The following is a 111,401-nucleotide window of genomic DNA, read 5'->3' as shown; positions in this document are numbered from 1 at the left end:
GGACCGGTTTCCGGCTGTGGGCAGCCGCCGAACCGGACTTGTGCGCGATCGTGACCGCCGACGACCGGCGGATCTCCTACGGTGCGCTGTTCGCCGAGGTCAACCGGATCTCGCACGGCCTGCGCACCCGCGCGGGGCTGCGGGTCGGTGACACCGTCGCGGCCGTGATGACCAACAGCCCCGGCATGGTCGCGCTGTACCTCGCGGCGATGCAGTCCGGGCTGTACCTGGTGACCCTCAACTACCACCTGACCGAGCCCGAGGTCGCCCACATCCTCGCCGACAGCGGGGCCAAGGTCGTCGTCGCCTCCGAGCGGGTCGAGACGGTGGTGCGGGCCGCCGCTCCGGACGACACCAAGGTCTACATCGACGGCACGACGATGCACGAGCTCACCGACGGGATGCCGGACACCAGCCCGCAGGACACCCCGGCCGGCTCGCTGATGATGTACACCTCCGGCACCACCGGCCGCTCCAAGGGGGTGAAGCGCCCGCTCAGCGGCATCGACGCGGACACCGGCGCGCGCACCTACGTGTGGCTGTTCGCCGAGTTCGGGATGCAGCGCGCCGCGTTCGGGTCGTGGCTGGTGTCGGCGCCGCTCTACCACTCCGCCAACATCACCCCGGCGATGGGCGCGCTGCACGCCGGCGGCACCCTGGTCCTGATGGACGGCTGGACCCCGAAGGGGTTCCTGCGCCGGGTCCAGGAGCAGCGGGTCACCGGCACCAGCATGGTGCCGACGCACTTCTACCGGCTGCTGCAGCTGCCCCGCGAGGTGCGCGACGGCTACGACGTCTCCTCCCTCGCCTACGTGCTGCACGGCGCGGCGCCGTGCCCGCGGGAGGTGAAGCAGCGGATCCTCGACTGGTTCGGCCCGGTGGTGTACGAGTACTACGGCTCGACGGAGGTCGGCACCACCGTCGCCCGGCCGCACGAGTGGCTCGCCCACCCCGGCACCGTCGGCCGGCCCGCCTCGATCTCCACCCTGAAGATCCTCGACGAGCAGGGCGCCGAGGTCCCCGTCGGGCAGACCGGCATCGTGTACATGCGCCAGGGCAACGACAAGGTCGAATACCACAACGACCCGGGCAAGACCGACGGGGCCCGCCGCGACGGCCTCATGACGGTCTGGGACGTCGGGCACGTCGACGAGGACGGCTTCCTGTACATCACGGGCCGGGCAGCCGAGTTGATCCTGGTCGGCGGGGTCAACGTCTACCCGGCCGAGATCGAGGCTGCGCTGCTCACCCACGAGTGGGTCGCCGACGCCGCCGTCATCGGCGCGCCCGACCCCGAGTTCGGCGAGGTCCCGCAGGCGCACCTGGTCCTGCGCGACGGCGCCCCCGACGGGGACGCGGTCGTCGCGGCGCTGCGGGCGCACCTGGAGACCCTGCTGGCGAAGCCGAAACGCCCGCGCGACTACGTCGTGCACGACGCGCTGCCGCGGGACCCGAACGGGAAGTTGTACAAGCAGCGGCTCAGGCCGGTAGGGGAGGTCACCGCCCATGGACTTCGATGACAGCGACACCGACCTGGCGTTCCGCCGGGAGGCCGGCGCCTGGCTCGACGAGGCGCTGCGGGACGTGCCCGACCAGGAGGAGCTGACCCAGGAGCAGCGCGAGCACTGGTCCCGGGTCTGGCAGGACCGGCTGTGCGCCGGCGACTGGGCCGGGCTGTCGTGGCCGGCCGAGCACGGCGGCCGCGGCCTGGACTCCCTCGCCCAGGCGATCTTCAACGAGGAGGCGGCCGTCCGCGGTGCCCCCTACCCGCTCAACGGCGTCGGCATGATGCTGGCCGGGCCGACGATCATCGCCCACGGCACCCGCGAGCAGCAGGCCCGGCACCTGCCCGGCATCCTGCGCGGCGACGAGTACTGGTGCCAGGGCTTCAGCGAGCCCGGCTCCGGGTCGGACCTGGCCAGCCTGCGCACCGCCGCGACGAAGGTGGACGGCGGCTGGCTCGTCAACGGGTCGAAGATCTGGACGTCCAACGCGCACAACGCCTCCAAGTGCCTGCTGCTCGCCCGTACCGACGCCGCCGCACCGAAACATCAGGGCATCAGCTACCTGCTGGCCCCGATGGACCGGTTCACGGTCCGGTCCCTGGTGATGATCAACGGGGACACCGAGTTCAACGAGATGTTCCTCGACGACGTGTTCGTGCCCGACGAGGACGTGCTCGGTGGGGTCGGCAACGGATGGAAGGTCGCCCTCACCACCCTCGCGTTCGAACGCGGCAGCATGGCTCTGAACCTGTGGGTGTGGGCCCGGCAGGCCGTCGACCGGGTCATCGACGTCGCGGTCGAGCGCGGCGTCGCCGGCGACAGCGCGTTCCTCGACGCGGTCGGCCAGCTGCAGTGCGACGCCGAGGCGGTCCGGATCGGCTCGATGCGGATGCTCGGCGAGACCCAGGCCGGTGGGGTGCCCGGACCCGAGACCTCAGCGCTCAAGAGCCTGTGGGCCGGGGTCGTGCAGACCGCCAACCGGCTCGCGGTGCAGCTCGACGACGGCGGCGGGGTGCTGCTGGACGGCGCGGGCGCCGCCGCCCGGATGCGCCGCTACCTGCGCGCCCGCGCGCACACCATCGAGGGCGGCACCGAGGAAGTCCAGAAGTCGATTCTCGCGGAGCGGGTCCTGCACCTGCCCCGTTCACGCTGAGCGGAGCCCGGCATGCGCGCGACATTCACCCAGGAGCAACTGGAGATCGCCAAGACCGTCCGGTCCCTCGCGGAGGGGGAGGGGGTCACCGCCAGGGACGCCCTCGAGTGCGGCTGGCAGGCCCCGGCGTGTGACGGCCCGTTGCTGGACGACTTCGGTCTCCTCGGGGTGTCGGAGCAGGCCGGTGGCATCGGCTCGGACCTCGTCGACCTGCTCGTCGCCGTCGAGGTCCTCGGCGAGCACCTGGTGCCGAGCCGGTTCCCGGCGCACGCCGCCGCGGTGCAGCTGCTCAGCGGTGCCGGCGGCCCGCTGCCCGAGGACGTCCTCGCGGGGGAGCGGGTCCTCACGCCGGCGATGGACGGCGCGGGTCTGGTCCGGTACGCGGCACAGGCCGACGGCCTCGCTGTGCTGTTGCCGGGCCGGGTCGGGATCGCCCCGGTCGAGGGGGTCGTCGCGCGGCAGTCCCTCGACCCGTCGGTGCCGCTGTCCGACGTCACCCTCACCGAACCGGTGAAGGTCACCCCGGCCGGCACCGGGCCGTGGCGGGCCACCCTGGTCGTCGCCGCCGAGCTGTGCGGGGTCGCGCAGGGCGCGATCGACCTCGCCGCCGAGCAGGCCCGCACCCGCGAGCAGTTCGGCCGGGTGATCGGCTCCTACCAGGGGGTCGCGTTCCAGCTCGCCGACGCCGCGACGGTCCGCAAGGCCGCCTGGGACCTCACGCTGTACGCCGCGTGGGCGGTCGACAACGGCCGGCCCGACGCGGAGATCCAGGTGCACGCCGCGAAGGCCGCGGCGGGCCGGGCCGCGGTCTTCGCCGCCGAACGCTGCATCCAGGTGCACGGCGGCATGGGCATCACCATGGAGGCCGATCCGCACCTGTTCCTGCGCCGCGCGCTCGTGCTCGACGCGGTGCTCGGCGCCGGCTCCTGGCACCGCCGCCGCGTCGGAACCCTGCGGGTGCGGGCCCGTCAGGCGCGGCCCTGACATAGGCGCTGGCCTGCGAACATCTTGCGAATGCCAGCGCGGTACCAGTAACATACCGGCTGGTCGGAATAAACGAGGAGAGATCGTGAAGTTCGGCATCATGAACCTGTTCCCGGTGAACGAAGGCACATCGGACCACCAGGTGCTGCGGGAGACGCTCGACGAGATCCAGCTGGCCGACGAGCTCGGCTTCGACTCGATCTGGCTGGCCGAGCATCACTTCTCCAAGTACGGCATCCTCGGCAGCCCGATCAACTTCGGCATGGCCGTCGCGGAGCGGACCAAGCGCATCACCATCGGCACCGCCGTCCTCGTCCTGCCGCTGCACCACCCGCTGCGCCTGGCCGAGGACATCGCCGCCCTCGACGTGCTCAGCGGCGGACGGGTGTCGATCGGCGTCGGCCGCGGCTACCAGCCGTCGGAGTTCGCCGGGTTCGGCGTGCCGCTGGAGGAGTCGAAGCAGCGCTACCAGGAGACCCTGGAGATCCTGCGGCTCGCCCTGTCGCAGGAGAACTTCTCCTACCACGGCGAGATCTTCCACTACGACAACGTCACCACCTACCCGCGGCCGTTCACCCCGGGCGGGCCGCCGATCCTGCAGGGCACCGTCTCCCCGGACAGCTTCCGCGAACGCGGCGCCGTCGGCGAGTCGATCATCACCTCGCCCAACTTCACGCCGCTGGGCATCATGCAGAAGAACTTCAGCCTGTACCAGCAGGCCATGCGCGACAATGGCTTCGACATCACCACCTACGACCTGCCGTTCATGCAGCAGGTCTGGTGCGGCGACGGCGAGGCCGGCCTGCGCCAGGCCGCGCAGGCCGCGATGCAGTACTACAAGTCGGTCGGCAAGGTCATCCCCGGCTCGGAGGAGGCGATCGAGAAGGAGCGCTCCTACTACGCGGCCGTCGCCAAGAACATCGAGCTGCTGACCCTGGAGCAGACGCTGACCCACGGCGGCAACTTCGGCTCGGCGCAGCAGGTCATCGACACCATCGAGATGCTGCGCGAGCAGCTCGGGATCAACCACTACATCGGCTGGCTGCGGATCCCGACGCTGGACCGCGCGGCCGCGCTGCGTTCCATGGAGGAGTTCGCCGGCAAGGTGATCCCGCACTTCCGTGCTCAGTCCCAGGCCCACGCCCAGCGCCAGGCCCCGTCCCCGTCCCCGTCCCCGTCCCAGTCCCAGGACAAGGCCGCGGCGGTCGTCGGGTGAGGATCAGCTGCTTCCTCAGCGCCCAGTTCGACCCGTCGGCCTCCGCCGCCGACGGCATCGACGACGTGCTCGCCCAGGCGGCCGCGGCCGAGGCGGCCGGGTTCCACGCCGTCTACCTCGGCCACCACTACCTGGCCAAGTCCGCGTTCGTCCAGCCGGTCCCGCTCGCCGGCTATCTCGCCAGCGCCACCAGCCGGGTCCGGATCGGCTTCGGCGTCCTGCTCGCCCCGCTGCTCAACCCGATCGCGCTCGCCGAGGACCTCGCGTCGCTGGACGTGCTGTCCCGCGGCCGGCTCACCGTCGGCCTCGGCGCCGGCTACCGCAAGCGCGAGACCGCCGCCTTCGGTGTCGCGTGGGACGACCGGCTGCGCCGGCTCAGCGACTACGTCCCGCTGCTGCGGGCCCTGTGGAGCGGCGCCACCGTCGACGCGCACGGCAGCTGGGGCGAGGTCCCCGGCGCCTCCCTGGCGCTGCGGCCCGTGCAGCCCGGCGGGCCGCCGCTGTGGATCGGTGCGTTCGCCGAGGCCGCCGTGCGCCGCGCCGCCCGCCTCGACGCCCCGTGGCTGATCGGCCCGAAGGGCGACGACACGGAGCTCGCCCGGCTGCTCGGCGTCTACCGCGACGTCCTCGCCGAACACGGCCACAGCCTCGACCGGGAGTACCCGATGAGCCGTGAGGCGTGCGTCGGCGACACCTACGCGACGGCCGTCGCCGCCGTCCGGCCGCACCTGCAGCGCCAGTACGCCGGCTACAAGTCGTGGGACGACGCCCAGGCCATCGACGTCGACCGGTACCTCGCCGAGGACTGCCTGGTCGGGTCCGCGGACGAGATCGTGGCGAAGCTGCGCCGCTGGGAGACCGAGCTCGGCATCACCGAGGTGTCACTGCGGCACCAGTTCGTCGGCGCCGGCCAGGACGAGGCCATGGAGCAGCTCGCCCGCTTCGGCGCCGAGATCATCCCGCGGGTCACCACCCCTGCCGAGGTGACGACGTGAGCAACCTTGCCCGCATCCTGGAGCACCGCGCCGCCGACCGGCCGCGGGTGCCCGCACTGTACGGCGACGACGGCCGGTCCTGGACGTTCGAGGAGGTCGACCGGCTCGCCGGGGGCGTCGCCACGGCCCTGCGCGCCGAGGGGATCGGCGCGGGCGACCGGGTCGCCTGCTACCTCACCAACGGCCCCGAGATCGTGTTCTTCCTGTTCGGCGCCTGGAAGATCGGCGCCGTCCCGGTCACCGTCAGCAGCCTGTACAACGCCGCCGAACTCGCCGAGTCCCTCACCAAGACCGCGCCCCGGCTGCTGGTTGTGGACGACCGGCGCCCGGACGTCATCGCGGGGCTGCTCGCCGGCGGCCCGGGCATCGAGGTCCGGTCCGTCGGCGGGACGGTCGCCGGGGTGCCCGACCTGGCCTGGCGGCAGCAGGTGAGCGTGCCCGCCGTGGACGTCGCCGGCGACGCCGAGGCCTGCATCCTGTCCACCGGCGGCACCACCGGCCGGCCGAAGTCGGTCAGCGTCACCCACGGCGGCACCCGCGCCTCCCTCGAACGCCTCGCCCGGGTCTCCACCGGCAGCGACGCCGAAGGCACCGCCGCCACCGACGCCAAGGCCAACCTCATCGCGCTGCCGCTGTTCCACAGCGGGGGCCAGCACTCGCTGCTCTTCGCGTTCTTCGTCGGCCGGCCCGCGGTCGTCTGGGAGCGGTTCGGCGTCGACCGGCTCGCCGAGCTGATGGACCGGTTCGCGTTCGACAACTTCTTCTTCCTGCCCACCATGGTCTTCGACATCGTGCACTCCGACCGGGACCTGCCCTTCGCAGGGGTCAAGTCCGTCCTGGTCGCCGGGCAGGCGATCTCGTGGCCGGTCCGGCGCGCCTTCGAGGAGCGCTACCACGTGCCGATCCTGGTCAACTACGGCTCGACCGAGGCCGGCCACATCGCCGGCTGGAACGGCCGCGACATGAAGGCCGGCCGGTGGAAACCCGGCTCAGCCGGCCGGGTCTACCCCGGCGTGGAGCTGGAGATCCGCGACGGCGACGGCACGGCCCTGCCGACCGGCGCCGAGGGCGAGGTCGTCGTGCGGTCCGAACTGACCAAGGGCTACGTCGACGACGCCGAGGCGTCCCGCGAACTGGTCCAGGACGGCTGGGTGCACACCGGCGACATGGGGTACGTCGACGCGGACGGCGTGCTGTTCCTCGTCGGACGCAAGCGCGACATGATCAAGTGCGGCGGGTTCCAGGTGTGGCCCGAGGAGATCGAGGACGAGCTGCGGGAGCACCCGCTCGTCCACGACGTGCGGGTGCTCGGCCGGCCCGACGACCGGCTCGGCGAGATCCCGGTGGCGCTCGTCGTGCGCGCCGCCGACGACACCGTCCCCGACGGCGAGCTCGCCGACCGGATCGTCGCGTTCGCCCGGGACCGGCTCGCGCACTTCAAGACACCGCGGCGGATCGAGTTCGTGCCCGAGCTGGAACGCAGCAGCACCGGCAAGATCAGCCGGGCCGCCGGAGAGGGGCACCGATGAAGTTCGGGATCATGGCGTCGCACCAGTACCCGCACGGCGACGACCTCGGCAAACACCTCAGCGACCTGTTCGGCACCGTCGAACTGGCCGCCGAGCTCGGCTACGACTCGGTCTGGACGATCAACCACTTCCAGTCCAACCTCAACACCCCGCAGCCGATCTCGATGACCGCGAGCCTCATCCCGCGCTCCGGGAACATGCTCATCGGCACCGGCATCCTGCTGCTGCCGATGTTCCACCCGGTGCACATCGCCGAGGAGTTCGCCACCCTCGACCACCTGTCCGGCGGCCGGGTGATCCTCGGTGTCGGCGCCGGCTACCGCGAGAACGAGTTCGCCGCGTTCGGCATCGACCCCGAGACCCGCTTCCGCCGCCTCGACGAGAGCCTGCGGCTCATCCGGGCGCTGTGGGGCGGCGAACCGGTCACCACCGACGGCGAGTTCTACCCGCAGAAGGACGCGACCATCGGCATCCGGCCGCTGACCCCTGGCGGGCCGCCGATCTGGATCGGCGCCGGCGGCAAGAAGGCGGTCCGGCGGGCCGCCCGGCTCGGCGACGCCTGGTACGCGCCCGGCAACTCGCCGAGCCGCCGGTTCCTGCCCGAGCACCTCGCCGTCTACAACGACGCCCTCACCGAGTACGGCCGCGACACGTCCCGGATCTCCCGGCCCGTCGGCGTCGAGCTGTACTGCGCCCCGACCACCGAACGGGCCGTCGAGGAGGCGCTGCCGCACGCCCGGGTCGAGTACTCCACCTACGCGGAGTACCCGGCGCTGCGCTGGCAGCGCGACCGCTTCGACGAGCTGGTCCGCAACACCCTGCTGCTCGGCTCGCCCGAGTTCCTCATCGAACGCATCAGCGCGCTGCGCGACCTGGGCTTCGACCATCTCATCTTCCGGCCCGGCTGGCTCGGTATGCCCACCGGGCAGGTCCGTGCCTCCCTGCGCCTGTTCGCCTCCGAAGTGTTCCCCGCCTTCCGTCAGTAAGGAATCCGCCGTGAAGAAGACCGAAGCCGAGCTGCTGGAAAACCAGTGGGACGTCGAGAACATGGAGGTCGACCCGGAGGTCCTCGCCAAGTACGTCCGCTACGACGTCGACGAGGCGCGATCCGTCGCCACCATCACCTTCGACCGCCCGGACCGGCTCAACGCGATCCCGGTCGCCGCGTTCGAACGGGTCGGCGACCTGGTCCGGGAGGCCGAGGCCGACGACCGGGTCAAGGTGATCGTGTTCAAGGGCGAGGGCGAGCACTTCGGCACCGGCGCCGACGCGGCCGAGCTCGGCCACTACATCGGCTACAAGTCCGGCACCGACAAGGCCTCGCGGCGCCGCCCGGCGCAGCGGCAGCGGATCCTGCCGGACCGCAACGTGCTCAGCTCCGGCTTCACCCGGCCCATCATCGAGTCGCTGAAGGCCACCATCTGCCAGGTCCAGGGGTACTGCTACGGCGGCCACTTCCAGATCGCGCTGTCCGCCGACATCGTCATCGCCGCCCCCAACGCCCGCTTCACCCACCCGGCGTTCCGCTACCTCGGCCCTGCGCCGCAGGACATGTACCACTGGATCGAGAAGGTCGGCCTGACCACGATGAAGGACGTCATGCTCACCATGCGCGCCATCGGCGCCGAGGAGGGTGAGCGCAAGGGCCTCGTCACGAAGGTCGTGCCCCTCGAAGACCTGCAGCGCTGGACCGACGACTACGCCGACGCGATCGCCGTCATGCCCCTCGATTCGCTGATGATGGGCAAGTCGATGATGCAGGTCGTCATGGAGGCCCGCGGCAAGGGTCTCGGCGCGATGACCGGCTGGGTCGGGCACGGCTGGGCCACCAACGTCAGCTTCGAAGACGGCGACTGGAACTTCCTCAAGGAGCGCCGCGAGAAGGGCATCCGGCAGGCGCTCGAGGACCGGGACCGGATGGTCGCGCCGTACTTCCGGCTCAGCGAGTCCCGTTCGCAAGAGGAACCCGCGTGAAGTTCGGCATCCTGCTCGACCACCAGTACGAGCCCGGCGACGACCTGCACCGGCGGACCGGCGAGATCGTCGAGTACGTCCAGCACGTCCGCGACCTCGGCTACGACTCGGTCTTCGGCATCCACCACTACCTGTCGTCGCTGTCGACGCCGCAGCCGCTGCCGCTGCTGTCCCGGCTCATCGACCACTCCGGGACGATGGAGCTCGGCACCGGCATCCTCATCCTGCCGCTCGGGCACCCCGTGCACTGGGCCGAGGAGATCGCCACCATCGACCAGATGTCCGGCGGCCGGTTCGTCCTCGGCATCGGCTCCGGCTACCGCGACGACGAGTTCGCCTCGTTCGGCATCGAACGCCGCACCCGGGTGTCCCGGATGAACGAGTCCCTCGACGTGATGCGGCAGCTGTGGACCGGTTCGCCGGTGAACCACAAAGGGCAGCACTTCTCGTTGGACGGCGTGCGGTGCAGCGTGCTGCCGGTGCAGCGGCCACACCCACCGGTGTGGGTCGGCGCCAACGGGCCGATCGGCATCGCCCGGATCGCCCGGCAGGGGCTGCCGTGGCTCGCCCCGTCCAACGTGCGGCGCAACTGGGCCGTCGGCAACCTCGCCGACTACCGCGCCGCGCGCCTGGAGGCCGGGTTCACCGAGGACGGCGCGGTCTTCCCGATCCACCGGGACCTGTGCGTCGCGGACTCGTTCGACGACGCCTACGCCATCGCCGGCGACGCCGTCCAGCGCTCCTACGGCGAGTACGTCCAGTACGGCATGGACTACTTCGAGACCCAGTGGGAAGGCATCAAGGAGAAGGCGCTGTTCTTCGGCTCGCCCGACGACATCGCCGCGAAGGTACAGGACTTCGCCGACGCCGGCTTCAACCACTTCGTGTTCCGGGCCCAATGGCTCGGGCTGCCGATCGCCCGCTCGATCGAGATCGTCGAACGCTTCGCCCGCGAGGTCATGCCGAGGTTCCGCCCATGAAGATCGGTCACGTCATCGTCCCCGCCGACGCGCTCGACGCGCAGCTGGCGTTCTACACCGCGCTCGGGCTGACGACCCGGTTCCGCGACGGCGACCGGTACGCCGCGGTCACCGACGGCACGGTTACCATCGGCCTCGCCGACGCGTCGCAGCAGCCGGTGCCCGGCCGGACGGTGCTGAGCATCCAGGTCGACGACCTCGCCGCGCTGGGCTACTCCGGCGACGACGTGGTGACCGGGCCGCACGAGCGGCGCGTGCTGGTCACGGACCCGGGCGGCAACCCGGTCGTGCTGTACGAGCGGCTGCCGTGACCGGGGTCCGCGGCGGGCCCGCCGGCCGGCTGGGCGATGATCATCAGGTCGAGGCGGTCACCGCCGACCTCAGCTCGGTCAACCGACCGTACGAGGCCCACGCGGGCCTGCGTATCACCGACATCTGAACTCACGACAGGAGCCTTGGTGGATCTCACCAACACCGCCGCCATCGTCACCGGCGCCGCGTCCGGCCTCGGCGCGGCCACCGCCGCCGCGCTGACCGCGGCGGGCGCGACCGTGCACGGCTTCGACCTGGCCGACTTCGACGGCATCCAGGTCGACGTGACGGACCCGGACGCGGTCCGGGAGGCGGTCGCGGTCGCCGCGGGCGGCCCCGAACCGCTGCGGGTCGTCGTCAACTGCGCCGGGATCGCCCCGTCGGCCCGGATCCTCGGCCGCGGCGGGGTGCACGACCTCGCGATGTACGCCAAGGTGGTGCAGGTCAACCTGATCGGCACGTTCAACGTCATGGCCCTCGCGGCGGAGCGGATCGCGGCGACCGAGCCGGACGCGCACGGCCAGCGGGGCGTCATCGTGAACACGGCGTCGGTCGCCGCGTACGAGGGGCAGATCGGGCAGGCGGCGTACTCGTCGTCGAAGGGCGGCATCGTCGGTCTCACCCTGCCCGCCGCCCGCGACCTCGCCCAGCACGGCATCCGGGTCATGACGATCGCGCCGGGGATCATGTTCACCCCGATGCTGGAGACCGTGTCGGAGGAGTACCGGGCCGGTCTCGCCGCCGGTGTGCCCTTCCCGGCCCGGCTCGGCACCCCGGCCGAGTACGCGGCGCTGGCCCTGTCCATCGTCGCCAACGACTACCTCAACGGTGAGGTCATCCGCCTGGACGGCGCCCTGCGGATGGCGCCCCGCTGACTGGTTGCCGCGGCGCTGGGATCGCGCCGCGGCGACCTGGCCGGGTCGGGTGCGGTTCGACCGCCGCACCCTTCACGGCCGGCGATCGTGGTCCGGTCGGGTTGCGCGCCTGGCCGGACCACCGTCGTGTCCGCGATGTCGACAGGCGCGGGCGGTCCGCCCTGACCAACCCTGCATCCTAGGAAGCCGTACGCGGTGAGCGCTCTGCCATAGGGTGTCCGCCGTGGACGCCGAGGATCTTGACTACCGCACCCGGACACACACCGGCTGCATCCCGCCTCACGTGGTGACACGCCTGATCGAGCTCGGACACAACGACGAGGTGGAGCTGCAGGCGGGTCGCGGGGAGTGGTTCTGCGCGCTGGAGCTGGCCTGCAGGCGTCCGGAGCGGGCGGCGGCGCTCCTGGCCCCGTTCGTGGCGACGGGCTGGTGGACGGCGGTCAGGGCGATGGCGGAGCTGCTGGAAGGGCAGGACCGGATCGAGGAGCTGCGGTCCTATGCTGCGGCTGATCATCACGGGCACGCCGCGCGACGACTCGCAGAGCTGTTGGAGGAGCGCGGCGACGTGGAGGGCGCGATCGCCGCCTACCGGGACCTCGGCGACTCGGGGTCCAGCCGGCTCAATTGCGCGTCGTACCTCGCCGAGCTGCTGGTGCGGCACGGCCGTCCCGACGAGGCGACGGAGGTGCTGCGGGAGCTCGCTTCGACGGTCCGGGACGACTGGAGCGTCGACACGCTGTGCGCGCACTACGCGGCCCATGGGAGTGCCGAGGACGGACTGGCGTTCCTGGATGACCTCGGTGACGACGATTGGGAGTACTTCAGGATCCGGCTGGAGCTGATGGCGGGGTGCGGTCGCCTCGATGAGGCGCTCGAACTGGCCCGGGCCCACCCGGAAGGCGGCACCGACTACGCGGCTGAGACCGTCGCCGGGCTGCTCGCCGGTGCCGGACGTACGGGCGAGGCGGTCGACGTCCTTGAGCGCCGTGACCCCGGCTGGGTATGTCACCCCTCGCCGGCTACCTCATCGACCTCGGGCGGGTGAAGGACGCCGTGGCGCTGCTGCAACGGCCGCGGACCAGACCGGCCTGGGCCGACCTGCCGACATTCCAATCCTAGCGTCCTAGGATGCCATAGTCGACGTGGCTGTCGCCACGCCAGAACAAAGACATGCCGCTGCGCGGCAGACTTCCGTTTTCCTTGCTCAGGGACCGCTGCTCGGCGCCGTCTGTGGGCCCTGGGTGCTCTGAGGGCTCTGTGGGCCGGAGCGTTGCGTGAGCGGGGACTGGCAGGCGACGACCGCTTCGAGGTGCCAGCCGAGGGGCTCGTGGGAGCGGAACGTGAGCACGGCGACGGTGTGGGCCTTGGCGTCGAATGCGATGTCGATGCGGTCGGGCTGTTCGTACACCGTGTGGAGGCCGGCGAGGAGGGCCTTGGAGCGGACGGTGGCCCAGGCGGTCGCGAGTTGTTCGGGGGTGCGGGTTTCGCGGCTGGTGGGGGCGGCGGTCGCGTAGGCGGCGGCGACGTGGGTGCCGGATGCGCACTGGAGGCGGCCCGCGGGGTCGGGGCCGGTGTCGCCGGAGCCGCCGTCGATCGAGTTGATGTACAGGATGACGACGGCCGCGGCGAGGCTTACTCCGAGCAGGCGCAGGAGGTTACGGCGCACTCACCCAGCGTAGGCGACGAGGGGGAGTTGTGCTTCGGCTCGCCATTTGGCGATGCCGGAGGCGGGGAGGGTGTCGATGGGGTCGTAGTACGGGTAGGTGCGGTCGAGGTCCATGGAGGAGTCCTCGATGCTGGTGCGGTAGTTCTTGGTCCAGTAGGTGATGCCGCGTTCGCGGTCGTAGTCGGTGACCATGTGGACCCAGCGTTTGCCGACGAAGGGGACGTCGCAGACGATGCGGGGGGTGGCGTAGCCGGGGAGGTAGCCCATGATGTCGTGCTGGAGCTGCTGGGCCTGCCAGACGGCGACGCGCCAGTGTTCGGCGTTGGGGATCATGTCGCACATGTAGAAGTAGTAGGGCAGGATGCCGGCTTCGCCTTGGAGGGCGAAGCAGAGGTCGAGCAGGTCGGCGGCGGTGGCGTTGACGCCGCGCATGAGGACGCCCTGGTTGCGGACGTCGCGGACGCCGACCTCGAGGGCGGTGTGGGCGGCGCGGGCGACGAGTGGGGTGAGGGATTGGGCGTGGTTGACGTGGGTGTGGATGGCGAGGTTGACGCCGCGGCGGGCGGCGGTGCGGGCGACGCGTTCGAGGCCTTCGACGACGGTGGGTTGCAGCCAGTGCTGGGGGAGGCCGGCGAGGGCTTTGGTGGCGAGGCGGATGTCGCGGATGGTGTCGATGTTGAGCAGTCGCATGAGGAAGGTTTCGAGCTGGGGCCAGGGGACGTTGGCGACGTCGCCGCCGGAGACGACGACGTCGCGGACGCCGGGTTGCCCCTTGAGGTAGTTGATCATCGCGTCGTAGCGGTCGACGGGTTTGAGGGTGAGTTTGAGTTTCGCGACTGTGGGGGTGTTGTTGCCGACGAGGTCCATGCGGGTGCAGTGGCCGCAGTACTGGGGGCAGGTGGACAGCAGTTCGGCGAGGACTTTGGTGGGGTAGCGGTGGGTGAGGCCTTCGGCGACCCACATGTCGTGTTCGTGGAGTGAGTCGCGGGTGGCGTGGGGGTGGGAGGGGAAGTCGGTGAGCCGGTCGGAGGCGACGGGGAGCATGTAGCGGCGGACGGGGTCTGCGCGCAGGGTTTTGTCGGTGATCTCGCCGGTGGGGACCATGGTGTTGATCATGTGGGGTGGGACGAGCATCGACATGGTGGCCTGGGTGGCCTGGTCGAGTGCGAGGTCGTCGTAGAAGTCGGCGGTGATGAGGTCGCCGTAGACGGTGCGGAGCTGGTTGATGTTCTTGACGCAGTGGGCCCGCTGCCATTGGGCGGATTCCCATTCGTCGCGGGTGACGTCTCGCCAGCCGGGGAGGCGTCGCCAGTCCGGCTCGACGAGCTCGTGGCGTTGATACGCGTACGGCTGCACGACACACCTCCAGAAATCCTGCGCTAGAACTGTCACAGTAGCGAAAATTCTCCGGCTTTTCGAGTCTGGGCGGGAGGATCTTCTGTCTGTCATCCGGCTGGTCAGGAAACGGGACCCGCGGACATGACGGTCGGTCACGTCGCGACCCGCTTACGGTGGCGGTCCGCAACCGAACCGCACCCGAGGTCCTTGATGATTAACCGTTGGTCCATCCGCGCGAAGATCACGGCGATGCTGGCGATCCCGATCGTCATGCTCATCGCGATCTGGTTGTTCGCGGTGAGTTTCACCCTGCAGCCGGCACTCGACCTGCGGAACTCGAAGCTGGTCAGTGACAAGGTCACGGAGCCGGCCGAGGCGATGGTCGAGGAGCTGCAGGTCGAGCGGCAGCTGACGACCGTGTACATCGCCGGCGGCCGCAAGAACAGCGTGGCGCTGCGGGAGCAGCGGGCGAAGACGGACGTGGAGGTCGCGGAGTTCCGTGACCTGAGCTCCGACAAGGACTTCCTGGCGGTGGCGAGCGACGAGACGAAGGCGGCGATCGCGACGTCGGTGAAGGCCGTGGACGGCCTGGCGGCGCTGCGGCAGCTCGCGGACGGCTCGGGGCAGTCGAGTCAGGTGCGGCAGGCGTACTCGCAGGTCATCACCGGCACGTACGGCATCCCGGAGTCGGTGACGAACCACCAGTCGTCGGAGGTGACGGAGGAGGCGACGGGTGTGTTCGTGCTCGGCCTGTCCCGTGACCTGTTCTCGCAGGAGGACGCGCTGGTCACGGAGGCGGCGGTGAGCGGCGCGTACACGGCGCAGGCGCACACGGAGCTGGTGGCGTTGATCGGTCAGAAGCGGCTGATCCTGCCGTACGGTGTGACGCTGCTGCCGGAGGAGACGCAGGAGCGGTTCGGTGCGATCTCCGGTGGTCAGGCGATGTCGAAGCTGACGCAGCTGGAGAACCAGCTGCTGGGGACGGCGCCGGGGTCGGCGGAGTCGGCGGGGATCGACCTGCAGGCGTGGCGGTCGGCGTTCGACCCGGTGAACGTGGAGCTGAGGAACTTCCGGGCGCAGGTGCAGCGGCACAACGTGCAGGCGGCGCAGGACGCGGCCGACGCGATCTTCTGGCGGCTGGGTGTCGCCGGTGTGCTGGGTCTGCTGGCGGTGGTGCTGTCGCTGTTGCTGTCGGTGCGGATCGGCCGGTCCCTGGCGAGGCGTCTGGACGGGCTGCGGGTCGCGGCGCTGGAGCTGGCGGACGAGCGGCTGCCGTCGGTGGTGTCGCGGTTGCGGCGGGGTGTGCAGGTGGACGTGGCGGTGGAGGCGCCGCCGTTGCGGCTGGGCACGGATGAGATCGGTCAGGTGGGTGAGGCGTTCAACTCGGTGCAGCGCACGGCGGTCGCGTCGGCGGTCGAGGAGTCGTCGGTGCGGCAGGGGATGAACGAGGTGTTCCTGAACATCGCCCGCAGGTCGCAGACGCTGTTGCACCGGCAGTTGTCGTTGCTGGACGGGATGGAGCGGCGGACGTCGGAGCCGGATGACCTGGCGGACCTGTTCCGGGTCGATCATCTGGCGACGCGGATGCGGCGGCACGCGGAGGACCTGGTGATTTTGGCGGGTGCGGCGCCCGGCCGGGGTTGGCGGAACCCGGTGTCGGTGATCGACGTGGTGCGTGGCGCGGTGTCGGAGGTCGAGGACTACGCGCGGGTGCAGGTGCAGCAGATCGGTGAGGGTGCGGTCGTCGGCCGGGCGGTCGGTGATGTGATCCACCTGCTGGCTGAGCTGATCGAGAACGCGACGGCGTACTCGCCGCCGCACACGCGGGTGAACGTGACGGGTCAGCTGGTCCCGAACGGTTTCGTGATCGAGATCGAGGATCGTGGGCTGGGGATGTCGGTGGAGGCGATCGCGGAGGCGAACCGGCGTCTGGTGGAGCCGCCGGAGTTCGACCCGGCGAACAGTGCCCGGCTGGGGTTGTTCGTGGTGGCGCAGTTGGCGGTGCGGCACGGGGTGCGGGTGGTGCTGCGGTCCTCGCCGTTCGGTGGGGTGACGGCGGTGGCGTTGCTGCCGACGGACCTCGTGGTGGCGCAGCCGTCGAAGGTGCCGTCGCCGTTGCCGCCGGGTGCGCCGGCGGACCTGTCGAACACGCATGAGATGCAGGTGGTGGCGCGGGAGCCGTTCTCGTGGTTGCCGCACGAGGGTGCCGGTGAGGGTGCCGGTGAGGGTGCCGGTGAGGGTGGGGAGCACACGCAGGTGCTGCCGGCGTCGTCGATCGGGCAGCGGCCCGCCTTGTCGGTGGTGCAGTCGGTGGTGCAGTCGGTGGTGCGGTCGGCGGCGCGGGACGATGAGGCGGCGGCGGGTGGTGTACCGGATGGGCGGCGGTCTGGTCCGGGGCCGTTGCCGCGGCAGCGGCCGGCCGGCCGGGACGGTGGTGCGGGTGCGCCGGGTCCGCGGGCGGCGGCGGCCGCGGGTGAGGCGTCCGACGGGCCGCGGCCGGGGGGTCCGCGGGGGTTGCCGAAGCGGGTGCGGCAGCAGAGCCTGGCGCCGCAGTTGCAGCAGGACTCGACGGCGGCGGCTGACGTCGAGGACGTGGAGGTGCCGGAGGCGGGCCGGTCGCCGGAGCAGTTGCGGCGGATGATGTCGTCGTTCCAGGCGGGGACGGCGCGGGGCCGGCATGCGAGTGCCGGTGACGGTGACAGCGATGACCGGAGCAGCACGGGCCGTGACGGGGTGGCGGGATGACGGCGGCGCAGGGAAGTAACATCGGCCTGAACTGGCTGCTTGACGACCTGGTGGATCGGGTGCCGTCGGTGCAGCGGTCGGTGGTGTTGTCGGTGGACGGGTTGATGATGGGCGCGTCGAAGGGCCTGTCGCAGGAGGATGCGGAGCATCTGTCGGCGGTCGCGGCGGGGTTCCAGAGTCTGGCGCGGGGTGCGGGGCGGCATTTCGGTGGTGGCCCGGTCCGGCAGACGATCATCGAGATGGAGTCGGCGTTCCTGTTCGTGACGGCGGCTGGTCGTGGTGCGTGTCTGGCGGTGCTCGCGGAGGCGGACGCGGACATCGGTCTGATCGCGTATGAGATGGCGATGCTGGTGCAGCGGGTGGGGCAGAACCTGTCGACGTCGGTGCGTCCGGCGGCCGGCGGATGACGACGCCGCCGGGCCGGCATGCGGCCGGTCAGCCGGACCGTGGTGATCCTGGTCGTGACCCTGGTCGTGACCCCGGTCGTGACCCCGGTCGTGACCCGGGCCGGGATCTGGGTCTTGAGGTGGGCCGGGAGGTGCCGGGGCGGGCCGAGCAGCAGTGGGTCGAGCAGCAGTGGGCGGAGCAGCAGCGCGCCGACCAGTACCGGGCGACCTGGTCCGCGCAGGGTGCGCCGGGTGGGCCGGGTGGGCCGGACGGGCAGTTCGAGCACGGCGGCGGGTCGGGGGAGCACACGTGGCCGGAGCAGCGGCGCGGTGACCTGTCGGCGGAGCCGTGGACGGACCACACGTGGGTGGACCGGGACGCGGGTCCGGTGGTCCGCCCGTACGCGATGACCGGTGGGCGGGTGACGCCGGTGTCGGGGTCGTTCGACGTGGTCGCGATGGTCGTGGCGAACCGGGCCGCGCTCGCCGATGTCGGGTACGGGCTGCAGCCGGAGCATCGGGCGATCCTCGCGTACGCGCGGGACCCCCTGGCGGTGGCGGAGCTGGCGTCGCACCTGGATCTGGCGTTGGGCGTGGTGCGGGTGCTGCTGGGTGACCTGCTGGGGCAGGGCCTGATCGAGATGTACCACCCTCCGGCGGCGGGCGAGTTGCCGAGCGAGAGCATCCTCAAGGCGGTGATCAATGGACTACGGGCGCTCTAGCCGGCCGGTTCCGACGGCGATCAAGATTCTGGTCGCGGGTGGGTTCGGGGCCGGGAAGACGACCCTCGTGGGTGCGGTGAGCGAGATCCGGCCGTTGCAGACGGAGGAGTCGCTGACGGCGGCCGGGGTCGGCACCGATGACCTGACCGGGGTGGAGCGCAAGTCGACGACGACGGTCGCGATGGACTTCGGGCGGATCACGATCGGGCAGGACGTGGTGCTGTACCTGTTCGGGACGCCGGGTCAGGACCGGTTCTGGTTCCTGTGGGACGAGCTGGCGTTGGGTGCGTTGGGTGCGGTGGTGCTCGCGGACACGCGCCGGTTGGCGGACTGCTTCCCGTCGATCGACTACTTCGAGCGGCGGGGGACGCCGTTCGTGGTGGCGGTGAACTGTTTCGACGACGCGTCGTCGTACACGGAGGCGGAGGTGCGGGAGGCGCTGGATCTGGACGGGCATGTGCCGTTGCTGTTGTGTGATGCGCGGGACCGGGAGTCGAGCAAGGCGGTCCTGATCGGTCTGGTGGAGCATGTCCTGACCCTGTCCACCGCCCGTTCACGGTAGTATTTCCCGCACTGTGGCTGGTGTGCCGGAAAATCTTCGGCTAACTTGTGGCAGTGCGGGAAATGACTTCGCCTATCGGGTTGCATCGGGTTCTGGCACCGGCCGGGGTGCTGCCGCAGGCCGCCGACCGTCTCGACCCGGACCCGGTCATCGGCGCCGACGAGGTCCGCATCCGCGTCGAACGTCTCAACCTCGACGCCGCCTCGTTTCACCAGCTGCGCTCCGAGCACGGCGGCGACGGCGGCAAGGTCCGCGCCGCGGTCCTGGACATCGTCCGTAGCCGCGGCAAGATGCACAACCCGGTCACCGGCTCCGGCGGCATGCTCATCGGCACCGTCGACGCCGCCGGCCCCGCGTCGCCGCTCGGGCTGCGACCGGGTGACCGGGTCGCGACGCTCGTGTCGCTGACCCTGACCCCGCTGCACATCGCCGACGACCTCACCCGGTGGGACGGCCTGTCGGAGCAGGTCCCCTGCGACGGCCACGCCATCCTGTTCGCCCGTTCGATCGCCGCCGTCCTGCCCGCCGACCTGGACCCGCAGCTGTCCCTCGCCGTCCTCGACGTGTGCGGCGCCCCCGCCCTCGTCGCCCGCGTCGTCACCCAGGCCCTGCACGCCCGCACCGGGTCCGCTGCCGGGCCTGCTGCCGGGCCTGCTGCCGGGGGGCTCGCCGCGCGGCCGTTGACGGTCGCGGTCCTCGGCGCCGCCGGCAAGAGCGGCTCCCTGTCCCTCGCCGCCGCCCACGACGCCGCCCGCACCTTCACCCACAACCTCACCGCCGGCGCGACGAACACGACCCGACAGGCCACCCCCTCCGTCCTGCCCGCCGTCAGCGGCGGAGCCGCCTCCACCGGACCGTCGGACACCGCGAGCGCGACGGGCACCGCGACAACCTCCGACGCTGCCGGCGTTGCGGCGAGCGAAACCGGCGCACACTCCCCGGCAGGCGGTCACACCACGGTGCCCGGCGACGGCGGCAGGTCGTACACCGGCGGCGGCGGACAACCCGCGGCGCTGGTGCGGACCGTCGGGGTGGTCCGGGACGCGGCGGAACGGGACCGGCTCGCCGGCACAGGACTCGCCGACGCCATCGTCATCGCCGACGCCCGCGACGCCGTCGGGCTCGCCGCGGCCCTCGACGGAGCCGGTGGCGCGGCGGACGTCACCGTCGTGTGTGTCGACGTCCCCGGGTGTGAGCACGCCGCGGTCCTCGCCACCGCGGCCGGCGGGACCGTCGTGTTCTTCTCCATGGCGACGTCGTTCCCCGCGGCGGCGCTCGGCGCGGAAGGTCTCGCCGCGGACGTGACGATGCTCATCGGCAACGGTTACGTCCCGGGACATGCCGACTACGCACTGCGGCTGCTGCGATCCGACAGCGGTGTCCGGAACCTGTTCCAGGCGCGGTTGCGGGCCGAAGCACCGCCCGGGTTGGCAGACTGAGCCGCATGCGAACCCTCTTCCGTGGCGGCCGCGTCCACACCCCCGCCGACCCGTCCGCGACCGCGTTGCTCGTCGACGGTGCCACGATCGCCTGGCTCGGCCCCGACGCGGACGCGCCGACCCGGGCCGGGGGCGGCGTGGACCGGGTCGTGGACCTCGACGGTGCGCTCGTCACCCCGGCGTTCGTCGACGCGCACGTGCACACCACCGCGACCGGGCTCACCCTGCGCGGCCTGAACCTCGCCCGGACCAGGTCCAGGCAGCAGGTCCTCGACGCGGTCGCCGCGCACGCCGCGACCCTCCCCGCCGACGCGATCGTGATCGGGCACGGGTGGGACGAGTCAGGGTGGGCGGACCAGACGACGCCGTCGGCGGCGGAGCTCGACCGGGCCGGCGGAGGCCGGGCCGTCTACCTGTCCCGGACGTGTGTGCACGCTGCCCTCGTCTCGTCGAAGCTGCTCACCGACGCCGTGAAGGTGACAGCGGGGTATGACAGTTCCGGGTGGCTGCGCCGCGACGCCCACCACCTCGTGCGGGAGGTCGCGTACGGGTCGGTGAGCCGGGCGCAGATCGTGGACGCGCAGCGGGCGGCGCTCACGCACGCGGCGTCGCTGGGGATCGCGTCGGTGCACGAGTGCGGCGGGCCCGGGACGTCCGGTGAGGACGACTTCGTCGCCGCGATGTCGCACGGGTTGTGGCTGCCGGAGGTGTACGGGCTGTGGGGTGAGCCGAACGCGGCGGCGAAGGCGAAGGAGCTGGGTGCGGTCGGCGCCGCCGGTGACCTGTACGCCGACGGCGCGCTCGGCGCCCGGACGGCGCATCTGAGCAGTGCGTACCTGGACGGGCGGGACGAGCACGGGCAGCGGGTGGATGAGCACGGGCACGGGTACCTGTCGGCGGGGCAGGTGACGGAGCACGTCGTGGACTGTGTGCGGCACGGGATGCAGGGCGGGTTCCACGCGATCGGCGACCAGGCGATCGTGACGGTCCTGGACGGGTTCGCGGGTGCGGCGAAGCAGGTCGGGGTGGAGCGGATCCGGGCCGGCCGGCACCGGATCGAGCACGTGGAGCTCCTGGACAAGCAGGCGATCGCGCGGCTGGTGGACTTCGGGATCGTGGCGAGCGTCCAGCCGGCGTTCGACCGGTTGTGGGGTGGGGAACGCGGCATGTACGCGCAGCGGCTCGGGAAGGCGCGGTCGCTTGCTTCGAACCCGATCGGTGCGCTCGCCGGGGTGGGGGTGCTGCTGGCGTTCGGGTCGGACTCGCCGGTGACGGACCTGGACCCGTGGGGGTCGTGCCGGGCGGCGATGCGGCACCACAACCCGGTGCAGCGGATCGGGGCGAAGGCGGCGTTCGCGGCGCACACCCGCGGCGGGTGGCGGGCCGTCGGCATCGACGACGAAGGGGTCCTGAACCCCGGCTGGTCGGCGACGTTCGCGGTGTGGGACACAGCCGACGACATCAGTGAGGTGCTGCACACCGACAGCAACCCGCAGGCGCGGGTGACGGTGCTGCGGGGCCGGCCGATCCACTCCCGGCAGGAACCACGATGAGCAGGATGAGCAGCAGGAAGGTGAGCGCGCAGCGATGAGCGGCGGGAAACTGAAGCTCGACCAGCGGACCGTGAAGACGGCGCGCCGGCTGGCGGCGGCCGCGGGCCGGCCGGTCGTGGACCTGGCGCGCAGCCACACGACCGTGTCCGTGGAACGGGCCACGCTCAGGTTGGCGGGGATCACCGGCGCGGACCCGGACGGGATCCCGTGGGTGAACCGTCTCGTCGACGTCGTCCGGGACCAGGTCGGGCTCGGCGGTGGCGTGACGGGCCCGGTGTTCCAGGCGCTGACCGACGACGGGCACCAGGACCTGACGCTGCTCGCGCAGAAAGCCGCCGCCGGCAGCGTCACGTTCCGGGCCACGTTCCGGGCGGGGCCCGCCGGTACGGTGGCGAAACGGGCAGCGGTGAAAGCGGTGAGAACCGGGCTGACGCGGATCGACCGGCGGCGGGCGGAACGGGAACGGCTCATCCGGCGGCACGGGGACCCGAAGCAGCGGCCGTGGATCTACCTGATCGTCGCGACCGGCGACATCTACGAGGACATCCCGCAGGCGCAGGCCGCGGCGCGGGCCGGCGCGGACGTCATCGCCGTCATCCGGTCCACCGGGCAGTCGCTGCTGGACTACGTGCCGGAAGGCGCGACCCGGGAAGGGTTCGCCGGGACGTACGCGACGCAGGAGAACTTCAAGCTGATGCGGGCGGCGCTCGACGAGACGTCGAAGCAGGTCGGGCGGTACGTGCGGCTGACGAACTACGCGTCCGGGCTGTGCATGCCGGAGATCGCGGCGCTCGCCGGCCTGGAGCGGCTCGACATGATGCTGAACGACTCCATGTACGGGATCCTGTTCCGGGACATCAACCCGATCCGGACGTTCGTCGACCAGCGGTTCTCCCGGCAGATCCACGCCCGGGCCGGGATCATCATCAACACCGGTGAGGACAACTACCTGACGACCGCGGACGCGGTCGACGCCGCGCACACGGTGACGGTGTCGCAGCTGCTGAACGAGTACTTCGCGCACGAGGCGGGGCTGCAGGACTGGCAGCTGGGGCTCGGGCACGCGTTCGAGATCAACCCGGAGGTGCCGGAGTCGTTCCGGCTGGAGCTCGCGCACGCGCTGCTGGCGCGGGAGCTGTTCCCGGACGCGCCGCTGAAGTGGATGCCGCCGACGAAACACATGACCGGGGACGTGTTCCGCGGGAACCTCCTCGACGGGTTCTTCAACCTCGCCGGTGCGCTCACCGGGCAGGGGATCCTCCTCGTCGGGATGATGACGGAGGCGGTGGTGACGCCGTGGCTGTCGGACCGGGACATCGCGTTGCAGAACGTGCGGTACGTGCTGAACGCCGCCGGGAACCTGCACGAGGACTTCACACCGGGCGCGTTCATCCGCGGCCGCGCGCACACGGTCCTCGATGAGGCGGTGACGTTGCTGCGGCAGATCGGGGAACAGGGGCTCCTGGACGCGATCGGTGCCGGCACGTTCGGGATCATGCGGCGGCCCGCCGACCGCGGGAAAGGTCTCGACGGGGTCGCGGCGCGGGAGGCCGGGTACTGGAACCCGGCGATCGACCTGCTGGACGGGGGTGTGTGATGAGTGCGGTGATCCGCCCGTACGGCGACACGACCGGCGACGGGATGGTGCAGGTCAGTTTCACGCTGCCGCTGATCGCGGACAAGCGCGGCGAGGGCGCGGCGCTGCAGCTGGCGGGGAAGATGGGGATCGACCCGGCGATGGTCGTGCACGCGAAGCAGATCGGTGACGGGCACACGTTCTTCGTCGTGTACGGGCGGGTCAACCACCTCGTCGAACCCGGGAAGGTCGTCGTCGCCGAACGGGACTATCCGCTGCTGTCGGCGAAGGAGGTCAACGCCGGGATCCGGGCGAAGCTGCGCCGGAAACTCGTCGTCGTCGGTGCGTGCATCGGCACGGACGCGCACACCGTCGGAATCGACGCCATCCTCAACGTGAAAGGGATCGCCGGTGAGAAGGGCCTCGAGTACTACCGGGAGTGCCGGGTGGTGAACCTCGGCGCGCAGGTCGCCGTCCCCGCGCTGGTGGAGCAGGCGCGGGCGGAGAAGGCCGACGCGGTCCTCGTCAGTCAGGTCGTCACGCAACGCGACGCGCACCTGCACAACACGCGGGAGATGTCGGCGGCGTTCCGGGAGGCGTTCCCCGCGGCGCGGCGGCCGCTGCTGGTCGTCGGTGGGCCCAGGTTCGACGAGCTGCAGACCGCGGACCTCGGCGTCGACCGGATCTTCGGGCGGGGCACGACCCCGCGGGAGGTCGCGTCGTATCTCGTCCACGCGGTCGGTGCCCGGTGACCGGCCCGGTGACCGGCGCGGCGGTCGGGGTGACGGTGCAGCACCGCCGGTACGTGCCGTACTCGCACGCGCACTACGCGGGGAACCTCGTCGACGGCGCGTACAGCCTCGCGTTGTTCGGTGACGTCGCCACCGAACTGTGCATCCGCACCGACGGCGACGAGGGGTTGTTCGCCGGGTACAGCACGGTCGCGTTCCACGCGCCGGTCCGAGCCGGTGACGTCCTCGAGGTGACCGCGACGGTCGTCAGGGTCGGGACCCGGTCCCGGACCGTCGACTTCACGTGTCACGTCGTCTGCCGCGGTACCCCGGAAGCCGGCGCGTCGGCAGCGGCCGTCGTCGACCCGCCGCTGCTGGCGGTGTCGGCGACCGGCACCGTCGTCGTCCCCGGCAGCTGAAGACGCCCGACATGACGCTCGTCGCTTGCCTGGACGTGGGGTCGACGGACACGAAACTCGCCGTCGTCGACGTCACCGACGGGACCCTGGTACGGACCGGGACGCACCCGACGACCCGTGGTGACGTCCTCGACGGCGTCGACGCGCTCCTCGCCGACGCCGGACCCGTGCAGGACGTGTACTGCTGCTCGTCGGCGGGTGGTGGGTTGCGGCTCGCCGTCGTCGGCTACGAGCACCTCGTGTCCGCCGACGCCGCGCACCGGGTCGCGTTGTCCGCCGGGGCGCGGGTCGTGCACGTCGCCGCCGGGCCGCAGACCCCGGCCGGGATCCGGCAGGTGCGGGCGGCGGCACCGGACGTGGTGCTGGTCGTCGGCGGCACCGACGGCGGCGACAGCGACGTGCTGCTGCACAACACGCGCCGGCTCGCCGCCGCCAGATGGCGGGTGCCGGTCGTCGTCGCCGGGAACGCCGACGTCCGCGACACCGCCGTCGACCTGCTCACGGCGCGCAGGGTGCCGGCGGTCGGCGCCGGGAACGTCCTGCCGCGCATCGGTGTCGTCGACCCGGTCCCGGCCCGCGCCGCGATCCGGGACGTGTTCCTGCGGCACGTCATCGGCGGCAAACACCTGTCCCGCGGCCCCCGGTTCGGGCGGCTGGTGCGGATGGCGACCCCGGACGCGGTCCTCACCGGGGTGTCGCTGCACGCCGACACCAGCGGCGGGGACCTGCTCGTCGTCGACGTCGGCGGGGCGACGACGGACGTGTACTCGGCGCTCGTCCCCGACGGTGCCGGGACCGCGGTCGCCGGCACCCTGTGGCGGGCCAGGACCGTCGAAGGGGACCTGGGGGTGCGGTGGAACGTCGACGGTGTCCACACCGCCGCCGCCCGGGAACACGTCGCCGTCGGTGACGGGCCGCTCGGCGTCGCCGCCGCCGCGACCGTGATCGCGGTGCGGCGGCACGCACGCAGCGGACGGGACCTGCGTGACGTCGTGTCGGTCGTCGCGTCCGGCGGCGTGTTCCGGCACGCGGCACGGGCGGCGGCGGTCGCGGCGCTGCGGCCGGTGCTGACCGACCACGCCGGCGGGTGGGCGCTGCCACGGCACCCGACGGTGACCGTCGACGACCGGTACGTCCTCGCCGCCGCCGGGCTCCTCGCCGCCGACCACCCCGGCGCGGCGGCGTCGCTGCTCCGCGAGCACATACACAATGGGTGACGAAGAGCCGGTCGGCGGTCCTTCATCCGCGGCGGGTGAACTTCGGTGGGCGCCGTCCGACACACCGCGACCGACACACCCGACACGCCGACCGCGATGAATTACATCGCGTGCGACGGTTGACAGTCCCCCCGGGACAGCGCGTAACGTCTTTGCGTCCTACTTCGGCGCGGGTGACCACGGTTCGCTACTCCCCAACGCCCACTGATCGGACGTCCCCGCCAACCGGCGGGACGCCACCTGATCCAGCGGGCGGGGGTCGGCGGGGGCCGCGGGCCGGGCATCCACCGGTGTCAGGGCAGGGGGGTCACGCGACCAGTAGACAACGACACGGCCCGGGCAGCCAGCCCGCGCCGCGCCGGAACGAAGGCCGCGCCGTACCCGACCTGCCCACCGGCCGGACAAAGGGCCTGGGAGCGCGGGGCGCGACTCCGGTCGCGCCCCGATTCAGCCCCTGCCGCGCAGCCCGGCACGACGCCCGTCAGGGCGCCGACAGCGCCCCCGTACGGGGCGGGTCCGGGCCGGCGGTCACCGGCAACGGTCGCGAGGGTGTGGTGACGGCCGGTTCGGTTGCGGTCCGGACACAGTCCAGCCACATCCCAGCACATTCACAGCCGCCCGCGCCGCTGCGATGCCGTGTCCGGGGGCAGGTGGCCGCATAATTGGCGCCGCAGGCCGCGACGGCCCTGCACGCCCGCACACCGGCGGCGGGCGCGGGTGACGACGGCCAGGAGAGTTGGCGCAGGTGACGTTGGTCAGCACCAGCAGCGCAGCGGACGGTTCCGACGAGGCGCCCGCCGCGCGTGTCCCCGCGGACCCGGACCCCGCCCGCACCGCCCGGCCCCTGCCGTTGTGGGCCGCGGTGCTCCTCGCCGCGGTCGCCGGGCCTGTGATGCTCGTCGCGTTCCCGCCGTACGGGTGGTGGTGGGCGGCGCCGGTCGCGGTCGCGCTCGCCGCCGTGTCCGTCCACGGCCGTCGGCTGCGGGCCGGGTTCGGGCTCGGGACCCTCACCGGCGCGTTGTTCTTCACGCCGCTGCTGGAATGGACGAACCTGCACACCGGGATGGTCCCGTGGCTGCTGCTGTCGACGCTGCAGGCGCTGTTCATCGGGCTGCTCGGCGCGGCGACCGCATGGGTCAGCGGGCTGCGGGCCCGGCCGTGGGTGTGGGCGGCAGCGGTCGCAACGTTGTGGACGGCGCAGGAAGCGTTGCGGGACCGGGCACCGTTCGGCGGGTTCCCGTGGGGGCGGCTCGCGTTCTCGCAGGACACGTCGCCGCTGCTGCGGCTCGCCGCGGTCGGCGGGGCGCCGCTGGTCACGTTCGCGGTCGCGGTCACCGGAGCCCTCCTCGCCGTCCCGTTCGTCAAGACCGTCAGTACATCCCGCACCGCCGGTGAGGACACTGTCACCCGCGGGTGGTTCGAGCGGGTGAAACCAGCCGCCGGGCCGGTCGCCGCCGCGGTCGTCGTCGCCGGGGCGCTGCTCGTGCCCGTCCACCGGGCCACGGGCGCCGGCGTGTACGTGGCGGTCGTGCAGGGCAACGTGCCGCGGCTCGGCCTCGACTTCAACGAACAACGCCGCGCCGTCCTCGACAACCACGTCCGGGCCACCGTCGAGCTCGGCCGGAAGGTCACCGAAGGCGGGGCACGGCGACCCGACCTGGTCGTGTGGCCGGAGAACTCATCCGACATCGACCCGCTGCGCAACGCCGACGCCGCCGCCGCGATCGCGACCGCCGCGAGGGCCGTCGGGGTGCCGATCCTCGTCGGGGCCGTCCTCACCGACCCGGCCGTCGGGGTCGAGAACGCGGGGCTCGTGTGGGAGCCGGACGTCGACGCGGCCGGGAACCCGCGGCAGGGCGGCGTGTCCGCCCGGTACACGAAACGGCACCCGGTGCCGTTCGCGGAGACGATGCCGCTGCGGGACATCGCCCGGATGGTGAGCAAAGAGGTCGACCGGGTCTCCGACATGACGCCCGGCGACACGCCAGGCGTCCTGCGGGTCGGGCCCGCCGTCGTCGGTGACGTCATCTGCTTCGAGGTCGCCTACGACGGGCTCGTCCGTGACACCGTCACCGGCGGCGCGCAGCTGCTCGCCGTGCAGACGAACAACGCGACGTTCGACGAGGCCGAGGCCCGGCAGCAGCTGGCGATGGTCCGGTTGCGGGCGGTGGAGCACGGCCGGGACGCGTTGATGGCGTCAACCGTCGGGATCTCCGCGTTCGCGGACCCGTCCGGCGGGACCAGCGACGAGACCCGGTTCAACGAAGGTGCCGTGATCCTGCGGGAGCTGCACCTCGGGTCGGGCAGGACCATCGCGACCACGGTCGGCGCCGGACCCGAATATGTGATCGTGATGCTGGGTATCGGGGCGTTGGTGGCCGCCGCCGCCGTCCGCAGACGCACCCGTCAGCACCCGGCAGCACCGACCGAGGAGGACGCGTGAACGAATACCCTGGGGTCGGTAGGGTCCTCGTCATCATCCCCACCTACAACGAGGCCGACAACATCCGGCCGATCGTGGACCGGGTCCGGACCGCCAACCCCGCCGTCGACGTGCTGATCGCCGACGACAACAGTCCCGACGGGACCGGCCGGATCGCCGACGAGCTCGCCGCCGCCGACCCGGGCGTGCACGTGCTGCACCGGCCGGGGAAGCAGGGGCTCGGCGCCGCGTACCTGGCGGGGTTCGCGTGGGGCACCGACCACGGGTACGACGCCGTCGTGGAGATGGACGCCGACGGCTCCCACGCGCCGGAGGAACTGCCGCGGCTGCTGGACGCGCTGAAGGACGCGGACGTCGTCCTCGGCTCCCGGTACGTGAAAGGCGGCAGGACGGTCGGGTGGCCGTGGCACCGGCACCTGATCTCCCGCAGCGGCAACCTGTACGTGCGGATGGCGTTGGGGATGGCGTTGCGGGACGCGACCGGCGGATACCGCGCCTACCGTGTCCCCGTCCTCGACAAGATCGACATCGGGTCGATCGCGTCGCAGGGGTACTGCTTCCAGGTCGACCTCGCGTGGCGGTCCCACCGCAACGGGTTCCGCGTCCAGGAAGTCCCGATCACGTTCGCGGAACGGCAGCGCGGCCACTCGAAGATGAGCTCCAACATCGTCCGGGAAGCGTTGTGGCGGGTCACCGTGTGGGGGGCGTCGCACCGGTGGGAGGCGCTGCGCCGCGGCGTCGCCGGCGGCGGACCCCGCGACGCCCACGCCGACGCCCGGCAAGGCGGCTGAGGAGCGTCCATGCGGAAGCTGGGGTTCGCCGCCGCCGGAGCGTTCCTGCTGGTGATCGCCGAGATCGTCGTGTTCGTGCTGGTCGCGCACGCCATCGGCTGGTGGGTCGCGGTCCTCGCCGGGGTCGCCACCACGATCCTCGGTGGGGTGCTGCTGAAACGGGAAGGGGTCCGGGCGTGGCAGCGGCTGCGGACCGCGGTGAACGAGGGCCGGCCACCCGGCGGTGACGCCGGGACCGGCGTCGCCGGGCTCGCCGCGGCGCTGCTGCTGCTCGCCCCCGGGTTCATCACCGACACCGTCGGGCTGCTGCTGCTGATCCCGCCGGTCCGGACGTTCACCGGCCGGCGGATCCGGCAGGCGACCGAGTCACGGATCTCCGCCGCCGCGGCCGGTGACCTGTTCGGGCCCAGGATCGTGAAAGCGACCCGCGCCGACAACGGTCCCGTCCCGACCCAGCCGGGTAGCGGGGAGGTGCTGCAGGGTGAGGTCATCGAAGGTGACGTGATCGACCCGCAGCACCGCCACCACACGCCGTGACCGCCGTCCGCTGGTTCCCCGGGCCGGTTCGGTGAAGGCGCGGCCGGTCACCCTCGGAGGGCTCGCGTCCGACCTCGCCGCGCGGATCGTCAAGGTGGGTGCGACCCGGGTCGCGGTCGACGGTGCGCCCACCGCCGCCCCGGAGACACTCGCCGGGCGGATCGTCGACGCCGTCCACGGCGACGGCGGGCACGCCGTCCACATCCCCGCCGGCGGGTTCCTGCGGCAGGCGTCGCTGCGCCTCGAACGGGGCCGGACGAACCCCGACGCGTACTACGAGGACTGGCTCGACCTGCGCGCCATCACCCGGGAAGTCCTCACCCCCGCCGCCCCCGGCGGGACCGGACGGGTGCTGCCGTCACTGTGGGACCCCGTCACCGACCGGGCGACCCGCGCCCCCTACCTGGACCTGCCCGCCGGGACGGTCGTCGTCGTGTCCGGCACGATGCTGCTCGGCGCCGGCCTCGACTTCGACGTCACCGTCCACCTCACGCAGACCGCGGCCGCGATCGCCCGCCGCACCCCACCCGAGCTGCAGTGGACGCTGCCGGCGTTCCAGCGGTACCACGACGAGGCGATGCCGCACGAGTACGCCGACGTCGTCGTCCGCGCCGACGACCCCCGGCACCCGGCCGTCGTCCTGTGACCCCCGGCACTCCTGCGTTCCTGCCGGGGGTGCGGCTGTGCGAGGTGTTCTACACCGACGCGGTCCGGCCGCTGCTGGACGCGCACCACCCGGGGCTGCCGCACGCCGCGGCGAGGACCGGAAGCACCACGACCGGCCGTACGACGTGATCGACGCCGGACGGTACGCGGCGGCGCTCCACGACGCTATCAGCGACCCGGCGCTGCGGAAGCTGCCACCCGTCGGCGGGATCGACCAGTACGTCGACAACACCGACCTGCTGTGCACGCCGGCGCTGCGCCGGGCCGTCGCCGCCGCCGTCCTCGGGTCCCGCTGAACGTCCGGTCGGGGCACGGGCCGGACGCGGACGGGCTACCGTCGGCTACGTGAAGACGTTCTGGCTCGACCGCGACCGGGACCGGTACCTCACCGCCGTCCGGGACCGGGCCGCCGACTTCGCCGACACCATCGGCGACATCGCCCCCGTCGGGTTCGCGTGCGCCGCCTGGGCCGCCGCCACCCCGCCGCTGCTGGACCCCGGGTACGTGCGATGGCACCGGCGGGTCCTGTCCGCGATGTGCGTGCGGAACCCGTTCGACGGTGGGCTCACCGCCCGCGTCGAGCTGGTGTCGCCGCTGCCGGCGCCGCTGACCGTGTCCCGGACGTGGTGGCGGGACCGCGGGTGGCGCGGCTGGCCGGAACTGTTCGGGCAGTTCGTGCAGCCGTCCGCGCAGGACCTGTCCCGGCACCCGCACCTACGCGGCACCCTGCTGCTGGAGACACCGCTCCCACTGGACGGGCTGCCGGTCCCGACGGAGAACCGGCACATCGACGCCGCCGCCGAACGGGCCGTCGCCGTCCTCGTCCGGCACCTCGACGACGTCGTCCGGCCCGTCGTCGAACAACTCGACACCGACCGCGCGGCACGGTAAAAATCCCAGTTGTGTCCCGGCGGGCGAATTGGCATGGTCCAGTGATGCCCCGCCGCTTCGACACCCGGCAGCTCACCGGCGACGACTGGCAGCTGAAGCGGCAACTGCGGCTCGCGGCGCTGCTGGACAGCCCGGACGCGTTCGCCAGCAGCCACCTGCGGGAAGCGGCCCGGTCCGAGGCCGAATGGCGGGACTGGCCACGGCACGGCAGCTACTTCGCGGCGTTCGACGGCCCCGACCCCGTCGGGATCGCGTGCGGGTGGATCACGCCCGGCGCGCCGGACGTCGCGCACCTGATCAGCATGTGGGTGTGCCCCGCCGCGCGGGGTCGTGGGGCCGCCGGGCGGCTCGTCGCCGCCGTCACCGGATGGGCGCGCGGGCAGGGCACCCGCCGGGTCGAGCTGGAGGTCGCCGGCGGGAACACCGCGGCGCTGCGCACGTATGCGCGGGCCGGGTTCACCATCACCGGCCGGGACCCGTTCACCGCCGGCGGGGCCGTCCTGGAGCTCCCACTCGCGTAGGACTTCCGCTTCCCGCGTGTCGCTCTTGTACTGGTTCGTCCGGTTAACGAGCCACGCCGGCGGGCGTCACGGGCTGCCCTGAAGTCGTCCAGCCTTTGGCTGAAAGGCTGACGCGTTTTGCGCATTTTGCGGCTTTCAACTACATAGTGTTACCGCGTCATCACGACATGAGGGGGAGTCAGAGATGCGCAACACCACACAACGGTTCCTGGCCCTGGCGGGCATGACGTTGGCCGCCGGTGCGGTCCTCGGCATGGGCGCCACCGCCGCTTCGGCCGCACCGTCCGCCGACAGCAACACCACCGCCGTCCAGCCCGGCCCCGGCGGCGGGCCCGGCGGTGGCCCCGGCGGTGGGCCCGGCGGGAACAACGGCGGCGGCAACAACCAGGGCGGCAACAACAACGGGGGGAACAACGGCCCCGGCGGGAACAACAACGGCAACCACCACGGGCCCGGCGGCTGGGGCAACGGCAACAACAACGGCAGCTGGAACGGCAACTGGGACGGCCACCGCCGCGACAACCGGTGGGTCCGCTCCTGGGCCGTGAAGACCTACCCGAACAAGAAGGCCTGCAACTTCGCGGGCTGGATCGGCGAGGTCCGCGACCGCTGGGACGACAGCGACTGCTACCGCGTCGGCTCCAACGGCAAGTACCTGCTCGTCGCCCACGTCTACGGCGGCCGGCACCACCACCGCTGACCCAGGCGGCACAACACGGCGGGCGGCACCCCATCACCCGGGGCGCTGCCCGCCGGCGTTTCCGCCCCGCCGCTCAGGCGGCGTGCGGCCCCGGCTCTGGCAGTCTGGGCCGCGTGCAAACGACAACCATTGAGGCGAGCGGTTCGCCGTCCGCGACCGTCGACATGTTGTGCGACCGGCTCGACGAGACAGACCGTGCCATCCACGCCTTCGTCGCCGAGTCAGAGACAAGCGCCGCCCGGCGGGAACGCCTTCGCCGGGAGCTCCGCTCGATCCACGAGCGCTGGCCGGTCGCCGCGTCGCGACCGCCGCTGTTCGGCGTCCCGGTAGCGGTGAAGGACATCGTGCGCGTGGACGGACTGCCCACGCGAGGTGGCTCCGCGCTGCCCCCGGAGGTGTTCGAGGGCAGACAGGCAGGAGCCGTGGACCGGCTCCGGAACGCCGGAGCCCTGATCGCGGGAAAGACCGTGACGGCGGAGTTCGCCATGACCGCGCCGGGCCCGACACGCAATCCACGCGCCCACGACCACACGCCCGGTGGCTCCAGCAGCGGGTCGGCGGCAGCTGTCGCAGCGAGCATGGTGCCGCTGGCCATCGGCACCCAGACGGTCGGGTCGATGATCCGTCCCGCGGCGTACTGCGGCGTCGTGGGGTTCAAACCGACCGCCCGCCGGATCCCGATCGACGGCGTGATCGCCAACGCGCCGACCCTCGACACCATCGGGGTCTTCGCCGCGACGACCGCCGCAGCGGCGATCGCGGCAGCCGTGCTGTGCGATGGCTGGCAACCGGTGCGGGACGCCGAGGTGAAGCGCCCAGTGCTCGGCGTGCCCGACGGGCCCTACCTGGAGCAGGCCGGAACGGAGGCCCGTGCGGCATTCGAAGCGCAGGTGGCGGCCCTGTCGAACGCCGGGTTCCCCGTGCACCGCGTCCCCATGTTCGCGGACCTCGCACATGACGCTGAAGACCTGCACACGGTGAACCGCTATGAGGCCGCGCAGAGCCACGCTGCGTGGTTCCCCCGGTACGGGGCCCTCTACCGGCAGCAATCCGTGGCCACGGTCCGTCAAGGACAGGCGATCTCACAGGAGCAGTACGAGCGCGGGCTGCGACGACGGGAAGCCTTCCGGACCAGCCTGGCACAGACGACCGACGAGGCAGACGTCGATGTGTGGATCAGTCCCGCCGCCACCGGTCCCGCACCGCACGGTCTGGCCAGCACGGGCAGCTCTGTCATGTGCCTGCCATGGAGCTACGCCGGCTGGCCTTCCCTCTCCATCCCCGCTGGGCGGGCCGGGAACGGCCTGCCGCTCGGGTTGCAGTGTGTCAGCGTCGCAGGAAGCGACGAGCGGCTGCTGGACTCGTCACAGGCCATCGAAGCGCTGTTCGGCCCGGCGGACTGCTGACAGCCGATCAGTGGTGCTCGACGAGCGGGACCGGCAGCTCTTCCATCGCGGGCCATGGCGGCGTTTCAGGGGCTATCGCGGTCCAACAGCGGCGGCGCGACGGGTCCGCAGCAGCACCACGCCGAGCGCCGCGGCCGCCACGTGCCCCGCGGACAGCACCCCGACCAGCACCGCCGGCGGCGCACCGGCCAGCAGCGTGAACGTCCCCGCGCCCGCCGACGCCGCCGTCAGCTTGATCCCCGCTCCCAGCGTGAACACCTGCGTCCGGGTCCCCGGCGGTGCCTCCCGCGACCGGACCTCCAACACCGACGACAGCAGCGGCCCGTCGAGCACACCCGTCACCGCGAACAGTCCGACCAGCACCGCCCACGGCGCCCCGGCCGCCACGCCGGCCGCCGCGCAGGCGAGCGCCAACCCGACCGCGACGAGGCACGCCAGCACCACCCGGTGCGCCGGTACCCGCGCCGGGAACCGCGCCACCAGCAGCGACCCGCACAACGCCCCCACACCTAATGCCGTTACCAGCAATCCACCACCGGCCGGACGCCCGGCCGCCACCCCGAGCACCACCGCCACCGGCGTGATCATCCCCGCCGCGTAGGAGGCGACCGCGGTCGCCGCAGTCACCGCGAGCAGCGGCCGGCTGCGTACCATCGCCGCCAACCCGTCCCGGAGCCCCGGCTTCTCCTCACCGGAACGCACGCGGTGAGGGCCGGCGTCGCTCGCCGTGGGACCGTCCGCATCCGCACCGACCGGTGCCGCGTGCGCCGTGGACGCGGGCTCCGTCAGTACAGACGCCGTGGACGCGGGCTCCGTCGGTTCGGGCACGGTGAGCGCGGCGGTTGGGGTGACGGTCAGCAGCGCGCCCGCCGCGAGCAGGCACGCCGCCGACAGGGTCACCGCGGCGACCGGGACACCGAACGCCGCCACCAGCAACGCGCCCGCCGCCGGGCCCGCGATCTCCGCCACGTTGTACGTCGCCGCGTCCAGGCCACGGGCGTGCGAGCGGCGCGGTGCCGGTACCACATCATCGACACGACTCGACAGCCCGCCGAAGATCATCGGACCGCACGTGCCGGCGACGACGGCCAACGCAAGGACGACCGGCAGCGGCGCCACGCCCGTGAGCAGCAGCACACCGCCGAGGGCCAGGCCGAACACCGCCGCGAACCCCGCGTGGACGAGCCGCGGGCGGCGGGCCCGGTCGGTGACGAGACCGACGACCGGGCCGGCGACGACGTGCGGGACCAGCAGCGCCGCGAGGACCGACGCGCCGGTCGCCGGGCCGCCGAAGTGCTGGACGGACGCGAGGAGCAGCACGACCGTGGCGCCCGCCTCGGCGGTCCGCGCCAGGACCGCGGCGGTGAGGAGCCGGGCGAGCACCGGGTGACGGTACCCGCCCAGGCATACGGCGGCAGTACCAGGCCGGACAGTGGCGAGACAGTGGCGAGACAGTGGCCAGGTGGTGGCCAGGTGGTGGCCGGGGTGTGACGGGCGACGCACTCGCTGTCCTGCGCGCCGGGGCGTTCCGGTGCAGGATCGAATCATGGATGTTGCAGTGACGGACTGTGCCGGTGGTGTCGTACTCCTCACGCTGCGCGGGGCCCTGGACATCGACTCCGCCCCGCAGCTGCGTGAGGCGATGCACGGGGCGCTGGACCGCGGCAGGTTCCGGATCGTGGTGGACCTCGGCGACGTCGACTTCTGCGACTCGGTCGGGCTCGGCACGTTCGCGTACAGCCACAACCGGTGCGTCGCCGAGGGTGGTCACCTGCGGCTGGCGGCGCCGTCGCCGTTCCTGGCGAGGTTGCTGGACACGGTCGGGCTCACCGGCCGGATCCCGGTCCACGAAACGGTCAGCGACGCCCTGACCGCGGACCTGCCTGCCGGCCCGCCCGGGGACGCGGGGGCGGCTCCGTCCAGTGCCCCGGACGGGTGAGGGCCGCCGGGAGCCGGGTCGTGGCGTCACCGCGGGCGGCGTCCAGCTGCGACTGGATCAGAAACAGCGCCCGCCGCAGGTCAGCGCCGCGCAGGTCGGCGCCACGCAGATCCGCGCCGGTCACGTCCGCACCGCTCAGATCCGACCCGCGGAGGTCGGCGCCGACAGCGACGGCCCCACGCAGGTCAGCGCCGCGCAGGTCGGTGCGGCGCAGGTCCTTGCCGACGAGGTGCCGGCCCTGGAACGGCTGCCGCCCACGCTGATGCTCGGCCCTGGCGAGCTCGCCGGCCCGGCGCAGCAACGGCACGACCCGGGTCCGGTGGGCGTCGACGTCGACGGCGGCGAGGTCGGCGGCCGGCAGGTCCGTGAGCCGGCGGATCGTGGTGAGGGCGGCGTCGAGGTCGGCGTGCACGGGCGCCGCGGCGGGCAGGTCCCGCGCCTCCGACAGGTACCACAGCAGCTCATGCAGGTGGCGCATGGTCGCGAACACGTCGAACATGAGCGGCGCGGACCCCGGGTCCTGCCGCCAGTCACGGCCGGCGAACGTCACCTGCGCGACCTTCTGCCCGGCGCCGAAGCAGTCGTAGACGGTGCAGCCGGCGAACCCGCGCTGCCGCAGGTCGGTGTGGATGCCGCAGCCGAACGTGGCGCCGAGGTTGGGGCAGGCGTGCCCGGCGGGTTTGTCGATCGCGAAGTCCGCGGACCTGGCGAACGCCGGCGCGACGCAGCACAGCCCGAAACAGTTCGCGCAGTCCGCACGCAGAGCGCCCCGGCGGTCGTCGACCGCCGGGGCGTGCGTGCTATCCGGTGTGCTGATGCGGCTGTCGCTTACGCGGAACGGCCGCGGCGGTGGCGGACCTCTTCGAGGCGCTCGTTGAGGATGTCCTCGAGCTCCGCGATCGAGCGCCGCTCCAGCAGCATGTCCCAGTGGGTCCGCGGCGGCTTCGCCTTCTTCGCCTCCGGCTCGTTGCCGTCGACGAGCCGGGCGACACTACCGTCGAACTTGCACTCCCAGGTCATCGGGACCTCAGCGTCGACGGCGAACGGCACCTCGAACTGGTGCCCCTTGGCGCACAGGTATTCTCGGGTCTGACGCGGAGCCAGCTCGGTGTTGCGGTCGGACTCGTAGCTGACGGCTCCGAGACGGCTGCCGCGCAGCATGCGCTCGCCCATGGTCGGTCTTCCCCTTCGAATCGTGTTGCGCTTCGTTGTAACCAACGACACCAGGTGGTCTGACGATTCCCACTGCGGGCGGGCAGATTACACGACCTTCCGGGTCTGGCGGTAGTCCAGTCGCCGGGTCGGTACGGTTATTTTACGTTGGGTTTCAATGATCGACCAGTTTGGCGTCACCGTGGCGCGTCTCACCACCCGTAGTTTCGGCAGGTGACGTCACCGGTTGACGGGAACCGGTCAGTTGCGCCAGCGCGCCGCTGAGCGTCGCCAGCTGCGCCTCCAGCTGCTTCTGGGCGGTGACCTCGCGTTCCACGGCCCGGGTGAGCTGCCCGCGGAGGTCTTCGGCGCGGTCCCTCGCCCGGTCCAGTTCACCCTCGAGCCGGCGGATCTCACCCTGCGAGACGGTGGTTTCCTCCTGCAGCCGTTCGGCGCGTTCGTGTGCCGAGTCGAGGCGCCGCCGTAGCCGGGTCGTTTCCTCGGCGCGGCTGTCGAGGGTCCGTTCGAGGGCCTCCCGGTCCCGGACGGCGGTCGCGGCGGCGGCGCGGGCCGTGTCCCGTTCCCGGTACGCCTCCGCGCGCAGCGCCGCCTCGGTCGCCGCTTCCCGGCGGGCGGTGTCACGTTCGACGGCGGCGACCCCGGCTGCGGCGTCGGCGTCGCGGGCGACGCGTTCCGCGGCCTCGACCTGCCGCGCCGCGGCGGCGTTGGCCTCCGCGACCTGCACCCTGGCCTCCTCGGCGGCGTCCCGGGCCGCTGCCGCGGCCTGTTCGGCGTCGCTCCTGGCGGCGGCGGTCTCCCGTCTGGCGTTGTCGGCGTCGGTACGGGCGGCGTCACGCTCGGCGTGCGCGGCGCTGACGGCGGCGTCGGCCTGGTCCTGGACCGTCTTCGCGTGCTGTCCGGCGGTGGTGGCGGCCGCCTGGGCGTGCTGCGCGGCGGCGCGGGCGTCGTCGCGTTCGGCGTGCGCGGTCAGGACTGTCGCGGCGGCGTCGGCTCTGGCCTGGGCGATCTGCCGTTCCACGCCGGTCGGGGACACCTCGGCGTGCAGGGCGTCCACGAGCGCCTCCACGACCTGGTCGAGGCGTTCGGCGACCTCGAACGCCCGCGCGACCTGCCCGCTCAGGCCGGGGGAGGAGCGGTGCCGCAGCCGGGCGTTGCGTGCCGCCTTCTGGCATGCGTTGTCGTTGTCGCGGCAGTACCGGAACGGCCGGCCGACCGAGTTGCGTTGCGGCACCGGCCGGTGACAGTGCGCGCAGGGCCGTTCTTCGGCGTCGAGCGTCTGCTCGTCCAGCGTTACGTTCCCCGTGTCGCTGGCTGGTTCCTGCACCGCTCTGCTCACGCGACCCTCCCCGGTCTCACCGCGCTGCGTTCGTACACCGATGAGCGTAGGGGTAGTCCAGAACTTCCCCGCTCGCAACACGCCGGATTACCGAATTGTTGTTACCGATAATTCGATAATTACCCGCTGGAGGCGAACACCATAATCACCGTTATGTGCGCGCGGCCGTCGATGGACGGGGCGCGGGCAGTGGTTGTCGCGCCGGTTGGCTACGCGCCCCCGGGGCGGCGCCTGCCCGTAATTCGCGGGCGTGGCCCGGGCCCACTGGGTAGCCTCGTCGTCGTGGGTTCACTGTTCCTCTAGTACGGGACACCGCGTTGAGGCTTTCTCCGCGGTGAGTCCCTTGCGCGCTCGCCGGCCACCGCGCCGGCCGCGCGAGGTCCCCGTCCATCCATGTGCCCGACAGCGGCACGTGTTCCGCGACGGCAGGTCCTGATCACCTGCGTGTCGCGGGGAGGAGTTCCCGTGACCCATTCCCCAAGTTCCCTGTCCCAGGTGCAGCCGGCGGCATCGCGGCCGCACCGGGTGTGCGCGATCCGTGGCGGGACCGTCCGGTTCGCCGAACGGGTCGTCCTGGCCGGGATCGACCTCGTGGTCGGCCCGGCCGAGCGGATCGCCGTGATCGGTGACAACGGCGCCGGCAAGTCGACGCTGCTGCGCGTGCTCGCCGGGACCGTGGAGCTGACCGCCGGCGAGCGGGCGGTCGAACTGCCCGGCGGTGTCGCGTTCGCCGAACAGCAACCCCGGTTCCGGCCCGATGCGACCGTCACGGACGCGCTCGACGACCTGCTCGGCGACATCCGTGCACTCGAGGCCGAGACCCAGCGGGCCGCCGAACGACTGGCGGCGGCCGGCCCCGACCAGCGGGGCGGGCTGCTCGCTCAGCTCAGCGCCGCCGTCGACCGGTTCGAGGCCCGCGACGGGTATCGGCTCGACCAGCGGGTGGACGCGGGCCTCGACCGGCTGGGGCTCGGCGGCGTCGACCGGTCCCGGCCCGTGCACACACTCTCCGGCGGCGAACGGGCCCGGCTCGCGCTCGCCGCCGCGCTGGCGTCCGAGGCGGAGCTGCTGCTGCTCGACGAGCCGACCAACGACCTCGACGACGCCGGCATCGCCTGGCTGGAGGACCGCCTGGACGCACACCGCGGCGCGCTGGTGGTCGTCACCCACGACCGCGCGCTGCTGGACCGGCTCGCGACCGACATCGTGCACGTCGAGGACGGCACGCTGCGCCGATACGGCGACGGCTACGCCGGATACCTCACCGCACGGGCGAGCGAACGACGCCGGCTCCTCGACGAGTACGAGGCATGGCGGCAGGACCTCGCCCGCCAGCAGGCAATCGTCGCCGCCAACGCGTTCCGGCTCGACGCGATACCGCGGAAGGCGGAACGTGCGGTCTTCGGCCACGGCGCGTTCCGGGCCCGCGGCCGGGACCACGGCGCGATGGGACGCATCCGGATGGCGAAGGAACGGGTCGCGCGGCTGCGCGCCGACCCCGCACCGCGACCCGCCGACCCGCTCCGGTTCACACCCGTCTTCACCGACCCGGCCGCCGGCGCCACCGACGAGAACGCCGCGCTGATCCGGGCGGAAGGCGTCCGCCTGGACGACGGCGGGCCGAGGCTGCGGCTGGACGCGCTCGAGGTGGCGCCCGGCGACCGGCTGCTGATCTCCGGACCCAACGGCGCCGGGAAGACGACGCTGCTGAACGTCCTGGCGGGCGAGCTCGCCACACAGCGGGGGACCGTCTGGCGGCGACCCGGCATCCGCGTCGCCTGGCTGCGGCAGGACGTCACGACCGGTACACGCACGACGCTCCTCGACGCGTTCGCCGCCGCCACCGGCGCCTACCGGGACGACGCCGCCGACACACTGCTGCGGCTCGGCCTGTTCCACCCCGACGACCTGCACCGGCAGGTGGCGCACCTGTCGGTCGGGCAGCGCCGACGCCTCGAGGTCGCGGTCGCCGTCACCCGCCCCAGCGACGTGCTCCTGCTCGACGAGCCCACCAACCACCTCGCCCCCGAACTCCTCGAACAGTTGGAGGACGCGTTGCGTGACCACCCCGGCGCCGTGCTCACCGTCACCCACGACCGGCGGTGGCGCTCGCGGGCCGGGGCCTCGGCAGCGACACGGCAGGTCCACGTCGCGCCGGGCGGCCTGGTCCGTATGCCCGGCTCCGCGCTTGCATAGGGTGGGCGGCGTGGCGCTGCGACTGGTCCAGGTGAACCTCAAAGCCCGCGACGACGCGGCACTCGGCCGGTTCTGGGCGGCGGCGCTCGGCTGGGTGGCCCGCGGCGGGCACGGCGCGACCAGCGCCGCACCCGAAGGGTTCGACTGGACCGACCCCGACGCGCCCGTGTGCGTCGACGCCATCGCCGTCCCTGACCCCTCGACGGTGCACTACCGTGCGCACCTCGAACTCGCCACCACCTCCGGTGTCCATTACCTGCAACTGGTCGCACGCCTGCAGGAAATCGGTGCGACGCTCGCCGACGTGGGGCAGGGGGACGGCCGGCGGACGGTGCTGGCGGACCCGGAAGGCAACGAGTTCTGCGTCCTGGAGCCTCGGGAGCCGTACCGGGGCAGCGGGCCGATCGGCGCGGTCGCCGTCGACTGCGCCGACCCGCAGGTCATGGCTCGCTTCTGGGGCGAGGCGACGGGCTGGACCGTGCACGAGACGACCAGCGACCGTGCGCTGCTGCGATCGGCGAACGGCACCGGACCGTTCCTGGAGTTCGCTCGCACACCCCACCTGCCAGGCGCACGGCACCGGGCGCACCTCGACGTCGTGCCGTACCGCGGCGACACCCAGCAGGCGGAGGTGGCCCGCCTGCTGGGCCTGGGCGCCTCTCCCGCGGACGTCGGGCAGGGCGATGTCTCGTGGGTCGTTCTCACCGACCCGGAAGGCAACGAGTTCTGCGTCCTCGCCCCTGCGTGACGTTCAGCTCACATCCGTCGCCCCGGGACGTAGTGGGCGAGGTACGCGAGCAGCTCCGGGTCGAGGTCACCGGCGCGGAGCTGCTCATCGATCGCGGTAGCGAGCCGCGCCTCGATCAGGAACCGGTAGGCGAACAGCTCCACTGTCGGCGCGCACCAGTACACGGTGTCGTGTCCGTAGTGCGGCCCTGGTTCATAGGTGAAGTCGTCGGCGGAGCACACCACGCAGCTGCCGCCGTCGCGGTGCAGGTACAGGTACCACACGATGCAGCTCTGCTGGTCACGGAAGAACAGGACCATCCGGTCATCCGGATGCACGGGGCTTGGCAGCGGCCCGGTCACATCGGTCCAGCAGGCGTGGTGCCCTACGCGGTCCAGGAGGCGGTGCAGGTTCGCGCGGGTGATGAGCGCGACGAAGTCCGCCGGCAGCGTCAGCCCGTCCGCGGCCAGGTCCGCCGCGATCGGGTCGGTCACCGCGGTGCGGTAGTCCAGTGGTTCGCCGGGGTCGCCGAACCAGGAGAAGTCGCCGGTGAACGACGCCTCATCCAGTCGCGGCAGCGTGTGCAGCGGGTACGCCTGGAACCAGGCGAAGGTCCGCTGCCGCCTGTCGTACGGCCGGTACTGGCCGAGACCGACCCCCGGCCAGAACGCCTCAAGACGCACCGCGGCCGCCCCGGCACCGACCTGACGGAACCCGTTGTCCACGTCACCGGCGTCACCGGCCGGCTGGCCGGTGTCGTCCGCGGCGCGGATGGGGCGGGGAATGACCCGCCCGGTCCGCTGCGGCAGCTCCGGCAACCGCAGGTCCGGGAGGCCGAGCTCATCGGGCGGGCTGACGTGGCCCGGCACGTCCCGGGGGAGCGGCAGGGGAGTGATGTCAACGAAGACGTCACCGGCGTCGCGCCGCTGCACCGGCCACCGCGCGTCGATGGCGCGAGCCGCCGCCGTGCACGCCGGGCACTCGCCGGGGCGGCCGCCCCACATGCCGAACTGGGAACCCGTCATGTCCGGCCGTTCGATCCCGCACAGCGTGGCGCGGAACAACCCGTACGCATGCCGGCGCGGGTCCGGCAGCATGTCCGTGCACGCCGCCTCCCACCGCAGGTCCCACCGCTGGTAGATCCCCCGCGACACCTCGCCATCCACATGTCCGAGTCGGGTGTCCGCGTGGCACCACGTGCACACCCACGTCTCGCGGAACCACCGCGACGGCGGGAGATCCCACCGCACCATCTCCCGATCACACGCATGACAGAGCACGGCGGGATTCTGCCATCACAAACCGGAGCCAACGGGATAACCGGCGGCGGCCTGCGCGGGCCGGTGGGATCATGCGCGGATGAGGTCGAGGCTGCGGAAACTGCACATCGACGACCGGGAGTACACGTGGACGGCGCAGATCCGCGCCGCGTCCGGCCCGGACGGCCGGCAGCACCGGTGCATCCGCATCCGCGTGTGGGGCGCCGGCCGGACCGGCTGCGCGCTGCAGGCCGACCTGACCGTACGACGTCAACCGGTCGCCGCCGAGGAGGACGCGTACCCGTACCCGGCCGCCGCGGACGTCCGGGCGCTCATCGATTACGGATTACGTGCAGGCTGGGAACCGCAATCCCGCGGGGGCGCCTTCCAGGTCACGTCGGCCGCTGACGTGGCGCTGCCCGGGTTCGTCGTCACCGACGTGGCGTGGGCCGGCGAACGACACCGGTGACCTGCCGGGAAACGCGGTGCCGGTGGCCGGTCGGGCGACCTATGCTCGTCCATCGCCGCCGTCCGACATCGAGGAGCCGCCGATGCCCCACGTGACGCTCCACGCTCTCGAAACCGACCTCGCCGGGCGAGAGGCCGGCCTCATCAGGGAACTCACCGACGCCGTCGTGTCCGTGTACGGCGAATGGGCCCGGCCGTCGGTCGACGTCAGGCTCATCGGCATCCCGGCCGGGCGGTGGGCCCGCGGCGGAGTGCCGGTCGCCGCTGCCGCGCCGTCGGTCACCTTCGGCATGCGTGAGGAGGTGTTCGCCCGGCCGGACGCCGCCGGTGTCGTCGCGCGGCTCGTCTCGGCGTTCACCGACGCCGTCACCGCCGTGTTCGGCGACGACTGCCGCGACGAGGTGCTGGTCGAGCTCGTCGGCCAGCCCACGTCCCGGTCAGGTCTCGGCGGCAAGGTGATCAGCGGCGGGTAGCGCGTGCACGCCCCGCCGGATGCCTGCCGCTGTGCTCGTGCCGAGCCGCCTGGCACGAGCACAGCGGGTCGCGTCACGCGACGGCGGTCCCCTCCAGCTCGACGAGCTGACCCGGGATCGCGAGGCGGGTCACGCCGAGCATCGTCGTGGCAGGCGCGACCTTCGCGGCGCCGAGCCGGGACGCGAGGACGCCGTAGTGCGGGAACAGCAGGTCGACGTCGGTCGTGTACACGTTCAGCCGGACCAGGTTCTCCAGGGACATGCCGGCCTCGGCGAGGACGGCCTCCAGGTTTTCGAGGCTCAACGCCAGCTGCGCGGCCATGTCACCGTCGTGCATGGGGCGGCCGTCGGCGCTCATCGCGGTCTGCCCGGAGCAGTACAGGGTGCGGGTCTCCCCGGAGACGAGCTCGGCCTGGTTGAATCCCATGTCGAGCGACCAGGCGACCGGGTTGACCGCCGTTCGTTGCAATGCCACATCTGCTCCATTCGGATCGGGTGGACGGGCGGGCCGTCCGTGGTGATGAGCCTGCCAACGAATCACGACATCCTGTGTCGTGTATTGCAGGAAGGTTCCCGGATGCGCGCCGACCGGCTGGTTTCGCTGGTGCTGCTGCTCCGCCAGCGCGGGCGGCTGTCCGCCGCGACCCTCGCCCGTGAGCTGGAGGTGTCGACCCGCACCGTCCTGCGCGACATCGAGGCGCTGTCCGCGGCCGGTGTCCCCGTGTACGCCGAACGCGGCCGGCACGGCGGGTTCATGCTGCTGCCCGGTTTCCAGACGGAGCTGACCGGCCTGAACCACGACGAGGCGCTCGCCCTGCTGGTCGCCGGTTCCCGCAGCGGCGCGCAGGCGTTCGGGCTCGGGTCGGCGCTCGCCTCCGCGATGCGCAAGGTCGTGGACGCGCTGCCGGAGAGCTACCGGACCACGGCGGCGGGCGCGGTCCAGCGGCTGCTGATCGACCCGGAGACCGACCTGCTCGCGCGCCGGCAGGTCGGCGAGGAGGTCCCCGACGCGGTCATGGCCGAGGTGCGCCGAGCGGTCCTCGCCGGCCACAAGCTGCGCATCCACTACGCGCTGGTCCGCCAGAGCCCGACGTGGCGCACCGTCGACCCGGTCGGCCTCGTCACGGTCCGCGACCAGGGATACCTGCTGGCCACGAGATCCGGCGCGGACCGCACCTACCGGCTGTCCCGGATCGTGGCCGCCGAGGAGCTCGACGAGCCCGCCGAGCGGCCCGACCGCATCGACCTGGACCGTGCCTGGCAGGAACGCAGCACCCGGTTCCGGACCGGCGGCGACCAGGTCACCGTCCTGGTCCGGCTGCACCCCGCCCGCCGGGAGGGCCTCGTCGGCACCGCCCTAGCCGTCCTCACCGAAACCACCGACGAGGACGGCTGGCTGCGGATGGAGGTCACGTTCCAGGACGGCCGGCACGCCGAATGGGCGCTGTGGCAGCTCGCCACGAACGCCGAAGCCCTGACCCCGCAATGGCTGCGCACGTCCCTGCGCGACCGCGCCGCCGCCATCGCCGCCCGCTACGCGGAACCAGCCTGAGCGGGACGCGACGCCGCGCCCCGTCGCCGGGCAGGCCCGGTCTCGTCGTCCCTGCGCCACGCCACCAGAGGTCGCTTCCGTGGACGCTGAGACCCACGCCAAGGCGTCCCGGCCGAGAATTGTCGAATGCGGCACCCGACAATGCGGCTCCGGCAACCGGACGACCTCGACACCTGCATCGAGATGCTCAGGGCCGTGCACGAGACCGACGGATACCCGCTGCGCTGGCCGGCGGACCCGCGCCGCTGGCTCAACCCGCCGCACCTGCTCCAGGCCTGGCTCGCCGAAGACCCCACCGGTGCCATCGTCGGCCACGTCGCCGTCCGGTACCTGCACGACGGCGGCGGTGACGTTGCCGCGCACACCGGACGGGCGGACCTGTCCCGGCTGTACGTCGCCCCAGGGGCACGCCGCCGCGGCGTCGCCGGGGCGCTGGTCGCCTGCGTGGTGTCGTGGGCGGCCCGGCACGGCCACGTGCTGACGCTCGACGTCACCGAGGAACGGCGGTCCGCGGCCACGGCCTTCTACGAGGCGACCGGCTGGCGGCACCTCACCACGACGGACGCGGACTGGGTCGCCGACGACGGCAGCCCGGTCAGACTGCGCCGCTACGTCCTGGACCCGGCACCGCGGACCCGAATGTAGATTCCGGCAATGGATCTTTCGATGTTGCAGGCACGGGCCGCTGAGATCGCCGCCCTGTACGACGAGCACAACACCGCCGCGGGGCGCGGGGCGTGGACGACCGGGGACCTGGCGCTGGGGTTCGTCGGGGATGTCGGGGACCTCGCCAAGCTGGTCATGGCGGTGGACGGGCGGCGGGAGATCCCGGACGCCCGGGACCGGCTCGGGCATGAGCTGGCGGACTGCCTGTGGTCGGTGCTCGTGCTCGCCAACCGGTACGGCGTCGACCTGGTCGCGGAGTTCGGGCGGATGACCGACGGGATCGAGCGGCACCTGACCTGACCACCCGGCGGGCGGCAAACGATCCGGGCGCGGAAACAAGAGAGGCAAGGAGAAACGCTCCCTGCCACTTCTAACGTATATCGCACCCCGGGGCTTGCGGCAAGACCACGGACGTGCGGCAGAATGCTCCATTCGTGGCGAATGGGGGAATTCATGCGTGACGTGATCATCGCCGGGGGTGGGCCGACGGGGCTGATGCTCGCCGCCGAACTGCGGCTGCACGGCGTCGACGTGATGGTGCTGGAGAAGGAGCCACAGCCCGCCGCGTACGTGAAAGCGCTCGGGCTGCACGTGCGCAGCATCGAACTCATGGACCAGCGGGGACTGCTGGAACGGTTTCTCGACAACGGGCGGCGGTCCCCGGTCGGCGGGTTCTTCGCCGGGATCACGAAACCGGCGCCGGCGTTGGACACCGCCCACGGGTACGTCCTCGGCATCCCGCAGCCGGTGACCGAACGGCTCCTCGCCGAGCACGCCACGGACCTCGGCGCCGACATCAGGCGCGGCCGTGAGGTCGTCGGGGTCGCGCAGGACCCGGACGGGGTGACCGTCGACCTCGCCGACGGCACCCGGCACACGGCACGGTTCCTGGTCGGATGCGACGGCGGGCGCAGCACCGTCCGCAGGTTGTCAGGTATCGCGTTCCCCGGCGAGCCGAGCCGCGCCGACACGCTGCTCGGCGAGATGGAGGTGACCGCGGCGCCGGAGACGGTGACCAGCATCGTCGCCGAGATCCGTAAGACGCAGCTGCGGTTCGGGCTCGGACGGTCCGGTGACAGCGGCCCGTACCGGGTCGTGGTGCCCGCGGACGGGGTCGCCGAGGACCGCGGCGTGCCGCCGACATTGGAGGATTTCCGGAAACAGTTGCAGGTATTCGCCGGCACCGACTTCGGGGTGCACTCGCCGCGGTGGCTGTCGCGGTTCGGCGACGGCACCCGGCACGCCGAACAGTACCGGGCCGGGCGGGTGTTCCTCGCCGGCGACGCCGCGCACGTCCACCCGCCGCTCGGCGGGCAGGGGCTGAACCTCGGCATCCAGGACGCGGTCAACCTCGGCTGGAAACTCGCCGCGGCCGTCGGCGGGTGGGCGCCGGACGGGCTGCTCGACACATACCACGCGGAGCGGCACCCGGTCGCCGAGGACGTGCTGGACAACGTCCGGGCGCAGACGGAGCTGCTGCGCACGGAGCCGGGCCCGCAGGCGGTGCGCCGGCTGCTGGCGGAGCTGATGAGCTTCGAGGAGGTCAACCGGCACCTCATCGAGAAGATCACCGCGATCTCCGTCCGGTACGACCTGGGCGGCGGCCACGATCTCGTCGGCCGGCGGCTGCGGGACGTCCCGCTCAAGCAGGGCCGCCTGTACCAGCTGATGCATGCCGGCAGGGGACTGCTGCTCGACCAGACGGGCCGGCTGTCGGCCGGAGGCTGGGCGGACCGCGTCGACCACGTCGACCACGTCGTCGACGTCAGCGACGACCTCGACGTGCCGGCGGTGCTGCTGCGCCCCGACGGGTACGTCGCGTGGGCCGGCGACGACCAGGCGGACCTCGACATCCGCCTCGGGACATGGTTCGGGGCGGCCACCTGACCAGCAGGATCCCACCTCGGCGTCCACCCGCGCTGCCGTGCAGGACCGGGCCAGGACCGGGCCAGGATCGGCGCGGCACCGCATAAGATCCATGCCCATGACGGGGACACTCCTGGTGACAGGCGCGACCGGTTCGCTCGGGCGGCGCGTGTACGAGCAGGCCACCGCCGGCGGATGGACCGTCACCGGCACCTGGTTCGCGAACCGGGCCCGCGGCGGCGACGTGCGCCTCGACATCCGCGACCGGCCGGCGATCGGCGCGCTGCTGCGCGACACCCGCCCCGACGTCATCATCCACACGGCCGCGGGACGGGACCGCGGCGACTGGGCGTCCATCGCCGACGGCGCCGCCAACGTCGCGGTCGCCGCCGCCGGCGCCGGCATCCGGCTCGTGCACATGTCCAGCGACGCCGTGTTCTCCGGCCGGGAGATCCACTACGACGAAACCGCATCACCGGACCCGACATACCGGTACGGCGCGGCGAAGGCCGCCGCCGAGACCGCCGTCGCCGCGATCCACCCGGACGCGGTGCTGGTCCGGACCTCGACGATCCTCGGCGACGGCCGCGGCGCGCACGAGGTCCTCACCCACGACCTGGCGTCCGGGCGGGTGCAGGGGGCGCTGTTCACCGACGAGATCCGGATGCCGGTCCACGTCGACGACCTCGCCGCCGCGCTGCTCGAGGTCGCCGCCGGCAGCCACCGCGGCGTGCTCAACATCGCCGGTCCGCAGCCGATCAGCCGGCACGAGCTCGGCCTGCTCGTCGCCGCCCGCGACGGCCTGGACCCCGCGACGATACCGGCCGCCCGCAGCAGGGACCTGTTCCCGAACCGACCGCTGGACGTGCGGCTCACCAGCGCTCTCGCCGAGTCGATGCTGCGGGTCAGGCTGCGACCGGCCGGCGAGTTCATGACCGGGCCTGCTACCGTCGCCGGTGACCGACCCGACCCGAGGAGGTGAGACCCGTGCACGTGGTGACAGGACGGGTGCTCCCTTCCCCGATGGTCGAACGGCTCACCTGACCCAGGTGACCGGCCGGGGCGCCCGCGACACGGCATCCCGGAAGGCAGCACACCTGTGCGGTACATCTCCAGCACGACCGCCGACGGCATCTGCGGCAGGCAGTTCGTCCTCGGCGACATCCCCGGCACCCTGTGGACCCCGGCCGGCGGGGGCGGCGGACCGCTGATCCTCATCGGGCACGGCGGACGCCAGCACAAGGCCGCACCCGCCGTCGTCGCCGGCGCGCACCGGTTCGTGACCGGGCTCGGCGCGACCGTCGCCGCGATCGACGCACCCGGGCACGGCGACCGGCCCCCGATCACCCCACCGTGGCACGGCCGGCGGCCGAGCCTGCCGGAGGTCGTCGCGTTCAACGCGGCGCTCGCGGCGCTCGCCGTGCCCGACTGGCAGGCCGTCATCGACGCGTTGGCGGACGGGCCCGTCGGGTACTGGGGAACGTCCCTCGGCGCCGGGATCGGCATCCCGCTGGTCGCGGCCGAACCCCGCATCGGCGCCACCGTCCTCGGTCTCGCCGCCGGCCCGCTCGACGCGGCGGCGGAGGTGACGGTGCCGGTGGAGTTCCTGCTGCAGTGGCACGACGAGCTCGTGCCCCGCGAGCAGGCGCTCGCGCTGTTCGACGCGCTCGGGTCCGCGGACAAGACGCTGCACGCGAACCCCGGCGGGCACGGGGACGTCCCGGCGTTCGAGCACGACAGCTCAGTGCGGTTCTTCGCCCGGCACCTCGGCGACCCGCGCGTGTAGGTGCATGTCGTGCCAGCCGTCGGTGTGGCGGGCCTCGCCGCGTTTCGTGCCCTCCAGCGCGTACCCGGCGCGGCCCGCGACCCGGCACGACGGCACGTTCGCCGTCGAGTGGCAGACCTCGACCCGGTGCAGGCCGAGCGTCCCGAACGACCACCCGGTCAGCGCCGCCAGGGCCCGCCCCGCGACGCCCCGGCCACGGGCGGACGGCAGCACCCAGTACGACACCTCCGCCAGCCCTTCGGCGAGGTCGATCGTGCGGAGACTGATCTGCCCGGCGACCCGGCCGCCGGCGGTGACGGCCCAGCCGGCGCCGGTCTCCGCCCGCCAGCGCGCCGGCCAGCGGGCGATCCAGTCGCGGGCCTCCGCGGCATTCATCGACCGGCAGTGCCAGCGTTGGATGTCAGGATCGGAGTAGGCTTCGACCACCGCGTCCACGTCGGCGGGCAGCCACGGCCGCAACCGCAGGCCGTCGCCGTCCAGCACCGGCTGAACGGATGCGGCGAGGGTCCCTACCGGCAGTGCCGGTGTCACGAGCGACGGCATGCCGCCGACGGTAATTGACGGCAATACGGAAATCGAAAATCGGTAACGACGCCGCCCGGCGGCATCCATCAGCGTAGCGCCGTCGCGGGGCCGGTGACGTCGTCGGAAAGAGCGGCGTCGTCAGGCGGTCGCTGGGGGGACGCAGCCGTCGGTGACGCTGGCCTCGGCGGCGGCGATCACCGCGTCGAGACGGTCCCGGGTGGCGGTGAGACCGGCGACCTGCGCGTCGATCCGGCTCCGCTCCTCCGCCAGCAGCCGCAGGGTTTCCGGGGTCGCGTGGCCGGTGTATACGCACGGCAGCAGGTCCAGGATGCGGCGGCTGGACAGGCCCGCCGCGTACAGCTGCTGCACCAGCATCACCCGGTCGACGGCGCCGTCCGGGTAGTGGCGCTGCCCGGACGGGCTGCGGTCCGCGCCCAGCAGGCCCTGCTCCTCGTAGTAGCGCAGCGCCCGCACGCTGACGCCCGCCCTCGTCGCGAGCTCCCCGATCCGCACCTGCGACCCTCCTCACGCCCGGCACACTTGCCTCTGACGTCAACGTCAGGTTTTAGCGTAACCGGCATGGACATCAACGGATCGGTCGCGCTCGTCACGGGCGCCAACCGCGGCCTCGGCCGGCACTTCACCCAGGAGCTGCTCAACCGCGGCGCGACCGTGTACGCCACCGCACGCGACCCGCGACCCGCGCACCGTCGACCTGCCCGGCGTGCGGGTGCTGCGGCTGGACGTCACGGACCCCGGCAGCATCGAGGAAGCCGCCGGCGCCGCGAAGGACGTGACGCTGCTGGTGAACAACGCGGGCGTCGCGACGTACACCAACCTCCTCGGCAGCCCGCTCGACGCCGTCCGCCTGGAGATGGAGACGCACTACTTCGGGACGCTGCAGGTGATCCGGGCGTTCGCGCCGGTCCTCGCGGCGAACGGCGGCGGCGCGATCCTCAACGTCCTGTCGCTGCTGTCATGGGCGAATTACGACGGCGCGAATTCCTACAGCGCCGCGAAGGCCGCCCAGTGGAGCCTGACCAACGGGGTGCGGCTCGAGCTGGCGAAGCAGGGCACCCACGTCACCGGCGTGCACCTGGGCGCCGCCGACACCGACATGATGGCCGGCTGGGACGTGCCGAAGCTCGACCCCGCGTTCGTCGCCGCGACCGCCCTCGACGGCGTCGCCAGAGGCTGGACCGAGGTGCTGGTGGACGACGCGAGCCGCGCGGCGAAGGCCGCACTCACCACCTGACGGCGCGAGCAACGCGCTCACCGCCTCAGGACGTGAGGCGGCCGGCGAGATCGGCAATACAGCGTGAAGACGTGCGCGGTCACCGCCTGCGGTCGTGGTAACGGTCCAGGACGTCGAGGGCGTCCTGGACCTGCCCGCGCCGCAGCAGCAGCTCCGCCAGCAACGTCGCCGGCGCAAGCCCGGCCGGGTCCGACAGCGCCGCGATCGCCTCGTCCTCACGGCCCTGCCCGGCGAGCAGCTCACCGAGCCGCGCCCGCACCGACGGCAGGTCATGGTCGGGGCAGGCCCGCAGGGCGGCGACCGCCTCGGGCACCCGGCCACGCTCGACGAGCAGCTCCACCCGGATCATGAGCAGGTCCACGTCGTGCGTGTCCTCCAGCAACGCCAGGGCCGCGTCCGGGGCGATCCCGCCGAGGGTGTGCAGGGCGCACTCGGGATCGTCGCCGCGGGTGGCCAGCTCGGTCAGGATCGCGACCGCCTCCTCGACCCGGCCGTTGCGGCTGTACAGCTGAGCCAGCGGCACCCCGTCGAACGGTTTGAGCACGTCAGCGGCACCGTCGACGTCACCCTGCCGCTCCAGCACCTCGGCCAGCCACATCGTGAGGCGGCCGTCGCGGTAGCCGCGGCAGGCGACGTCGGCCGCCCAGTCCCGCAGGTCACCGGCCCGGCCGTGCCGGTGCAGCAGCCGCCCCGCCTGATCCAGCACGTACGGGGCGTGCGGCCGCAGCACCGCGACCGCCTCATCCACCGCGTCCCGCCGCTCCAGCTCCGCCGCGACCACCCCCGCCACGTGCGCCGAACCGGCGGCAAGCGGCTCCAGGACCGCGAACGCCTCGTCGCCGCGACCGGCCGCGGCCGCCACCTCGAACAGGGCCGCGGCCACCCCCGCCTCGCCCAGCCGCGGTACCAGCAGCGCGAACACCTCCTCGACGCGGCCCTGCGCACCGAGCAGCGCCGCGACCTCCCGCGCCACCCGGTGATCGTCCACGCAGGGGGTGAGCAGCGCCAACGCGTCGCCGGTCCGCCCCCGCCCGTGCAGGGCGGCGGCGCGGCCCCGCAGCACCGGCAACCATCCCGCGTCGGTGAACCGGTCCAGCGCGGCGTCGTCCGGGTCGTGCTCAGCGAGCACCTGCGCGCAGCCCTCGTCGCCCGCGGCGGCCCGGACCCGGAGGATCCCGGCGTGCCCGAGCCCGGCGAGCCGCCGCGCGATGCCGACAGGGACCCGCCGGTCACGGATGAACCGCGCATGCACGTCCATCCCGGCAACATATCGGCACCGGCCGCTGTCCTGTGTCCCCGCCACGGCACCGCCGAGGTGTTGGCCACCGCTTGTCCAGTCGTCCTGTGCCGCCGGTGTACGTGGGAGCCGGCGCTCCTGGTCAGGCGCTCACCAGCGAGACGGCCAGCGCCGCCATGACGACGGCGATCGCGGCGTCGACGACCCGCCACGCCGCAGGGCGGGCCAGCAGCGGCGCCAGCCGGCGGGCACCGAAACCGAGGGCGGCGAACCACAGCAGGCTCGCGGCCGCCGCACCAGCGCCGAACGCCCACCGGTCCTGATGCTGGTGCGCGACGGTGCCGAGCAGGACCACCGTGTCGAGGTACACGTGCGGATTGAGAAACGTGAACGCCAGGCACGCCAGCAGCGTCGCCCGCAACGCCGCCGGCGGATGGTCCAGCGGGGTCAACGCGGCCGGTCGCAGCGCCCGGCGGGCGGCGAGGACCGCGTAACCGAGCAGGAACGCGGCACCCGCCCACCGCACGACCGTCAGGACCGCCGGCGCGCCGGCCACGACGACGCCGAGACCCGCGATCCCGGCGCTCATCAGGGTCGCGTCGGCGGCCGCGCAGATCGCCACGACCGGGCCGACGTGCTCGCGGCGCAGCCCCTGCCGCAGCACGAACGCGTTCTGCGCGCCGATGGCGACGATCAGCCCGAGCGAGAAACCGAACCCGGCCAGCGCGGAACCCACGCCGGTCAACGGATGCGCGCCGCCCGCCGCTCGGTGGCGGTGATGTAGCCGCGCAGCGCGTCCCGAGACCGGGACAGCGCGTCGATGTGCCCGTCGAGCCCGTGCAGCCTGGCACGGAGCGTGTCCAGCAGCTCCGGGCACGGCTCGAGCTCGGGCACGGCACCAGAAGCGCACGGCAGCAGCGCCCGGATCTCCTGCGTCGACAGCCCGGCCTCCAGCAGGTGACGGATCTGCGCGACGGTCACCACCGCGTCGTCGGCGTAGTCGCGGTAGCCGCTCGCGGCCCGGCCCGGCTCCAGGAGGCCCTGCGCCTCGTAGTAGCGCAGCTGGTGCGCGTGCACGCCGGTGCGCCGGCTCAGCTCCCCGATCAGCATGAGCGCCCCCGCTTGACCTTCGACCGGTGTGAACGTTGACGATTCTGTCATGACGTTCGACCCGCACGACCTGCTCGCCGCCAGCCGGCTCGGGGTCCTGGCCACCATCAAGGCCGACGGCCGCCCGCAACTGTCCCCGGTCATGCCGTTCTACGACCGCGCCGCCGGGGTCATCCTCGTGTCGATGACACAGGGCCGGGCGAAGACCGCGAACCTGCGCCGCGACCCACGGGCGACGCTCGAGGTCACCGGCGCCGACGGCAGGTCGTGGGCGACCGCCGAGGGCATCGCCACCCTCACCGGCCCCGGCACCGACCCGCACGGCCCCGAGGTCGAGGCCCTCGTCGACTACTACCGCCGCGCCGCCGGCGAACACCCCGACTGGGACGAGTACCGTACGGTGATGGTCTCCGACCGCCGGGTGCTGATGTCGATGACCGTCGACCACGTGTACGGCGCCGACCTCGCCTGACGGCCTTTGCGGATTACCGGAAACCGTAATCCGAAAATTCCCGGCAGGTCACACCACCCGTGTTCGCGGCAGCGGTCGTCCGCTGTACCGGCCCGGCGAGGGCGTCTGCATGTTGACCGGTCATGCGGCGGGCGGGGTCAGAAGGCGAAGGAGTTGAACGGCTCCGGGTCGGTGCGGAAGAGCCGGCCGAGGGCGGGGACGGCGCCGTCGTGGTGGGGACGGATGTGGCCGGCGGCGGCCAGCAGCGCCGCGGACATGCCGCCGAGGTACAGGGAACCGAGCGCCTGGACGGTCAGCGTCAGGTCGGGCCGGGTCCGGGTGGGGATGCAGGTCGCGCCGTCGGGGTCGCCGACAGCCGCCACGTGCCGGTGTTGCGAGGGCACATCGGGTCGGCGTCCACGGCGATCGTGAGGTCGGCGGTGGTGTCGTACGACCGTGCGGTGAGCGCCGCCGGCAGGTCGAGGACGCGCAGCCACAGGTTGTCGGACTGGCGGGTGACCCGCAGGGCGCGCGGGTTGCGCAGCATCCACCGCAGCGGCTCGTCGGCGGGCCGGGTCGGGGCGGTGACGCGCCGGGTGAGGTCGAAGTCGGTCAGCAGCATCCACATCGCCCGGTACGCGTCCACGGAAGCCGCCTGCAGCGCGTCGACGACGAGGGTGCCGGTGTGCTCGACGAGCGGCGTCCACGGCAGCCGGAAGTTCGCGACGCCGTCGACGTCTCCCTGTGGGCAGCGGTGGATGAGGTACCGGGTGGGGCCGTCCGGGCCGGTGGCGTCGTCGCTGAGCCCGTTCCACTTGCGGGGCACCGGTCGCAGCTCGCCGACCTGCCGGCAGGCGGGCCTCCTCGTGGACGCGGAGCCACGCCTGCCGGGCGGTCGCGGCGTCGACGAGCTCCAGTGACCCCGCGGGCGGGTCCGCGTCGGCGAACGCGGCCTCGGCGCGGTCCAGGTCCCAGCGGGTCCGCCGGGTCGCGGGCGCGAACCCGTACCGGCCGTAGATGCCGCCCTCGCTGGCGCTCAACGCGGCGAGCGGCTCGCCCCGGTCGAGGGCCTCGTCGAACATCGCCTGCATCATGCCGCGCAGCAGGCCCCGCCGCCGGTGCGTCGCGATCACCGCGGTCGCGGTCACCCCGCCGAACGGCACCTCACGCAGGCCGGGGACGGTGATCGCCAGCGACAGCATCGCCGAGCCCGCCCACGACCTTGCCGCCGTCGAACGCCGCCTGCGGGTGGAAGTGCCCGGCCGTGACGACCTCCTCGACCCAGCGGGCCACCTGTTCCGGTGTCGCCGGCCGGTTCGGCGGCGGCCACGCCTCGGGCCCGCCGTGCCACGCCGCCGGCGCCGGCTCCCAGTGCGGCAGCCCGTTGACGTACGGCAGCACGCGCAGGTACGCGGGCGCCTCGTCCCGCGTGACGGGCCTGATCTCGATCGTCATAGATCAGATCCTGCGGAGCCGCTCCGGCCGCCGCAACGCGAAAAACGGCTCACAGCCTGCGGTGCGGGTCGAAGAGGAAGGCGGCGACGGCGCGAAACAACAGCGGTATGGGGGTGTAACGGCCGGCGGACACGATCGCGGGAAGTCCGGTGCGGGTCGGTGGAGAGGACGGGTCAGGTGCGGTCGACGCCACGGTTTCTGCAGGGTGTGTACCCGTTCGTCGGGAAAGGGATCGACGCGCCGGTGGCGGTCGACGCGGCGCTCAGCTACACCGTGCCGCTCGGGGTGGTGACGCAGACGGTGTACTTCCGCGGCGGCAACACCACCGACGAGCTGGTGTACGTGGTGCTGACCAGGGACGGCACGCCGATGCGGTACTTCCCGATCGGGGCGAAGAGCGACGTGCACGTGCCGCTGCGGGTCGTCGAGGACCTCGACGCCGGGACGGTCGTGGAGCTGCTCGTCGGCGCCCCGGAAGGCGTCAGCGGGGCGATCGTCGTGGACCTCGGGCTCGTGGAGGTCTGATGCAGCGACTCGTCGTCATCGGCAACGGGATGGCCGGCGCGCGGGCGGTGGAGGAGATCCTGGAGCGCGGCGGGCGGGACCGGTTCACGATCACGATGTACGGGGCGGAGCCGTACGGCAACTACAACCGGATCATGCTGTCGAACGTGCTGTCCGGCGCGGAGGACGAGGACGGCATCTTCCTCAACAGCCTGCCGTGGTATGAGGCGAACGGCATCGACCTGCGCGCCGGCGTACGGGTCGAACGCATCGACCGGTTCGCGAAGGTCGTCCTCGACGGCAACGGCGACGAGCTGCGCTACGACAAGCTGATCATCGCCACGGGCAGCCGGCCGTTCATCCCGCCGATCGACAACATGCACCACCCGAAACGCGGCTACCACCAGGGTGTCTTCACGTTCCGGACGATCGACGACACCCGCGGCATGATCCGGTACGCGCGGGACCACGAACGCGCCGTCGTCATCGGCGGCGGACTGCTCGGCCTGGAGGCCGCCCGCGGCCTCCAGGCGCACGGGGTCGCGGTGACGCTCGTGCACGCCGCCGGGCACCTGATGAACGCGCAGCTGGACGCGCAGGGCGGCGCGATCCTGCGGGCGGGCGTCGAGCGGCTCGGCATCACCGTCGAGCTCACCGCCCGTACCGAAGCGGTCGAAGGCAAGGAGAAGGTGCAGGGTGTCCGGCTCTCCGGCGGCCGGGTGATCCCGTGCGACATGGTCGTCGTCGCCGCCGGCATCCGCCCCGACACGACCCTCGCCGAGGTCAGCGGCCTGACCGTCGAGCGTGGCATCGTCGTGGACGACCAGCTGCGCTGCCTCGACGAACCCGACATCTACGCGGTGGGGGAGTGCGTGCAGCACCGCGGCGAGACGTACGGCCTGGTGGCGCCGCTGTGGGAGCAGGCGCGGGTCCTCGCCGACCACGTGACCGGGCGCGACGTGCACGCCGCCTACCACGGGTCGCGGACCGCGACGAAGCTGAAGGTCGCCGGCGTCGACGTCGCCGCGATGGGGATCAGCACGCCGGCGCCCGGCGACGAGTTCGTGGTGTTCGCCGAGCCGGGCCGCGGCGTGTACAAGAGCGTCATCATCCGCGACGACCGGCTCGTCGGCGCCACCCTCCTCGGCGACGTGTCGAAGGTCGGGTTCCTGATGCAGGCGTACGAGCGGGGGCTGCCGCTGCCGGAGGAACGGGTCCGGCTGCTGTTCGACCTCGGCGGGCCCACCGCCTCGGAAAGCGCCGCGGAGCTGGCCGGCGACGCGCAGGTGTGCAACTGCAACGGCGTCACCAAGAATGCGATCACCGAGGCGGTACAGGCCACGAAGACGCTGTCCGGGGTCATGGAACGCACCAGGGCCGGGAAGGGCTGCGGCTCCTGCAAGTCACTCGTGGCGCAGATCGTCGACTGGGCCGCGGGCGGCACCGCCGAGCAGGACCCGTCCGCCGACTGGTACGTGCCGGGCGTACCGATGCGGAAACCGGACCTCGTCGCGGCGATCCGCGCGCAGAACCTGCGCAGCGTCTCCGCCGTGTTCGACGCGCTCGCCGGCGGCGAGGAGGACGCGAAGAGCAAGATGGGGCTCGTGTCGCTGCTGCGGATGCTGTGGGGCGACGACTACGTCGACGAACGCGACGCCAGGTTCATCAACGACCGCGTCCACGCCAACATCCAGCGCGACGGCACGTTCTCCGTCGTGCCGCAGATGAAGGGCGGCGTCACCACCCCGAACCAGCTGCGCCGCATCGCCGACGTCGCCGACAAGTACGCGGTGCCGCTGGTCAAGCTCACCGGCGGGCAGCGCATCGACCTGCTCGGCATCCGCAAGGAGGACCTGCCGAAGGTGTGGGCCGACCTCGACATGCCGTCCGGGTACGCGTACGGCAAGAGCATGCGCACCGTGAAGACGTGCGTCGGGTCCGACTACTGCCGGTTCGGCCTCGGCGACTCCACCGCGCTCGGCATCGCGATCGAGTCCCGCTTCCAGGGCCTGGAGAGCCCCGGCAAGATGAAGCTCGCCGTCACCGGCTGCCCCCGCAACTGCGCCGAGGCGTACGTGAAGGACCTCGGCGTCGTCGCGATCGACGGCGGCCGCTGGGAGATCTACGTCGGCGGCGCCGCCGGCGCCCACATCCGCAAGGGCGACCTCCTCGCCACCGTCGGCACCCCCGCCGAGGTGATGCGGCTGACGGGCCGTTTCCTGCAGTACTACCGCGAAAATGCGAACTGGCTCGAACGCACCTACGCGTTCGTCCCACGGCTGGGCATCGACCGTCTGCGCGCGCTGATCGTCGAGGACAGCGAAGGGATCGGCGCCGGCCTCGACGAACGGATGGAGGCGGCCGTGGCCGCGTACCGCGACCCGTGGAAGGACGACCTCGACCCGGCCGTCCCCGGCCAGTTCCGCACGTCACTGCCGCTGGTCGTGCTGCCCCAGGTGCCGGTCCGATGACCGCGACCACCGATCCCGAAACGGCCGCCACCAGCTACCACCTCGGACCGGTCACGGACATCCCGGTCGGTGAAGGCCGCGCGTACGCCGTCGACGGCCACCAGGTCGCGGTGTTCCGGCCGCGGCGCGGCGGCCTGCGGGCCGTGTCCGCCGTCTGCCCCCACGCCGGCGGTCCCCTCGCCGACGGCCTCATCGACGCGAAGGTCGTCATCTGCCCGCTGCATCAGCACGTGTACGACCTGGCGACGGGCTGCTCCACCACCGGCCAGCCCCCGCTGCGGGTGTACGCCATCCACGAGGACGACGACGGCACCCTGATCCTCACCGTGTGACGCCGGGTCGCCCCTGAACACACCGGTGCCCGAGCCGGGTTGTCCGGCTCGGGCACCGACGGGGTCGCAGATCGGTTCAGCTGGGCGTCTTCATGGACCGGTTGAACGCGCCACGCATACCGAAGCGGTGACGCTTCCCGGCGTCGGCGGGCGGCTTCGCCTGCTCCTCGTGCCAGCGCTGGTGGCCGTCGGGGTCGACCGCCCAGGCGAAGCAGATCGGGCAGGTCGCCCCGCCGGCCGAGCCGGCGAGGAGCCCGGCGGTGCGTTCGTTGATGTCGTGCGCGTTGGTCACGGCGATCGCCTGGGTGAGCTTGGGCCGCCACACGTGTTCGATCACCTGTGGCGGCACGCCGAGGAGCTTCAGCAGCTGCTCGAGCCACGGCCAGGCGGGCACCACCTTGCCGGTGGCCACCCGGGAGATCGACGCCGCGGACAGCACGTATCCGCCCCGGCGCCGGCTCAGATCGTCGATCCTGCGGTATGCGAGACCGGACTCCTCGATCAGGGTCCGGATCTCGGCACTGAGTGTCAGCCGGACGATCACGGCCTGGGCCGGCCCGGTCGTGAGCACTGATGTCATGGACAGTTCCCCTTCCCGGCTCGTGCCGCCGGACCGTCCGGTCCGGCGGCACGAGCGCACTTGGTCAGGCCGTTTTCGGCGGGCGGTCGCCGCCGTCTCCGGCGAAGGGGTTGACCCGGCGCAGGATCGCGAGCGCCGAGCAGGTCGCCACGACCCCGGTGACGAGGACGCTGAGCAGCGCCTCCGTCAACGAGTAGCCGTGGTCGAGGACGGTCTGCAAGACCACGCCCTCAAGACCTGTGACGGTGCATGCGGTCAGCACGTCTGCGACCGGGGTAGGTGGCGCCGGTGGCGTCCACACGGGCTCAGTCATTGCCCGATTTCCCTCACTCGTTGTGACCAGGTCATAGGCGCAGTGCGCCTATGACCTGGTGATGTCCCACCGGTCTGCTGGCCGGTGGGGTGGTGCATGCCGTCGAGCGGATCCGGTTGTGCGCCGGATAATCCCCGGGGAACGGGAATTCGGTTGTAGGCCGACAGTCAATCGGCTGCGAACCGCTAGGCCACGTTATAGCACCCGCGAGATATCTCACGCCACGTAACTGAGGCGCCGGAGACCAAGACTGGAACACGCGGAAACGCGGGACCCGAACAGGAGACGGAGGCGTCCCTTGATTCAACAAGATCAATCAAGATACAACTAACACCGTTCGTCAGAATCTGACCGTGCAACAATGCGGCACACTGATCGGCGTGATGTCCTCGGCGGAGACTATATCCGCGTCCGGGGCGGATCATGCAAGGGAAAAGGGCCCCACCGTTGACTAGACGGTGAAGCCCTTTTCGTTCTCCCGGGGACATCCGCTCGACGGCATGACAAGCAACGACATCCGGGAGAGTCCGGCGCGGCGCCGGTGATCATTCGGGACCGCATGTTCAATTGTCTGCCCCGGTGGGGCAGGACGGCAACGCCAGGGGCCTCGGAGCAGCAAGAACCGCCCCGAGCCGGCTGCGCCGCCGGGGTGGGAGCAGCCCTGCGAAGAGCGCTCAGTGTAACGCGATGATCGGCAATGTCTCGGAACGGGATTCGCGCGGGTGACCGGTCAGCGCGGCCCGCCCGCACGGCGGCGCCGGTCGGCGTCCGGCCCGGCCGTGCCGATCAGGGCGACGGTGGCAGCGGGGTCGGACGGCTGCCCGCTTGTGGCCGAGCGGGAGCTCGACGTTGTGCGCGCACCAGGACCCGCGCCCGGACGGGCGCGCCGGCCGGCGCACGTCGGGTCGGGTCGGCGCACCGACCACCCCGGCCGAAGGGCTCGTCCCGGTGACCGCCGGCCGTGCCCACAACACCCGGAGCCGTGGCGGGCATCGCCTCGCCCCCGCCGTGGAGCAGCCGCCCGCCAACGGCGAGCGGCGAGACCGCGGCGAACCCGACGCCGCCCGGGTTCCGGCGGCGCCGCAGAACGCTGCCTGCGCCCGCGATCCAGGCGCCCGACGCGGCGGCTGGATCAGAGCACGACCGGCCGGAGCCGGTGCCCGTGCCGACCGGCACCGAACTCCGCCCGCGGCGGACGTCGCGGCACCGCGACGTGCCGCAACGCGGACTGCCCGGCGCGTGAACGCCGGGCGTCATCGAGCAGCGACTTCTTCTTGCGGCCGCCGGTCTGGCCGTTGGGGCGGTGACCCCATCGGGCCAGGCGACGACGACGCCGGCGTCCGCGCCGGTCGGAGACACCGTCCGCCGGCGGTCCGTGCGCCAGTCGTCCAGGCGGTCCTCCAGATGGTGTCGCCGGGCCACGGCCTGGAGCCGGAGCGGCGTGCACGGACGCTGCGCGGCGCCCGACACGCCACGGCTACCGCGGTCGGCACCGGCTGCGGCGGCTCCCACGGCCCGCGTGGTGTCCGCGCCGTCGATGTCGACCTGGGGGAACGCGCCGAAGTCCGTGGCCGCGGTGACCAGCGCGGCGATCCGGACGTGTTCAATCACCAGCAGGTCCAGGAACATCGATGTGCCGTGAGAGCGCCAAGCGGCGCGGTCTTCGCGCAGCGCCGCGATCAGCCAGGGAGCCCACGGCCGATGCGCGGTCCAGCCTTCGCCGACGGCCGTGGCAGCGCCATCCCCGAACGGCGTGAGCGGAGCGAGCATCGCTTGGACGTCACCCTCGAACCGGTCTGGGCTGTCGGGCCGGAGACCGGTGGCGTCAGTGCCATAGCCACGATGGCTGCGCAGGGCAGCGGCGCTGAGCCGGCTGAACACGACCGGCCAGACGATGGCGTAGGCCTCGGCGACCAGCAGGACACGGTCGCGGCCCGTCGCGGCCGCGGCCTGCCGTGCCAGTCCGCCGAGCCGCATCAGCGCCCGGATGTGGGTGACGCCGGCCGCGGCCGCCGAACTGGTGGCGAGGGGTGCATGCACACGGCCGGTACTGTGCCGATGGACGCGAATCATGGTCCCCCCTACATGGCGATGACGGTGACGATCCCGCCGGCCGGAACTGCGCCGGTTTCCGAGATTCCATTGCAGGTCGGAAGGCCGGACCGCGGCGACGGATCGTGGCACCCATGGTGGTTCGTGTCGCGGCGCACATGCAAGCCAACTCGGGAAGTCGATACGTTCGGAAACGCCACGAAACAGCATTCCGGTTCCGGCCAGCGGAAATGTGCGGGGCACAACACCTGCTTCTGGAACACGGCGGAACACCGTACCGGCAATTCCCGCGTTCGCGGCGTGACCGGACGTGTCATTGTCGGTCGTCGTTGCCCGTGTCGAGTGCGTGCAGCACCGCCGGTAGGGCGGCCGGGCCGCACGCGGTCAGGACGTGGGCGATCTGGTCGCGGGCGGCGGTGTGGCCGGCGGCGGTGTAGCGGGTGAGCAGTTCGACCAGGCGGGACTGCTGGTACACGGCCGCCGGGGTCCGCAGCCGATCCACCAGGTCGCCGGTGGGCCGGCCGGCGTCCAGCAGGGCGACGAGCTCGTCGAGGAGCTGGTCTGCGACGCGGACGGCGTCCGGGGTGAGGTCGAGGTCGGGCAGCACGTCCAGCCACGCGGCGACCTCCGCGGCGAGGGTGGTGTCGGTGATGTCGGAGACGATCGGGCGCAGGTCGCCGAGCATCCTCTCGATGGCGACGAGCTGGTGATGGTCGCGATAGTCGTCGGTACCGCACAGCTCCTCGAACCGCCGGCTCATCTCCGACGCAGACTCACCCGGCTGAATGAAGTCGTTGTCGGTGACCGGCAGGGCACGCAGGCGCGCGGCGGCGGCGACCGCGTCGGCCCTGCTGAACCCGAAGGCGTCGAGTGCCCGTCGGGCCACCTCGTCCGGGTGCAGGATCGCCGGCAATGCAATCGCGGGTGCGAGGGACCGCAGGTGCACGAGCTCCCGGACCGCGAACTCGACCGGGTAACCGTCCTCGAGGGCCCAGCTGATCACCGCCGCGGCCAGGGCGACGTCGGCGCGTGGCCGGTTCCGGGGCAGCCTCAGCCGGTCGAAGTGGACGTCGGCGACGGCCGACTCGATCAGCGACAGCCATCGGTACACCGGCGGGACATCGGCGGAACGGTGGGCCAGGAGCCACTGGTGTCGGCGGGCCGGGTCGGTGGCGATCAGGTCGGGGATGAGGTCGCTCATGCGGTGAGGCGGCGCAGGGCGGCGTACGCGGGCGGGCCCCACGTGGGCTTGCCGCCGGGACGGCCGTGGACGCCGTTGTCGCCGATGATGATGCCGGACAGGACGCGCAGGACAGCGCAGCCGCGGGCGCGGCGCAGGGTCGCGGCGTCGGGCCGGTAGGCGTCGAGGCAGCGGTCGGCGGCGCCGTCGGGCAGCAGCAGCCAGGCGGCGGCGAGGTCGTACGCGGGGTCGCCGGCGCACAGGTCGCCGAAGTCGACGACGCCGCAGAGGGCGCCGCCTTCGGTGAGGACGTTCGCCGGATGCAGGTCGGCGTGCAGCCACACCGGCGGGCCCGACCAGTCCGGTGCGGCGACCGCGTCGTCCCACACCGCCTGTACGGCTTCCGGATTGTCGATAAGTCCCTGCTCGGTGACGTACGCGAGTCCCCTCGCGAACCCGGGCGCGCGTTCGGCGAGCGGGCCGCCGCGGTCCCGGCCGGCGGGTGCGTCGGGCGGTGCGGGCTGGTGCAGCGCCGTCAGGAACTCCGCCAGTACCGGCGCCGAACCGGTGGCGGGCGCCAGGTCGGCCGGTGTGCCCGGCACCCACGTGGTGATCAGCCACGGGCGCGGGAACAGCGACGACGGCTCGCCGAGCCGCTGCGGGACGGGCACCGGCAGCGGCAGGCGCGGGGCGAGCGACGGCAGCCAGGTGTGCTCCTTGCGGAGCAGGTCGTCCGCGGACCCGGTCGCCCACGGCAGCCGGACGGCGAGGTCGTCGCCGAGCCGCCACAGCTGGTTGTCCCAGCCGCGGGCGCCGAGCCGGACCGGGCGGTCGGCGAGGTCCGGGTGCTGGTCGCGGACCAGGTCCAGGACCAGGTCCGCGGTGATCTCGGTCGTGGCGTGGGTCATGTGGGGTGACAGTAGCGGCTGAGACACCGCTCAGCTGGCCTCAGGAAAGTCACAGTCACCGATGGTGAGACTGTCGGCATGCAACGGGGGCGGACGGTAGCGGGATGGACGGCGGTCGGTGCGGCAGGCGTGTACGTCGCGTTGAAAGGCAGCTGGGTCGCCGGCGGCACGTTCGGGGTCAAGGACCTCGGGAACCTGACCCGCGGCGAGTGGGCCGTGGACAACCTCGTCACGGGCGGGCTCGCGGTCGCCGGGGTCGGGGTGGCGCTCGCCGCGATCCGGCCCTGGGGGATGCGGGTGCCGGTGTGGCTGGTCGCGGTGCCGATGTGGGTCGGGGCGGGCCTGCTCGCGCCGTTCGTGGTGCTGATGCCGGCGGCCGCGGCGTTGAAGGCCGCCGGCTGGTGGGAGCCGCCGCCCCCGCCGGACGGTGACCCGACGCTGCGGCCGTGGACGTTCGTCATCGTGTACGGCAGTTTCGTCGTCCTCGGTGTCGCCCTGGCGGTCGCGTTGCTGCTGTACGCCCGGGACCGGTTCAGGCCGGTCGTCGCCGGGAGCGTCGGGCGGGCGCCACGCGGGTTGACGCACGCGGCGCAGGTGCCGCTGGCGTGGGTCGCGGCGGTCATCGCGGCCGGGCTCGCGGTCCTGCGGTTGTCGTGGGTGCTCGGCGGCACGGCCGGGCTCCGCCCGGGCGTCGGTCGCGACGCGTGGCTGCGGCTGCAGGACACGGTGACGGCGGCGCAGTTCCTGTGCGCGGCGATCGGCCTGCTGGTCATGGTGCACCGGTGGGGGCCGCGGCGGCGGTTCGCGGTGCCGCTGGTCGCGACGTGGCTCGGGGCCGGCGGCATGGTCGCCGGCGGGTTCCTGAGCATGCCGACGATCCTCGCCGGGCAGCGGTGGACGGCGCACGGGCAGACGTTCGCCGGGTACGCGACCGCCACCTTCCTCACCTGCGTCGCCGGCGCCCTGATCAGCGTCGTCGCCCTGTTCCTGCTGGTGGAGCGGGCCGGGACGGTCAAGCGCGACCAGCTTTCAGCCTGACGGCACGGGGGACGGCTCGTCGCGGACCGCGCCGTGCAGGAACACCTCGACGATGTCGGCGGGGTCGCCGCCGGCCATGACGAGGTGCTGGAACATGCGGGCGAGGTATTCGGGGTCGCGGCGCAGCCGGTCCTGTTCGGGTTCGAAGAGGACCGCGAGGGCGTCGACGGTCGCGGTCATCGAGTCGCGCCGCCGGTCGCGGACCGGGGCGGCGGTCGGGTCGAGGCGGCCGGTGGTGAGGTGCCGGACGGCGCCGGCGACCGCGCCCATGCGGCTCATGTACGCCCGGAGCGTCTCGACCGCCTCGATGAGCCGGTCGGCGAGCGGCTGGTCGAGGTCGATGGCGCGGACGTGGGCGAGGGTGTCGTCGTGCCGGAGCGCCTCGGCCATGCAGGCGGCGAGCAGGGCGTCCTTGTCGGCGAACACGCGGAAGATCGTGCCCTCGCCGATGCCGGCGGCACGGGCGACCTGGGCGGTGGTGACGCTGGATCCGTGCTCGACGACGAGGGGCAGCGCGGCGGCGACGATCATCGCGCGGCGGTCGTCGGGGGTCATCGGCGAGGAGCGTTTCCGGGGTTCGGTCATGCCTCCATCCTGCGGAGTGAGTACTCACTCCGTCAAGGTGTCCTATCGTGATCCTTTGTGAACGGTGTGCAGCTGCTCCTGATCATCTTCGGCGGGATCACCGTCGCGGCCGTCGCGCACCGGCGCGGCGCCCAGCCCGGCCTCGTCGTCGTCATCCTCGCCGCCGCCGCGTCGTTCATCCCCGGCGTACCGCGGCTGCAGCTGGACAGTGAGCTCATCCTCGCCGTCGTCGTGCCGCCCCTGCTCTACTCCGCGACCAGGGGCGCGTCCGCCTCCAGCTTCTCCGCGAACTTCCGGCCGATCTTCACCCTCGGCGTCACGCTCGTCGTGCTCACCACCGGCGTCGCCGGGTACGCCGGGTCGCTGCTGCTGCCCGCGATCGGCCTGCCCGCCGCGATGGTCCTCGGCGCCGTCCTCGCCCCTCCGGACACCATCACCACCGTCACCCACGGCGAGGAGCTCGGCCTGCCCCGCCGCGTCACCGCGATCCTCACCGGCGAGAGCCTCGTCAACGACGCGACCGCCCTGACCCTGTTCAGCCTCGCCGTCGCCGCGACCGGCGCCGGGCACACCCTGTTCGACAACGGGTTCGTGCTGTTCCTGTACAACGCCGTCACCGGCATGGCGGTCGGCGCGGCCCTCGCTGTCGCGACCCTGTGGCTGCGCAAACGCCTGCACGACCCGGTCCTGGAGACGTCGGTGTCGCTGCTGCTGCCGTTCACCGCGTTCCTGCTCGCCGAACAGGTCCACGCCTCCGGCATCCTCGCCGTCGTCGTCGCCGCGTTCTCCGTGTCGGTGAACACCGCCCTCGACAAGCGCCACCAGTACCCGGGCGCCTACCGTTCCCGGCTGCAGGAGGCGACCGTCTGGCCCGTCGTCGACTTCCTGCTCGAGACGTTCGTCTTCGCGTACATCGGACTCCAGCTGAAGTTCGTCGTGCAGAGCCTCGCCTCGTCGGACACGCTGCTGCGCACCGTCGTCACCGCCGCCGTATTGCTGGTAACGGTAATTCTCTTCCGGCTCGGGTTCGTCTCCGGCTCGTTCGCCTGGTGGGGGCTGCGCCGCCGCGGCGTCGAGCACCGCGTCGCCACCGACCCCCGCGCCCAGGAACGCTTCGAACGCCGCCGCCAGTGGCGCGCCCGCCGCGGCCGCACCCGCGAGGTCCTCGGCGAACCCACCCCGAAGGAGGCGCTCATCGTCGGCTGGACCGGCATGCGCGGCATCCTCACCCTCGCCGCCGCGGCCGCCGTCCCCGAACGCCTCCACGACGGCACCCCGTTCCCCGGCCGCGACGAGATCCAGGCGATCGCGCTGCTCGTCACCCTCGGCACCCTGCTCATCCAGGGCATGACGATCCCGCTGCTGGTCCGCCGGCTGCGCATCGACACCGCCGCCGAACACGCCCGCGACGCCGACCTGCACGCCCGCGGCGTCGCCATCATCGAGGCCGCCGGCCCCGACTTCGACGCCCAGCGCGAAGCCCTCGCCACCGCCGTCTACAAGGAGGAGCTCGACGACGCCACCGCCCGCAGCCTCATCCACGACGTCGACCTCCGCCAGGCCGCCCACGACACCCAGTGACGGATCAGCGCGCCCGCTGACGGCGACCCCGGCCGGCAGGCGGATGATGGGCGGATGATCGACAGGGATCCGGATGAAGTCCCGGTTGGCGGCGCACGGTGGAGGGTCGCGGTCGTCGGACCCGGCGGCGTCGGCGGCCTGCTGGGTGCGGTGCTCACCCGGGCCGGCAACCCGGTGCGGTACGTCGCGACGCCCGGCACCGCAGACGCGCTCAACGCCGGCGGTGTCACCGTCGACAGCGCGCAGTTCGGGTCGTTCCACGTGCCGGCCACCGCCGGCACCCGGCTGACCGGGCCGGTCGACCTGTGCGTGCTGGCCGTCAAGGCCACCGCGCTCACCGCCGCCCTCGACGCGCTGCCCGCCGGCGACCTCGGCGACGCCCTGGTCCTGCCGCTGCTCAACGGCGTCGAGCACCTGGCGGTGCTGCGGCAGCGGTACCCGGCCGGGCAGGTCCTCGCCGGTGCGATCCGGGTCGAGTCGACCAGGACCGCACCCGGGCGGATCGCGCACACCAGCCCGTTCTCCGGCATCGACGTCGCCGGGCACGCGACGCCCCGCGGCCGCCTCGACGCGCTCGCCGCCGAGCTCCGGCACGCCGGGTTCGACGTGACCGTCCGCGACGACGAGATGGCGCTGCTGTGGGGCAAGCTCGCGTTCCTCGCCCCGCTCGCGCTGCTCACCACCCACGCCTCCGCGCCGGCCGGCACCGTGCTCGCCGACCGGCGCGCGGACCTGCACGCGGTCATCGACGAGGTCGCCGCCGTCGCGGCCGCCGCCGGAGCACCCGTCGACCCGGCCGGGATCAGGGCGATGTTCGACCGCCTCCAGCCCGGCATGAAGTCCTCGATGCTCCGCGACGCGGAGGCCGGCCGGCCGACGGAGCTCGACGCGATCGGCGGCGCCGTGCTGCGCGCCGCCGCCGGCCACGGTGTCGCGACCCCGGTCACCGCCCGTCTCGTCGCCGACCTGCGAGCCGTTGCGCGGCCGTGACACACGACGTCGACCGCCGCTGACCGCATCGGGCAGACTCGTCCGTCATGGGGATCTTCAACCGCCGCCGCACCGGTACCGACGACGTGGCGCTCCTCGCGTTGCAGGGCGAGGACATGATCGAGCAGCTGGCGCAGGCACACGTCACGTGGGGCCTCGGCACCGCCGACCGGTGGGGCCTCGACCAGCGCACCGGCGTCATCACCTGGACGTTCCCGGACAAGACCGCGTCCGCGCCGGCACAGATCCTGGGCAGCTTCAACGCATCCACGTCGTCGTGGGTGTGGGCGTGGGGCAACGGAAGCATCCTGCCGGAACTGTCCGTGGCCGCCGCCCAGGTCCGCGACTGGGGCGCCGAGCGGGGACTGCCCGCGTTCACGCAGGCCCGCGTCGACGCAGACGAGGAAGGCGCGGCGACCCTCGTCGCGGTCGCCGTCCGGGTCACGAAGGCGACCGGCTTCTACCGCGCCTCCGGGACCGCGTCGGTGCCGGTCATCACGTTCGGCCCGGTCACGCTGACCGCCGCCGACGGCACCACCTCGACCTTCACCGTCGACGTGTCCTGACCCGCGCCACCGCACCGTGAACCCGATGAGCGGCGTCACGGGCCCCAGAGGCAGCAGCCGAACACCACGATCGCGGTGGTGACGAGGAGGACGGGCACGATCAGGGCCGGCAGCATCCGCGTCTCACCGCGGGCGTGCGCGGTGGCCCGCCGCCACCGGCGCTCGTCCGCCCGTGACGGCTCGGCCGTGAGCCGCTCGACGCCCGGCCCGCCGGCGAGCCCTGCCAGCAGCGCGTCGACGGCGTCGGCGGTGGCGCCGCGGGCGTCGAGCCAGGCCACGACCTCCGGCGGGCCGGTGCGCACCAGGGCGGCGAGCAGGTGCTCGGTGCCGACGTGCCCGGCCCGCTCCTGCGCCGCGACGTGAAACGCCTGCTCCATGACCAGCTTCGCCGCCTGGTCGAACGCCACGCCGGTCGCGGCCGACGCTCCGGCGTCAGCCTGGGCGGGCGGCCACAGGCCAGCGGTATTACCCGGAGATCCGGCGAGTGCCGCAGCGAGGTCCTGCGGCGTCATCTCGCGCCGGCCCTCCGACGCCGCCAGCAGCGCCATGCGCTGCAGGGCGGTCCTGGCCTCGGTCGTCGTCCGCTCGATCACGGACGGAGTTGTACACGACGGCCACCCATGATCGTCAAGCTGGGCTTCACGGTCGTGGCGGAGTTCGGCGTTGATCACGTGCGGGGCGGACGGCAGCGTGGACGGCATGTATGTGACTGACATCCAGGCCCTGACCACGACCGGCGTCGAAGCGCTGCGGGACCGTACCGAGATCGTCGACGCGCTGTACCGGTTCGGGCTCGGCCAGGACCTCAAGGACCGCGACCTGTTCGCGTCCGCGTTCGCCGCAGCCGCCGAGCTGGACTTCCGCCCGGCGGCGGCCCGCTGGGGCGCCGACGTGCCGCTCATGACCGGCCGGGACGCGATCGTCGGGCAGATCCTTGCCCTGTTTGCCGGGCGGGTCGACACCACCCACACCGTCACCAACCCGCGCGTGCGGATCGACGGCGACCGGGCCGACCTCACCGCCATCGTCGAGGCGCAGCACGTGCTGAGCGCCGACCACGGGACGTTCGCGCTGCTGAAGAACCTCTACGACGTGGAGCTGGTCCGCGACGGCGGCCGCTGGGTCGTGCACCGGATGCGGATCGCGAACGTCTGGTACACCGGCGACCCCGCCGCGATCTTCAACGGGTAGCCAAGCCCGGGAGCCAGTCCAGGACGAGCTCGACCTCGGCGCGGGTCCGCCCGGGACGGCATCGTCAAACCGGGCTCCACGGTACTAACTGCCGGTGAGAGCGGCGGCGAGGTCGGCGGACCGGCCGAGGAGGCGGGCGGTGGCGATCGGGTCCATGTAGTCCTGATACAACACGATCTCGCCGGCCCGGACGCGCATGACACCGAGGGCGCGGAACCGGTACGGCCCGCCGGTCACCGCGGACCGCCCGTGGTGCTCGATCTGCGCGACGACGACTTCCGGGTCGGTGGTCTCGTGCACGACCGCGTCGACGCCGTCCATCTCGAACAGGCCGCGGGACGCCGCGGCGCCGCCGTGGTACGCGCGGATCGCGTCGCGACCCCGCAGCTCGCGGGGCTGGCCTGGCAGCGCGAACGGGTACTCCAGGACGCCGTCGGCGGCGAACAGGTCGGCGAAGGGCCCGCCCTCACCCGCGACCATTCGCCGGACCTCCTCGGCCACCTCGCGTGGCGTTCTCACCATGTCTGCCTCCACTAGAATCGGAACGATGACCCCGGTTAGACGATACGGAACGGTGGCCCCGGTTAGCAATGGCTGAGCAACCCTTGCGCGCCGACGCCCGGCGCAACCGCGACCGCATCCTGCTCGCGGCCCGCGACGCGTTCGCCGAGGCCGGGTTCGCGGTGCCCCTCGACGAGATCGCCGCCCGCGCCGGCGTCGGCCCCGGCACCGTCTACCGGCACTTCCCGACCAAGGAGGCGCTGTTCCAGGCGGTTATCGCCGACCGGGTCGCCGGGCTCGTCGCCGAGGCGCGCGACCGGGCGGGCGACCCCGACGCCGGCGCGGCGTTCTTCGCGATGCTGTCCCGGCTCGGGGGTGAGGGCGCCGCCAAGCGGGACGCGTCCGAGGCGATGACCGTCCCCGGCCCGGTCGTCGCGGAGCTGCACGAGGCGGTCGGGGTCCTGCTGCGCCGGGCGCAGGCGGCCGGAGCGGTCCGCGCCCACATCACCGTCGAAGACCTGTTCGCGCTGCTGAAGGGGCTTTTCACCGGCATGCGCGACAGCGACGACCCGGGCCGCGCCGGACGGCTCCTCGCCGTTGTCACCGCCGGCCTGCGCCCGCCGCACTGATCGGCGGCGCGGTCAGCCGGTCGCGTCGTAGGCCGCCGCCCACAGGCCGGCCCACCGCGGGAGCTGCTGGTCGCCGGAGTGGGCGCGCTGCATCATGAACACGGTCGTCGTGTCCTCGGCGGGGTCGGTGTACCAGGCGGTGCCGTAGAAGCCGGGCCAGCCGTAGCTGCCGGGCGACGGGCCGGGCCGGGTGCGGCGGGTCACGACCGCCATCCCGAAACCCCAGCCCATGGCGTCGAAGTACCCCGGCCAGAACCCGGAGACCGCCTTCTGGTGCGGCGTCAGGTGATCGGTCGTCATCAGCGCCACCGACGCCTCGGACAGCACCCGCTCGCCGTTGAGGGTGCCGCCGCCGCGCAGCATCAACGCGAACGTGAGGTAGTCGAGGGCGGTGGAGACGAGCCCGCCGCCGCCGCTCTCGAACACCTGCGGCCGGCTCCACCGCCCGTCGGGGCCGTCCTCGACGACAGGTGCGCCGTTGGTGTCGTTGTCGCGTTCGTACGCGGTGGCGAGCCGGTCGAGGCTGCCCGGCTCGACGACGAAGCCGGTGTCGCGCATCCCGAGCGGGCCGCAGATCCGTTCGAGGAGCGCCTCCCCGAACGACCTGCCGGTCGCGCGGGCGATGAGGACCCCGGTCACGTTGGCGGCCGTGTCGTACATCCACCGCTCACCCGGCTGGTGCGGCAGCGGCAGCGCGCCGAGCCGGCGCAGCCACGCGTCCGGAGGCAGCTCACCGACCGCGGCGAGGGCGTCGGCGATCGGCACCGTGCCCGGCGCGGCGGGGACCATGCCGGTGCCCAGCGTGTACGTGAGCAGGTGCCGCAGCGTGATCGGCCGGTCCGCCGCGACGACGTCGTCGAGGGGTCCGCCGGGGTCGGCGAGGACGGTCATGTCCGCCAGCTCCGGCAGCAGCTTGTCGACCGGGTCGTCGAGGCCGATGGTGCCGTCGTCGACGAGCGTCATCGCGCACGCCGCGACGACCGGTTTCGACGTGGACCCCATGCGGCAGATCGTGTCCGCGGCCATCGGCGTACCCGCGCCGGCGCCTTCGAACGCGAGGCTGCCCACGGCTTCGACGTGGACCTCCCCGCGGCGGGCGACGAGCGCCACCATGCCGGGCACGAACCCGGCGTCGACCTCGTGCTGTAGGAGCGCTCGCAGTCTGGCGGTCACGCACCGCACGCTACACGCCGCCGGCGCGTCGGGGGCGCCGCTTCGAGGCGGCGTCTCCAGGGCGGCGTCTCCCTGGCGGCGGGCAAGATACGTGTCATGAGTGGACCGTTGCGGGGTGTGCGGGTGGTCGAGCTGGCCGGGATCGGGCCGGGGCCGTTCGCGGGGATGATGCTGGCGGATCTCGGCGCGGACGTGGTGCGGGTCGATCGGGTCGGGCCGGGCTCGCCGATCGCGCCGCCGGCGGCGACCGACCTGCTCAACCGGGGCAAGCGGTCCGTCGCCGTCGACCTGAAGGACCCCGACGGGGTCGCGACCGTGCTCGCGTTGGCGCAGCGGGCTCATGTACTGGTCGAAGGCTGGCGTCCGGGGGTCGCGGAGCGGCTCGGTGTCGGGCCGGAGCAGGTCCACGCCGTGAACCCGGCGCTCGTGTACGGGCGGATGACCGGCTGGGGGCAGGACGGGCCACGGGCCACGACGGCCGGGCACGACATCACGTACCTGGCGCTGTCGGGGGCGCTGCACGCGATCGGCCGGGCCGGTGGGCCGCCGCAGGTGCCGGTGAACCTCCTCGGCGACTTCGGCGCCGGCGCGATGTACCTCGTCGTCGGCGTCCTCGCCGCGCTGCGGGACGCGGAGCGGACCGGCCGGGGGCAGGTCGTCGACGCGGCGATCACCGACGGCGCCGCGCACATCACCACGATGCTGCACAGCATGCTGGCCGTCGGCCTGTGGCAGGACCGCCGTGGCGTCAACATGATCGACACGGGGGCGCCGTTCTACGACGTGTACGAGACCGCCGACGGCCGTCACGTGGCGGTGGGCGCGTTCGAGCCGCAGTTCTACGCCACGCTCGTCGCCACCCTCGGCCTGACGGATCTGCCGGACCAGCTGGACGTCGCGCAGTGGCCGGTGCTGCGGGAGCGGCTCGCCGCGGCGTTCCTGACGAAGACCCGCGACGAGTGGTCCGCGCTGTTCCACGACGGCGACGGCTGCGTCACCCCCGTACTGTCGCTGCACGAGGCGCCGCAGGACCCGCACCTGCGGGCGCGGGGCACGTTCGCCGACCACCTCGGCGTCGTGCAGCCGGTGCCGCAGCCCCGGTTCTCCGCCACCCCCGCGACCCTGACCGGCCCGCCGCCGCTGCCCGGCCAGCACACCGCGGAGGTCTTGAAGGACTGGGGCCTTCAGGACGAGTAGCCGGGCGCCCCGGTGCAGCGGTCGATGACCGGGGTCGTCGGCCGCAGCGTCGCCGGGTCGAACTCGACCCGCCACTCCTGCCCGTCGACGGTCTTCGCGACGAGGCTGGTCCCGACGACCGCGGCGGAGGCGAACGTCCACGCGTCCAGCCCGTGCCCGGCGTACGGATCGTGCACGAAGCAGGCGACGGTCGAGGTGCCGTCGCGGCTGAGCAGCCCGTCACGCGACCGCAGCCGCAGCGTCCGCTCCTGCCGCACGATCACGTCCTGCTCCCACGCGACGACCCGCACGTCCGGGCCCGACGCGACGACCGCGGGCGCGTGCGGGTCGTACTCCTGCGCGGCCACGGACACGAGCCCGGCGGCGCCGACGGCGAGACCGAGCAGGCCGATGCCTGTCTGGGTGAGCAGCCGCCGGGTGCTCTCCGGCATGAGCCCGAGCACCGCGACGACCGCCACGAGCGCGGCGACGAACCCCGTGAGGAACGGGTGCGCGAGCGGCTCGAACGCGACGTACCTGGCGTGCGCGGCCGCCGCCGCGGCGACGGTGACCACGACGGCTCCGGCGGCGACGGCAAGCATGACGACAGCGGTCCTACGGCCCATGTGGACATTCTCGCAGGACGATGCGAGACGGCGGGGTACCGTGCCGGTCGAGGGCAAGTTACTCTCGGGTAGGTGAGCACTGAGGCTTTCGTTTACGACGCTGTCCGCACCCCGCGCGGGCGTGGCAAACAGAACGGCTCGCTGCACGGGGTGAAGCCCGTGTCGCTGGTCGTCGGGCTGATCGACGAGCTGCGCCGCCGGTATCCCGGGCTCGACCCGGCCGACATCGACGACGTCGTCCTCGGCGTCGTCTCCCCGATCGCGGACCAGGGGTCCGACATCGCCAAGACCGCCGCGATCGCCGCCGGCCTGCCGGACACCGTCGCCGGCGTCCAGCTGAACCGGTTCTGCGCGTCGGGGCTGGAAGCCGTGAACGTCGCCGCGCAGAAGGTCCGCTCCGGCTGGGAGGACCTCGTCCTCGCCGGCGGCGTCGAGTCGATGTCGCGGGTGCCGATGGGCTCCGACGGCGGCGCCTGGGCGATGGACCCGGAGACGAACTACGAGACGCGGTTCGTGCCGCAGGGCATCGGCGCCGACCTGATCGCCACGATCGAGGGCTTCAGCCGCGAGGACGTCGACGCGTACGCCCTGGAGTCGCAGACCCGCGCGGCGAAGGCGTGGGCCGGCGGGTACTTCAACCGGTCCGTCGTGCCCGTCCGGGACCGCAACGGCCTCGTCGTCCTCGACCGGGACGAGCACCTGCGCGCCTCCACCCTCGAAGGACTCGGGCAGCTGCCGGCGTCGTTCGCGATGATCGGTGAGATGGGCGGCTTCGACGCGGTGGCGTTGCAGCGGTACCACTGGGTCGAGCGGATCGAGCACGTGCACACCGCCGGCAACTCCTCCGGCATCGTCGACGGCGCGTCGCTCGTCATGGTCGGCAGCGAGGCCGCCGGGGCGCGGGCCGGCCTCACCCCGCGGGCGAGGATCGTCGCCGCCGCGGTCAGCGGCGCCGACCCGACCATCATGCTCACCGGTCCCGCGCCCGCGACCCGCAAGGCCCTCGCGAAGGCGGGCCTGACCGCCGCCGACATCGACCTCGTGGAGATGAACGAGGCGTTCGCAGCGGTTGTACTGCGCTTCGCCAAGGACATGGACTTCGACCTGGAGAAGGTCAACGTCAACGGTGGCGCCATCGCGATGGGTCACCCGCTCGGCGCGACCGGCGGCATGCTGCTCGGCACGCTCGTCGACGAGCTCGAACGCCGCAGCCTGCGGTACGGCCTGGCCACGCTGTGCATCGGCGGCGGCATGGGCATCGCCACCATCGTCGAGCGAATCTGAAGGGCGCGCAGCACATGACCGACACGATCCGCTGGGACCGTGGGGACGACGGCGTCGTGGTCCTCACCCTCGACGACCCGGCGCACTCCGCCAACACGATGAACGACGCGTTCGCCGCCGACCTCGGCACGACCGTCGACCGGCTGACCGCCGAGAAGGACGCCATCACCGGCGTCGTCATCACGTCGGCGAAGAAGACGTTCTTCGCCGGCGGCGACCTGCAACGCCTCGGCAGCCTCGGCCCCGACCAGGCCGCCGACGTGTACGCCTCCTCCATGCACCTCAAGGGTCTCCTGCGCCGCCTCGAGACGCTCGGCCGGCCGGTCGTCGCCGCGATCAACGGCTCCGCGCTCGGCGGCGGCCTGGAAATCGCGCTCGCCTGCCACCACCGCATCGTCGCCGACGACGCCCGCATCGAGATCGGCTTCCCCGAGGTGACGCTCGGGCTGCTGCCCGGCGCCGGCGGGGTCGTGCGCACCGTGCGGCTGCTCGGCATCGCGCAGGCGCTGCTCACCGTCCTGCTCCGCGGGCAGCGGCACCGGCCTTCCGCCGCCCTCGAACACGGCCTGGTGCACGAGGTCGCGCCCCGCGACGAGCTGCTCTCCCGGGCCAAGGCGTGGATCGTCGCGAACCCCGGCGCGGTCCAGCCGTACGACGTGAAGGGCTACCGCATCCCCGGTGGCACCCCGGCGCAGGCGTCGTTCGCGGCGAACCTGCCCGCGTTCCCGGCGACGCTGCGCAAGGAGCTCAAGGGCGCCCCCTACCCGGCGCCGCGCAACATCCTCGCCGCCGCCGTCGAAGGCGCCCAGGTCGACCTCGACACCGCGTTCGCCATCGAGGGCCGGTACTTCACGGAGCTCGCCACCGGGCAGATCGCCAAGAACATGATCAAGGCGTTCTTCTTCGACATGCAGCAGGCGAACTCCCGCGGCGCCTCCTCGGCGCCGTTCGGCAAGGTCGCCGTGCTCGGTGCGGGGATGATGGGCGCGGCGATCGCGTACGTGTGCGCGAAGGCCGGCATGCAGGTGCTGCTGAAGGACGTCACCGTCGAGGCCGCCGCCCGCGGCAAGGAGTACTCGGTCCGGGTCCTGGCGAAGAAGCCGTTCCTGCCGGCTGAGGAGATCCTCGGCCGGATCACGCCGACGGCGGACCCGGCTGACCTGGCCGGGTGTGATCTGGTGATCGAGGCGGTGTTCGAGGATCCGGCGCTGAAGCACAAGGTGTTCGCGGAGGTCCAGGACGTCGTGGCGCCGGACGCGTTGCTGTGCTCCAACACGTCGACGCTGCCGATCTCCGCGCTCGCGGAGGGGGTGACGCGGCGGGAGGACTTCGTCGGGCTGCATTTCTTCTCGCCCGTGGACAAGATGCCGCTCGTCGAGGTCATCCGCGGCGCCGGCACGTCGGCTGCCGCCGTCGACCGGGCGCTGGGTGTCGTCCGGCAGTTGAAGAAGACGCCGATCGTCGTCAACGACAGCCGCGGGTTCTTCACCAGCCGGGTCATCGGCACGTTCACCGGTGAAGGGCTGCTCATGCTCGCGGAGGGCGTGGCGGCGCCGTCGATCGAGCAGGCGAGCCTGCAGGCCGGCTACCCGGCGGCGGTGCTCGCGCTGATGGACGAGCTGACCCTGACGCTGCCGCGGAAGATCCGGCTCGCGTACGGCGACGCGTGGACCCCGACGCCCGCCGACGCGCTCATCGACCGGATGATCGACGAGTTCGGCCGGCCGGGGCGCTCCGGCGGGGCGGGCTTCTACGAGTACGTCGACGGCAAGCGCGACCGGTTGTGGCCGGGCCTGCGCGAGCACTTCGCGTCCGCCTCCGCTGAGATGCCGTTCATCGACATGCAGGAGCGGATGCTGTTCGCCGAGGCGCTCGAGTCGGTGAAGTGCCTCGACGAGGGCGTGCTCACCAGCGTCGCGGACGCCAACGTCGGCTCGATCCTCGGCATCGGGTTCCCCGGCTGGACCGGCGGCGTCCTGCAATACATCAACCAGTATTCGGGCGGGCTGCCCGGGTTCGTCGCCCGCAGCCGCGAGCTCGCCGCCCGCTACGGCGCCCGCTTCGAACCGCCGGCGCTGCTGCTGCGCAAGGCGGAGGAGGGCACGCAGTTCGTCTAGGAGCAGTCCTCTCGATTCTACGTAGTCGCGTGATCACTCTGCGTTACGGTCTTCGGTTGCGGGGCGGCGGGCCTGTCGTCGCCCTCCAACCGGGGGACGGACGGGGGAGACCGCGATGGCGGCGTTCGGGGTGCTGCTGCGACGAGGCCCGGCACGGACTCTGTCGGCGTTGGCGGCGTCGGTACTGGCCGCGATCGGCGGGACCCTCGCGGTGCCGGGTTCGGCGGCCGCCGCTGAGCTCGCGCAGCAGCACATCACCTGGACGGACACAGCCGACACACCGCTGACCACCGGCACCGTCTCCGTCGCGGCGGTCGCCTCGTCCGGGCTGCCCGTCTCCTACACCGGCACCAGCGGCGATGTGTGCACCGCCGACGGCGACGTCGTCACCCTGCACCGGCAGGGCCGCTGCACGATCCGCGCCACCCAGGCCGGCAACGCCTCCTTTGCCGCCGCGGAACCGTCGAGCTCGTCCTTCGCCGTCCTCGGCCGCGCCCAGAAGATCACGTGGACCCCGACCCCGGACGTCTCGGTCACCGCCGGGACGGTCCGCGTGTCGGCGACGGCGTCGTCGGGGCTCGCCGTCATCTACCGGACCGCGACGCCCCGCACGTGCAAGGTCAAGGGCGGCACCGTCACCCTTGTCGCCGGCGGCACCTGCACCGTGCGCGCCACCCAGCCCGGCAACGACGAGTACGCCCCAGCGCCCCGCGCCGACGACTCGTTCATTATCGGAAAACTGGCGCAGACAATCCGGTTTTCCCGCCCCGCCGACACGGCGATGACGACCGGCACCGTCCACATCGACGCCACCGCGACGTCCGGGCTCACGGTGACCGTCACCAGCCGCGACCGCACGGTGTGCACCGTGTCGGCCCGCCGGGTGACGCTGGTCGGCGCCGGCACCTGTGTGCTGCGGGCTGCGCAGCCCGGCAACGGCAGGTACGCGCCCGCACCCCGGGTCGAGCGGCAGTTCACCGTCGGCCGGGGCGTTCAGACGATCGAGTTCCCCACGCCGGGCCCGGCGCCACTGCCTGCCGGCACGGTGACGGTCACACCGTCGGCGTCGTCGGGGCTGCCGGTCACCGTCACCAGCGCGAACCTGGCCGTGTGCACCGTCGCCGGTGCCTCTTCCCCAGGACCTTCCCCCTCCGCCGGCTCTTCGTCTGGAGATGCGTCCGTCGGTGGCTCATCCGCTCCCGGCACTGCCGCCGACGCACCTGCTGCCGCCGGGACTTCCACCAGCGGTTCTTCCAGCGGCGGCACCTCCGCGGGGAACTCTTCCACCGGGACCTCTACCGGCGGCACTTCCGCAGGCGGCGCTGCCGCCGGGACGATCGTCACGCTGCACACCGTCGGCACCTGCGTGCTGCGCGCCACCCGGGGTGCCACCGGGGACTGGTCGGCCGCAGCGGCCGTCGAGATCAGTTTCCCCGTCGTCAAGGGCACCCAGACGATCACATTCCCGCCGCCACCCACGACCGCGGCCGGTGCGACCGTCACGCTGCGGGCGACCGCATCGTCCGGGCTGCCCGTCACCTACACCGCGTCGACCCCTGCCGTCTGCACCGTCGCCGGCGCCGTGGCGACCCTTCGCGTCCCCGGCGCGTGCGCGGTGCGAGCCACCCAACCCGGCGACGGCCGCTGGGACCCGGCACCCGCCGTCGACGCCACCTTCACGGTCACCGACGACGCGCAGACGATCACGTTCCCCGCCCCGCCCACCACACCCCTCACCGACGAAACCGTCCACGTGTCCGCGACCGCGACGTCCCGATTGCCGGTCACCATTTCCAGCAATACGCCAAAGGTGTGCACCATCGCCGGCACCGCCGTCACGCTCCGCACCCCGGGCAGATGCACGGTGACGGCAACCCAGCGCGGCGACGCCACCCATGCCGTCGCCCCGCCGGTGACCCACACGTTCACCGTCGCCCGTGGCGCGCAGAGCATCACGTTCCCGCAGCCTGACACCCGGTCCGTGCTCGACGGCCCGCTGACAGTGGCGCCGTCCGCAACGTCATACCTGCCGGTCTCGGTGTCCAGCAGCACCCCGGACGTCTGCACCGTCGCCGGCTCCGTCCGGAACACCGCACCTGGCAGCGCACCCGGCAGCACACCTGACAATGCATCAGACGACACCACGGATGGCGCCGCGGCGGGCAGCGCACCCGGCAGCACACCCGGCAACGCGCCAGACGACACCACGGATGGCGCCGCACCAGGCAGCACACGTGGCAGCGCACCAGGTCTCACCACGGATGGCGCCGTGACGGGCAGCGCACCTGGCAGCGCACCAGGTCTCACCACGGATGGCGCCGTGACGGGCAACGTGCGGGATGCCGCGGACGGCGCCAGGGCGGACAACGCACGGGGCGACGTCGCCGGCGCCATGGGGGGTGCTCTGGCCGGCACCGTGGTCACGCCGCTCGCCGCCGGCGAGTGCACGCTGCACGCCGTGCAGGCCGGTAACGCCGAGTGGGCGCCTGCCCGGCGGGTCACGCGGACCGTGCGGATCACGGCCGTGCGGCAGGCCATCACGTTCGCGGCGCCGTCGCCGGTCGCGGTGTCCGACGGGCCGGTCGGCCTGGTCGCGGTCGCCTCGTCGGGGCTGCCTGTCGCGTTCAGCAGCGGAAGTCCCGACACGTGTTCGGTGGACGGCGCGACGGTGACACCGCTCGCCGTCGGCGGGTGCGTGCTCGTCGCTCACCAGCGCGGCGACCGGCGGTTCGCGCCCGCGCCGGACGTGACCGCGACGCTCGCCGTCCTGCAGGAACCTGCGCCCGTGATCGTCCCGGCCGCCGCACCACCGACCCATGCCACCGCGGGCCGGATTGTTGGTAACGACAATCCGGCTACCGGTGAGGCGGTCACGATCAGCGGCGGCGGCTTCAAGCCTGGCGCCGCGGTCGAGGTCGTCGTGTACTCGACCCCGCAACCGCTCGGCACCGCGTACGCCGACGCCGCCGGGACGTTCACGCTGCTGGTCGTCGTGCCGACCGGCCTGCACCGTGGCGGGCACACGTTCGTCGCCGCCGGGTTGGCCGCCGACAACACCCTGCGCTACCTGTCGACCCCGGTCACCGTCCACCACGCCGCGGCGACGCTCCCGGTCACCGGCGGACCCGTCGGCGCCGTTGCCACACTCGGCGGCTGGGCCGTCCTGATCGGCACCGTCCTGGCCCTGCTCGGCCGGCGCGGGCTGTGGCAGTACCGGTGGCTGTACCGCTTCCTGTACCGCGCCCGCCACGCGATCTGACCGGGCAGTCCGTCTCGCCGGCGACTCCGTACCCCGGCGCGGTGCGCAAGGCGCTCGGCATCGCCAGACCGGTCGGTGTGGCCGAAGCAGCGGCCACCGTCAGCGCTGCGGGGTGCGAGGTGGTCGTGTGGTGGCTCAGTCGTACAGGCCGGTGGTGATCCGGGAGACGGCGACGAGGGCACCCAGGACGAGGACGACCGCCGCGATGCGGGGGAGCCAGCGGGTGACGGCGGGCATGGTCAGGGCGACGAGCCGGCCGATCGCCGCGGCCAGGCCGGCGAACGCGAGCGTCACCGACGGGCCGAACACGAACCAATGCAACATCGGCACCTCGTTGATCTTCAGCGCGTCGACGAGGCCGACGTCGCCGGACTCGAACAGCTCGATGAGGTACCGGTACTCGGGGGCGGCGGCGAGGATCGCGACGGTCACGCCGACGATGAGGCCGCCGGCGTCGGTGCGACCGAACACCGGCTTCACCTCCGTGCCGTCCAGCTTCCGGCGGGCGGCGAGCAGCGCGACCGTGGCGAGCAGGGCGGCGATGAGCAGCACGAACATGCCGGTGGTGCCGCCCGCCCAGCCGACGACGACCCCGACCTCCGCCATGATGATCATCGCCGGGATAAGCAGCAGGCCGTAGGCGACGGTGCGGACGACGGGGCGGCTGGCCGGCGCCGCGAACAGGTACGCCAGCCACAGTACGAACCCCGGGAACAGGTAGATGCGGGCCTCGCCGATCCACCAGCGCCAGTCGGAGAACTCGAACGGCAGGTGCCATTCGTGGTTGGACGCCTTCCGGCCGAGGAAGCCGAACAGCAGCAGCGCGCCCAGCAACAGCCCGGCGGTGACGAGTGCCGTGCGCACCGCGCCGGGCGCGGGAGCCGTCGCCGCGGCCGGGGACTGCGTCGTCTGTGCCGGCTGTATGGTGGCGGAGGGCGGCGCGCCGGCGCCGAACGCGGCGAGCGCCAGCTCGCGTTCGCCGGCCGGGCTCACCGGGCTCACCGGGTTCGCCGCACCTCGGCGGGCGGCAGAGTTCGCAGACCCCGCCGGATTACTGATTACCGGATTGCTGATTGCCGGGTAATTGCCTGCGGGGCTCGCTGGGGCGGGCGGGGTGTGGGCGGCTGGGCTCGTCGGGGCGGCGGATCCGGACGCGGCGGGTGAGACGGGCCAGACGGGGCCGTTGTCGGGCCAGGCCTGCTCGGGTGGTGACGGCTCCGGCCTCCCGGCGCCCGGAAGGCCGGACACGGGGAGGCCGGAGCCGGGCGGCGGCGCGGCCGCGGCAGGGCGGCCGGACACCGGTGGGATCGAGAACATCGGGGTCTCGGCGGCGGGCGCACCGGCCGGCGGCGTCCCGGGCCGCGCGGAGGCCGGTGGTGGCGGAGCCGAGCCCTGGGGCGACCGCGCTGCGGGAGCTGCGGCCGCCGGTGTGCCGTACACCGCGCCGGCGGCGGCGCCGGACACGGGCGTCGGTGGCTGGTGCGGCACCGACGGCTGGGCTCGGGGTGCGCGGACGGAGGCGACGCCGCGGATCGAGCCGTCCGCGGCGGCCTCCGGTCCCGTGGCGGGGACGCGTGACGGAGCGGCTTGGGGCCAGAGCGGGTCGGCGGCGGATTGGCGTACATCTGCCGCGTCGCTTGCGGGTTGGGCTCCGGTCGTGGCGAGTGGCCGGGCGCTGCCTTCGGCGACGACGAGCTCCGGCTGCTCCAGGACCGTCGGAGCGATGCCGGTGGCCTGGTGGAGCAGTGTCGCGACGAGGGGCATGCGGCTGGAACCGCCGACGAGGAACAGGCCGGCGAGGGGACGGGCCGGTTCGGCGGAGGTGAGGACGGTGCGGGTGAGCGCGACGGTACGGTCGACGACCGGCCGGGCGAGGCGTTCCAGCTGTTCGCGTCCCAGGGGTGCGTCCTGCTCGACGAGCGGAACGTGGATGTATGTCGACGCGGACCGCGACAGGATCTCCTTCGCGGTGCGGACGTCCTCCCACAGGTTGCGGTTGGCGCGGCGGTCGGCGACCGTCTGCGGGCTGGTGAGGCGGCGCATCTCGTCGGGGTGGGCGGTGGAGTGCACGGTGCTGAGGTATCCGACGATCGCGGTGTCGATGTCGAGGCCGCCGGCGTCGTCGAGGCCCTCGCTGGCGATGACGTCCCAGCCGGTGGCAGTGCGGGTGACGACGGACGCGTCGAACGTGCCGGCGCCGAAGTCGTAGACGACGACGCGGCTGCCGACGGGAACCGCGGCGTCGGTCGCGGCGACGAAGAACGCGGCCGCGGCGACCGGCTCCGGCACGAGCTGTGGCGTGCCGAGGCCGGCGAGGCGGGCGGCGTCGAGCAGCACGGAGCGCCGGCGCGGGCCCCACGCGGCCGGGTAGGTGATCACGACGGTGCCGGGTCCGTCGCCCATGGTGCGGACCGTCTCGGCCCGGACCCGGGCGAGGGTCGCGGCGATGAGGGTCGCGACCTGGTGTTCGGTGTCGCCGAGCAGGACGGTGCCGTCGTCGATGCGGCGTTTGGGGTGCGGCTCGTAACGCTCCGGATGCACGCGGGCGGCGTGCATCGCCTCCCGCCCGACGAGCAGCCCCTGACCGTCCAGCGCCAGGCACACGCACGACGGCAGCAGCGGGAAGCCGTCGAACAGCACGGGCCGGCTGCGGCCGTCGGTCTCGTGGATGACGGCGACGGTGTTGGACGTGCCGAAGTCGATGCCGAGGCGGTACCGCACAGCAATCACCCGCGCACTGTACGACCACCGGACCAGGACCCGGAGGGTCGCAGACGGTTTACTGACAGATCATCCGCCGGCAGTCGCGTTGGTACGCTCGAACGTATGACTGCTCCGTCCCGGGTCGAGCCCGACCTGTCGTTTCTGCTGGACCACACCAGTCACGTGCTGCGCACGCAGATGGCGGCGGCGCTCGGGGGGATCGGGCTGACGCCGCGGATGCACTGCGTCCTCGTGCACGCGCTCGGCGTGGAGCGGACCCAGATCCAGCTCGCCGAGATCGGCGGCATGGACAAGACGACGATGGTCGTGACCGTCGACGCGCTGGAGAAGGCCGGGTACGCGGAGCGCCGGCAGTCCAGCACCGACCGGCGGGCCCGGATCATCGCGGTGACGCCCGCCGGGGCGGAGATCGCGGCGCGGAGCCAGAAGATCGCCGACGGCGTGCACGCGGCGGCCCTGGACTCGCTGCCGGCGGACGAGCGTGACGTGCTGGTCAGTGCCCTGACGCGACTCACCCAGGGGCACTTCGCGACGCCGTCGGAGGCGCCGGGAGTGCGACGAGCACGACAGTAGGTCTCTTGCATATAGTTCTGTAGCGGACGATCTGCTACGGTCGTGCCATGGACACCAACCGTGGGGCGGCGCTCGCCGTCCTCGCCACCGGCATGCTCATGACGATCCTGGACGGCAGCATCGTCACCGTCGCGATGCCCGTCATGCAGACCGACCTCGGCTTCACCCCGTCCGGGCTGACCTGGATCGTCAACGCGTACCTGATCGCGTTCGGCAGCCTGCTGCTGCTGTCCGGACGCCTCGGCGACCTGCTCGGCCGACGCCGCATGCTCATCGCGGGCACGGTCGTCTTCGTCGCCGCGTCCGGCCTCGCCGGGCTCGCCACCGGTCCGGGGATGCTCGTCGCGGCCCGGTTCCTGCAGGGCGCCGGGAGCGCGATGGCCAGCGCCGTCAGCCTCGGCATCGTCGTCACGCTGTACCCGGCGCCGGCCGAACGCGCGAAGGCGTTCGGGGTGTTCGCGTTCACCGGCGCGGCGGGCGCCTCCATCGGCCAGGTCCTCGGCGGCGTCCTCACCGACCTGCTGAGCTGGCACTGGATCTTCCTGATCAACGTGCCGATCGGCGTCGCCGCGCTCGCCGGCATGCGGTTCGTCCCCGCCGACCGCGGACTCGGCCTGCGCGCCGGCGCGGACGTCCTCGGCGCGTTCCTGGTCACCGCCGGGCTGATGGCCGGCATCGCGGCGGTCGTCCAGCCCGCCTGGCGCTGGGTGACCGCGGCCGCGGCGGTGCTGCTGCTCGCCGGGTTCGTCGCCCGGCAGGCCACCGCCCGCACCCCGCTGATGCCACTGCGGGTGCTGCGCAACCGCCAGGTCGCCGGCGCCAACATCCTGCAGATCCTGATGATCGGCGCGATGTTCTCCTTCCAGATCCTGGTCGCCCTGTACATGCAGCGCGTCCTGCACTACAGCGCCCTGCAGACCGGCCTGGCGATGCTGCCCGCGGCGCTGTCGATCGCCGTGGTGTCGCTGATCGTGTCGGCGCGGGTGATCGGGCGCATCGGTGAGCGGGGCGCGTTGATCGCCGGTCTGAGCCTGCTGGTGCTCGCACTGGGGTGGCTGACGCGGCTGCCGGTCGACGCCCGGTTCGTGCCGGACCTGCTGCCGGTGATGCTGCTGATCGCGGGTGGCGGATTGGCATTGCCGGCAATCACGGGCCTGGGCATGTCGGGGGCCCGCCCCGACGACGCGGGCCTGGCGTCCGGGCTGTTCAACACGACGCAGCAGCTCGGGATGGCCCTCGGCGTCGCCGCGCTGTCGACGGCGGCGGCGTCCCGGACGGCCGGGCGGCTCGCGGCGGGGGCGTCGGAGGCCGCCGCACTGACGGCCGGTTACCGGCTCGCGTTCACCGTCGGGGCGGTGCTGCTGCTCGTGTCGATCGGCGTGGCCGCCTTCGTGCTGCGCTCGCCCGCACCCCGGCCGGAGGCAACGGCGGCCGGTCCGGCGGCGGTGGAGGCCGGTCCCGCGGACGCTGCGGACGCGCCGGCGTTCAGCGGTCCCGCGCCGTCGGTGCCGGCTCGCCCCTGAACGTCGAGAGCGCCCCCGAGAGTAGGGAGCGCGACCCCAAGGTGCCCGCCCGCCGATCGTCCGGACGGGGTCCGGGTGGGGGGTGCAGGTCGCGCCATCGGAGCGTCCCCAGGAATGCGGAGCGCGTCGTGGCAGCTGGTCGGCAGGTCTGTGGCCGGCGGCGGCTCTGACCGGCAGCGGCTCCAGCTCGGTAGCAGGCTCAGGTTCGATGGCGGACTCAGGAGGCGGGCGGTTGCTCTCAGCGGCGGGGCCAGGGGGCGGTTTCGGCGACGGTGAGCCAGGCGTCGACCTCGGCGGCGGTGTGGTGGCGGATCGACCAGTCGACCTGGCGGAGTGACATGTGCGCCCAGCAGGCGGCGAGGACGTCCGTGGGCGCGAGCGCGACCGCCGCGTCGCGGATCGGCGCCGTCAGGTGCGGGGCGTGGCGGGACAGCACGAACAGGAGTGTGACCAGGTCGAACGCGCGGTTGCCGCGGCCGGCGCCGTCCCAGTCGACCACGCCGGTCACCGTCACGGCGGCGTCGCTCGCGCCGATGGCGGTGTCGTTGCCCGCGGCGGCAGTGGAATCAATGGCGGCGGCCGTGCCGGCGGGCGACAGGGACGTTCCGGCCGGGCCGGTGGTGGCGTTCGGGGACACCAGGAGGTTGCCCGGGTGGAAGTCGAAGTGGACGAGGTCGTCGCCGGGCAGCACCTCCATGGGGTTGGCCTCGATCCTGGCGAGGAGCTCGGCGGAGCGGGCGGAGTGTCCGGCCAGCGAACCGTGGTGGCAGAACCCGGGGCCGTCGCTGTGCAGGTACAGCTGCCGCGGCGGCAATCCGGAATTCCGCAGGAGGCCGGTGCAGCGGGCGCTCACCGCCAGCATCGCGTCGACGACGGCGCGGTCGGTGATCGCCGGGGGCAGGCCGGGCAGGAGCTCCTGGACGACGACCGTGACCCCGGCGACGTCGGTGACGCGCTCGTAGCGGGGTGCCGGGACGCCGGCGGCGCGGGCGATCGTGACCAGCGGGGCGGACGCGGCGTTGCCACTGGTCAGGACGGCGCGGCGGCCGTCGGGCAGCAGGACGTAGCCGGCGCCGACCTCGCCGCCGGGGCACGGTCCGATGTACGTGAGGCCGAGCGCGGCGGCGCACGCGGAAACGTCGAGTCGCAACTTCCACCCAAACTCTATACACTGTATAACGTGATTGACGCGCGAGACGTTCGCAAACACTACGGCGGGAAGGCGGCCCTCGACGGCCTCGACCTGACCGTCGAGGCAGGGACCGTCCACGGGCTCCTCGGCCCGAACGGTGCCGGCAAGACCACCCTCGTCCGAATCCTCGCCACCCTGGTCCGCCTCGACGCGGGGACCGCCGCCGTCGCCGGGCACGACGTCGCGAAACACCCCGAGCGGGTGCGGGCCGCGATCGGGCTCGTCGGGCAGCACGCCGCCGTCGACGAGCTGCTCGGCGCCCGGCAGAACCTGGTCATGTTCGGCCGGCTCAGCCACCTCGGCAGTACCGTGGCGAAACGGCGCGCGGACGAGCTGCTGGAACAGTTCGGGCTCGCCGACACCGGCGGCAAGCCCGCGGCGCAGTTCTCCGGCGGGATGCGGCGCCGGCTCGACCTCGCCGCCGGGATGATCCTCACCCCGAAGGTGCTGTTCCTGGACGAGCCGACCACCGGCCTCGACCCGCAGGGCCGCGCCGAGGTGTGGGCCGCGGTCCGGCGGCTCGTCGCCGGCGGCACGACCGTGCTGCTCACCACTCAGTACCTGGACGAGGCGGACCAGCTCGCCGACCGGATCTGCGTCATCGACCACGGCCGGGTGATCGCCGACGGCACCCCCGCCTCACTGAAGGGCGCCGACCGGCTCGAGGTCGTCACCGCGGGGGACCCCGCACCCGCCGCGGACCGGCTCGGCGTCCTCGGCCCGGTCACCGTTGACGGGCAGCGGGTCAGCGTGCCGGTCCACGACCGGGTCGCCGCCCTCGCGCTCGCCGCCGGCATCCCCGGCGTCGAGGACATCACCCTGCGCCGCCCCACCCTCGACGAGGCCTTCCTGAAACTGGTGACCGCATGAAGTGGGCGCTGCACGACGGCTGGGTGATGACCCAGCGGGAACTGGCGCACCTCGCCCGGCAGCCCGCGCAGATCGTGGTCATGCTGCTGTTTCCCGTATTGCTGGTACTGATGTTCGGGTTCGTCCTCGGCGGCGGGATGAGCGTCGCCGGCGGCGGCGACTACCGCGAGTACCTGCTGCCCGGCATGTTCGCGATGACGATGCTGTTCGGGGTCGAGTCGACGTTCGCGGCGATCGCGACCGACACCGGCCGCGGCGTCACCGACCGGTTCCGGTCCCTGCCGATGGCCGCGTCGGCGCAGGTCACCGGCCGGGCGCTCGCGGACCTGCTCACCTCGGCGCTCGGTCTGCTGGTCATGCTCGGCTGTGGGCTCGCCGTCGGCTGGCGCTGGCACGACGGGTTCGCCGGGGCGCTGGCCGCGGTCGGGCTGCTGCTGTGGCTGCGGTTCGCGGTCCTGTGGGTCGGCGTGTACCTGGGGCTGCTCAGCGGCAACCCGCAACTGCTCGTCGCGGTGCAGATCCTGGTGTGGCCGGTCGCGTTCCTGTCCAGCGCGCTCGCCTCACCGCAGGACATGCCGGACTGGCTCGGCGCGCTGTCACACTGGAACCCGCTGTCCGCGACCGCGGACGCGACCCGCGCCCTCTTCGGCAACCCCGGCGGCGGCGACACCTGGCCCGCGCTGCTGTGGCCCGCGGTGCTGACCGCCGTGTTCGTGCCGCTGTCGATCAGGCAGTACCGTCGCCTGTCGCGCTGACCATCAGGCGCCAAGCGCCACCAAGCACCCGGCGGTTCATCCGGCTGAGCGGTATGGACCTGCCGGCTTGCTGGTTACCGGATTGCTGCAACTGGTACGTCGGCAAACCTGGGGTGGGGGCAGGAGAGTGGGGCGACGAGCCGCGGCTTGTCGCCCCGCAGCTCAGTGGCCGGTGCGCCGGTGCGGCGATTGCCGGCAATACGGTAATCAGTAACCGGCGCGGCGGCGGCAGCCCGCCGAAACGGTAGCGCAGCGGAGTCGGTCGGAGCCGGCCAGATCTGGTCAGACTTGGCCAGGGTGGCGGTACGCACGACAAGCCGGCGCGGGCAGGCGCCACTGGAACGCAGGCGCTACAGTAGAGCGTTCGGGCAACAAAAAAGGCGCCCTCGGGCGCCTGACTGATGGAAATGTTAGTCGACTGGAGACGGGTTGTCAAACGCATCCGACGCATCCGAGCTCGCGATTGAGCAAGCGCATCTCACGATGCTGTACGGGCACCTCGACACGCTGCGGGAGGAAGCGTCCACGCAGCTGCAACGGGCGCTGCTGCAGACCGGCGGCACGCCGGCGGACCGCTCGCACCGCGACTCGGCGACCGCGCTGTACACCGACCGCCTCGCCCAGTACACCGCCGTGGAGAACGGCCTGTGCTTCGGCCGCCTCGACTTCGACCGCAGCGACGCCACCGACCGCGGCCAGGCCGGCAGCGACAAGGCCGGCAAGGCAGGCAGCCCCGGCAGCGCCGGCGGCGGTCCTGACGGCGGCGCCGCGAAGAACACCGAGGTCCGCTACATCGGCCGGATCGGCATCTTCGACGAGGACAACGACTACGAGCCGCTGCTCATCGACTGGCGGGCACCGGCGTCACGACCGTTCTACCTGGCCACCGCCGCCGCACCCGAAGGGGTCAGGCGGCGCCGCCACATCCGCACCGAGCAGCGCACCGTCACCGGCGTCGACGACGAGGTCCTCGACCTCGACGAGGCGCACCACACCGGCCGCGGCGCACACGACGGCGTGGCGGGGGAGGCGGCGCTGCTGTCGGCGCTGAACGCGTCCCGTACCGGCCGGATGAAAGACATCGTCGAGACGATCCAGGCGGAACAGGACCACGTCATCCGCGGGGACCTCAACGGGGTCCTGGTCGTGCAGGGCGGCCCCGGCACCGGCAAGACCGCCGTGGCGCTGCACCGCGCCGCGTACCTGCTGTACACGCACCGGCAGATGCTGTCGTCGCGGGTCGTGCTGATCGTCGGACCGAACCCGACGTTCCTGCGGTACATCAGCCAGGTCCTGCCGTCGCTCGCCGAGACCGGCGTGCTGCTCGGCACGATGGGCGACCTGTTCCCCGGCGTCGTCGCGCACGCCGACGAGCCGGCGACGATCACGGAGATCAAGGGCCGCGCCGAGATGGTCGACGTGCTCGCCGCCGCGGTACAGGACCGGCAGCGGGTCCCGGACGAGCCGATCGCGATCCGCCTCGACATCCTCGACGGCGCGCCGGTCATGCTCGACCCGGAGGTCATCGCCGACGCCCGCGAACGGGCGCGCCGCTCCGGCAAGCTGCACAACCTGGCCCGGCCCGTATTCGACACCGAGATCATCCACGCGTTGTCGCTGCTGGTCGCCGACACCATCGGCATCGACCCGTACGCCGACGACCCCCTCGGCGGCGACGACGCCCCCGGCGACCCGCAGATCCTCGACGAGGCCGACCTCGCCGAGATCCGCCGGGAGCTGCGCGGCGAGGCTGAGGTCCTCGGCGCCCTCGACTGGCTGTGGCCGATCCTCACCCCGCAGCAACTGGTTGCCGGATTGTTCGCATCAGAAATCCGGTTAACCGCCGCCGGCGCGCCGCTCGAGCTACGGCGCAGCGCCAGAGCGGCATGGACCCCCGCGGACGTGCCGCTGCTCGACGAGGCCGCGGAACTGCTCGGCGAGGACGAGACGATCCGCGAGATCATCGCCGAACGGCAACGCAAACGGCAGATCGCCTACGCCGAGGGCGCCCTGGAGATCGCGTTCGGGTCCCGGTCCATCGACGTCGAGGACGAGGACGACCCGGAGCTGCTGTCCGTCACCGACCTGCTCGAGGCCGACCGGCTCGCCGACCGGCAGGACGAGGGCTCCGCGCTCACCCCCGCCGAACGCGCCGCCGCGGACCGCAAGTGGGCGTTCGGGCACGTGATCGTCGACGAGGCGCAGGAGCTGTCGCCGATGGCGTGGCGGCTGCTGATGCGCCGCTGCCCGTCCCGGTCGATGACGGTCGTCGGTGACGTCGCCCAGACCGGCGACCTCGGCGGCGCCGCGTCGTGGGCGTCGGCCCTGGACCCGTACGTGCCGGGCCGGTGGCGGCTGCGGGAGCTCACCGTCAACTACCGCACCCCGACGGAGATCATGGCGGTCGCCGCGGGTGTCCTCGCCGGCATCGACCCGGACCTGGAGCCACCCAGGTCGGTCCGGGAGGCCGGCGTCGACCCGTGGGTCCGCGGTGTCGCACCCGCCCGCCTGCCCGACGCCCTCGCCGAGGCCGCGACCACGGAAGCGGTCGAGGCCGGCGACGGCCGGCTCGGCATCATCCTCCCCGCGGGCACGTTCGCGGACCTGGTGCCGGCGGTGCTGAAGGTCCTCCCCGACGCCGCGGTCGGCGACGAACCCGAGCTCGCCGCGAAGGTCGTCGTCCTCACCGTCAAACAGGCGAAAGGTCTGGAGTTCGACGGCGTCATCGTCGTCGACCCCGACCGGATCGTGGAGGAGTCCCCGCGCGGCGCCAACGACCTGTACGTGGCGCTGACCCGCGCCACCCAGCGGCTCGGCGTGCTGCACCCGGGCGTGCTGCCCGAATCGCTGCTCGCGGTGGTCGGGATCTAGTGCTGTGACCACGAACGTTCACCGGGTTGGTGGTGTTGTGGTTCCTCGCCGCGTTGCTGCGTCGAGCGACTCCCCACTGTGTTGGTGGGGCGGGCCTCAGCCGGCCAACGGACCTGTGTCGCCGCCTCCGCCGTGCCTGCCGTCGTGCCGCTGTCTGGTGCGGTGGTGACGTGATGGCGTGGTGGGGGTCGGCGTGGGTCACGCCGGGACAGTCCGGCACCGGGGAGGTGTCGTCCTGCTCGACGGTGCGTGAGCACCTGCGGCAGCACGACTGCTGCTGTCGGGGTGCTGGTGCCGCCGCCTGCAGCAACCCCGGTGTGCCTGGGGGCGCGGGTGGCGATGGTGGCGGCCGCGAACAGGTCGCGGTGCCCGGAGAGGTTGCAGTGCCGGCAGGTCATGGTCCGACCGGCTGGTTTGGTGATCTTCTTGCGGCAGCCGGGGCAGGTCGAGGAGGTGCCGCGTTCGTCGACGAGGTGGACGGTGATACCGGCGAGTTCGGCCTTGTCCCGCAGCACTGCGATGGTGCGGCCGATCTGCCACTGGCGTAGCCGCAGGTGGTGCCGGCGCCCCGCGGGGAGGTTGAGCACGCCGCGGGGGTCGCCGACGGTCAGGGTCCCGATCTGCTGCTGCACCGCCCAGCCGATCACGGTCTTCGCCGCCTCGTGCTGCGCCTGCCGGACGCGGCGCTGGTGCCGGCCCTCGACGAGGCGGGCGCGGCGGCGGGTCTTGCGCCACCGCCGCGATCCACGCTCGCCGGGTTTCGGTGCCCGGGCGGCGGTCGCTCGGCGCCGCTGTTTCGTGTCGGCGAGGTGCATGCGATGCTCTGCCCGGACGGCTCGCCCGGAGACCAGCAGCCCGTGCCCGTCGGGTCCGGCGACCGCGTAGGGGTGGATGACGCCGAGGTCGACGCCGGCGACCCGGGTCGGGTCCGGACCTGTGCCTGCTGGATACACGGTGACGGGGACTTCGGCGGTGACCTCGATCCACAACCGGCCACCGTCGGCCAGCAGGGTCACCGACCGGACCTGGTCCGGCGGGTACGGCACCGCCCGGTCCAGGCGCAGCCACAACGGCGCGCGCCCACGCGTGACCGGCAGCCGCAGGCGCCGCTCGTCCAGGGTGAACGTGCCGTGGTAGTAGCGGACCGGCAGCAGCCCACGCCGCCGGCGCGGGAACCGTGCGGTCAGGTCACCGGCTCGACGGCGTTTCGCCGCTGTGAACCACGCGTCGGAGTACCGGCGCAGCACCGACCTGGCGCCGGTCGTGTCCAGGTCGCCGAAGACGCCCGGCCCGGCCGTGGGCAGCTCCCGGCACAGCGCCTGATACGACACCATCGGCGGCGCGTCATGCCGCCACCGCCAGTGGTTGACCTCCAGCACACACGCCCACACGTCGCCGGCAGAGCGCAGCAGCCCGTAGCACCGCTCCCGCTGGCCACGGGTGGTCCGCAACCCGACCCGGCAGGTGCGGTGCACCACCCGAGCAGCAGCAGGATCACGACGGCGAGGCATACGAACACTCAAGCACGGGGGTACGACAGAAAACCCCGGCCAACGTTCGTGGACACCGCACTAGCCGGGGAAAACGCGGGAAAGAAACGCGGTGGGAGCGTGTTGGGTCGGACTCCAGCACGCTCACCGAACCGGCGCCAGCTCCGGACGCCTAGTCCGTTGCCGACCTGCCCGTGAGCGTAGCAACCCCCCGGATGAACCCTTCGCCGGTGGGGTCCACCTGTGCAGTCCACCCCAGTTTCGACAGGTCGGCAGCGAGCCCGGCGGCGTCATGGAAGAGTTTCACGACCTCGTGCTCGCTGCCGTCCCGCAGCCGGCGCAGCACCGTGTCCCTGCCGCCGGGCGCCACCCGCTCCGTCACCCGCTCCGCGGTGCCGGTGTCGACGAACACGACCCGCCCGCCAGGCCGGACCGCGTCGGCGACCGCCGACCAGAACCCGGCGAACCGCTGCGGCGGCACGTGCGACAGCCAAAACGCGAAGAACACCGTGTCGTACCGACGCGACGGCCGCCACCGGAACAGGTCCGCCTGCTCGAACGTCGCGGTGAGGCCCTCATCGCGCAGCCGCCGCCGCGCGATGTCGAGCATCTCCGGCGCCCCGTCGACCGCCGTCAACCGCGCCGCCCGCCCGGCGAGCCGCACGGTCCACTGCCCGGTCCCGCACGCCAGCTCCAGGACGTCACCACCGACCGGCAACTCGTCCAGCACCCCGGTCAGTGCGCTGAACGACCGCTGCCCGTACACCTCGTCGTACTCCGGCGCCCGCGCCCGGTAGTACGCCAGCTGCCCGTCCAGCAGCGGCTCCAGCCCGTCCCGCATTACCGCGCCCGCAAATACGACAACACCGCTCGCACCCGTCGATTGTCCTGCGGACTGTCCTCGATCGCGAGCCGGTCGAAGATCCGCTGGATGTGGGTGCCGACCGTCTTCGGCGACAACGTCAGCCGCTGCGCGATGCCCCGGTCGGTCAGCCCCTCCGCCATCAGCGCCAGCACGTCCCGCTCCCGCTCCGACAGCACCCGCAACGCCGCCGGCACCGCCGGTCTGCGCAGCATCGCCTCGACCAGGCTGCCGTCCACGACGACCTCCCCGTCGTGGACCCGCCGCACCGCGTCCCGCAACGCCGACCGGTCAAGCACCCGGTCCTTCAGCAGATACCCGACGTGGGTGCGCCCGTCGTCGAGGAGCTCCATCGCGTACGCCACCTCCACGTACTGCGACAGCACCAGCACCGCCGTCCCCGGGTACTCCCGCCGGATCCGCACCGCCGCCCGGATCCCCTCGTCGGTGTGCGACGGCCGCATCCGGATGTCGACCACCGCCACGTCCGGCCGCTCCGCGGCGACCAGCCGGAACAACGCCTCCGCGTGCTCCGCCTCGCCGACGACGTCCGCGCCCACCGCCAGCAGCTGGGTCAGCCCCGCCCGGATGATGAGGTTGTCGTCCGCCACGACCACGCGAAGGCTCACCGAGCCAGGATCGCATCACCCGTCCGATGCGATAGTTCAGACATGCTGAGCCGGCTCGCCCCGTCGGCGCGGGCCGCCTGGATCACCGGCGCCGCCGCCACCATCGCCCTCGCCGCCGCCCAACCCGTGACCTTCCACCTCGACCTGTACGGTGCCGACAACCGGCCCGTCACCGTCACCAGCCTCACCGTCATCACCGCCGGCCGCACCGTCGTCGCCGTCGGGGGGCTCGTCGCATGGGCCCGCCGGCCCGACAGCGCCACCGGACCGCTCCTGGTCGTGTGGACCCTGGTCAGCCTCAGCGCCGGCCTCGGCCTGCACGCCAGCGGCGCGCTGCTCGTCTGGTCCTACCTCAGCGGGGTCATCAGCCGCGTCGTGTACGCCTACGCGCTGCTCACGTACCCCGACGGCCGCCCCGAAACGGTGGGGGAGCGCCGCTACCTGCGGGCCGTCGCCGCGATCCCGCTGCTCTGGCTCGGCTACGCCGCCGTCACCCCGTCCGCCGGGATCGACGCCGTCACCTGCCGGCGCGCCGGATGCCCCGCGAACCCGCTGCTGCTGCACGAGTCCGCCACCGCGTCGCGGGCCTTCTGGGCCGCGCAGTTCGTGGCCGCACTCACCGGCGCGGTCTGGCTGCTCGTGCTGCTGTTCCGCCGGTACCGCCGGATGTCCGCCTCCCGCCGCCGCGCCAGTGCGCCCGTGCTGTGGGCCGCCGCCGCCCCCGTCGTCGTGTTCATGACCGGGGTCCTGCTCGACACCTGGAAGGCCCCGACCGGATGGCTCTACTGGGCCGACCACCTCACCATCTACACGGTGCCCCTCGCCATGATCGTCGGGCTGCTCGCGTCCCGGCTCGCCCGCGCCGACGTCGCCGCGCTCCTCGTCCGGCTCCGCTCAGCGCCCGTCGACGACCTGCGACCAGGCCTCGCCCAGCTGCTCGGCGACAGCGACGTCCAGATCGCCATCCCACTGTCCACCGGCGACGACGCCCGCTTCGTCGACCCTGCGGGCCGGCCGGTCACCGTGCCCGCCGCGCCCGGCCTCACCCGCACCGACATCGGCGGCGGTGTCCTGCTCCTGCACCACCCCACGACCCGCACCGAGGACCCCGCCCTGTTCGACGCCGCCGTCGCCGCGGCCCGCCTCACCCTCGACAACGTCCGCCTCGCCGCGCAGGTCCGCGCCCAGCTCGCCGAGGTCGACGGCTCCCGCGAACGGCTCGTCCGCGCCGGCGACGAGGAACGCCGCCGCCTGGAACGCGACCTGCACGACGGCGCCCAGCAGCGCCTCATCGGCCTCGGCATGGCCCTGCGGTCCGCCCGTGACGCCGTCGAGGACACCAGCCCCGCCGCCGCGCTGCTCGACGACGCCACCGACCAGCTGCGGCAGTCACTCACCGAGCTGCGCGACCTGGCCGCGGGCTGCGCCCCGCCCTCCTCGCCGAACGCGGCCTCGCCACCGCCGTGCAGACCCTGCTGCTCACCGTCCCGGTCCGCGTCACCCTCACCGGTGACCTGCCGGACCGCCCAGACCCCGCGACCGAGACCGCCGCGTTCTTCGTCGTCGCCGAGGCCCTGCAGAACATCACCCGCCACGCACCCGACGCCCACGCCACCGTCACCCTGCACGCCGCCGCCGGCCGCCTCACCGTGACGGTCACCGACGACGGCCCCGGCGGCGCCGACCCCCGCCGCGGCACCGGCCTGCGCGGCATCGCCGACCGCGTCGCCGCCGCCGGCGGGCACCTCGACGTCACCAGCGTCCCCGGGCAGGGCACCACGATCAGCGCGGACCTGCCCATGCACCGCCACGGCCCTGTTACCGCTCCCTGAGCCGCAGGTACGCGTCCAACGCCGCCGCACCCGCCAGCATCGCCCGGCTCCGGCCCGTCAGCCGTGCCCGCCAGTCACCGAGCATCGCCTCCAGCGCCTCGACACTCCCCGCCGACCGTACCTGCGCGATCACCGGCGCGACCTGCCGCAACAGGTACCCGCCCCGCCGCAGCTGGTGCGCCAGCAGCGCGTCCCGCACATCCGCGGCGCTGTACACGCGAAACCCCGTCCTCGGGTCCCGGCCCGGCTGCACGACACCGGCCCGCTCCCACTTGCGCAACGTCGCCGGCCGCACCCCGAGCCGCCGCGACAACGGCCCCACGAACGTGTCACCGCGCCCCTGCGGCACCGGCCGCAGATCCTGCAGCGCCGCCTCGACCGCCTGCACCGTCCGCCGGTCCTCCAGCAGCTGCGCGTGCCCCTCGTCGACGATCCGCAACGCGTCGTCGACCGCACCCCGGTGCACCGCCCGCAGGATCTCCGTCGCCGCCTGATGCCCGTGCCCCGGCACCAGCGCCACGAACGCGTCCAACGCCGCCGCGTGCAGCGCCGTGTACCTGCGGTACCCGCTGTCCGTCCGCTCCGCGTCAGGCAGGATCCCGGCGGCCTCATAGTTACGGATCGCCTGCGTCGACAGCCCGTGCGCCCGCGCCAGGTCGACCGGTCTTTGAAACTTTTCCGGCACGCTCACCGTCTCCACCGGGTACAAGATTCAACCTTCGATGCAACGATACCGTTGACGCAATGACCTGCCCCGTGTCCGCCGCGTCCGTCCACCGCCTCCTGCCGGCCCCGCCGCGCGTCCTCGCCCTCGGCGAACCCACCCACGGCGAGGACGTCCTCCTCGACGTCCGCAACGACCTGTTCCGCGAGCTCGCCACCACGTCGCCGTTCCGGACGATCGCCCTGGAAACCGACTGCCTGAAGGCCCTCGTCGTCGACGACTACGTCACCACCGGCGCCGGCACCCTCGACGACGCCATGACCAGCGGCTTCAGCCACGGATGGGGCGCCGCCACCCCGAACCGTGACCTCGTGCGCGGGATCCGCGACCACAACGCCGACCTGCCGCCGTCCCAGCACCTGCACTTCGGCGGCATCGACGGCCCCCTGGAGCTCACCACCGGCCCAGCCGCCCCGCACCAGGCTGTCACCGCACTCCATGCAGCGTTGGCGGCGTCGGTACCGCCGGAGCTCCTGCCACCCACGGACCTCCTCGACGAGGTGCTCGGCCCCGAGGACCGCTGGACGGACCCGGCCGCGCTGCTCGACCCGTCCCGGTCCATCGGCCAGACCCCGGCCGCCGGCCGGCTCCGCCTGCTCTGCGACGACATGGTGGCGCTCCTGGACACCCACGCCCCGGCGTTCCCATCCCGCACCGACCTGGACCTGGCGGCCCTGTACGCGCGCACCGCCACCGGCCTGCTGCGATACCACCACTGGATGGCCGACCAGACCCCCGCCCGCATGCCCCGCCTCGTCGGCCTCCGCGCCGCCATGATGGCCGCGAACCTCCTCGCCCTCACCGACCGCGGTCCCGCCCTCGTCCACGCCCACAACCTCCACCTGCAACGCCACCGGTCGACGATGCGCCTCGGCGACCAGCACCTGACGTGGTGGAGCGCCGGCGCGATCGCCGCCACCCACCTCGGCTCCGGCTACGCGTTCCTCGCCACCGCCCTCGGCACCATCCACCACCACGGCGTCCACACCCCACCCTCCGACACCATCGAAGGACAGCTATACAACTTGTCGTCGGAGCGGTGCCTGGCCGACCCGCACGCCCTGGCCGCCACGTACGGCGACACGACGCCACCCGCCCGCGAGTCACCGTGGTTCGGCTACTTCCCGCTCGACCCCGCCCACCTGACCGGCCCGTCCGCACCCGACGGCATCGTCTTCATCAGGGACTCACCACCGGCCGCCCCGGGGGAGTGAACCAGCGGGGGAGCGCGCCGACCTGCCGGTCCACCCGTGTCGGGTCCCCGGCATCGGGAGAAGTCCCGATGCCGTCAACTTTCCTCGCTGGTTCCCTGAATCCATGCCACCCCGGCACCCGCCAATCCCATTGCAGCAACGGGGAGATCCGGACCTCCTTCAGGCGGCCAACCCGGACCCATCGTTGCCCCGCCGTCGCGGCGGGGCAACGATGCCACACCCCGTCCCGCACCTCGTGCCTCGGTCACGCCGTGCGCCCATGCCTTCGCTCGCCGGCTCGTCCGCCGCGGATCGCCGGCGCGCGGTGGAGCCTGCCTCGTCTACCGCACGAGCGCCTCCGCGACCCGCAGGTCCTCGTGCTCGTACAGGGCCATGACCTCGGCGGGGTCGTCGGCGCGGGTCACGTCGGCGATGCGGTCCATCAGCTCGTCGTAGTCGGCGCCGGTCTCACCCCGGTACGCGGCCTCCATCCGCCCCCACTCGTCCCACGGCAGCAGCTCGAGCTTGTTCAGCGCGGCAAGGTCCCGCACCGCGTTGCCCTGGATCTCCGCGGGGCCGAAGTTCTCGGTGCCGCCCACACCGAACTGTTTCGCGTCGATTCGGCCTGCCCGCCACGCCGTCCACGCCTCACCGCCGGTCAGGAACAGCCCTTCGTCGAGGTCCTCGGGGTGCGGCAGCACGGTCCCGCCGACGATCTCCGAGTCGGTGCGGACCCACCGCCCGTCCCGGTGGTGCTCGACGACCCAGTGGTCCAGGCCGAGACCCTCCTGGAAGTACGTCGCGAACCCGCACCTGGCCCGCGCCGGGATCCCGCGCAGCCGCAGCAGCGCCACCGTCAGCACCGTGAAGTGCCGGCAGGTGCCGACCACCCGCCGGTCGGCAGGGCGTGGCACGTGCAGCGGGTCACCGTCCAGGCGCAGTAACGCGTGGACGATCCGGTCGGCGTGCCGGAGCTGGTTGTCGTCGAACCGTTCGCCGGGCAGCTCAAGCTCGCCGGTCTCGTTGGGGTGCACGATCAGGGTGTGCGCGAGCCTGCAGATGCCGTCGGCGTCACCGGGCACCCCGGCGAGCGCTGCGCCCGGCACGGCGGACAGGTCGGTGAGTGGTCCCGGAGTGCGGTAGTCGATCCCCGTCATGCCCAGGACCCTACCGGCCGGGTACGACAGAACTCAGGTTGACATAATGTCGATTATCGAACATCTACGAGATCGGCGTGGCGACGAAACCCCCTTGAAACTCGCCGGCGCCGAGTACGGACGACATGCTTGAGCGCAAGCGCGGAGCCGTCCGCTATACGGAGCGCCCCGTAACGCGTACGGGCAGCGGACGGTGGAGACGTACGTCACGGAACGTGAATGGGTACCGGACGGATGTGCCAGATCGACGCAGGTGGGCATGGATGTCCCTCGCGTGGGTGACGCGACGCTAGGTGATCAGCGTATGCAGCCGGTACCGTGTACGTATGCGTGAGGTGCGCAAGGAGCGGGTCACGGTGACGATGCCCGCCGATGAGGCCGCTGCGGTGCGGCGGTTCGTGGACGCGGGTGGCGCGGAGTCGGTGTCGGCGTATGTCGCCGAGGCGGTCCGGGGCCGGCTGGCGCGGGACCGGGCGCTCATGGCGCTGAACGAGCTGTATGCGCGACGCGGGGTGCGCATGGCGCCGGAGCACCACGCGTGGGCGCGTGAGGTGCTGGGGGTGGCACCCGCCGGGCCGGTGTCGTGACAGCGGTGGGTGGCCGCATCCTGGACAGCTCGGCGATCCTGGGGTTCGTGGCCGGCACGCCGTACAGTTCGGCGATCGTGTGGCATGCGGTGGATCAGGGTGTCGTGCTGGCGGTGCCGGCGGCGGCGCTCGCGGAGGCGTGGGCGCAGACGTCCCCGAAGGACTATGACGTGCTCAAGGTGCTGCTCAGCCTGCCGGTGGTGGTCGTGGACGACCTGACCGCCGCGGATGCCGTGGACAGCGGCGCGTTGTTCTCCGGTGAGGGCGGTCCCGCTCTGGTTGCCGCCGCGCATGTGGTACGCCGTGCGCAGGCCCGACCGGGCTGGGCGATCGTCACGGACCGGCCGGAGCTGCTGCGGACCCTGGACCCGCACGCGGAGATCGACGAGCTGCCCTGATCGCATGATCCATGTCGTACGGTGTGTCGCGTTCGAAAATGTCGTACCTGACTGGTAGAACGTTCCCGTACACATGTTCGACTGAGGAGGGTGCGATGGTAGCCGCGCGGACCGCGGCCGGAGGCTTGTCGACGGTGGAGCTGGAGCAGATCCGGGACACCCTCGCGGCCGGCCGGAAGCCGAAGGTGGTGTTCACGGAGGCTGCCGGCCAGATCGCCGGGCAGCTCGGGCAGGTCGTGCAGCTGACCGACCCGGAATTGTCCGAGGAGTGGGTGGTGGTCCGGTTCGGCCGTGACGAGCTGCCCTTCTCCCCCGCCGACCTGAAGATCGCTCCGAAGGCGGCGCCGGCGCGTCGCACCCCGATCGTTCCCGCCCCTCGTGAGGAGAGCTCCGTGTCCGCGCCCGCCGTCGAGCAGCCCACCGACTCCGCCCTGTCCGGCTCCGACGCCCAGGCCGACCCGGCACCCGCCACCGCAGAGGCGGGCGCCGCGGCCGACGGCGACGGCGACGGGGTCAAGGACACCGCGGCGAAGGACACCGGCAAAGACGCGGGCAAGGACGGCACGAAGGACAGCGCGAAGGACCGGGAGCCCGTGGAGAAGTCCTCGGGCGTGCCGGCACCGAGGGCGACACCGGCGAAGAAGGCCGCCCCGAAGCCGAAGGCGCCGGCGGGGCTGACGGTCACGCTGGCGTATGCGGACGGCGAGTGGACCGTGGCCGCCAACCAGGGCGCGAAGTCCCTCGCGAAGCCGTATGTCATCAAGGCCAGCGAGGCGCTGAAGATGGTCGGCATGCTCGACGTCCCCGGCGTCCACGAGGCGGTCGAGGAGATCGTGTCCGCCGCCCGTGCCGAGGCCGAGTCCCAGGCGGAGCGGCTGCGGGCGGAGCTGGCGGAGATCGAGGCCCGCCTGGCCGAGCTCCGCGAGGCCGAGTAGCGCCGAGCCCGGACCTCCGGGGATCGATCAGTGCCCGGCTAGGCCGTTCGGCCCGGCCGGGCACAACGGCCGGCGCCTGACAGGCGGACACGTCAACTGTCAGGCGCCGGCCGTTGTTCGCAGGTCTCAGGTCGGGCCGGAACCGCTCACGTTGACGGGTGTTGACGCTCGCGCCGTGGACCGGCTCGTCCGTCGACAGGGCTGAGCTGCACGAACCGCAGCGGCCTCATGCCCGGACTCCCCCGGCTCCGTCATGCGCGCATCCCGCAAAGAAACTTTTGCAAAGGATTCTTTGCGGGCGTAGCCTCGGCCGTATGGTCGATCCCGCGGACCTTCCTGTCGCGTCGCCGGGGTACGTGCCCGAGCCGGGCGCGCTCAAGGCGCTGGTGCACCCGCTGCGGCTGCAGCTGCTCGAGGCGCTCAGCGTCCGCGGCCAGGCCACCGCCACGCAGCTCGCGGCGGAGCTCGGTGAGAGCAGCGGTGCCACCAGCTATCACCTGCGTCAGCTGGCCCGGCACGGGTTCATCGAGGAGGTGGCCGGTGCCGGCACCGGCCCCGAGCGGTGGTGGCGTCCGGTCACCGGCGGATGGACGATGCCCGCCAGCGTGCAACGGGCACCCAGCGGCATTGCCGCGACGGCCGGCACCGTCATCGCGACCCTGCTGGAGGCGTCGCACCGCCGGCTCATGGAGTTCTACCGGACGCTGTCGCAGTGGCCGCTGCCGTGGCAACGGGCCGTGAGCCGCCAGCAGGCGCACCTGGATCTGACCCCGGAGCAGCTACGGGCGCTGGGGTTCGAGGTCGAGGCGGTGGTCGACCGGTACCGGCAGCTGCCGCCCGGCCCGGACACCCGCCGGGTCCGTGTCGAGTTCGTCGCGTTCCCCGTCGGTGAACCCGGTGAACCCGGTGAGCCGGACGCCGCCAGAGACGGAGACGCAGACGGAGACGGGCCTGGCAGGGCGGCCGGCGATGGGTAGCCTCGGCAGCCGTTACTGGCGGCTGTTCGGTGCCAGTGCCACGTCGAACCTCGCCGACGGCATCGGCCGGGCCGCGCTCCCGCTGCTCGCCGCGACCTTCACCCGCGACCCGGTCCTGATCTCCGGGCTGTACTCGCTGGCGTTCCTGCCCTGGCTGGTGTTCGCGCTGCCTGCCGGGGCGCTCGTCGACCGCGGTGACCGCCGCCGCGCGATGGTGGTCGCCAACCTCGCGCGGGCGGGCGTCATCGGCGTCGTCGCGGCCGCCGCCGGCACCGGGCACGCGTCGGTCCCGCTGCTGTACGCGGCGGTGTTCACGCTGGGTGCCGCCGAAACCGTGTACGACAGCGCGGCGAACGCGCTGCTGCCCCAGCTCGTCAGTCCCGGGCAGCTCGACCGCGGCAACAGCTGGCTGGTCACCGCCGAGACCGTCGGGCAGCTGTTCCTGGGCGCGCCGGTCGGAGCGTTGCTGTTCGCCGTGGCGGTCGCGGCGCCGCTGGCGGTCAACGCCACGGGGTTCGCGCTCTGTGCACTGATCATGCTCACCGTGCCCGGTTCGTACCGGCCGTCGCTCGCGCCGACCGGGTCGCTGCGCGCCGACATGCGCGACGGGCTGCGATGGATGCTGCGCCATCCGCTGCTGCGCGGACTCACCGTGCTGTTCGGGTTCACCGCGGCGTTCCAGGCCATGTCGATGTCGGTGCTGGTGCTGTTCGCCCTCGACGTGCTGCAGGTCGGCAGCCGCGGGTACGGGCTGCTCCTGCTCGCCGGTGGCGTCGGCGGCCTGCTCGGCGGGCTCGCCGCACCGTACGTCGGCCGCCTGCTCGGCCGCACGGGCACGCTGAGCGCGGTGGCGCTGTGCACCCCACCGGCCGTCGTCGGGATGGGCCTGACCAGCGACGCCGTGTCCGCGTTCGCGTTGTTCCTCGTCACCGCCTGCCTGGTCATGATCGGCAACGTGCTGACGATGTCGCTGCGGCAGACCCTCATCCCCGAGGAGCTCTTCGGTCGCGTCCAGGGGGTCTGGCGTACCGCCGTGTGGGGCGGTATCCCGGTCGGTGGGTTCGCCGGTGGCGTGCTCGCCGACGCCACCGATGTGCCGACCGTCTTCGTCGTCGCCGGCCTCGGCTATCTCGCCACCGGCGTCGCCGTCACCGCGCTGCTGTTCCGGCACCGGGCGCTCACCGCAGCCGCCGCGCCGGCCGGGGGCTGAGACGCGGCACGGTGGTGCGCTATGAAGGGCGGTATGACGCACGGGGGTTCGGTCGGTCGGGCGGGGCGCGGGATGGCGGTGGCGACGTTGGTGTCGCGGGTCGCCGGGTTCGTGCGGCTGGTGGTGCTGGCGTCCGCGCTGGGGCTGGGCAGCCGGCTGCTGGACGGGTACAACGTGGCCAACACGCTGCCGAACGCCGTCTACGAGCTGGTGGTCGGCGGTGCGATGGCCAGCGTGGTGGTGCCGTTGCTCGCGAGGGCGGCGGTCACCGAGCCCGATGACGGGGTCGTGTACGCGCAGCGGCTGCTGACGTTGCTGTTCTACGTGCTGGCGGCGGTGACGGTCGCGGCGATGGTGTCGGCGCCGTGGCTGGTGCGGGTGTACGCGCCGGGGTTCGCCGACGAGGAGCTCGCGCTGGCGGTCGTGTTCAGCCGGTTCTTCCTGCCGCAGATCCTGTTCTACGGCGTCAGCGCCACCGCCGGTGCGGTCCTCAACATCCGGGGACGGTTCGCTGCTCCGATGTGGGCGCCGCTGGTGAACAGCGTCATCGTGATCGCGGTCAGCGTCGTGTACCTGCTGGTCGGGGGCGGCACGAGCATCGACGCGTTGACCGGGCCGCAGCTGCTGGTGCTGGCGGTCGGCACGACCGGCGGGGTGGTCGGTCAGACGGCGCTGGTGGTGTGGGCGCTGGCGCGGAGCGGGTTCGTGCTGCGGCCGCGGCTGGATCCGCGGGGCATCGGCATCCGGCGGATCGGGCGGCTCGGCGGTTGGGTGCTCGTGTCGGTCGTCGCGGCGCAGGTCCTGATCGTGGCGGCGACACGGGTGGCGTCGATCGGCGGGCGGGGTGGGATCAGCGCGTACCAGAACGCGTTCGCGGTGTTCCAGATGCCGTTCGCGGTGGTGGCCGTGTCGGTGATGACCGCGATCCTGCCCAGGCTCAGCCGTCACGCGGTGCGGCGGGACCACGCGCGGATGACCGAGGACCTGTCCCGGGCGGTGCGGCTCGCCGTGGTGGCGCTCGCTCCGGTCGCGGCGGCGATGCTCGTGCTCGGCCCGCAGCTCGCCACGCTGCTGTTCGCGCACGGGCGCAGCGCACCGCCGGCGGTCGCGCTGCTGGGTGCCGTGGTGGCGGCGTTCGGGGTGGCGCTGGTGCCGTTCACCGGTTACATGATCCTGCAGCGGGGCTTCTACGCGCTGCAGGACACCAGGACCCCGGCGCTGATCACCGCCGGGGTGACGGTCGTCGGGGTCGGCGGCTGCTTCGCTGCGGCGTGGGTGCTGCCGCGTGCGGACATCGTCGTCGGGGTGCCGCTGGCGTACGCGGTGGCGTATACGGCGGGTCTCGTCGCGGCGGCCGCGGTCCTGCGGCGCCGGTTGGGGCGGATCGACGGCCGGCGGCTGGTCAGCACGCACGTGCGGGTCGGGGTCGCGGCTGGGCTGGCCGGTGGTTGCGCCGCGGTGGCGGTGCTCGTGTGTACGCCGCTGGTCGCGCCCGGGTTCGGGGCGGCTCTGGTCACGTCCGCCGCGGCAGGTGTCGTCGGCGTTGTCGTGTACGTCGTGGCCGGCCGTATGATGCGCCTCACCGAGCTGCGGCAGCTCGTGTTCGTCGCCTTGGCCGGCATCCGGACCAGCTGAGGATTGCCGATTACTGGATTGCCGGTAATCGCTTGCCGGTTGGCTGTTGCCCGTCACTGGGGCGCCGGCCGGATGGAAGGCCGCTGGAAGGCCCGGCCGTGGGATGTGCGTGGCGGCAGGGGTGGCGCTACCGTTCCTTGGTTCAGTTCGGAGTGACGGTGGCGGGATGACAGACGTGGAGCAGGGTGCGGCGCTCGGACATGGTGCTGCCGGCGGCGGCGAGGTGAGCGTCTCCCCCGCCGCGGTCGACGGTGCCGGGAGCTCCTTGGTGGACGCGGGTCCGGACGTACCCGGAGCGGCGCCCACGGTTGGAGCACAGGCGGACGTCCGGGCGGCACAGGTGCCCGCAGCGGCGCCGGCGGCCGGCGAACCGTGGCGGGTGCCGCGGTTGTGGCGGTTCCTGCTGGTCCTGGCCAGAGAGGTGGTGCGGCCGGTCGCGCGGATGCGGGTGACCGGGGACGTGCCGGCGCAGCTGCGCGGCGGGCCGGTGGTGTTCGCGGTGAACCACATCGGGCCGTTCGACCCGGTGGCGATGAGCGCGGCGTGCCGGGTGGCGAGGTTGGCGCCGCGGTTGATGGCGACGGGTGGGTTGTTCCGGGCGCCGGTGGTGGGTTCGATGATGCGGGCGGCCGGGCACATCAGGATCAACCGGCGGCAGGCGGACGTCGGCAACGCCGTCGACGTGGTCGCCGACGCGCTCGCGGTGGGGTCGCACGTGCTCGGGTACCCGGAGGGGCGGATCACCCTCGACCCGGGGATGTGGCCGGAGCGGGGGAAGACGGGGATGGCGCGGATCGCGTTGCGGACCGGGGTGCCGGTGGTGCCGGTCGCGCAGTGGGGTGCGCACGAGGTGGCGGCGTGGGGCGGGTTCGGGCCGACGGTGCGGACGTTGGGGCGGTCGCTGCTGCGCCGGCCGGTGGTGCGGGTGCATTTCGGTGCTCCGGTCGACCTGTCGGACCTGGACCCGGGGGTGCCGGGGTCGGCGCAGCGGGCCACGGACCGGATCATCGACGCGATCACCGCGGAGCTCGTCAAGCTCCGGGTGGACGAGCCGCGCCTGCCGCGGTATGTGGACCCGGTCAGGCCGTTGTCGACGCAGCGCCGGCACCGCCCGGCCCGGTGACGGCCGACGAAACCGTAGCCGCCGACGAAACGGTGGCTGCCGGCGAGACGATACCGGCAGGCCGCAGCATGTAGACGTCAACCGGGTCGGCGGCGGTGACGGTGAAGCCGTGCCGCTCGTAGAGGCGGCGGGCGGCGCTGCCCTGCAGGACGTTGAGCCGCACCGGCAGCCCGCCGGCGTCGGCGCGGTCCAGTTGCGTCCGCAGCACCGCGGAGCCGATCCCGTGGCCGTGCAGGTCGGGCCGCAGGTAGAAGTGCTCCAGCCACAGCTCCCCCGCCGCCGGGCGCAGCGCGACGCAGCCCGCGACGGCACCGGCGACCTCGATCACCGTCGTGTGCTGCGGCGCGAACGAGCCGAGCAGCCGTTCCCGGACCCGCACCGGGTCGTACCGGCCGAGCCGGGTCAGGTCGGGGCGCAGGACGACGGCGCGGAGCTCGGCGATCGTGGTGGCGTCGCCGGCGCGGGCGGGTCGGAGCGTCCAGGGGGCCGGCGTCCAAGGGGTTACGGCGGGCAGTATCGCAACCGGACCGCTCCCACGAACCGCTCCCCCGCTCCCCTGCCCCCGCCGACGTGGACACGGCAGCCCGGTTCGGCGGGGACGCACGGCAGCAGGGGGCAGCGGATGCAGGCGTCGGCGCGTACCCGCAGCCGGTGGCGGCTCGCGATCGGTGGGGTGAGCGTGGTGCTGCTGTCGGTGGCCGTGTTGTGTGTGGTGGGGGTCGGCAGGACCCGGCACGCGGCGGAGACGGTCGCCCGGTCGACGGCGTTGTCCGACGCGTACGCGCGGGCGAACAAGGCGATCGCCGAAGAGGAGTCGCTGGAGCGCAAGTACCGGCTGGACCGCGGCGACGCGGTGCGGGTGCGGCACGCGATGGCGGGGGCGGCGTTGCACGCGGCGTTGAAGGATGTGGAGGCGCGCGGCGGGGCGCCGGACCGGGACCTGGCGTTGCGGCTGCGGCACGTCCACGACGAGTACGGGTACGCGGTGCTGCGGGTGTTCGCCGCGGTCGACAACGGGGACCTGGCTGAGGCGGCGCGGATCAACAACGACGACGTGGACCGGATCTTCTACCAGTTGAGCGCGGAGATCCAGGCGGCCGCGGACCTGCACGCGAGCCGCGCGGACGCGGCGATCGCGGAGCTGCGCCGGGTGGAGGCGCTGGTGTTCGGTGGGCTGCTGACCGCGTTCGGTGTGGGTGCGGTGCTGCTGATCGGTCTGGGGCTGCTGGTGGTGCAGTACCAGAACGCGATGATGGCGCACGCGGACCGGCACGAGCACGCGGCCCGGCATGACGCGTTGACGGGGTTGCCGAACCGGACCCTGTACACGGAGCGGCTCGAGGCGGCGATGCGGGCCCGGGGTGCGGTGCTGTCGGTGATGCTGCTGGACCTGGACCGGTTCAAGGAGGTCAACGACACGCTCGGCCACCAGTACGGCGATGAGCTGCTGGTGCAGGTCGCGGCCCGGTTGACGGGTGAGGTGCGGGCCGGGGACACGGTCGCGCGGTTGTCCGGGGACGAGTTCGCGGTGCTGCTGCCGGGCGCCGACCCTGTTGACGACGCAGGTGCTGGGCCGGGCGGTGGCGCAGGCGTCGGCGTGGCGGGCTGCCGGGTGGACGGTGCCGGTGGCGGTGAACCTGTCGCCGCGGTGCCTGACGGACCCGACGTTGCGGGACCGGGTCGAGGGGCTGCTGGCCGAGCACCGGTTGCCGGCGCAGCTGCTGCGGCTGGAGGTGACGGAGAGCGCGGTGATGGCGAACCCGGCCCTGGCCACGGCGACGCTGCGGGGGCTGCACCGGCTCGGGGTGCGGTTGTCGATCGACGACTACGGCACCGGGTACTCGTCGATGGCGTACCTGAAGCAGCTGCCGGTCGACGAGTTGAAGATCGACCGGTCGTTCGTGGTGAACCTGTCGGGTGCGGACGGCGACGACGCGGTCCTGGTCCGCTCCGCGGTGGACCTGGGGCACAGCCTGGGGATGACGGTGGTCGCGGAGGGTGTGGAGCACGCGGGTCAGGTGGAGGCGCTGCGCCGGCTCGGGTGTGACATCGCGCAGGGCTACCACTACGCGCGGCCGGAGCCGGCCGACCATCTGCGGCCCTGGCTGCAGCCGGCCCCGGCCCGCTGAGCAGAGGCTGCGAAGGAGGCCGCGAAGCCGGCGAAGGCCCGCCACGACAACCGTGGCGGGCCTGAACCGAAACCCCCGGGGTTACGTGTGCGGGGCCCAGAACCCGGCGAGGGAGCTGGTGGCCGGGTCGTCGGACGCCAGCAGCGGCGCCCACGGGTCCGCGCCCGCCGGGACGTCCGCGCCGTCGTACGCGGCGAGGTCGGCCGGGCTCGCCGGGTCCGCGGTCACCGCCGGGTCGAACGCGGCCGCCGTGTGGTCGGGGCCGCCGAGGACGTCGGCGTCGGTCCACGGGAACCCGTCGACGGGTTCGGGTGGGCTGTCCAGGTGCAGTTCCTCCGGGAACGTGTGCCCGGGCCAGCCGTCGGTGTCGCCGTGCAGGTCGGGGTCGCTGCCGAACGGCTCCGCCCCGCCGTCCACGTCCGTGTCGACGGCGTGTTCGGTGTGCTGGTCGGCGAGGGGTTCGAACCCGGCGTGCTGGTTCGGGTCACCGTCCGCGTCCTCGAAGTGCGCGTCCGATGTGTCCGAGGCGTGCGAGGTTTCCGAGGTTTCGTGGTGGACGGACTGGTCGTAGTCGTCGGCGGCGTGTTCGGTGCCGAGCGGCTCCTCCAGGTCGTCGGCGCCGTGGCTGTCGTGCCCGTCGCCGAGCGCGGTGTAGTCGTCGTGCCCGTCGAACCCGGTGTCGCCGAACGCGTGCCCGTCACCGAACCCCTGTTCGAACGCGCCGTCGGTGTGGCCGCCGCCGAGGTCGGCGGTGTCACCGGTGTCCGGTTCGTCCCCGGACTCCGACCATTCCCAGTGCCCGTCCATGATCCAACCCCCTTACGCTTCGGCCGGTGCGTCGGCCGCGTCCGCGGGTGCGTTCGGCGCCAGTGCCCGTACCCGCACGAGGACCTCGTCAACCTGTTTGATGCGGGCCCGCAGACCTTCCCGTTCCGTGTTCAGTGCCGCCTTGCGCTTCGCCCGCTCCGCCTTGTCCTCCGCGAGGGACTTGTCGATGTTGGCGATGTGCGCGTCGAGCTGCTTGAGCCGCCGTTCGATCGCCTCGTCGAGGGCGAGGGTCAGCGCGTACTGCAGGTCGGTGAACCGGTGCATGATCTCGTCGGACAGCGCGGCCCGGGCCTCGCCGAGGACCTCCCGCAGCCAGGTGCGGGTCTGCTGCTTGTCGGTCATGCTCTTCCGCTTGAAGATCATGTACGCGCCGGCGGCGAGACCGAGACCGATGCCGATGACGGGGATGACGAGCCCGGCGCCGGCGACGCCGGCGAGACCGATCGCGCCGGCACCCGCCATCGCGCCCCGGCCGGCCATCATCGCCATACCCGCGGACGACATGACGACCATCGCGCCGTCGCCGCCACCGCCGTCGCGGCGGGGCTTGGTGCCCAGGGCGTGCCGCAGCTTCGCGTTGAGCTGCCGCAGCACGTGCTGCAGCTCGTTGGGGTGGAACACCTGCGCGAGGACCCGCTCACCGACCTTCCGGAACCGGAACTCCAGGTCGTGGGACAGCCGCACCGACAGCGCGTAGAGGGCCTTGTCGACCTCCGCGGGCAGTTCGCTGATGTCGCCGCGGCCGCCCTTGTCGATCTTCTCCATGAACTGTTCCTGCAGCTGCGTCATGTACGAACGCAGCCTGGTGGTCGCCTCGACGCGGGCCCGTTGCGTCTCGGTGGACAGGGCGAGGGACCACTGCCGGGACTCGGTGCGCTTGCGGGTCGCGACCTGCGCGCGTTCCTCCTTCGCCCGTTCGGCGTCCTTCGGGTCGGGGTCGGTCGCCTTCATCCGGTCGCCGACCTCCTGGTCGACGCGGATGTACTCCGACCGCACGGACCGCAGCACGTTCGCCTGCTGCAGCAGGTGCCCCTTCTTCGCCAGGTCGATCAGCGCGTGCTGCAGCTCCGCGATCCGCGACTCGCGGATCAGCTCCCCCGCGGACTCCTTCGGCAGCGTCATCGCCAGCTCCGCGAGCCTCGCGGACACGGGGAACCACGGCGCGGCCCCGAACCGGGGCGCGTGCGTCTGCAGCTGCCCCTTGTTGTCGGCGAGGATCGTGCGCCATCCCGGGTACGCGTCGACCTTCGTCAACGCGAACAGCACGAAGTTGACCTTCTTGCTGGCCTCGATGAGGAAGTTCATCTCCGGCTTGGAGAACGGTGAGGACGAGTCGACGACGAACAGCAGCGCCGTGGCGCGTTCGACGGCGTCCATCGCGACCTCGGCGTGCATCGAGTCGAGGCCGCCGGTGCCGGGCGTGTCGGTCAGCGTCAGGTACTGCAGCAGCGGCGCCGAGTGGTGCACCTCGATCCGCCGGGGCGGGCGCATCCCGTCGGGGAGCCGCCCGAGGACGGTGCCCCAGTCACGCAGGTCGCCGAGGTTGATCGGGATCGGGTCCTCCCGGCCCGGCACGTACGCGCGGGCGCCGTGCTGCGGGTTGTGGGTGAACTCCAGGTAGGAGGCGGTGGCGACGGCCGCGTCGACCGGCGACAGGTTCGGCACCCCCATCAGCATGTTCGTGAGGCTGCTCTTGCCACGTTTCGTCTCGCCGACGACGACGATGCGGGGGCGTTGCACGTCCCGGCGGCGTTCGGTGTCGACGTCCGCGGCCGCGTCCGGGTCGATCTTGCGCAGGTAGGCGAGGGACCCGTCGACGCCGGCCTTCAGCAGCTTGCCGAGCGCCGCCTCCGGGCTCGGTGGTTTCGGTTTGCCGTTCGCGGGAGGCGCCGCGTTCTCGGTCGACGTCATCGTGGCTGCTCCCTGTGCTGGTTGTTCTGCGGGACGGTCGGGTGGGCGCCGGTCGGCCCGCCCGGGTTGCGGGGCGCCTGGTACACGGTGACGATCGGGGCGCGCAGCACCCGCCCGTCACGGTCCAGGTAGCCGGGGACCTCGACGGCGGCGATCGACCCGATCAGCGCCGGGTCGGTGCTGGGGGCGGCGCCGCCCGCTTCGTGGTGCGCCGGGTCGAACCGGACCCCGGTCGGCTCCAGGGTGGTGACGCCGGCCTCCTTCAGGGCGGCGCCGAGCCGGTCGCCGAGCGCTTTGGACGTGACCCGGTCCCGGACGTAGATGCACGCCTGCACCAGCGCCCGCCGGTCGTGCTCGGCGGGTCCGCCACCGTTGTGGCCGGCGGTGACGGGGACCTGCACCTGCCGGGGGCCGCGGGCGGACAGCAGCAGGAGCAGCAGCAGCGCCGCGCCGACGAGCAACGCCCCGACGAACGCGGTCGCCGCCGCGGTCACCCCGAACGTCTCCCGGGTCGTGCACGCCGGGGTCGCCGCCTGCACGACCTGCGCGGCGTGGGTCGCCGGCTGCTGCTTCGGCGGCGCCTCGGGGGCGCCACCGCCGCCGATGGAGTCACCGATGCCGGCGCCGCCGTTCGCGGTCGTCGGCGCCGGCGGCGGCGCGGTCGTGGCGGCCGTCTGCGCCGGCACCGCCGGGCAGTCGGGGCCACCGCTGAGCAGACCGGTCGCGACGCCGGTGAGCACGGCGACGATCAGGGCAACAGCCACGGCGACGAGACGCAGGCTGTTGTTGGACGAGAGCATTCCCGGCTCCTGGGGGTAGGTGCCTTCAGTTGACACGGGCTTGGCCACGGATACGTTGGGACAGCAGGTAGAAGCCGCGGTGCGCGACGAGCGCGACCCGCGACTGGGACG

112 protein-coding genes and 4 pseudogenes (2 of these 116 only partly in view) are annotated in these 111,401 nt (G+C 72.8%); 76 read left to right on the top strand and 40 right to left on the bottom strand.

Annotated elements, in window-relative coordinates; translation table 11 throughout:
- The 13 genes from ACQEVZ_RS42720 to ACQEVZ_RS42660 form a co-directional block, all read left to right on the top strand.
- Positions 1-1,520: the 3' portion of an AMP-binding protein gene (locus tag ACQEVZ_RS42720; RefSeq protein WP_433378464.1), read on the top strand. 13 nt of this gene lie to the left of the window's left edge; 1,520 of the gene's 1,533 nt are visible here — the last part of the coding sequence; its start codon lies beyond the left edge, outside the window; it ends in the stop codon at positions 1,518-1,520.
- On the top strand, positions 1,507-2,658 hold the full coding sequence (locus ACQEVZ_RS42715) for an acyl-CoA dehydrogenase family protein (RefSeq protein ID WP_433378461.1): 1,152 nt from the start codon (positions 1,507-1,509) through the stop codon (positions 2,656-2,658). Before ACQEVZ_RS42720 ends, ACQEVZ_RS42715 begins: the two co-directional genes overlap by 14 nt.
- A 12-nt stretch (positions 2,659-2,670) precedes the next feature.
- Positions 2,671-3,642 (top strand): acyl-CoA dehydrogenase family protein, encoded by a 972-nt coding sequence (locus tag ACQEVZ_RS42710; RefSeq protein ID WP_433378458.1) that lies wholly within the window; start codon positions 2,671-2,673, stop codon positions 3,640-3,642.
- Positions 3,643-3,727: 85 nt separating this feature from the next.
- The gene (locus ACQEVZ_RS42705) at positions 3,728-4,858 is read left to right on the top strand and encodes an LLM class flavin-dependent oxidoreductase (RefSeq protein ID WP_433378455.1); all 1,131 of its coding nucleotides are present in this window, start codon (positions 3,728-3,730) and stop codon (positions 4,856-4,858) included.
- On the top strand, positions 4,855-5,853 hold the full coding sequence (locus tag ACQEVZ_RS42700) for an LLM class flavin-dependent oxidoreductase (protein ID WP_433378452.1): 999 nt from the start codon (positions 4,855-4,857) through the stop codon (positions 5,851-5,853). Before ACQEVZ_RS42705 ends, ACQEVZ_RS42700 begins: the two co-directional genes overlap by 4 nt.
- Entirely contained in the window at positions 5,850-7,382 is a 1,533-nt protein-coding gene (locus ACQEVZ_RS42695; RefSeq protein WP_433378449.1) for a class I adenylate-forming enzyme family protein, read from the top strand. Before ACQEVZ_RS42700 ends, ACQEVZ_RS42695 begins: the two co-directional genes overlap by 4 nt.
- Entirely contained in the window at positions 7,379-8,368 is a 990-nt protein-coding gene (locus tag ACQEVZ_RS42690) for an LLM class flavin-dependent oxidoreductase (RefSeq protein WP_433378446.1), read from the top strand. The genes ACQEVZ_RS42695 and ACQEVZ_RS42690 overlap by 4 nt, the downstream gene beginning before the upstream one ends.
- A gap of 10 nt (positions 8,369-8,378) precedes the next feature.
- The gene (locus ACQEVZ_RS42685) at positions 8,379-9,356 is read left to right on the top strand and encodes an enoyl-CoA hydratase/isomerase family protein (protein WP_344504951.1); all 978 of its coding nucleotides are present in this window, start codon (positions 8,379-8,381) and stop codon (positions 9,354-9,356) included.
- On the top strand, positions 9,353-10,336 hold the full coding sequence (locus ACQEVZ_RS42680; protein WP_433378442.1) for an LLM class flavin-dependent oxidoreductase: 984 nt from the start codon (positions 9,353-9,355) through the stop codon (positions 10,334-10,336). The genes ACQEVZ_RS42685 and ACQEVZ_RS42680 overlap by 4 nt, the downstream gene beginning before the upstream one ends.
- Positions 10,333-10,647: a VOC family protein gene (locus ACQEVZ_RS42675; protein ID WP_344504948.1), complete on the top strand. Its 315-nt coding sequence runs from the start codon at positions 10,333-10,335 to the stop codon at positions 10,645-10,647. The genes ACQEVZ_RS42680 and ACQEVZ_RS42675 overlap by 4 nt, the downstream gene beginning before the upstream one ends.
- Positions 10,644-10,775 carry a hypothetical protein gene (locus tag ACQEVZ_RS42670; protein ID WP_433378438.1) on the top strand — a complete coding sequence of 44 codons (132 nt, stop codon included), beginning with the start codon at positions 10,644-10,646 and terminating at the stop codon, positions 10,773-10,775. Before ACQEVZ_RS42675 ends, ACQEVZ_RS42670 begins: the two co-directional genes overlap by 4 nt.
- 19 nt (positions 10,776-10,794) lie before the next feature.
- Complete coding sequence (locus tag ACQEVZ_RS42665) at positions 10,795-11,523, top strand: SDR family NAD(P)-dependent oxidoreductase (protein WP_344504945.1); 729 nt, start codon at positions 10,795-10,797, stop codon at positions 11,521-11,523.
- A 283-nt stretch (positions 11,524-11,806) separates the two neighbouring features.
- Positions 11,807-12,568, top strand: a complete 762-nt coding sequence (locus ACQEVZ_RS42660; protein ID WP_433378434.1) for a tetratricopeptide repeat protein — start codon at positions 11,807-11,809, stop codon at positions 12,566-12,568.
- 159 nt (positions 12,569-12,727) lie between these two features.
- Here the strand turns inward: ACQEVZ_RS42660 and ACQEVZ_RS42655 are convergent, their stop codons facing one another.
- Both ACQEVZ_RS42655 and ACQEVZ_RS42650 read right to left on the bottom strand, forming a co-directional pair.
- Positions 12,728-13,189, bottom strand: coding sequence for a hypothetical protein (locus tag ACQEVZ_RS42655; protein ID WP_433378431.1), 462 nt, complete (start codon positions 13,187-13,189; stop codon positions 12,728-12,730).
- Positions 13,190-14,593, bottom strand: coding sequence for a KamA family radical SAM protein (locus ACQEVZ_RS42650; RefSeq protein WP_433386055.1), 1,404 nt, complete (start codon positions 14,591-14,593; stop codon positions 13,190-13,192).
- A gap of 144 nt (positions 14,594-14,737) precedes the next feature.
- On the opposite strand from ACQEVZ_RS42650, the gene ACQEVZ_RS42645 reads away from it, so the two are divergent.
- The 20 genes and pseudogenes from ACQEVZ_RS42645 (at position 14,738) to ACQEVZ_RS42550 (ending at position 33,832) form a co-directional block, all read left to right on the top strand.
- Positions 14,738-17,272 carry a sensor histidine kinase gene (locus tag ACQEVZ_RS42645; RefSeq protein ID WP_433378428.1) on the top strand — a complete coding sequence of 845 codons (2,535 nt, stop codon included), beginning with the start codon at positions 14,738-14,740 and terminating at the stop codon, positions 17,270-17,272.
- Positions 17,269-17,679, top strand: coding sequence for a roadblock/LC7 domain-containing protein (locus tag ACQEVZ_RS42640; protein ID WP_344504941.1), 411 nt, complete (start codon positions 17,269-17,271; stop codon positions 17,677-17,679). The genes ACQEVZ_RS42645 and ACQEVZ_RS42640 overlap by 4 nt, the downstream gene beginning before the upstream one ends.
- Before the next feature lie 314 nt (positions 17,680-17,993).
- Entirely contained in the window at positions 17,994-18,380 is a 387-nt protein-coding gene (locus tag ACQEVZ_RS42635; RefSeq protein WP_425552299.1) for a DUF742 domain-containing protein, read from the top strand.
- On the top strand, positions 18,361-18,942 hold the full coding sequence (locus ACQEVZ_RS42630) for a GTP-binding protein (RefSeq protein WP_344504939.1): 582 nt from the start codon (positions 18,361-18,363) through the stop codon (positions 18,940-18,942). Before ACQEVZ_RS42635 ends, ACQEVZ_RS42630 begins: the two co-directional genes overlap by 20 nt.
- Positions 18,943-19,004: 62 nt before the next feature.
- Positions 19,005-19,545, top strand: a pseudogene (locus ACQEVZ_RS42625) (zinc-binding alcohol dehydrogenase); the annotation flags it as partial.
- An 832-nt stretch (positions 19,546-20,377) separates the two neighbouring features.
- Positions 20,378-21,934: an amidohydrolase gene (locus ACQEVZ_RS42620; RefSeq protein WP_433386051.1), complete on the top strand. Its 1,557-nt coding sequence runs from the start codon at positions 20,378-20,380 to the stop codon at positions 21,932-21,934.
- 34 nt (positions 21,935-21,968) lie between these two features.
- A complete protein-coding gene (locus tag ACQEVZ_RS42615; RefSeq protein ID WP_433378423.1) occupies positions 21,969-23,531 on the top strand; it encodes a lysine 5,6-aminomutase subunit alpha in 1,563 nt (520 codons plus the stop codon).
- Positions 23,531-24,262: an OAM dimerization domain-containing protein gene (locus tag ACQEVZ_RS42610; protein WP_354890735.1), complete on the top strand. Its 732-nt coding sequence runs from the start codon at positions 23,531-23,533 to the stop codon at positions 24,260-24,262. The genes ACQEVZ_RS42615 and ACQEVZ_RS42610 overlap by 1 nt, the downstream gene beginning before the upstream one ends.
- 8 nt (positions 24,263-24,270) lie before the next feature.
- Complete coding sequence (locus ACQEVZ_RS42605; protein WP_344505251.1) at positions 24,271-24,660, top strand: hotdog domain-containing protein; 390 nt, start codon at positions 24,271-24,273, stop codon at positions 24,658-24,660.
- Positions 24,661-24,671: 11 nt separating this feature from the next.
- Complete coding sequence (locus ACQEVZ_RS42600) at positions 24,672-25,877, top strand: glutamate mutase L (RefSeq protein WP_433378420.1); 1,206 nt, start codon at positions 24,672-24,674, stop codon at positions 25,875-25,877.
- Between the two features lie 745 nt (positions 25,878-26,622).
- On the top strand, positions 26,623-28,320 hold the full coding sequence (lnt, locus tag ACQEVZ_RS42595) for an apolipoprotein N-acyltransferase (RefSeq protein WP_433378417.1): 1,698 nt from the start codon (positions 26,623-26,625) through the stop codon (positions 28,318-28,320).
- Positions 28,317-29,111, top strand: coding sequence for a polyprenol monophosphomannose synthase (locus ACQEVZ_RS42590; RefSeq protein ID WP_433378414.1), 795 nt, complete (start codon positions 28,317-28,319; stop codon positions 29,109-29,111). The genes lnt and ACQEVZ_RS42590 overlap by 4 nt, the downstream gene beginning before the upstream one ends.
- A gap of 9 nt (positions 29,112-29,120) precedes the next feature.
- Positions 29,121-29,648 carry an FxsA family protein gene (locus ACQEVZ_RS42585; protein WP_433378411.1) on the top strand — a complete coding sequence of 176 codons (528 nt, stop codon included), beginning with the start codon at positions 29,121-29,123 and terminating at the stop codon, positions 29,646-29,648.
- Between the two features lie 31 nt (positions 29,649-29,679).
- Complete coding sequence (locus tag ACQEVZ_RS42580; RefSeq protein ID WP_433378408.1) at positions 29,680-30,294, top strand: uridine kinase; 615 nt, start codon at positions 29,680-29,682, stop codon at positions 30,292-30,294.
- Complete coding sequence (locus ACQEVZ_RS42575) at positions 30,291-30,443, top strand: hypothetical protein (RefSeq protein WP_433378405.1); 153 nt, start codon at positions 30,291-30,293, stop codon at positions 30,441-30,443. The genes ACQEVZ_RS42580 and ACQEVZ_RS42575 overlap by 4 nt, the downstream gene beginning before the upstream one ends.
- Positions 30,440-30,610 (top strand): hypothetical protein, encoded by a 171-nt coding sequence (locus tag ACQEVZ_RS42570; protein WP_344504929.1) that lies wholly within the window; start codon positions 30,440-30,442, stop codon positions 30,608-30,610. Before ACQEVZ_RS42575 ends, ACQEVZ_RS42570 begins: the two co-directional genes overlap by 4 nt.
- Positions 30,611-30,659: 49 nt before the next feature.
- The gene (locus ACQEVZ_RS42565) at positions 30,660-31,205 is read left to right on the top strand and encodes a hypothetical protein (RefSeq protein ID WP_344504927.1); all 546 of its coding nucleotides are present in this window, start codon (positions 30,660-30,662) and stop codon (positions 31,203-31,205) included.
- 44 nt (positions 31,206-31,249) lie between these two features.
- Positions 31,250-31,726, top strand: a complete 477-nt coding sequence (locus ACQEVZ_RS42560; protein WP_433378401.1) for a GNAT family N-acetyltransferase — start codon at positions 31,250-31,252, stop codon at positions 31,724-31,726.
- A gap of 184 nt (positions 31,727-31,910) precedes the next feature.
- Positions 31,911-32,426, top strand: coding sequence for a hypothetical protein (locus tag ACQEVZ_RS42555; RefSeq protein WP_433378398.1), 516 nt, complete (start codon positions 31,911-31,913; stop codon positions 32,424-32,426).
- A gap of 113 nt (positions 32,427-32,539) precedes the next feature.
- A complete protein-coding gene (locus ACQEVZ_RS42550) occupies positions 32,540-33,832 on the top strand; it encodes an amidase (RefSeq protein WP_433378395.1) in 1,293 nt (430 codons plus the stop codon).
- Between the two features lie 72 nt (positions 33,833-33,904).
- On the opposite strand, the gene ACQEVZ_RS42545 is transcribed toward ACQEVZ_RS42550, so the two are convergent.
- Entirely contained in the window at positions 33,905-35,215 is a 1,311-nt protein-coding gene (locus ACQEVZ_RS42545; RefSeq protein WP_433378392.1) for an MFS transporter, read from the bottom strand.
- A 163-nt stretch (positions 35,216-35,378) separates the two neighbouring features.
- Between ACQEVZ_RS42545 and ACQEVZ_RS42540 the strand changes: the two genes are divergently transcribed.
- Positions 35,379-35,771, top strand: a complete 393-nt coding sequence (locus ACQEVZ_RS42540; RefSeq protein WP_433378389.1) for an STAS domain-containing protein — start codon at positions 35,379-35,381, stop codon at positions 35,769-35,771.
- Here the strand turns inward: ACQEVZ_RS42540 and ACQEVZ_RS42535 are convergent.
- From ACQEVZ_RS42535 to ACQEVZ_RS42525, 3 genes are all read right to left on the bottom strand, one after another.
- On the bottom strand, positions 35,689-36,534 hold the full coding sequence (locus tag ACQEVZ_RS42535) for a pentapeptide repeat-containing protein (protein WP_433386047.1): 846 nt from the start codon (positions 36,532-36,534) through the stop codon (positions 35,689-35,691). The two genes, ACQEVZ_RS42540 and ACQEVZ_RS42535, sit on opposite strands and share 83 nt — an antisense overlap.
- 65 nt (positions 36,535-36,599) lie before the next feature.
- Positions 36,600-36,944 (bottom strand): RNA polymerase-binding protein RbpA, encoded by a 345-nt coding sequence (locus tag ACQEVZ_RS42530; RefSeq protein ID WP_033364323.1) that lies wholly within the window; start codon positions 36,942-36,944, stop codon positions 36,600-36,602.
- Positions 36,945-37,098: 154 nt separating this feature from the next.
- Positions 37,099-38,280: a hypothetical protein gene (locus ACQEVZ_RS42525; RefSeq protein WP_433378386.1), complete on the bottom strand. Its 1,182-nt coding sequence runs from the start codon at positions 38,278-38,280 to the stop codon at positions 37,099-37,101.
- Positions 38,281-38,805: 525 nt separating this feature from the next.
- Between ACQEVZ_RS42525 and abc-f the strand changes: the two genes are divergently transcribed.
- Entirely contained in the window at positions 38,806-40,476 is a 1,671-nt protein-coding gene (gene abc-f, locus ACQEVZ_RS42520) for a ribosomal protection-like ABC-F family protein (protein ID WP_433386044.1), read from the top strand.
- A 10-nt stretch (positions 40,477-40,486) separates the two neighbouring features.
- On the top strand, positions 40,487-41,224 hold the full coding sequence (locus ACQEVZ_RS42515; protein ID WP_433378383.1) for a VOC family protein: 738 nt from the start codon (positions 40,487-40,489) through the stop codon (positions 41,222-41,224).
- An 8-nt stretch (positions 41,225-41,232) separates the two neighbouring features.
- Here ACQEVZ_RS42515 and ACQEVZ_RS42510 read toward each other — a convergent pair whose 3' ends face one another.
- On the bottom strand, positions 41,233-42,357 hold the full coding sequence (locus ACQEVZ_RS42510) for a hypothetical protein (protein WP_433378381.1): 1,125 nt from the start codon (positions 42,355-42,357) through the stop codon (positions 41,233-41,235).
- A 205-nt stretch (positions 42,358-42,562) separates the two neighbouring features.
- Between ACQEVZ_RS42510 and ACQEVZ_RS42505 the strand changes: the two genes are divergently transcribed.
- Together ACQEVZ_RS42505 and ACQEVZ_RS42500 are read left to right on the top strand one after the other, a co-directional pair.
- Entirely contained in the window at positions 42,563-42,931 is a 369-nt protein-coding gene (locus ACQEVZ_RS42505) for an integrase (protein ID WP_433378378.1), read from the top strand.
- An 82-nt stretch (positions 42,932-43,013) separates the two neighbouring features.
- Complete coding sequence (locus tag ACQEVZ_RS42500) at positions 43,014-43,403, top strand: tautomerase family protein (RefSeq protein WP_433378375.1); 390 nt, start codon at positions 43,014-43,016, stop codon at positions 43,401-43,403.
- 73 nt (positions 43,404-43,476) lie between these two features.
- Here the strand turns inward: ACQEVZ_RS42500 and ACQEVZ_RS42495 are convergent, their stop codons facing one another.
- Positions 43,477-43,878, bottom strand: a complete 402-nt coding sequence (locus ACQEVZ_RS42495) for a RidA family protein (protein ID WP_433378372.1) — start codon at positions 43,876-43,878, stop codon at positions 43,477-43,479.
- A gap of 102 nt (positions 43,879-43,980) precedes the next feature.
- Here ACQEVZ_RS42495 and ACQEVZ_RS42490 point away from each other — a divergent pair, with 102 nt between their 5' ends.
- The 6 genes from ACQEVZ_RS42490 to ACQEVZ_RS42465 all read left to right on the top strand — a co-directional run bounded on the left by ACQEVZ_RS42490 (position 43,981) and on the right by ACQEVZ_RS42465 (position 49,273).
- Positions 43,981-44,955: a helix-turn-helix transcriptional regulator gene (locus ACQEVZ_RS42490; RefSeq protein WP_433378369.1), complete on the top strand. Its 975-nt coding sequence runs from the start codon at positions 43,981-43,983 to the stop codon at positions 44,953-44,955.
- Positions 44,956-45,081: 126 nt separating this feature from the next.
- A complete protein-coding gene (locus ACQEVZ_RS42485) occupies positions 45,082-45,600 on the top strand; it encodes a GNAT family N-acetyltransferase (protein ID WP_354890718.1) in 519 nt (172 codons plus the stop codon).
- 21 nt (positions 45,601-45,621) lie between these two features.
- Complete coding sequence (locus tag ACQEVZ_RS42480; protein WP_433378366.1) at positions 45,622-45,921, top strand: nucleotide pyrophosphohydrolase; 300 nt, start codon at positions 45,622-45,624, stop codon at positions 45,919-45,921.
- A gap of 153 nt (positions 45,922-46,074) precedes the next feature.
- Complete coding sequence (rox, locus tag ACQEVZ_RS42475) at positions 46,075-47,508, top strand: rifampin monooxygenase (protein ID WP_433378363.1); 1,434 nt, start codon at positions 46,075-46,077, stop codon at positions 47,506-47,508.
- 97 nt (positions 47,509-47,605) lie between these two features.
- Positions 47,606-48,469, top strand: coding sequence for a sugar nucleotide-binding protein (locus tag ACQEVZ_RS42470; RefSeq protein ID WP_433378360.1), 864 nt, complete (start codon positions 47,606-47,608; stop codon positions 48,467-48,469).
- 117 nt (positions 48,470-48,586) lie between these two features.
- A complete protein-coding gene (locus ACQEVZ_RS42465; protein ID WP_433378357.1) occupies positions 48,587-49,273 on the top strand; it encodes an alpha/beta hydrolase in 687 nt (228 codons plus the stop codon).
- Here ACQEVZ_RS42465 and ACQEVZ_RS42460 read toward each other — a convergent pair.
- Complete coding sequence (locus tag ACQEVZ_RS42460; RefSeq protein WP_344504909.1) at positions 49,229-49,816, bottom strand: GNAT family N-acetyltransferase; 588 nt, start codon at positions 49,814-49,816, stop codon at positions 49,229-49,231. The genes ACQEVZ_RS42465 and ACQEVZ_RS42460 overlap by 45 nt on opposite strands.
- A 120-nt stretch (positions 49,817-49,936) precedes the next feature.
- Positions 49,937-50,311, bottom strand: coding sequence for a MerR family transcriptional regulator (locus tag ACQEVZ_RS42455; protein ID WP_344504907.1), 375 nt, complete (start codon positions 50,309-50,311; stop codon positions 49,937-49,939).
- 66 nt (positions 50,312-50,377) lie between these two features.
- Here ACQEVZ_RS42455 and ACQEVZ_RS42450 point away from each other — a divergent pair.
- Positions 50,378-51,053 (top strand): annotated as a pseudogene (locus ACQEVZ_RS42450) (SDR family oxidoreductase).
- 79 nt (positions 51,054-51,132) lie between these two features.
- On the opposite strand, the gene ACQEVZ_RS42445 reads toward ACQEVZ_RS42450, so the two are convergent.
- The 3 genes from ACQEVZ_RS42445 to ACQEVZ_RS42435 all read right to left on the bottom strand — a co-directional run bounded on the left by ACQEVZ_RS42445 (position 51,133) and on the right by ACQEVZ_RS42435 (position 53,451).
- Positions 51,133-52,311, bottom strand: coding sequence for a tetratricopeptide repeat protein (locus tag ACQEVZ_RS42445; protein WP_433378352.1), 1,179 nt, complete (start codon positions 52,309-52,311; stop codon positions 51,133-51,135).
- Between the two features lie 121 nt (positions 52,312-52,432).
- A complete protein-coding gene (locus ACQEVZ_RS42440) occupies positions 52,433-53,026 on the bottom strand; it encodes a LysE/ArgO family amino acid transporter (RefSeq protein ID WP_344504903.1) in 594 nt (197 codons plus the stop codon).
- Between the two features lie 5 nt (positions 53,027-53,031).
- Positions 53,032-53,451, bottom strand: coding sequence for a MerR family transcriptional regulator (locus ACQEVZ_RS42435; RefSeq protein ID WP_433378347.1), 420 nt, complete (start codon positions 53,449-53,451; stop codon positions 53,032-53,034).
- Here ACQEVZ_RS42435 and ACQEVZ_RS42430 point away from each other — a divergent pair.
- Complete coding sequence (locus ACQEVZ_RS42430) at positions 53,450-53,872, top strand: PPOX class F420-dependent oxidoreductase (RefSeq protein WP_354890708.1); 423 nt, start codon at positions 53,450-53,452, stop codon at positions 53,870-53,872. The two genes, ACQEVZ_RS42435 and ACQEVZ_RS42430, sit on opposite strands and share 2 nt — an antisense overlap.
- A 137-nt stretch (positions 53,873-54,009) precedes the next feature.
- On the opposite strand, the gene ACQEVZ_RS42425 is transcribed toward ACQEVZ_RS42430, so the two are convergent.
- The 4 genes and pseudogenes from ACQEVZ_RS42425 to ACQEVZ_RS42410 all read right to left on the bottom strand — a co-directional run bounded on the left by ACQEVZ_RS42425 (position 54,010) and on the right by ACQEVZ_RS42410 (position 55,306).
- Positions 54,010-54,234 carry a sterol carrier protein domain-containing protein gene (locus ACQEVZ_RS42425; protein WP_433386042.1) on the bottom strand — a complete coding sequence of 75 codons (225 nt, stop codon included), beginning with the start codon at positions 54,232-54,234 and terminating at the stop codon, positions 54,010-54,012.
- The gene (locus ACQEVZ_RS42420) at positions 54,171-54,677 is read right to left on the bottom strand and encodes a sterol carrier protein domain-containing protein (protein ID WP_433378343.1); all 507 of its coding nucleotides are present in this window, start codon (positions 54,675-54,677) and stop codon (positions 54,171-54,173) included. The genes ACQEVZ_RS42425 and ACQEVZ_RS42420 overlap by 64 nt, the downstream gene beginning before the upstream one ends.
- Positions 54,678-54,903: 226 nt before the next feature.
- Positions 54,904-55,053, bottom strand: a pseudogene (locus tag ACQEVZ_RS42415) (GNAT family N-acetyltransferase); the annotation flags it as partial.
- Complete coding sequence (locus tag ACQEVZ_RS42410; protein ID WP_433378340.1) at positions 55,016-55,306, bottom strand: hypothetical protein; 291 nt, start codon at positions 55,304-55,306, stop codon at positions 55,016-55,018. The pseudogene ACQEVZ_RS42415 and the gene ACQEVZ_RS42410, both read right to left, overlap by 38 nt.
- Positions 55,307-55,483: 177 nt before the next feature.
- Here ACQEVZ_RS42410 and ACQEVZ_RS42405 point away from each other — a divergent pair, with 177 nt between their 5' ends.
- From ACQEVZ_RS42405 to ACQEVZ_RS42395, 3 genes are read left to right on the top strand one after another with little or no spacing between them, the layout of a single operon-like run.
- Complete coding sequence (locus ACQEVZ_RS42405; RefSeq protein ID WP_433378337.1) at positions 55,484-55,831, top strand: molybdopterin oxidoreductase; 348 nt, start codon at positions 55,484-55,486, stop codon at positions 55,829-55,831.
- Entirely contained in the window at positions 55,831-58,281 is a 2,451-nt protein-coding gene (nirB, locus tag ACQEVZ_RS42400) for a nitrite reductase large subunit NirB (protein ID WP_433378334.1), read from the top strand. Before ACQEVZ_RS42405 ends, nirB begins: the two co-directional genes overlap by 1 nt.
- Complete coding sequence (locus ACQEVZ_RS42395) at positions 58,278-58,613, top strand: Rieske (2Fe-2S) protein (protein WP_433378331.1); 336 nt, start codon at positions 58,278-58,280, stop codon at positions 58,611-58,613. The genes nirB and ACQEVZ_RS42395 overlap by 4 nt, the downstream gene beginning before the upstream one ends.
- 76 nt (positions 58,614-58,689) lie before the next feature.
- Here the strand turns inward: ACQEVZ_RS42395 and ACQEVZ_RS42390 are convergent, their stop codons facing one another.
- The 5 genes from ACQEVZ_RS42390 to ACQEVZ_RS42370 form a co-directional block, all read right to left on the bottom strand.
- Positions 58,690-59,193 carry a helix-turn-helix domain-containing protein gene (locus tag ACQEVZ_RS42390; protein WP_433378328.1) on the bottom strand — a complete coding sequence of 168 codons (504 nt, stop codon included), beginning with the start codon at positions 59,191-59,193 and terminating at the stop codon, positions 58,690-58,692.
- A gap of 64 nt (positions 59,194-59,257) precedes the next feature.
- Positions 59,258-59,419 (bottom strand): hypothetical protein, encoded by a 162-nt coding sequence (locus ACQEVZ_RS42385; protein ID WP_433378326.1) that lies wholly within the window; start codon positions 59,417-59,419, stop codon positions 59,258-59,260.
- A gap of 873 nt (positions 59,420-60,292) precedes the next feature.
- Positions 60,293-61,690, bottom strand: coding sequence for a hypothetical protein (locus tag ACQEVZ_RS42380; RefSeq protein WP_433378323.1), 1,398 nt, complete (start codon positions 61,688-61,690; stop codon positions 60,293-60,295).
- Positions 61,691-61,871: 181 nt separating this feature from the next.
- Positions 61,872-62,759: a hypothetical protein gene (locus ACQEVZ_RS42375; protein ID WP_433378320.1), complete on the bottom strand. Its 888-nt coding sequence runs from the start codon at positions 62,757-62,759 to the stop codon at positions 61,872-61,874.
- Entirely contained in the window at positions 62,756-63,646 is an 891-nt protein-coding gene (locus tag ACQEVZ_RS42370) for an aminoglycoside phosphotransferase family protein (RefSeq protein ID WP_433378317.1), read from the bottom strand. Before ACQEVZ_RS42370 ends, ACQEVZ_RS42375 begins: the two co-directional genes overlap by 4 nt.
- 78 nt (positions 63,647-63,724) lie before the next feature.
- On the opposite strand from ACQEVZ_RS42370, the gene ACQEVZ_RS42365 reads away from it, so the two are divergent.
- The gene (locus ACQEVZ_RS42365; protein WP_433378315.1) at positions 63,725-64,684 is read left to right on the top strand and encodes a hypothetical protein; all 960 of its coding nucleotides are present in this window, start codon (positions 63,725-63,727) and stop codon (positions 64,682-64,684) included.
- Here ACQEVZ_RS42365 and ACQEVZ_RS42360 read toward each other — a convergent pair.
- Entirely contained in the window at positions 64,676-65,269 is a 594-nt protein-coding gene (locus ACQEVZ_RS42360) for a TetR/AcrR family transcriptional regulator (protein ID WP_344504890.1), read from the bottom strand. The two genes, ACQEVZ_RS42365 and ACQEVZ_RS42360, sit on opposite strands and share 9 nt — an antisense overlap.
- 57 nt (positions 65,270-65,326) lie before the next feature.
- Between ACQEVZ_RS42360 and ACQEVZ_RS42355 the strand changes: the two genes are divergently transcribed.
- The 3 genes from ACQEVZ_RS42355 to ACQEVZ_RS42345 are packed head-to-tail and all read left to right on the top strand — an operon-like array spanning position 65,327 to position 68,406.
- A complete protein-coding gene (locus ACQEVZ_RS42355; protein WP_433378312.1) occupies positions 65,327-66,850 on the top strand; it encodes a cation:proton antiporter in 1,524 nt (507 codons plus the stop codon).
- A gap of 54 nt (positions 66,851-66,904) precedes the next feature.
- A complete protein-coding gene (locus ACQEVZ_RS42350; protein ID WP_433378309.1) occupies positions 66,905-67,840 on the top strand; it encodes a ketopantoate reductase family protein in 936 nt (311 codons plus the stop codon).
- A 47-nt stretch (positions 67,841-67,887) separates the two neighbouring features.
- On the top strand, positions 67,888-68,406 hold the full coding sequence (locus tag ACQEVZ_RS42345) for a DUF6882 domain-containing protein (protein ID WP_433378307.1): 519 nt from the start codon (positions 67,888-67,890) through the stop codon (positions 68,404-68,406).
- Positions 68,407-68,441: 35 nt separating this feature from the next.
- On the opposite strand, the gene ACQEVZ_RS42340 is transcribed toward ACQEVZ_RS42345, so the two are convergent.
- Positions 68,442-68,999 (bottom strand): hypothetical protein, encoded by a 558-nt coding sequence (locus ACQEVZ_RS42340; RefSeq protein ID WP_433378304.1) that lies wholly within the window; start codon positions 68,997-68,999, stop codon positions 68,442-68,444.
- A gap of 106 nt (positions 69,000-69,105) precedes the next feature.
- Between ACQEVZ_RS42340 and ACQEVZ_RS42335 the strand changes: the two genes are divergently transcribed.
- A complete protein-coding gene (locus ACQEVZ_RS42335; RefSeq protein WP_433378301.1) occupies positions 69,106-69,597 on the top strand; it encodes a nuclear transport factor 2 family protein in 492 nt (163 codons plus the stop codon).
- 84 nt (positions 69,598-69,681) lie between these two features.
- On the opposite strand, the gene ACQEVZ_RS42330 is transcribed toward ACQEVZ_RS42335, so the two are convergent.
- Positions 69,682-70,119, bottom strand: a complete 438-nt coding sequence (locus ACQEVZ_RS42330; protein WP_344504884.1) for a nuclear transport factor 2 family protein — start codon at positions 70,117-70,119, stop codon at positions 69,682-69,684.
- A gap of 68 nt (positions 70,120-70,187) precedes the next feature.
- Between ACQEVZ_RS42330 and ACQEVZ_RS42325 the strand changes: the two genes are divergently transcribed.
- The gene (locus ACQEVZ_RS42325; protein WP_363395522.1) at positions 70,188-70,727 is read left to right on the top strand and encodes a helix-turn-helix domain-containing protein; all 540 of its coding nucleotides are present in this window, start codon (positions 70,188-70,190) and stop codon (positions 70,725-70,727) included.
- A gap of 12 nt (positions 70,728-70,739) precedes the next feature.
- Here the strand turns inward: ACQEVZ_RS42325 and ACQEVZ_RS42320 are convergent, their stop codons facing one another.
- Positions 70,740-71,900 (bottom strand): serine hydrolase domain-containing protein, encoded by a 1,161-nt coding sequence (locus tag ACQEVZ_RS42320; RefSeq protein WP_433378297.1) that lies wholly within the window; start codon positions 71,898-71,900, stop codon positions 70,740-70,742.
- A gap of 96 nt (positions 71,901-71,996) precedes the next feature.
- Here ACQEVZ_RS42320 and ACQEVZ_RS42315 point away from each other — a divergent pair, with 96 nt between their 5' ends.
- Entirely contained in the window at positions 71,997-73,097 is a 1,101-nt protein-coding gene (locus ACQEVZ_RS42315; protein ID WP_433378294.1) for a CaiB/BaiF CoA transferase family protein, read from the top strand.
- Here ACQEVZ_RS42315 and ACQEVZ_RS42310 read toward each other — a convergent pair.
- Positions 73,085-73,702 (bottom strand): hypothetical protein, encoded by a 618-nt coding sequence (locus tag ACQEVZ_RS42310; RefSeq protein WP_433378291.1) that lies wholly within the window; start codon positions 73,700-73,702, stop codon positions 73,085-73,087. The genes ACQEVZ_RS42315 and ACQEVZ_RS42310 overlap by 13 nt on opposite strands.
- A gap of 72 nt (positions 73,703-73,774) precedes the next feature.
- On the opposite strand from ACQEVZ_RS42310, the gene ACQEVZ_RS42305 reads away from it, so the two are divergent.
- From ACQEVZ_RS42305 to ACQEVZ_RS42295, 3 genes are all read left to right on the top strand, one after another.
- Entirely contained in the window at positions 73,775-74,986 is a 1,212-nt protein-coding gene (locus tag ACQEVZ_RS42305) for an acetyl-CoA C-acetyltransferase (RefSeq protein WP_344504879.1), read from the top strand.
- A 14-nt stretch (positions 74,987-75,000) separates the two neighbouring features.
- On the top strand, positions 75,001-77,103 hold the full coding sequence (locus ACQEVZ_RS42300; protein ID WP_433378288.1) for a 3-hydroxyacyl-CoA dehydrogenase NAD-binding domain-containing protein: 2,103 nt from the start codon (positions 75,001-75,003) through the stop codon (positions 77,101-77,103).
- A gap of 115 nt (positions 77,104-77,218) precedes the next feature.
- Positions 77,219-80,362 carry a hypothetical protein gene (locus ACQEVZ_RS42295; protein ID WP_433378285.1) on the top strand — a complete coding sequence of 1,048 codons (3,144 nt, stop codon included), beginning with the start codon at positions 77,219-77,221 and terminating at the stop codon, positions 80,360-80,362.
- A 135-nt stretch (positions 80,363-80,497) separates the two neighbouring features.
- Here the strand turns inward: ACQEVZ_RS42295 and ACQEVZ_RS42290 are convergent, their stop codons facing one another.
- On the bottom strand, positions 80,498-83,092 hold the full coding sequence (locus tag ACQEVZ_RS42290) for an Hsp70 family protein (protein WP_433378282.1): 2,595 nt from the start codon (positions 83,090-83,092) through the stop codon (positions 80,498-80,500).
- Positions 83,093-83,188: 96 nt separating this feature from the next.
- Between ACQEVZ_RS42290 and ACQEVZ_RS42285 the strand changes: the two genes are divergently transcribed.
- Positions 83,189-83,659: a MarR family winged helix-turn-helix transcriptional regulator gene (locus tag ACQEVZ_RS42285; RefSeq protein ID WP_433378279.1), complete on the top strand. Its 471-nt coding sequence runs from the start codon at positions 83,189-83,191 to the stop codon at positions 83,657-83,659.
- A gap of 47 nt (positions 83,660-83,706) precedes the next feature.
- Positions 83,707-85,182 carry an MFS transporter gene (locus ACQEVZ_RS42280; protein ID WP_433378276.1) on the top strand — a complete coding sequence of 492 codons (1,476 nt, stop codon included), beginning with the start codon at positions 83,707-83,709 and terminating at the stop codon, positions 85,180-85,182.
- Between the two features lie 238 nt (positions 85,183-85,420).
- Here ACQEVZ_RS42280 and ACQEVZ_RS42275 read toward each other — a convergent pair whose 3' ends face one another.
- Positions 85,421-86,332, bottom strand: a complete 912-nt coding sequence (locus tag ACQEVZ_RS42275) for a hypothetical protein (RefSeq protein ID WP_433386236.1) — start codon at positions 86,330-86,332, stop codon at positions 85,421-85,423.
- A 21-nt stretch (positions 86,333-86,353) separates the two neighbouring features.
- On the opposite strand from ACQEVZ_RS42275, the gene ACQEVZ_RS42270 reads away from it, so the two are divergent.
- The 3 genes from ACQEVZ_RS42270 (at position 86,354) to ACQEVZ_RS42260 (ending at position 90,870) form a co-directional block, all read left to right on the top strand.
- Positions 86,354-87,244 (top strand): ATP-binding cassette domain-containing protein, encoded by an 891-nt coding sequence (locus tag ACQEVZ_RS42270; protein WP_433386039.1) that lies wholly within the window; start codon positions 86,354-86,356, stop codon positions 87,242-87,244.
- On the top strand, positions 87,241-87,999 hold the full coding sequence (locus tag ACQEVZ_RS42265) for an ABC transporter permease (RefSeq protein WP_433378273.1): 759 nt from the start codon (positions 87,241-87,243) through the stop codon (positions 87,997-87,999). The genes ACQEVZ_RS42270 and ACQEVZ_RS42265 overlap by 4 nt, the downstream gene beginning before the upstream one ends.
- Positions 88,000-88,482: 483 nt before the next feature.
- A complete protein-coding gene (locus ACQEVZ_RS42260; protein ID WP_433378270.1) occupies positions 88,483-90,870 on the top strand; it encodes a HelD family protein in 2,388 nt (795 codons plus the stop codon).
- Here the strand turns inward: ACQEVZ_RS42260 and ACQEVZ_RS42255 are convergent.
- From ACQEVZ_RS42255 to ACQEVZ_RS42245, 3 genes are all read right to left on the bottom strand, one after another.
- On the bottom strand, positions 90,867-92,381 hold the full coding sequence (locus ACQEVZ_RS42255) for an RNA-guided endonuclease InsQ/TnpB family protein (RefSeq protein ID WP_433378267.1): 1,515 nt from the start codon (positions 92,379-92,381) through the stop codon (positions 90,867-90,869). The genes ACQEVZ_RS42260 and ACQEVZ_RS42255 overlap by 4 nt on opposite strands.
- 151 nt (positions 92,382-92,532) lie before the next feature.
- Positions 92,533-93,201, bottom strand: a complete 669-nt coding sequence (locus tag ACQEVZ_RS42250) for a class I SAM-dependent methyltransferase (RefSeq protein WP_433378264.1) — start codon at positions 93,199-93,201, stop codon at positions 92,533-92,535.
- Positions 93,201-93,851, bottom strand: coding sequence for a response regulator transcription factor (locus ACQEVZ_RS42245; protein WP_433378262.1), 651 nt, complete (start codon positions 93,849-93,851; stop codon positions 93,201-93,203). The genes ACQEVZ_RS42250 and ACQEVZ_RS42245 overlap by 1 nt, the downstream gene beginning before the upstream one ends.
- Before the next feature lie 42 nt (positions 93,852-93,893).
- Between ACQEVZ_RS42245 and ACQEVZ_RS42240 the strand changes: the two genes are divergently transcribed.
- Both ACQEVZ_RS42240 and ACQEVZ_RS42235 read left to right on the top strand, forming a co-directional pair.
- Positions 93,894-95,504, top strand: a complete 1,611-nt coding sequence (locus ACQEVZ_RS42240) for a histidine kinase (protein ID WP_433378259.1) — start codon at positions 93,894-93,896, stop codon at positions 95,502-95,504.
- Positions 95,426-95,683: a sensor histidine kinase gene (locus ACQEVZ_RS42235; protein WP_433386036.1), complete on the top strand. Its 258-nt coding sequence runs from the start codon at positions 95,426-95,428 to the stop codon at positions 95,681-95,683. The genes ACQEVZ_RS42240 and ACQEVZ_RS42235 overlap by 79 nt, the downstream gene beginning before the upstream one ends.
- On the opposite strand, the gene ACQEVZ_RS42230 is transcribed toward ACQEVZ_RS42235, so the two are convergent.
- Positions 95,670-96,392 (bottom strand): TioE family transcriptional regulator, encoded by a 723-nt coding sequence (locus ACQEVZ_RS42230; protein WP_433378256.1) that lies wholly within the window; start codon positions 96,390-96,392, stop codon positions 95,670-95,672. The genes ACQEVZ_RS42235 and ACQEVZ_RS42230 overlap by 14 nt on opposite strands.
- Before the next feature lie 35 nt (positions 96,393-96,427).
- Here ACQEVZ_RS42230 and ACQEVZ_RS42225 point away from each other — a divergent pair, with 35 nt between their 5' ends.
- Positions 96,428-97,621, top strand: a complete 1,194-nt coding sequence (locus tag ACQEVZ_RS42225; RefSeq protein WP_433378253.1) for an erythromycin esterase family protein — start codon at positions 96,428-96,430, stop codon at positions 97,619-97,621.
- 320 nt (positions 97,622-97,941) lie between these two features.
- Here ACQEVZ_RS42225 and ACQEVZ_RS42220 read toward each other — a convergent pair whose 3' ends face one another.
- Positions 97,942-98,757, bottom strand: coding sequence for a transglutaminase domain-containing protein (locus ACQEVZ_RS42220; protein WP_433378250.1), 816 nt, complete (start codon positions 98,755-98,757; stop codon positions 97,942-97,944).
- Positions 98,758-99,083: 326 nt separating this feature from the next.
- Here ACQEVZ_RS42220 and ACQEVZ_RS42215 point away from each other — a divergent pair, with 326 nt between their 5' ends.
- The 7 genes from ACQEVZ_RS42215 (at position 99,084) to ACQEVZ_RS42185 (ending at position 105,622) form a co-directional block, all read left to right on the top strand.
- A complete protein-coding gene (locus ACQEVZ_RS42215) occupies positions 99,084-99,344 on the top strand; it encodes a hypothetical protein (RefSeq protein WP_344504863.1) in 261 nt (86 codons plus the stop codon).
- 5 nt (positions 99,345-99,349) lie between these two features.
- Positions 99,350-99,742, top strand: a complete 393-nt coding sequence (locus ACQEVZ_RS42210) for a hypothetical protein (protein WP_360572504.1) — start codon at positions 99,350-99,352, stop codon at positions 99,740-99,742.
- A 95-nt stretch (positions 99,743-99,837) separates the two neighbouring features.
- The gene (locus tag ACQEVZ_RS42205) at positions 99,838-100,677 is read left to right on the top strand and encodes a hypothetical protein (RefSeq protein WP_433378247.1); all 840 of its coding nucleotides are present in this window, start codon (positions 99,838-99,840) and stop codon (positions 100,675-100,677) included.
- A 314-nt stretch (positions 100,678-100,991) separates the two neighbouring features.
- Positions 100,992-101,654: a helix-turn-helix domain-containing protein gene (locus ACQEVZ_RS42200; RefSeq protein WP_354890635.1), complete on the top strand. Its 663-nt coding sequence runs from the start codon at positions 100,992-100,994 to the stop codon at positions 101,652-101,654.
- Positions 101,647-102,864 (top strand): MFS transporter, encoded by a 1,218-nt coding sequence (locus ACQEVZ_RS42195; protein WP_433378243.1) that lies wholly within the window; start codon positions 101,647-101,649, stop codon positions 102,862-102,864. Before ACQEVZ_RS42200 ends, ACQEVZ_RS42195 begins: the two co-directional genes overlap by 8 nt.
- A 72-nt stretch (positions 102,865-102,936) precedes the next feature.
- A complete protein-coding gene (gene murJ, locus ACQEVZ_RS42190) occupies positions 102,937-104,499 on the top strand; it encodes a murein biosynthesis integral membrane protein MurJ (RefSeq protein ID WP_433386033.1) in 1,563 nt (520 codons plus the stop codon).
- 166 nt (positions 104,500-104,665) lie between these two features.
- Positions 104,666-105,622, top strand: coding sequence for a lysophospholipid acyltransferase family protein (locus ACQEVZ_RS42185; protein ID WP_433378240.1), 957 nt, complete (start codon positions 104,666-104,668; stop codon positions 105,620-105,622).
- On the opposite strand, the gene ACQEVZ_RS42180 is transcribed toward ACQEVZ_RS42185, so the two are convergent.
- Both ACQEVZ_RS42180 and ACQEVZ_RS42175 read right to left on the bottom strand, forming a co-directional pair.
- Positions 105,579-106,001 (bottom strand): GNAT family N-acetyltransferase, encoded by a 423-nt coding sequence (locus ACQEVZ_RS42180; protein ID WP_433378237.1) that lies wholly within the window; start codon positions 105,999-106,001, stop codon positions 105,579-105,581. The genes ACQEVZ_RS42185 and ACQEVZ_RS42180 overlap by 44 nt on opposite strands.
- Positions 106,002-106,123: 122 nt before the next feature.
- Positions 106,124-106,636, bottom strand: a complete 513-nt coding sequence (locus ACQEVZ_RS42175; RefSeq protein WP_433378234.1) for a hypothetical protein — start codon at positions 106,634-106,636, stop codon at positions 106,124-106,126.
- 235 nt (positions 106,637-106,871) lie between these two features.
- Here ACQEVZ_RS42175 and ACQEVZ_RS42170 point away from each other — a divergent pair.
- Together ACQEVZ_RS42170 and ACQEVZ_RS42165 are read left to right on the top strand one after the other, a co-directional pair.
- Positions 106,872-107,111: pseudogene (locus tag ACQEVZ_RS42170) on the top strand (diguanylate cyclase domain-containing protein); the annotation flags it as partial.
- 64 nt (positions 107,112-107,175) lie between these two features.
- Positions 107,176-107,751 (top strand): EAL domain-containing protein, encoded by a 576-nt coding sequence (locus ACQEVZ_RS42165; protein WP_433378231.1) that lies wholly within the window; start codon positions 107,176-107,178, stop codon positions 107,749-107,751.
- A gap of 81 nt (positions 107,752-107,832) precedes the next feature.
- Here the strand turns inward: ACQEVZ_RS42165 and ACQEVZ_RS42160 are convergent, their stop codons facing one another.
- The 4 genes in view from ACQEVZ_RS42160 to ACQEVZ_RS42145 are tightly spaced (at most 25 nt apart) and all read right to left on the bottom strand, a layout consistent with a single transcriptional unit that may run on beyond the window.
- Complete coding sequence (locus ACQEVZ_RS42160) at positions 107,833-108,558, bottom strand: hypothetical protein (protein ID WP_433378228.1); 726 nt, start codon at positions 108,556-108,558, stop codon at positions 107,833-107,835.
- Positions 108,559-108,570: 12 nt separating this feature from the next.
- Positions 108,571-110,490, bottom strand: a complete 1,920-nt coding sequence (locus ACQEVZ_RS42155) for a dynamin family protein (RefSeq protein ID WP_433378226.1) — start codon at positions 110,488-110,490, stop codon at positions 108,571-108,573.
- Positions 110,487-111,290, bottom strand: a complete 804-nt coding sequence (locus tag ACQEVZ_RS42150) for a nucleotide exchange factor GrpE (protein ID WP_433378223.1) — start codon at positions 111,288-111,290, stop codon at positions 110,487-110,489. The genes ACQEVZ_RS42155 and ACQEVZ_RS42150 overlap by 4 nt, the downstream gene beginning before the upstream one ends.
- A 25-nt stretch (positions 111,291-111,315) precedes the next feature.
- Positions 111,316-111,401: the end of a dynamin family protein gene (locus tag ACQEVZ_RS42145; RefSeq protein ID WP_344504852.1), read on the bottom strand. Its footprint extends 1,426 nt past the window's final position; 86 of the gene's 1,512 nt are visible here — the last part of the coding sequence; its start codon lies beyond the right edge, outside the window — the gene reads right to left on this strand; its stop codon occupies positions 111,316-111,318.

The organism is Dactylosporangium sp. CA-152071 (assembly GCF_050936335.1).
GTDB lineage: Bacteria > Actinomycetota > Actinomycetes > Mycobacteriales > Micromonosporaceae > Dactylosporangium > Dactylosporangium maewongense.
The sequence above is the reverse complement of the archived record's forward strand: the minus strand, read 5'-3'. Positions and strand labels throughout refer to the sequence as shown.

What these genes read in the sequence shown, in the direction of transcription:
- ACQEVZ_RS42715 (WP_433378461.1), top strand. Translation starts at nt 1,507, where the DNA reads ATGGACTTCGATGACAGCGACACCGACCTGGCGTTCCGCCGGGAGGCC.
- ACQEVZ_RS42710 (WP_433378458.1), top strand. Translation starts at nt 2,671, where the DNA reads ATGCGCGCGACATTCACCCAGGAGCAACTGGAGATCGCCAAGACCGTC.
- ACQEVZ_RS42690 (WP_433378446.1), top strand. Translation starts at nt 7,379, where the DNA reads ATGAAGTTCGGGATCATGGCGTCGCACCAGTACCCGCACGGCGACGAC.
- ACQEVZ_RS42675 (WP_344504948.1), top strand. Translation starts at nt 10,333, where the DNA reads ATGAAGATCGGTCACGTCATCGTCCCCGCCGACGCGCTCGACGCGCAG.
- ACQEVZ_RS42645 (WP_433378428.1), top strand. Translation starts at nt 14,738, where the DNA reads ATGATTAACCGTTGGTCCATCCGCGCGAAGATCACGGCGATGCTGGCG.
- ACQEVZ_RS42640 (WP_344504941.1), top strand. Translation starts at nt 17,269, where the DNA reads ATGACGGCGGCGCAGGGAAGTAACATCGGCCTGAACTGGCTGCTTGAC.
- ACQEVZ_RS42630 (WP_344504939.1), top strand. Translation starts at nt 18,361, where the DNA reads ATGGACTACGGGCGCTCTAGCCGGCCGGTTCCGACGGCGATCAAGATT.
- ACQEVZ_RS42615 (WP_433378423.1), top strand. Translation starts at nt 21,969, where the DNA reads ATGAGCGGCGGGAAACTGAAGCTCGACCAGCGGACCGTGAAGACGGCG.
- ACQEVZ_RS42610 (WP_354890735.1), top strand. Translation starts at nt 23,531, where the DNA reads ATGAGTGCGGTGATCCGCCCGTACGGCGACACGACCGGCGACGGGATG.
- ACQEVZ_RS42600 (WP_433378420.1), top strand. Translation starts at nt 24,672, where the DNA reads ATGACGCTCGTCGCTTGCCTGGACGTGGGGTCGACGGACACGAAACTC.
- ACQEVZ_RS42585 (WP_433378411.1), top strand. Translation starts at nt 29,121, where the DNA reads ATGCGGAAGCTGGGGTTCGCCGCCGCCGGAGCGTTCCTGCTGGTGATC.
- ACQEVZ_RS42560 (WP_433378401.1), top strand. Translation starts at nt 31,250, where the DNA reads ATGCCCCGCCGCTTCGACACCCGGCAGCTCACCGGCGACGACTGGCAG.
- ACQEVZ_RS42555 (WP_433378398.1), top strand. Translation starts at nt 31,911, where the DNA reads ATGCGCAACACCACACAACGGTTCCTGGCCCTGGCGGGCATGACGTTG.
- ACQEVZ_RS42540 (WP_433378389.1), top strand. Translation starts at nt 35,379, where the DNA reads ATGGATGTTGCAGTGACGGACTGTGCCGGTGGTGTCGTACTCCTCACG.
- ACQEVZ_RS42530 (WP_033364323.1), bottom strand. Translation starts at nt 36,944, where the DNA reads ATGGGCGAGCGCATGCTGCGCGGCAGCCGTCTCGGAGCCGTCAGCTAC.
- ACQEVZ_RS42505 (WP_433378378.1), top strand. Translation starts at nt 42,563, where the DNA reads ATGAGGTCGAGGCTGCGGAAACTGCACATCGACGACCGGGAGTACACG.
- ACQEVZ_RS42500 (WP_433378375.1), top strand. Translation starts at nt 43,014, where the DNA reads ATGCCCCACGTGACGCTCCACGCTCTCGAAACCGACCTCGCCGGGCGA.
- ACQEVZ_RS42490 (WP_433378369.1), top strand. Translation starts at nt 43,981, where the DNA reads ATGCGCGCCGACCGGCTGGTTTCGCTGGTGCTGCTGCTCCGCCAGCGC.
- ACQEVZ_RS42485 (WP_354890718.1), top strand. Translation starts at nt 45,082, where the DNA reads ATGCGGCACCCGACAATGCGGCTCCGGCAACCGGACGACCTCGACACC.
- ACQEVZ_RS42480 (WP_433378366.1), top strand. Translation starts at nt 45,622, where the DNA reads ATGTTGCAGGCACGGGCCGCTGAGATCGCCGCCCTGTACGACGAGCAC.
- rox (WP_433378363.1), top strand. Translation starts at nt 46,075, where the DNA reads ATGCGTGACGTGATCATCGCCGGGGGTGGGCCGACGGGGCTGATGCTC.
- ACQEVZ_RS42470 (WP_433378360.1), top strand. Translation starts at nt 47,606, where the DNA reads ATGACGGGGACACTCCTGGTGACAGGCGCGACCGGTTCGCTCGGGCGG.
- ACQEVZ_RS42460 (WP_344504909.1), bottom strand. Translation starts at nt 49,816, where the DNA reads ATGCCGTCGCTCGTGACACCGGCACTGCCGGTAGGGACCCTCGCCGCA.
- ACQEVZ_RS42445 (WP_433378352.1), bottom strand. Translation starts at nt 52,311, where the DNA reads ATGGACGTGCATGCGCGGTTCATCCGTGACCGGCGGGTCCCTGTCGGC.
- ACQEVZ_RS42430 (WP_354890708.1), top strand. Translation starts at nt 53,450, where the DNA reads ATGACGTTCGACCCGCACGACCTGCTCGCCGCCAGCCGGCTCGGGGTC.
- ACQEVZ_RS42435 (WP_433378347.1), bottom strand. Translation starts at nt 53,451, where the DNA reads ATGACAGAATCGTCAACGTTCACACCGGTCGAAGGTCAAGCGGGGGCG.
- ACQEVZ_RS42410 (WP_433378340.1), bottom strand. Translation starts at nt 55,306, where the DNA reads ATGACGATCGAGATCAGGCCCGTCACGCGGGACGAGGCGCCCGCGTAC.
- nirB (WP_433378334.1), top strand. Translation starts at nt 55,831, where the DNA reads ATGCAGCGACTCGTCGTCATCGGCAACGGGATGGCCGGCGCGCGGGCG.
- ACQEVZ_RS42395 (WP_433378331.1), top strand. Translation starts at nt 58,278, where the DNA reads ATGACCGCGACCACCGATCCCGAAACGGCCGCCACCAGCTACCACCTC.
- ACQEVZ_RS42390 (WP_433378328.1), bottom strand. Translation starts at nt 59,193, where the DNA reads ATGACATCAGTGCTCACGACCGGGCCGGCCCAGGCCGTGATCGTCCGG.
- ACQEVZ_RS42375 (WP_433378320.1), bottom strand. Translation starts at nt 62,759, where the DNA reads ATGAGCGACCTCATCCCCGACCTGATCGCCACCGACCCGGCCCGCCGA.
- ACQEVZ_RS42370 (WP_433378317.1), bottom strand. Translation starts at nt 63,646, where the DNA reads ATGACCCACGCCACGACCGAGATCACCGCGGACCTGGTCCTGGACCTG.
- ACQEVZ_RS42365 (WP_433378315.1), top strand. Translation starts at nt 63,725, where the DNA reads ATGCAACGGGGGCGGACGGTAGCGGGATGGACGGCGGTCGGTGCGGCA.
- ACQEVZ_RS42360 (WP_344504890.1), bottom strand. Translation starts at nt 65,269, where the DNA reads ATGACCGAACCCCGGAAACGCTCCTCGCCGATGACCCCCGACGACCGC.
- ACQEVZ_RS42350 (WP_433378309.1), top strand. Translation starts at nt 66,905, where the DNA reads ATGATCGACAGGGATCCGGATGAAGTCCCGGTTGGCGGCGCACGGTGG.
- ACQEVZ_RS42345 (WP_433378307.1), top strand. Translation starts at nt 67,888, where the DNA reads ATGGGGATCTTCAACCGCCGCCGCACCGGTACCGACGACGTGGCGCTC.
- ACQEVZ_RS42335 (WP_433378301.1), top strand. Translation starts at nt 69,106, where the DNA reads ATGTATGTGACTGACATCCAGGCCCTGACCACGACCGGCGTCGAAGCG.
- ACQEVZ_RS42330 (WP_344504884.1), bottom strand. Translation starts at nt 70,119, where the DNA reads ATGGTGAGAACGCCACGCGAGGTGGCCGAGGAGGTCCGGCGAATGGTC.
- ACQEVZ_RS42325 (WP_363395522.1), top strand. Translation starts at nt 70,188, where the DNA reads ATGGCTGAGCAACCCTTGCGCGCCGACGCCCGGCGCAACCGCGACCGC.
- ACQEVZ_RS42315 (WP_433378294.1), top strand. Translation starts at nt 71,997, where the DNA reads ATGAGTGGACCGTTGCGGGGTGTGCGGGTGGTCGAGCTGGCCGGGATC.
- ACQEVZ_RS42310 (WP_433378291.1), bottom strand. Translation starts at nt 73,702, where the DNA reads ATGGGCCGTAGGACCGCTGTCGTCATGCTTGCCGTCGCCGCCGGAGCC.
- ACQEVZ_RS42300 (WP_433378288.1), top strand. Translation starts at nt 75,001, where the DNA reads ATGACCGACACGATCCGCTGGGACCGTGGGGACGACGGCGTCGTGGTC.
- ACQEVZ_RS42295 (WP_433378285.1), top strand. Translation starts at nt 77,219, where the DNA reads ATGGCGGCGTTCGGGGTGCTGCTGCGACGAGGCCCGGCACGGACTCTG.
- ACQEVZ_RS42285 (WP_433378279.1), top strand. Translation starts at nt 83,189, where the DNA reads ATGACTGCTCCGTCCCGGGTCGAGCCCGACCTGTCGTTTCTGCTGGAC.
- ACQEVZ_RS42280 (WP_433378276.1), top strand. Translation starts at nt 83,707, where the DNA reads ATGGACACCAACCGTGGGGCGGCGCTCGCCGTCCTCGCCACCGGCATG.
- ACQEVZ_RS42265 (WP_433378273.1), top strand. Translation starts at nt 87,241, where the DNA reads ATGAAGTGGGCGCTGCACGACGGCTGGGTGATGACCCAGCGGGAACTG.
- ACQEVZ_RS42260 (WP_433378270.1), top strand. Translation starts at nt 88,483, where the DNA reads ATGCTGTACGGGCACCTCGACACGCTGCGGGAGGAAGCGTCCACGCAG.
- ACQEVZ_RS42255 (WP_433378267.1), bottom strand. Translation starts at nt 92,381, where the DNA reads ATGCCTCGCCGTCGTGATCCTGCTGCTGCTCGGGTGGTGCACCGCACC.
- ACQEVZ_RS42250 (WP_433378264.1), bottom strand. Translation starts at nt 93,201, where the DNA reads ATGCGGGACGGGCTGGAGCCGCTGCTGGACGGGCAGCTGGCGTACTAC.
- ACQEVZ_RS42240 (WP_433378259.1), top strand. Translation starts at nt 93,894, where the DNA reads ATGCTGAGCCGGCTCGCCCCGTCGGCGCGGGCCGCCTGGATCACCGGC.
- ACQEVZ_RS42225 (WP_433378253.1), top strand. Translation starts at nt 96,428, where the DNA reads ATGACCTGCCCCGTGTCCGCCGCGTCCGTCCACCGCCTCCTGCCGGCC.
- ACQEVZ_RS42220 (WP_433378250.1), bottom strand. Translation starts at nt 98,757, where the DNA reads ATGACGGGGATCGACTACCGCACTCCGGGACCACTCACCGACCTGTCC.
- ACQEVZ_RS42215 (WP_344504863.1), top strand. Translation starts at nt 99,084, where the DNA reads ATGCGTGAGGTGCGCAAGGAGCGGGTCACGGTGACGATGCCCGCCGAT.
- ACQEVZ_RS42205 (WP_433378247.1), top strand. Translation starts at nt 99,838, where the DNA reads ATGGTAGCCGCGCGGACCGCGGCCGGAGGCTTGTCGACGGTGGAGCTG.
- ACQEVZ_RS42200 (WP_354890635.1), top strand. Translation starts at nt 100,992, where the DNA reads ATGGTCGATCCCGCGGACCTTCCTGTCGCGTCGCCGGGGTACGTGCCC.
- ACQEVZ_RS42195 (WP_433378243.1), top strand. Translation starts at nt 101,647, where the DNA reads ATGGGTAGCCTCGGCAGCCGTTACTGGCGGCTGTTCGGTGCCAGTGCC.
- murJ (WP_433386033.1), top strand. Translation starts at nt 102,937, where the DNA reads ATGGCGGTGGCGACGTTGGTGTCGCGGGTCGCCGGGTTCGTGCGGCTG.
- ACQEVZ_RS42185 (WP_433378240.1), top strand. Translation starts at nt 104,666, where the DNA reads ATGACAGACGTGGAGCAGGGTGCGGCGCTCGGACATGGTGCTGCCGGC.
- ACQEVZ_RS42160 (WP_433378228.1), bottom strand. Translation starts at nt 108,558, where the DNA reads ATGGACGGGCACTGGGAATGGTCGGAGTCCGGGGACGAACCGGACACC.
- ACQEVZ_RS42155 (WP_433378226.1), bottom strand. Translation starts at nt 110,490, where the DNA reads ATGACGTCGACCGAGAACGCGGCGCCTCCCGCGAACGGCAAACCGAAA.
- ACQEVZ_RS42150 (WP_433378223.1), bottom strand. Translation starts at nt 111,290, where the DNA reads ATGCTCTCGTCCAACAACAGCCTGCGTCTCGTCGCCGTGGCTGTTGCC.